General features: G+C 56.2%; 104 protein-coding genes (2 of these 104 running past the window's edge). 59 read left to right on the top strand and 45 right to left on the bottom strand.

Features of this window, described 5'->3' with window-relative positions; all coding sequences use genetic code 11:
- On the bottom strand, positions 1-52 hold the start of the coding sequence (gene ldtB / locus AM410_RS23485) for a L,D-transpeptidase (protein WP_025204618.1). The gene continues 869 nt to the left of window position 1, outside the view; only the first 52 of its 921 coding nucleotides appear in the window; the start codon lies at positions 50-52; the stop codon falls past the left edge of the window.
- A gap of 221 nt (positions 53-273) precedes the next feature.
- Between ldtB and AM410_RS23480 the strand changes: the two genes are divergently transcribed.
- Complete coding sequence (locus tag AM410_RS23480; RefSeq protein WP_014169271.1) at positions 274-1,869, top strand: ABC-F family ATPase; 1,596 nt, start codon at positions 274-276, stop codon at positions 1,867-1,869.
- A 76-nt stretch (positions 1,870-1,945) separates the two neighbouring features.
- Here AM410_RS23480 and AM410_RS23475 read toward each other — a convergent pair whose 3' ends face one another.
- Positions 1,946-4,309 (bottom strand): glycoside hydrolase family 31 protein, encoded by a 2,364-nt coding sequence (locus AM410_RS23475; protein WP_063156229.1) that lies wholly within the window; start codon positions 4,307-4,309, stop codon positions 1,946-1,948.
- Between the two features lie 17 nt (positions 4,310-4,326).
- Positions 4,327-5,628 carry an MFS transporter gene (locus tag AM410_RS23470; RefSeq protein ID WP_020884899.1) on the bottom strand — a complete coding sequence of 434 codons (1,302 nt, stop codon included), beginning with the start codon at positions 5,626-5,628 and terminating at the stop codon, positions 4,327-4,329.
- A 287-nt stretch (positions 5,629-5,915) separates the two neighbouring features.
- Here AM410_RS23470 and AM410_RS23465 point away from each other — a divergent pair, with 287 nt between their 5' ends.
- Positions 5,916-6,989 carry a LacI family DNA-binding transcriptional regulator gene (locus AM410_RS23465; protein WP_025204616.1) on the top strand — a complete coding sequence of 358 codons (1,074 nt, stop codon included), beginning with the start codon at positions 5,916-5,918 and terminating at the stop codon, positions 6,987-6,989.
- On the opposite strand, the gene AM410_RS23460 is transcribed toward AM410_RS23465, so the two are convergent.
- From AM410_RS23460 to AM410_RS23445, 4 genes are all read right to left on the bottom strand, one after another.
- Positions 6,986-8,242, bottom strand: a complete 1,257-nt coding sequence (locus tag AM410_RS23460) for a DUF1479 domain-containing protein (RefSeq protein WP_014169275.1) — start codon at positions 8,240-8,242, stop codon at positions 6,986-6,988. The genes AM410_RS23465 and AM410_RS23460 overlap by 4 nt on opposite strands.
- Before the next feature lie 149 nt (positions 8,243-8,391).
- Positions 8,392-9,207: a Cof-type HAD-IIB family hydrolase gene (locus tag AM410_RS23455; RefSeq protein WP_106503859.1), complete on the bottom strand. Its 816-nt coding sequence runs from the start codon at positions 9,205-9,207 to the stop codon at positions 8,392-8,394.
- A 161-nt stretch (positions 9,208-9,368) separates the two neighbouring features.
- The gene (locus tag AM410_RS23450) at positions 9,369-11,801 is read right to left on the bottom strand and encodes a formate C-acetyltransferase/glycerol dehydratase family glycyl radical enzyme (protein WP_073395804.1); all 2,433 of its coding nucleotides are present in this window, start codon (positions 11,799-11,801) and stop codon (positions 9,369-9,371) included.
- Between the two features lie 4 nt (positions 11,802-11,805).
- Positions 11,806-12,705, bottom strand: a complete 900-nt coding sequence (locus AM410_RS23445) for a glycyl-radical enzyme activating protein (protein WP_108648535.1) — start codon at positions 12,703-12,705, stop codon at positions 11,806-11,808.
- A 128-nt stretch (positions 12,706-12,833) separates the two neighbouring features.
- Here AM410_RS23445 and fsa point away from each other — a divergent pair, with 128 nt between their 5' ends.
- Complete coding sequence (gene fsa / locus AM410_RS23440) at positions 12,834-13,496, top strand: fructose-6-phosphate aldolase (RefSeq protein WP_073395807.1); 663 nt, start codon at positions 12,834-12,836, stop codon at positions 13,494-13,496.
- Positions 13,497-13,536: 40 nt separating this feature from the next.
- Here the strand turns inward: fsa and moeB are convergent, their stop codons facing one another.
- Positions 13,537-14,289, bottom strand: coding sequence for a molybdopterin-synthase adenylyltransferase MoeB (moeB, locus tag AM410_RS23435; protein ID WP_073395809.1), 753 nt, complete (start codon positions 14,287-14,289; stop codon positions 13,537-13,539).
- 1 nt (position 14,290) lies between these two features.
- Complete coding sequence (gene moeA, locus AM410_RS23430; RefSeq protein ID WP_041162513.1) at positions 14,291-15,523, bottom strand: molybdopterin molybdotransferase MoeA; 1,233 nt, start codon at positions 15,521-15,523, stop codon at positions 14,291-14,293.
- A gap of 188 nt (positions 15,524-15,711) precedes the next feature.
- Here moeA and iaaA point away from each other — a divergent pair, with 188 nt between their 5' ends.
- From iaaA to gsiD, 5 genes are read left to right on the top strand one after another with little or no spacing between them, the layout of a single operon-like run.
- Entirely contained in the window at positions 15,712-16,650 is a 939-nt protein-coding gene (gene iaaA / locus AM410_RS23425) for a beta-aspartyl-peptidase (protein WP_047355724.1), read from the top strand.
- An 11-nt stretch (positions 16,651-16,661) separates the two neighbouring features.
- Positions 16,662-18,533, top strand: a complete 1,872-nt coding sequence (gene gsiA, locus AM410_RS23420) for a glutathione ABC transporter ATP-binding protein GsiA (protein WP_050736552.1) — start codon at positions 16,662-16,664, stop codon at positions 18,531-18,533.
- Between the two features lie 23 nt (positions 18,534-18,556).
- Positions 18,557-20,095 carry a glutathione ABC transporter substrate-binding protein GsiB gene (gene gsiB / locus AM410_RS23415; RefSeq protein ID WP_020884890.1) on the top strand — a complete coding sequence of 513 codons (1,539 nt, stop codon included), beginning with the start codon at positions 18,557-18,559 and terminating at the stop codon, positions 20,093-20,095.
- Between the two features lie 45 nt (positions 20,096-20,140).
- Positions 20,141-21,061, top strand: a complete 921-nt coding sequence (gsiC, locus tag AM410_RS23410; protein WP_108648533.1) for a glutathione ABC transporter permease GsiC — start codon at positions 20,141-20,143, stop codon at positions 21,059-21,061.
- A 1-nt stretch (position 21,062) separates the two neighbouring features.
- Positions 21,063-21,974 carry a glutathione ABC transporter permease GsiD gene (gsiD, locus tag AM410_RS23405; RefSeq protein WP_020884888.1) on the top strand — a complete coding sequence of 304 codons (912 nt, stop codon included), beginning with the start codon at positions 21,063-21,065 and terminating at the stop codon, positions 21,972-21,974.
- 50 nt (positions 21,975-22,024) lie between these two features.
- Here gsiD and rimO read toward each other — a convergent pair whose 3' ends face one another.
- A complete protein-coding gene (rimO, locus tag AM410_RS23400; RefSeq protein ID WP_014169287.1) occupies positions 22,025-23,350 on the bottom strand; it encodes a 30S ribosomal protein S12 methylthiotransferase RimO in 1,326 nt (441 codons plus the stop codon).
- A 216-nt stretch (positions 23,351-23,566) separates the two neighbouring features.
- Between rimO and bssR the strand changes: the two genes are divergently transcribed.
- The gene (gene bssR / locus AM410_RS23395; RefSeq protein WP_020884887.1) at positions 23,567-23,950 is read left to right on the top strand and encodes a biofilm formation regulator BssR; all 384 of its coding nucleotides are present in this window, start codon (positions 23,567-23,569) and stop codon (positions 23,948-23,950) included.
- A 106-nt stretch (positions 23,951-24,056) separates the two neighbouring features.
- Positions 24,057-25,175, top strand: a complete 1,119-nt coding sequence (locus AM410_RS23390) for a PQQ-dependent sugar dehydrogenase (protein ID WP_014169289.1) — start codon at positions 24,057-24,059, stop codon at positions 25,173-25,175.
- On the opposite strand, the gene AM410_RS23385 is transcribed toward AM410_RS23390, so the two are convergent.
- Positions 25,176-25,802: a glutathione S-transferase family protein gene (locus AM410_RS23385; protein ID WP_032681369.1), complete on the bottom strand. Its 627-nt coding sequence runs from the start codon at positions 25,800-25,802 to the stop codon at positions 25,176-25,178.
- 256 nt (positions 25,803-26,058) lie between these two features.
- Between AM410_RS23385 and dacC the strand changes: the two genes are divergently transcribed.
- Positions 26,059-27,264, top strand: coding sequence for a serine-type D-Ala-D-Ala carboxypeptidase (gene dacC, locus AM410_RS23380; RefSeq protein WP_020884884.1), 1,206 nt, complete (start codon positions 26,059-26,061; stop codon positions 27,262-27,264).
- A gap of 52 nt (positions 27,265-27,316) precedes the next feature.
- On the opposite strand, the gene deoR is transcribed toward dacC, so the two are convergent.
- The 3 genes from deoR to AM410_RS23365 all read right to left on the bottom strand — a co-directional run bounded on the left by deoR (position 27,317) and on the right by AM410_RS23365 (position 29,487).
- Complete coding sequence (deoR, locus tag AM410_RS23375) at positions 27,317-28,075, bottom strand: DNA-binding transcriptional repressor DeoR (protein ID WP_014169292.1); 759 nt, start codon at positions 28,073-28,075, stop codon at positions 27,317-27,319.
- Between the two features lie 67 nt (positions 28,076-28,142).
- Positions 28,143-28,751 carry an undecaprenyl-diphosphate phosphatase gene (gene ybjG, locus AM410_RS23370; protein WP_025204604.1) on the bottom strand — a complete coding sequence of 203 codons (609 nt, stop codon included), beginning with the start codon at positions 28,749-28,751 and terminating at the stop codon, positions 28,143-28,145.
- Positions 28,752-28,758: 7 nt separating this feature from the next.
- Positions 28,759-29,487, bottom strand: a complete 729-nt coding sequence (locus AM410_RS23365; protein WP_014169294.1) for a phosphatase PAP2 family protein — start codon at positions 29,485-29,487, stop codon at positions 28,759-28,761.
- A gap of 168 nt (positions 29,488-29,655) precedes the next feature.
- On the opposite strand from AM410_RS23365, the gene AM410_RS23360 reads away from it, so the two are divergent.
- Entirely contained in the window at positions 29,656-30,888 is a 1,233-nt protein-coding gene (locus AM410_RS23360) for an MFS transporter (RefSeq protein ID WP_014169295.1), read from the top strand.
- Positions 30,889-30,928: 40 nt separating this feature from the next.
- Here AM410_RS23360 and AM410_RS23355 read toward each other — a convergent pair whose 3' ends face one another.
- Together AM410_RS23355 and AM410_RS23350 are read right to left on the bottom strand one after the other, a co-directional pair.
- Positions 30,929-31,741 carry a Cof-type HAD-IIB family hydrolase gene (locus AM410_RS23355; RefSeq protein ID WP_020884881.1) on the bottom strand — a complete coding sequence of 271 codons (813 nt, stop codon included), beginning with the start codon at positions 31,739-31,741 and terminating at the stop codon, positions 30,929-30,931.
- Positions 31,731-32,945, bottom strand: a complete 1,215-nt coding sequence (locus tag AM410_RS23350; protein ID WP_083599644.1) for an MFS transporter — start codon at positions 32,943-32,945, stop codon at positions 31,731-31,733. Before AM410_RS23350 ends, AM410_RS23355 begins: the two co-directional genes overlap by 11 nt.
- An 82-nt stretch (positions 32,946-33,027) precedes the next feature.
- Between AM410_RS23350 and AM410_RS23345 the strand changes: the two genes are divergently transcribed.
- The gene (locus AM410_RS23345) at positions 33,028-33,579 is read left to right on the top strand and encodes a TetR/AcrR family transcriptional regulator (protein WP_020884879.1); all 552 of its coding nucleotides are present in this window, start codon (positions 33,028-33,030) and stop codon (positions 33,577-33,579) included.
- Here AM410_RS23345 and AM410_RS23340 read toward each other — a convergent pair.
- The 5 genes from AM410_RS23340 to AM410_RS23320 all read right to left on the bottom strand — a co-directional run bounded on the left by AM410_RS23340 (position 33,576) and on the right by AM410_RS23320 (position 38,496).
- Positions 33,576-34,352, bottom strand: coding sequence for an SDR family NAD(P)-dependent oxidoreductase (locus AM410_RS23340; RefSeq protein ID WP_073395812.1), 777 nt, complete (start codon positions 34,350-34,352; stop codon positions 33,576-33,578). The genes AM410_RS23345 and AM410_RS23340 overlap by 4 nt on opposite strands.
- Before the next feature lie 117 nt (positions 34,353-34,469).
- On the bottom strand, positions 34,470-34,901 hold the full coding sequence (gene arsC / locus AM410_RS23335; RefSeq protein WP_073395813.1) for a glutaredoxin-dependent arsenate reductase: 432 nt from the start codon (positions 34,899-34,901) through the stop codon (positions 34,470-34,472).
- 12 nt (positions 34,902-34,913) lie between these two features.
- The gene (locus tag AM410_RS23330; RefSeq protein WP_073395815.1) at positions 34,914-36,203 is read right to left on the bottom strand and encodes an arsenic transporter; all 1,290 of its coding nucleotides are present in this window, start codon (positions 36,201-36,203) and stop codon (positions 34,914-34,916) included.
- Between the two features lie 36 nt (positions 36,204-36,239).
- On the bottom strand, positions 36,240-36,560 hold the full coding sequence (locus AM410_RS23325; protein ID WP_040017017.1) for a metalloregulator ArsR/SmtB family transcription factor: 321 nt from the start codon (positions 36,558-36,560) through the stop codon (positions 36,240-36,242).
- 250 nt (positions 36,561-36,810) lie between these two features.
- A complete protein-coding gene (locus tag AM410_RS23320; protein ID WP_014169303.1) occupies positions 36,811-38,496 on the bottom strand; it encodes an aspartate:alanine antiporter in 1,686 nt (561 codons plus the stop codon).
- A 273-nt stretch (positions 38,497-38,769) separates the two neighbouring features.
- Between AM410_RS23320 and AM410_RS23315 the strand changes: the two genes are divergently transcribed.
- Positions 38,770-39,144: an inner membrane protein YbjM gene (locus AM410_RS23315; RefSeq protein ID WP_032677760.1), complete on the top strand. Its 375-nt coding sequence runs from the start codon at positions 38,770-38,772 to the stop codon at positions 39,142-39,144.
- Between the two features lie 30 nt (positions 39,145-39,174).
- On the opposite strand, the gene AM410_RS23310 is transcribed toward AM410_RS23315, so the two are convergent.
- On the bottom strand, positions 39,175-39,444 hold the full coding sequence (locus AM410_RS23310) for a GrxA family glutaredoxin (protein ID WP_014169305.1): 270 nt from the start codon (positions 39,442-39,444) through the stop codon (positions 39,175-39,177).
- A 182-nt stretch (positions 39,445-39,626) separates the two neighbouring features.
- Between AM410_RS23310 and nfsA the strand changes: the two genes are divergently transcribed.
- The 11 genes from nfsA to AM410_RS23250 all read left to right on the top strand — a co-directional run bounded on the left by nfsA (position 39,627) and on the right by AM410_RS23250 (position 50,344).
- Positions 39,627-40,349, top strand: coding sequence for a nitroreductase NfsA (gene nfsA / locus AM410_RS23305; protein ID WP_025204598.1), 723 nt, complete (start codon positions 39,627-39,629; stop codon positions 40,347-40,349).
- 69 nt (positions 40,350-40,418) lie between these two features.
- Entirely contained in the window at positions 40,419-41,321 is a 903-nt protein-coding gene (gene rimK / locus AM410_RS23300) for a 30S ribosomal protein S6--L-glutamate ligase (RefSeq protein WP_020884872.1), read from the top strand.
- Positions 41,322-41,384: 63 nt separating this feature from the next.
- The gene (locus AM410_RS23295; protein ID WP_073395816.1) at positions 41,385-41,861 is read left to right on the top strand and encodes a YbjN domain-containing protein; all 477 of its coding nucleotides are present in this window, start codon (positions 41,385-41,387) and stop codon (positions 41,859-41,861) included.
- Between the two features lie 351 nt (positions 41,862-42,212).
- Entirely contained in the window at positions 42,213-43,325 is a 1,113-nt protein-coding gene (gene potF, locus AM410_RS23285) for a spermidine/putrescine ABC transporter substrate-binding protein PotF (protein WP_014169310.1), read from the top strand.
- Positions 43,326-43,468: 143 nt separating this feature from the next.
- The gene (gene potG, locus AM410_RS23280; protein ID WP_020884870.1) at positions 43,469-44,602 is read left to right on the top strand and encodes a putrescine ABC transporter ATP-binding subunit PotG; all 1,134 of its coding nucleotides are present in this window, start codon (positions 43,469-43,471) and stop codon (positions 44,600-44,602) included.
- A gap of 10 nt (positions 44,603-44,612) precedes the next feature.
- Positions 44,613-45,566 carry a putrescine ABC transporter permease PotH gene (gene potH / locus AM410_RS23275; RefSeq protein WP_014169313.1) on the top strand — a complete coding sequence of 318 codons (954 nt, stop codon included), beginning with the start codon at positions 44,613-44,615 and terminating at the stop codon, positions 45,564-45,566.
- The gene (gene potI, locus AM410_RS23270) at positions 45,563-46,408 is read left to right on the top strand and encodes a putrescine ABC transporter permease PotI (protein ID WP_020884869.1); all 846 of its coding nucleotides are present in this window, start codon (positions 45,563-45,565) and stop codon (positions 46,406-46,408) included. The genes potH and potI overlap by 4 nt, the downstream gene beginning before the upstream one ends.
- A 65-nt stretch (positions 46,409-46,473) precedes the next feature.
- Positions 46,474-46,947, top strand: a complete 474-nt coding sequence (locus tag AM410_RS23265) for a YbjO family protein (protein ID WP_014169315.1) — start codon at positions 46,474-46,476, stop codon at positions 46,945-46,947.
- A 40-nt stretch (positions 46,948-46,987) separates the two neighbouring features.
- The gene (rlmC, locus tag AM410_RS23260; protein ID WP_044858516.1) at positions 46,988-48,115 is read left to right on the top strand and encodes a 23S rRNA (uracil(747)-C(5))-methyltransferase RlmC; all 1,128 of its coding nucleotides are present in this window, start codon (positions 46,988-46,990) and stop codon (positions 48,113-48,115) included.
- A 71-nt stretch (positions 48,116-48,186) separates the two neighbouring features.
- On the top strand, positions 48,187-48,891 hold the full coding sequence (locus tag AM410_RS23255; RefSeq protein WP_073395820.1) for a response regulator transcription factor: 705 nt from the start codon (positions 48,187-48,189) through the stop codon (positions 48,889-48,891).
- The gene (locus AM410_RS23250) at positions 48,878-50,344 is read left to right on the top strand and encodes a sensor histidine kinase (protein WP_073395821.1); all 1,467 of its coding nucleotides are present in this window, start codon (positions 48,878-48,880) and stop codon (positions 50,342-50,344) included. The genes AM410_RS23255 and AM410_RS23250 overlap by 14 nt, the downstream gene beginning before the upstream one ends.
- A 63-nt stretch (positions 50,345-50,407) precedes the next feature.
- Here AM410_RS23250 and artJ read toward each other — a convergent pair whose 3' ends face one another.
- The 6 genes from artJ to AM410_RS23220 form a co-directional block, all read right to left on the bottom strand.
- Entirely contained in the window at positions 50,408-51,139 is a 732-nt protein-coding gene (gene artJ / locus AM410_RS23245) for an arginine ABC transporter substrate-binding protein ArtJ (protein ID WP_020884865.1), read from the bottom strand.
- A 177-nt stretch (positions 51,140-51,316) separates the two neighbouring features.
- Positions 51,317-51,985 carry an arginine ABC transporter permease ArtM gene (artM, locus tag AM410_RS23240; protein ID WP_014169321.1) on the bottom strand — a complete coding sequence of 223 codons (669 nt, stop codon included), beginning with the start codon at positions 51,983-51,985 and terminating at the stop codon, positions 51,317-51,319.
- Positions 51,985-52,701 (bottom strand): arginine ABC transporter permease ArtQ, encoded by a 717-nt coding sequence (gene artQ / locus AM410_RS23235; protein WP_014169322.1) that lies wholly within the window; start codon positions 52,699-52,701, stop codon positions 51,985-51,987. Before artQ ends, artM begins: the two co-directional genes overlap by 1 nt.
- Positions 52,702-52,707: 6 nt before the next feature.
- On the bottom strand, positions 52,708-53,439 hold the full coding sequence (artI, locus tag AM410_RS23230) for an arginine ABC transporter substrate-binding protein ArtI (protein ID WP_020884864.1): 732 nt from the start codon (positions 53,437-53,439) through the stop codon (positions 52,708-52,710).
- Between the two features lie 20 nt (positions 53,440-53,459).
- Entirely contained in the window at positions 53,460-54,188 is a 729-nt protein-coding gene (artP, locus tag AM410_RS23225) for an arginine ABC transporter ATP-binding protein ArtP (RefSeq protein ID WP_014169324.1), read from the bottom strand.
- A 226-nt stretch (positions 54,189-54,414) separates the two neighbouring features.
- Positions 54,415-54,933, bottom strand: a complete 519-nt coding sequence (locus tag AM410_RS23220) for a lipoprotein (protein ID WP_014169325.1) — start codon at positions 54,931-54,933, stop codon at positions 54,415-54,417.
- A gap of 97 nt (positions 54,934-55,030) precedes the next feature.
- On the opposite strand from AM410_RS23220, the gene AM410_RS23215 reads away from it, so the two are divergent.
- From AM410_RS23215 to AM410_RS23205, 3 genes are all read left to right on the top strand, one after another.
- Positions 55,031-55,354, top strand: a complete 324-nt coding sequence (locus AM410_RS23215) for a heavy metal-binding domain-containing protein (RefSeq protein ID WP_006174327.1) — start codon at positions 55,031-55,033, stop codon at positions 55,352-55,354.
- Positions 55,351-56,181 carry an N-acetylmuramoyl-L-alanine amidase gene (locus AM410_RS23210; protein ID WP_073395823.1) on the top strand — a complete coding sequence of 277 codons (831 nt, stop codon included), beginning with the start codon at positions 55,351-55,353 and terminating at the stop codon, positions 56,179-56,181. Before AM410_RS23215 ends, AM410_RS23210 begins: the two co-directional genes overlap by 4 nt.
- Before the next feature lie 268 nt (positions 56,182-56,449).
- Positions 56,450-57,073: a helix-turn-helix domain-containing protein gene (locus tag AM410_RS23205; RefSeq protein WP_032677768.1), complete on the top strand. Its 624-nt coding sequence runs from the start codon at positions 56,450-56,452 to the stop codon at positions 57,071-57,073.
- On the opposite strand, the gene AM410_RS23200 is transcribed toward AM410_RS23205, so the two are convergent.
- Together AM410_RS23200 and AM410_RS23195 are read right to left on the bottom strand one after the other, a co-directional pair.
- Positions 57,074-57,670, bottom strand: coding sequence for a hypothetical protein (locus AM410_RS23200; RefSeq protein WP_073395824.1), 597 nt, complete (start codon positions 57,668-57,670; stop codon positions 57,074-57,076).
- A complete protein-coding gene (locus AM410_RS23195) occupies positions 57,670-59,232 on the bottom strand; it encodes an ExeA family protein (RefSeq protein WP_108648531.1) in 1,563 nt (520 codons plus the stop codon). Before AM410_RS23195 ends, AM410_RS23200 begins: the two co-directional genes overlap by 1 nt.
- Positions 59,233-59,532: 300 nt before the next feature.
- On the opposite strand from AM410_RS23195, the gene gspC reads away from it, so the two are divergent.
- The 15 genes from gspC (at position 59,533) to AM410_RS23120 (ending at position 75,758) form a co-directional block, all read left to right on the top strand.
- Positions 59,533-60,264: a type II secretion system protein GspC gene (gspC, locus tag AM410_RS23190; protein ID WP_049022122.1), complete on the top strand. Its 732-nt coding sequence runs from the start codon at positions 59,533-59,535 to the stop codon at positions 60,262-60,264.
- A gap of 13 nt (positions 60,265-60,277) precedes the next feature.
- Positions 60,278-62,194 (top strand): type II secretion system secretin GspD, encoded by a 1,917-nt coding sequence (gene gspD, locus AM410_RS23185; protein WP_108648529.1) that lies wholly within the window; start codon positions 60,278-60,280, stop codon positions 62,192-62,194.
- A 14-nt stretch (positions 62,195-62,208) separates the two neighbouring features.
- Positions 62,209-63,687 (top strand): type II secretion system ATPase GspE, encoded by a 1,479-nt coding sequence (gene gspE, locus AM410_RS23180; RefSeq protein ID WP_020884857.1) that lies wholly within the window; start codon positions 62,209-62,211, stop codon positions 63,685-63,687.
- On the top strand, positions 63,687-64,895 hold the full coding sequence (gspF, locus tag AM410_RS23175; RefSeq protein WP_073395829.1) for a type II secretion system inner membrane protein GspF: 1,209 nt from the start codon (positions 63,687-63,689) through the stop codon (positions 64,893-64,895). The genes gspE and gspF overlap by 1 nt, the downstream gene beginning before the upstream one ends.
- A gap of 3 nt (positions 64,896-64,898) precedes the next feature.
- On the top strand, positions 64,899-65,348 hold the full coding sequence (gspG, locus tag AM410_RS23170; protein WP_014169334.1) for a type II secretion system major pseudopilin GspG: 450 nt from the start codon (positions 64,899-64,901) through the stop codon (positions 65,346-65,348).
- On the top strand, positions 65,348-65,833 hold the full coding sequence (gene gspH / locus AM410_RS23165; protein WP_073395831.1) for a type II secretion system minor pseudopilin GspH: 486 nt from the start codon (positions 65,348-65,350) through the stop codon (positions 65,831-65,833). The genes gspG and gspH overlap by 1 nt, the downstream gene beginning before the upstream one ends.
- A complete protein-coding gene (gene gspI / locus AM410_RS23160) occupies positions 65,826-66,206 on the top strand; it encodes a type II secretion system minor pseudopilin GspI (protein WP_014169336.1) in 381 nt (126 codons plus the stop codon). Before gspH ends, gspI begins: the two co-directional genes overlap by 8 nt.
- Complete coding sequence (gspJ, locus tag AM410_RS23155) at positions 66,203-66,826, top strand: type II secretion system minor pseudopilin GspJ (protein ID WP_073395832.1); 624 nt, start codon at positions 66,203-66,205, stop codon at positions 66,824-66,826. Before gspI ends, gspJ begins: the two co-directional genes overlap by 4 nt.
- Complete coding sequence (gene gspK / locus AM410_RS23150; RefSeq protein ID WP_073395833.1) at positions 66,823-67,833, top strand: type II secretion system minor pseudopilin GspK; 1,011 nt, start codon at positions 66,823-66,825, stop codon at positions 67,831-67,833. Before gspJ ends, gspK begins: the two co-directional genes overlap by 4 nt.
- A gap of 15 nt (positions 67,834-67,848) precedes the next feature.
- A complete protein-coding gene (gene gspL, locus AM410_RS23145) occupies positions 67,849-68,982 on the top strand; it encodes a type II secretion system protein GspL (RefSeq protein WP_108648622.1) in 1,134 nt (377 codons plus the stop codon).
- Entirely contained in the window at positions 68,979-69,464 is a 486-nt protein-coding gene (gene gspM / locus AM410_RS23140) for a type II secretion system protein GspM (protein WP_108648526.1), read from the top strand. Before gspL ends, gspM begins: the two co-directional genes overlap by 4 nt.
- Entirely contained in the window at positions 69,461-70,258 is a 798-nt protein-coding gene (locus tag AM410_RS23135; RefSeq protein WP_073395836.1) for a prepilin peptidase, read from the top strand. The genes gspM and AM410_RS23135 overlap by 4 nt, the downstream gene beginning before the upstream one ends.
- A 260-nt stretch (positions 70,259-70,518) precedes the next feature.
- Positions 70,519-73,212 carry a glycosyl hydrolase family 18 protein gene (locus AM410_RS23130; RefSeq protein ID WP_073395838.1) on the top strand — a complete coding sequence of 898 codons (2,694 nt, stop codon included), beginning with the start codon at positions 70,519-70,521 and terminating at the stop codon, positions 73,210-73,212.
- Positions 73,213-73,349: 137 nt separating this feature from the next.
- Positions 73,350-73,790: a type III secretion system invasion protein IagB gene (iagB, locus tag AM410_RS23125; RefSeq protein WP_020884847.1), complete on the top strand. Its 441-nt coding sequence runs from the start codon at positions 73,350-73,352 to the stop codon at positions 73,788-73,790.
- Positions 73,791-73,934: 144 nt separating this feature from the next.
- Complete coding sequence (locus tag AM410_RS23120; protein ID WP_073395839.1) at positions 73,935-75,758, top strand: chitinase; 1,824 nt, start codon at positions 73,935-73,937, stop codon at positions 75,756-75,758.
- 62 nt (positions 75,759-75,820) lie between these two features.
- Here AM410_RS23120 and AM410_RS23115 read toward each other — a convergent pair whose 3' ends face one another.
- From AM410_RS23115 to poxB, 4 genes are all read right to left on the bottom strand, one after another.
- Positions 75,821-76,834, bottom strand: coding sequence for an NAD-dependent epimerase/dehydratase family protein (locus AM410_RS23115; protein WP_068794453.1), 1,014 nt, complete (start codon positions 76,832-76,834; stop codon positions 75,821-75,823).
- Positions 76,835-76,923: 89 nt separating this feature from the next.
- The gene (locus AM410_RS23110; protein ID WP_040017040.1) at positions 76,924-78,363 is read right to left on the bottom strand and encodes an SDR family oxidoreductase; all 1,440 of its coding nucleotides are present in this window, start codon (positions 78,361-78,363) and stop codon (positions 76,924-76,926) included.
- 10 nt (positions 78,364-78,373) lie between these two features.
- A complete protein-coding gene (gene ltaE, locus AM410_RS23105; RefSeq protein WP_025204576.1) occupies positions 78,374-79,375 on the bottom strand; it encodes a low-specificity L-threonine aldolase in 1,002 nt (333 codons plus the stop codon).
- Between the two features lie 38 nt (positions 79,376-79,413).
- Positions 79,414-81,132 carry a ubiquinone-dependent pyruvate dehydrogenase gene (gene poxB / locus AM410_RS23100; RefSeq protein WP_014169348.1) on the bottom strand — a complete coding sequence of 573 codons (1,719 nt, stop codon included), beginning with the start codon at positions 81,130-81,132 and terminating at the stop codon, positions 79,414-79,416.
- 151 nt (positions 81,133-81,283) lie between these two features.
- On the opposite strand from poxB, the gene AM410_RS23095 reads away from it, so the two are divergent.
- Complete coding sequence (locus AM410_RS23095) at positions 81,284-81,718, top strand: DoxX family protein (RefSeq protein ID WP_073395842.1); 435 nt, start codon at positions 81,284-81,286, stop codon at positions 81,716-81,718.
- A 57-nt stretch (positions 81,719-81,775) separates the two neighbouring features.
- On the opposite strand, the gene hcr is transcribed toward AM410_RS23095, so the two are convergent.
- The 4 genes from hcr to aqpZ form a co-directional block, all read right to left on the bottom strand.
- Complete coding sequence (gene hcr / locus AM410_RS23090) at positions 81,776-82,744, bottom strand: NADH oxidoreductase (protein ID WP_073395844.1); 969 nt, start codon at positions 82,742-82,744, stop codon at positions 81,776-81,778.
- 10 nt (positions 82,745-82,754) lie between these two features.
- Positions 82,755-84,407, bottom strand: coding sequence for a hydroxylamine reductase (gene hcp, locus AM410_RS23085; RefSeq protein ID WP_032677785.1), 1,653 nt, complete (start codon positions 84,405-84,407; stop codon positions 82,755-82,757).
- Positions 84,408-84,551: 144 nt separating this feature from the next.
- Complete coding sequence (locus tag AM410_RS23080; RefSeq protein WP_020884841.1) at positions 84,552-85,451, bottom strand: lysine exporter LysO family protein; 900 nt, start codon at positions 85,449-85,451, stop codon at positions 84,552-84,554.
- Positions 85,452-85,617: 166 nt separating this feature from the next.
- A complete protein-coding gene (gene aqpZ / locus AM410_RS23075; protein ID WP_025204573.1) occupies positions 85,618-86,313 on the bottom strand; it encodes an aquaporin Z in 696 nt (231 codons plus the stop codon).
- A 289-nt stretch (positions 86,314-86,602) separates the two neighbouring features.
- Here aqpZ and AM410_RS23070 point away from each other — a divergent pair, with 289 nt between their 5' ends.
- Positions 86,603-88,261, top strand: a complete 1,659-nt coding sequence (locus AM410_RS23070; protein ID WP_014169354.1) for an ATP-dependent endonuclease — start codon at positions 86,603-86,605, stop codon at positions 88,259-88,261.
- Here AM410_RS23070 and AM410_RS23065 read toward each other — a convergent pair.
- A complete protein-coding gene (locus AM410_RS23065; RefSeq protein WP_073395845.1) occupies positions 88,258-89,214 on the bottom strand; it encodes a VirK/YbjX family protein in 957 nt (318 codons plus the stop codon). The two genes, AM410_RS23070 and AM410_RS23065, sit on opposite strands and share 4 nt — an antisense overlap.
- Before the next feature lie 159 nt (positions 89,215-89,373).
- On the opposite strand from AM410_RS23065, the gene macA reads away from it, so the two are divergent.
- On the top strand, positions 89,374-90,489 hold the full coding sequence (gene macA, locus AM410_RS23060) for a macrolide transporter subunit MacA (RefSeq protein WP_020884838.1): 1,116 nt from the start codon (positions 89,374-89,376) through the stop codon (positions 90,487-90,489).
- Positions 90,486-92,426 carry a macrolide ABC transporter ATP-binding protein/permease MacB gene (macB, locus tag AM410_RS23055; RefSeq protein ID WP_059305594.1) on the top strand — a complete coding sequence of 647 codons (1,941 nt, stop codon included), beginning with the start codon at positions 90,486-90,488 and terminating at the stop codon, positions 92,424-92,426. The genes macA and macB overlap by 4 nt, the downstream gene beginning before the upstream one ends.
- 70 nt (positions 92,427-92,496) lie before the next feature.
- Here the strand turns inward: macB and cspD are convergent, their stop codons facing one another.
- Complete coding sequence (gene cspD, locus AM410_RS23050) at positions 92,497-92,718, bottom strand: cold shock-like protein CspD (protein ID WP_008499993.1); 222 nt, start codon at positions 92,716-92,718, stop codon at positions 92,497-92,499.
- 267 nt (positions 92,719-92,985) lie between these two features.
- Here cspD and clpS point away from each other — a divergent pair, with 267 nt between their 5' ends.
- The 3 genes from clpS (at position 92,986) to AM410_RS23035 (ending at position 96,436) form a co-directional block, all read left to right on the top strand.
- The gene (gene clpS, locus AM410_RS23045) at positions 92,986-93,306 is read left to right on the top strand and encodes an ATP-dependent Clp protease adapter ClpS (RefSeq protein WP_006174393.1); all 321 of its coding nucleotides are present in this window, start codon (positions 92,986-92,988) and stop codon (positions 93,304-93,306) included.
- Between the two features lie 28 nt (positions 93,307-93,334).
- Complete coding sequence (clpA, locus tag AM410_RS23040) at positions 93,335-95,614, top strand: ATP-dependent Clp protease ATP-binding subunit ClpA (RefSeq protein WP_020884836.1); 2,280 nt, start codon at positions 93,335-93,337, stop codon at positions 95,612-95,614.
- 375 nt (positions 95,615-95,989) lie between these two features.
- On the top strand, positions 95,990-96,436 hold the full coding sequence (locus AM410_RS23035; RefSeq protein ID WP_032681340.1) for a hypothetical protein: 447 nt from the start codon (positions 95,990-95,992) through the stop codon (positions 96,434-96,436).
- 70 nt (positions 96,437-96,506) lie between these two features.
- Here the strand turns inward: AM410_RS23035 and infA are convergent, their stop codons facing one another.
- The 5 genes from infA to trxB all read right to left on the bottom strand — a co-directional run bounded on the left by infA (position 96,507) and on the right by trxB (position 102,331).
- Positions 96,507-96,725 (bottom strand): translation initiation factor IF-1, encoded by a 219-nt coding sequence (gene infA / locus AM410_RS23030; RefSeq protein WP_002211347.1) that lies wholly within the window; start codon positions 96,723-96,725, stop codon positions 96,507-96,509.
- 284 nt (positions 96,726-97,009) lie between these two features.
- On the bottom strand, positions 97,010-97,714 hold the full coding sequence (gene aat, locus AM410_RS23025) for a leucyl/phenylalanyl-tRNA--protein transferase (protein WP_014169362.1): 705 nt from the start codon (positions 97,712-97,714) through the stop codon (positions 97,010-97,012).
- A 46-nt stretch (positions 97,715-97,760) separates the two neighbouring features.
- Positions 97,761-99,482: a heme ABC transporter ATP-binding protein/permease CydC gene (gene cydC, locus AM410_RS23020; protein WP_073395847.1), complete on the bottom strand. Its 1,722-nt coding sequence runs from the start codon at positions 99,480-99,482 to the stop codon at positions 97,761-97,763.
- The gene (gene cydD / locus AM410_RS23015; protein ID WP_032681338.1) at positions 99,482-101,248 is read right to left on the bottom strand and encodes a heme ABC transporter permease/ATP-binding protein CydD; all 1,767 of its coding nucleotides are present in this window, start codon (positions 101,246-101,248) and stop codon (positions 99,482-99,484) included. Before cydD ends, cydC begins: the two co-directional genes overlap by 1 nt.
- Positions 101,249-101,362: 114 nt before the next feature.
- On the bottom strand, positions 101,363-102,331 hold the full coding sequence (trxB, locus tag AM410_RS23010) for a thioredoxin-disulfide reductase (RefSeq protein ID WP_025204565.1): 969 nt from the start codon (positions 102,329-102,331) through the stop codon (positions 101,363-101,365).
- 544 nt (positions 102,332-102,875) lie between these two features.
- Here trxB and lrp point away from each other — a divergent pair.
- The 9 genes from lrp to AM410_RS22960 all read left to right on the top strand — a co-directional run.
- Entirely contained in the window at positions 102,876-103,370 is a 495-nt protein-coding gene (gene lrp / locus AM410_RS23000) for a leucine-responsive transcriptional regulator Lrp (RefSeq protein ID WP_000228469.1), read from the top strand.
- 135 nt (positions 103,371-103,505) lie between these two features.
- Positions 103,506-107,369 (top strand): DNA translocase FtsK, encoded by a 3,864-nt coding sequence (ftsK, locus tag AM410_RS22995; protein ID WP_108648524.1) that lies wholly within the window; start codon positions 103,506-103,508, stop codon positions 107,367-107,369.
- A 127-nt stretch (positions 107,370-107,496) separates the two neighbouring features.
- Positions 107,497-108,111 (top strand): outer membrane lipoprotein chaperone LolA, encoded by a 615-nt coding sequence (gene lolA, locus AM410_RS22990; protein ID WP_014169368.1) that lies wholly within the window; start codon positions 107,497-107,499, stop codon positions 108,109-108,111.
- 9 nt (positions 108,112-108,120) lie between these two features.
- Complete coding sequence (gene rarA / locus AM410_RS22985; protein WP_014169370.1) at positions 108,121-109,464, top strand: replication-associated recombination protein RarA; 1,344 nt, start codon at positions 108,121-108,123, stop codon at positions 109,462-109,464.
- A 92-nt stretch (positions 109,465-109,556) separates the two neighbouring features.
- On the top strand, positions 109,557-110,849 hold the full coding sequence (gene serS / locus AM410_RS22980; protein WP_008499983.1) for a serine--tRNA ligase: 1,293 nt from the start codon (positions 109,557-109,559) through the stop codon (positions 110,847-110,849).
- 211 nt (positions 110,850-111,060) lie between these two features.
- A complete protein-coding gene (gene dmsA / locus AM410_RS22975) occupies positions 111,061-113,502 on the top strand; it encodes a dimethylsulfoxide reductase subunit A (RefSeq protein ID WP_040017048.1) in 2,442 nt (813 codons plus the stop codon).
- A 10-nt stretch (positions 113,503-113,512) separates the two neighbouring features.
- Positions 113,513-114,130 (top strand): DMSO/selenate family reductase complex B subunit, encoded by a 618-nt coding sequence (locus tag AM410_RS22970; RefSeq protein WP_014169373.1) that lies wholly within the window; start codon positions 113,513-113,515, stop codon positions 114,128-114,130.
- A 1-nt stretch (position 114,131) separates the two neighbouring features.
- On the top strand, positions 114,132-114,995 hold the full coding sequence (locus AM410_RS22965; RefSeq protein ID WP_108648522.1) for a dimethyl sulfoxide reductase anchor subunit family protein: 864 nt from the start codon (positions 114,132-114,134) through the stop codon (positions 114,993-114,995).
- A 274-nt stretch (positions 114,996-115,269) separates the two neighbouring features.
- A protein-coding gene (locus tag AM410_RS22960; protein ID WP_014169376.1) for an MFS transporter crosses the window boundary here: on the top strand, positions 115,270-115,343 show its start. Its footprint extends 1,075 nt past the window's final position; the window shows 74 of its 1,149 coding nt (coding positions 1-74); its start codon is at positions 115,270-115,272; its stop codon lies beyond the right edge, outside the window.

Here is a 115,343-nt window from a genome sequence, read left to right as displayed (position 1 = left end):
AACCTACTACGGCTAACGCCGCCGCAAAAAGCGTTGTTAATTTCATGTTCATGTTGTGCGAGGTATCTAAGCCATTCCGGCGATGAGTTGATAAGTCTGAATCTTGATGGGAGCGCATTATATGTGCATTCCCGCTAACAGGGAATTCAGATGTGTACGAAATCACATTTTTTTCGATTTTGTTAAAGTTTAGCGGATTGCCGCAACGCGGGATCTCAATTCGGAATTGTGGCATAATGCCGTGTTTATCACACTTTTCGCAGGAATCTCCCCGTGTTAGTTACCAGCAACGTCACTATGCAGTTTGGCAGTAAGCCGCTGTTCGAAAACATTTCCGTCAAATTTGGCGGCGGCAACCGTTACGGCCTGATTGGCGCCAACGGTAGCGGTAAATCTACTTTTATGAAAATCCTCGGCGGTGATTTAGAGCCGACGCTGGGCAACGTTTCGCTCGATCCAAACGAGCGCATCGGTAAGCTGCGTCAGGATCAGTTCGCCTTTGAAGAGTTCACCGTCCTTGACACCGTTATCATGGGACACGCGGAGCTGTGGGAAGTGAAGCAGGAGCGCGATCGCATCTACGCTCTGGCGGAGATGAGCGAAGAAGATGGCTACAAAGTGGCCGATCTCGAAGTGCTGTACGGCGAAATGGATGGCTACTCTGCGGAAGCGCGTGCGGGCGAGCTGCTGCTGGGTGTGGGTATTCCGGTAGAACAACATTACGGCCCGATGAGCGAGGTTGCGCCAGGCTGGAAACTGCGTGTTCTGCTGGCGCAGGCGCTGTTCTCCAATCCGGATATCCTGCTGCTCGACGAACCAACGAACAACCTGGACATCGACACCATCCGCTGGCTGGAGCAGACGCTGAACGATCGCGACAGCACCATGATCATCATCTCGCACGACCGTCACTTCCTGAACATGGTGTGTACACACATGGCGGACCTGGACTACGGCGAGCTGCGCGTTTATCCGGGCAACTACGACGAGTACATGACGGCAGCCACGCAGGCGCGTGAACGTCTGCTGGCGGATAACGCCAAGAAGAAAGCCCAGATTGCTGATCTGCAGTCTTTCGTCAGCCGCTTCAGCGCGAACGCCTCTAAATCTCGCCAGGCGACCTCTCGTGCGCGTCAGATTGACAAGATCAAGCTTGATGAAGTGAAAGCGTCCAGCCGTCAGAACCCATTCATCCGCTTCGAGCAGGACAAGAAACTGTTCCGTAATGCGCTGGAAGTGGAAGCCCTGGCTAAAGGTTTTGAAAACGGTCCGCTGTTTAAAAACTTTAACCTGCTGCTGGAAGTGGGCGAGAAGATTGCCATTCTGGGTGCCAACGGCGTGGGTAAATCCACCCTGCTGAAAACCCTGGTCGGCGAACTGCAGCCGGATAACGGTACCGTGAAGTGGTCTGAAAACGCGCAGATTGGTTACTACGCACAGGACCATGAATACGAGTTCGAAAACGACCTGACCGTCTTCGACTGGATGAGCCAGTGGAAGCAGGAAGGCGATGACGAGCAGGCGGTGCGCAGCATTCTGGGTCGTCTGCTGTTCAGCCAGGACGACATCAAGAAGCCTGCTAAAGTGCTTTCCGGTGGTGAAAAAGGGCGCATGCTGTTCGGTAAGCTGATGATGGAAAAACCCAATATCCTGGTGATGGATGAACCGACTAACCACCTGGATATGGAATCTATCGAATCGCTGAACATGGCGCTGGAGATGTATCAGGGGACCCTGATCTTCGTCTCTCACGACCGTGAATTCGTCAGCTCGCTGGCGACCCGCGTGATCGAAATTACGCCTGAGCGCGTGGTGGACTTCACCGGTAACTACGAAGATTACCTGCGCAGTAAAGGTATCGAGAGTTAAAAAAAGCCCGGTGGCGCTACGCCTACCGGGCCTGTGTTTGATGCCCGCTCCCACAGGGAGAGGGCATCAGGCTGTACTAGACCACCCATTCACTCCCTTCAATACCATTCACCAGCAGCGTGCGTTTTTCCCCGGCCGGTAACGATATCTTCAGCGCTTTCCACGCCGGACGATAATCTCCCCGCGCACTGACCTTCAGGTTGATGGTGGCACCGTCGCATGCCATGTCCCATTCCACCCACAGCGCATTGCCGTTCTGATAGCCCCAGCTTTCACCATCGTCTTCAAACAGCAGGCCCGCGGTTGAACCGACGCCTTTCACCGGGAACAGTTTCAGCTCACGGGTAGTGTCTTTTTCCGCGCTGACATGCGTAATGCGTTCGCTGAGCGGCAGACCCGCACCGGCACGTACCAGCAGCGGCAATTTCTCCAGCGGCGCATCACGTACGATCCACTGCCCGCCAGCGAACCACTCGTGGGTGTAAAAATCGTACCAGCCCGTTTCGTTATCCGGCAGCCAGACGCGTCGCTCGCGCTGCCCGGCCTCCACCACGCTGGCCACCAGCAGGTCGCGACCCAGCAGGAAATCATCGTTCTCCTCAAACGTCTGCGCATCGTGTTCGTGGTCGAGGAAGGTCGGGCGTAGCATCGGTTCGTCGTCAGCATGCGCCTGCCAGAGCAGGGTATAAAGGTACGGCAGCAGACGATAGCGTAATTCAATGGCACCACGAATAGCCGGCGTCACGCCCGGATACATCCACGGCTCGTTAACGGTGTGGTCATCATTCCATGAGTGAATAGTAAAGCGCGGATGCATCACGCCGTTTTGCACCCAGCGTACGAACAGTTCAGCGTCGGGTTTGTCGCCGGAAAAACCACCGACATCATGACCCACATTAAACAGCCCGGACAGGCTCATTCCCAGACCCATGCGGGTGTTATAGCGCAGGGTGTCCCAGCTGGTACGGTTATCGCCGCTCCAGGTCTGGACGTAACGTTGCATGCCCGCGCAGCCGGAGCGGGAAATGAGATACGGACGTTTTTCCGGGGCAAAACGCTGCTGCGCTTCCAGCGAGGCACGCATCATCAGCAGCGGCATCACCGGGCGAATGTGCTTGATCGCGATTTCCTTGCCAAAGCCGTGGCAGCGGGCTTCGCCATCCCACACTTCATATTCGTTGTTGTCGTTCCAGGTGGAGTCAATCCCCATCTCAAGCAGCTGCGTGGTTACCCCTTCCTGCCACCATTTCACCGTCTGTGGGTTGGTAAAATCCAGGTGAGAACCTTCGTCATCCCAGAAACTGGAGCGTTCTGGCGCGTCGGTTTCTGAATCGCGGATGAACAACCCGTTTTCCGCAACTTCGTTATAGCGCGGGTGATCCTGCAGGAGGCATGGCTTGATGTTGGCCGCCAGCTTTAACCCCGCGTCGTGGAAAGCCTGGGTCATCACCTTCGGCTGCGGCACCTTGTCGTGGTTCCAGTTAAAGACGTAGCGCTTGCCGTTGATCGAGGTATAGCCCGAAGAGAGCTGGAATGAGTCGCAGGGAATAGCATGTTCTTCGCACAGACGAATAAAGTTCATCAGCTGGTTCTGCGCATCCGGCGCGTCGGTGTAATGCATGGTCGAACCGCTGTAGCCCAGGCTCCATTTCGGCCCGAAGAGCGTTTTCCCGGTCAGACGCACGAAAGCTTTAGTCACGTCCAGCGCCCGTTTTCCCGTGAACAGGTAGTAATCGATGTCGCCCGCTTCCGCCTGCCAGCGACGATAGGCGGTGTGATAGTTGTCAATCTCGTTGCCCAGATCCAGCCAGCAGCTGCTCAGGTTGTCGTAGAAGAGACCGTAGCTCACGTCATCGCGACGGGTGAGGGTGAACGGAATATGTTTGTACAGAGGATCGGTGCTGGCCGCGTTGTAGCCCATTGCATCGAGGTTGCGCATCTCGTAGCGTTTACCGTTACGCTGCAGATCGCCGGCTTTCTCACCCAGACCGTAGAAGCGTTCATCCTTGCGGCGGCTCAGGTAGTGCGCCGCACCGTCGCCATGGGCATTCAGCAGATAGGCACTGGTTGGACGGTCGTTGACCAGCGGCTGCCACTCACCCGCCTCATTGCGGTAGTGCCACTCCAGCCACAGCGGCTGATGCACGGTCACACGCAGCTGTTCGGTAGCAACCGTCAGCACGTCGTCCTGTTGCGTTAGCGTCCAGGCGGGGCAGGTGAAACCACTCAGATCGTCGCGGCGGCGACCTTCCCACGGCACATCTTGTTGCGGGGCGATGCTCCAGGTGCGATCCAGCGTCAGCTCACCTTTGCGTTTAATCAGCACGCGGAACAGATTTTCTTCCAGCACATACAGGCACAGACGGTGCTGGTTATCGACCAGCAGTTCCAGATGATTTGCCGACTGCTTATCAACGGTCCAGTTTTTCAGGGTTTTCATATGCAATACATCCACTATCAGGCGCGCTTGGCGCGACGTTCAGCAATAAATGCCACCAGGAAAACAGCGCCAATCAGGTCAAAGAACCCCATGGCAATAAAGAGCGGGTTAAAGCCGATTTTGTCGGCGGTCACCCCAATTAACAGGGAGAACAGGAAGCTGGCGATCCAGGCCGCCGAGCCGCGCATGCCGTTAACGGTCGCCATCTGACCTTTATCAAATGACTCCACGACCAGGGCGCTGAGCATGCAGGAGATGATCTGATGCCCGAAACCGCCGATGGAGATCAGCACGATGGTGATATACGGGTCGCGGGTAATGGCCACGACGGCCAGGGAGATCATCAGGAATGCGCCGGTGACGGAGCTGGCCACCACCGAGTTCACACGGCTGCAGCCGAACAGTCGGGCATACAGACGGGTGAGGTAGCCGCTTGCCACGCTGCCGAGGTCCGCGGCAAGGAACGGCAGCCAGGCAAACATCGCAATCTGCTTCAAATCCATGCCGTGCTCTTTGGCGAGATACAGCGGAACCCAGAAGCTCAGCACGGCCCAGGCCGGTTCGGCCATAAACGCCGGAAGGGCGATACCGTAGAAGCGCTTATTTTTGGAGACATTTTTCAGCGCGGTGAGGAAGGGCAGTTTTACCGCAGGCGGTTCGTTATCCTGCTTGATAAACGCCAGCTCGTCCTTGCTCAGGTTCGGATGCTGTTCCGGGTTGTGGTAAAAAGCCCACCAGAGGATCACCCACAGCAGCGCCAGCACGCCGGTAAACATAAACGCGCCCTGCCAGCCAAACGAGGCGTGGGCAAAGTAGATGATGGGCGGTGCCAGCATCGCGCCAATGGAGAACCCTACGCCCGCCCAACCGGCCGCGACAGGACGTTCCGATTTTGGGAACCACTCGCCAATGGTTTTCGCATTCGCCGGCGTGGCGGCCGCTTCAGAAGCACCCATAAAGAAGCGCAGAATAGCCAGGTGCAGCCAGCTGCCCGCCCCGGCGTGGAAAATACACATCAGCGCCCAGATCCCGGCGCAGACCATAAAGCCAATCTTCAGACCAATCACGTCGATCAACCAGCCGCACAGAGGCTGGAAAATGGTGTAGGCAATCTGAAATGCCCCGACGATCCAGGAGTATTGCTCGGTGGTGATCCCAAGGCTCTCTTTCAACTCAGGGGCGAGAATACCCAGCGAGTTTCGGGTGATGTAGTTAACGGTGACGCCCAGTAAGAACAGCACCAGCACATACCAGCGCAGGTTCTTAATGACGCGACGGGTTTTGCTTGTCGCAACGGTGTTATTGATGTCCTGACTCATTTTACTCTCCACAAGACGGACGGTAAGGGGACGGAGGTTCAGGTGTCACACAGATTTTTATGGCTTTGATTTCTATCCGTTTTAATTCAGAAGTTGCTATACAACTAGTATGGAAGTGGTGTGACAAATTCACCTTAAGGGAGAAAATGAGCGGGCAATAGTGGATTTTGTGCAAAATTTCTCATCAATGACATAAATCATCTGGCATGATGCTTTTCATGCCCGTTACTGCCTGATGAGTACGCTATGAAAATTTTTTCATTTCGCAAATGGAGCCAGATCACAAAATGGACAAAAGGCTAAAAATCACCGAAATTGCCGCCCGCACGCAGCTCTCCATCAGCACCGTGTCGCGGGTGCTGGCAGGAAAAGCGAACACCAGTGAAAAAGCGCGCGCCAGGGTGCTGGCCTGCGCGCGGGAGCTGGGGGTGATGGACGGTCTGGCGGCGGGGCGTCTGCTGCTCAACAGCCTGGTGGTTTTTGCGCCACAGCGCGCCTTTGACGAGCGGTCCGACATCTTTTACTACCGGGTGATCCAGAGCGTGAGTAAAGGCCTTGCTTCCCACGATGTCCGTCTGCGTTATTGCGCGCTGGAAGAGAATGACAGCGACGCACAGCTTTTTCTGGCACGGATGAACGAGCCGGAGACACAGGCCGCTATTCTTCTCGGTATCGACGATCCGCATATCCACGATCTGGCGGTGGATGTGGGTAAACCCTGCATGCTGATTAACTGCCGCGACCGGCATATGCGCCTGCCTGCAGTGGCACCGGACCACCGCTCGATAGGTGAGCGGGCCGCGGACTATCTGTTTGAAATGGGACACCGTGAGGTGATGAATGTCCTCTGCCTGCGGCGTTACACCATGGAACTGCGTCTGGCCGGGATCCGCGATGCGTGGCAATCTCACAACCTGAAATTCAACGATAAACGCGATCTGCTGGTGGCTCCGAGCTTCAGCGCGCGCGAAACGGAAGAGCTGGTCACCTCCTGGCTCCGTCAAATGCAGGGTAAGGATCTGCCCACCGCATTTTTGGTCGGCGGCGATTTTATGGCGGCGGGCACCATCAGTGCGCTGCAAAAACAGGGCTTGCGCGTGCCGCAGGATATCTCGGTGATGAGCATTGACGGGTTTAATCTGGCGGCCATTCAGGATGTTCCGCTCACGGCGGTGCACGTACCGCGCGATGAACTGGGAACCGAAGCGGTGCATATGCTTCAGCAACGGCTGATGCGCCCGGATGCGCCGGTGGGAACGTTATTGCTTAACGGCACGCTGGCCGTGCGGGGATCTGTCCGGCGGATACGTCAGGGGAAACGACGCACCGCCGTGGAGCGGGAAGGGTTATACGACAGTTAAGCCATGCCCAGTGCACGCTTGCCGTGAATATTCAGATCGTTCACGGTAAAGCGGTCCTGCCAGTTTTTTTCATAATCTTCGCGCGGGAAATCGCCCGGCGATGCACCTGTTTCCAGCGCTGCTTTCACTTTTTTCGCATAGGCGAGGTTTTTCTCGCACATCGGGGCGGCAGGGATATACATCACGTTGCCCCAGCCTTGCTGATTTTCCACCGGTGCAACGGAGTGGATGACGTCACAGTGCCACCACACGGAATCGCCTGCTTCCAGTGCAGGAATGCTGCTCAGCGCTTCGATTAGCAGCGGATGCCATTTCTCGGAGACCGGCAGGACACGTCCCGGCGCGACGCCGCAGAGTTCATCTTCCGGGACATCATCCAGCAGCGGACGCAGCAGAATGTAGGCCATCGCTTCCGGAATAGGCACCACATGCAGCAGCCCCTGACCCGGGATCATATCTGACAGCGCCGTCCAGCCCTGGAAGGTGCGGAATACAGAACATTTTGTGGTGTTATCCACGGTGTACTCTTCCACTTCGGTACGGTGTGCGGCGTTCCACGGATCGTATTTATCCACGTTGCCGTCAAAAACGCGGGCAAAGACCTGCTGATAGGCCGGCAGCAGCCAGCGCTCCAGCGCGCCGGAATCGGTATGCGCGCCCAGCCCTTTAGAGGTGGTACCCGGTGGGCGACGACGAATACGGTCCGGATAAATGACGCTGACGTCCGGATCGAACCACTGTTTGCCATTACTCTCGAATGTCCATAAACGGTTCAGGAACGACTGTACCTGCGCCATCTCTTCACTCTGGCGAGCCTGCATTTGCGCCTGCGACCAGTAGATAGGGTAAATTTCCGGACGTGAGGCGGTTAAGGTACCAAAGAAGTTATCGCCCGGACCTTTATAGACCTCATCAAACCGGTTGAGATCGAGGTAGTCGAGCATCGATTGATCCCACGCCAGCGCCTGCTCGCGGGGGAAGTGACCTTTAATCACCGCGCAGCCACGGCGTTTGACCGCGTCACGCTGTGCCTGGGTGATCGTCCCGTTTTTCACATCTGCAAACGGGATAACCGGCCAGACGGTTTCACCTTTGTTCTTCAGGGCATTAATTTCCGCCACGCGGGTCGCGATTTTATCGCTGAGCGTGTCGAATACCGCCTGAACGTCTCCGATCTGCGCACGTAATTCACGCTTCAACTGACGAATCGCTGCTTTATGGTCCGCAGGCAAACTTTCACTGGTAAACGTCATAACTGCCTCGTATCTTTCATTCGAAAGTAAAAATATCTACAAGTGATACTTTAAGTTAAAAATTAGTTAATGCAAGTTTAAATGTTTGACGTGTGCCACAGGATGGAAAAAGAGTGAGGTGCCGGAGCAGTGCTCCGGCAAGAGAGAGATTACGCGTCGAACGGGGAGTGGTCGTCAAGCACGGCCTGAATCACATTCAGTGCGCCCTGGTGGTTGTTGTCATCCGTGCTGTAGCGGCAGATCGTTTTAATGCTCTGCGCCGCGTTGCCCATGGCAAAATTGTATTTCACCAGCTTCAGCATTTCCGCATCGTTGCCGCTGTCCCCGATGGCCACGCACGCCTGTGGGGAGATTTTCCAGCGCTTCAGCAGACGGCTAATGCCGTTGGCTTTGTGCAGGCCCGGGATAATCAAATCGACAAACCCAAAACCGCTGGTGACGGGTTTCATAATCCCGTCGAGGGAGACGTGCAGTTTGTCGACAAGATTCGGGATATCGCTGTCCGGCAAATTCAGGGAGAATTTGAACAGCACGTCGTCAATTTCGCGGTAATCACGGATGCGTTTTAAGCGGTGGTAGTGCTTTGACATGAGCGCCACAAACGCGTCCGGCGCCCGATCGCTGACGTAGGCGCTCTCCAGCCCACAGGCCACAAAGTTGAGCGCGTTGTCTTTCAGCAACTCGCCAATAACAATTTGCGACTCATGGCGGGTCAGTTCACCGTGAAAAATCTGCTCACCGTGATCGAACACCAGCGCGCCATTTTCCGCCACGAAGGAGATCTGATCTTTCAGTTCCGGGAAGAAGGAGATGAGCTGGTAATACTGGTTGCCGCTGGCGACAACAAATTCAATATCACGGGCTTTAAGCTGCTCAAACTGTGCCTGAAAGCGGTCGCGGTCGTACTGCTTGGCATCATCAAGGAAAGTTCCGTCCATATCGGTGACGATAACTTTTACGGTCATACTGTGCTCCTGAGTCACTGCGTTTGAAACATTCTAATAACAAGGTGACGGAGAGCACAAATTTAATTTCATTCGAAAGTCAAAGCAAAGCGGCAACCGAAATTGCCGCTTAAAGACAGGTTCCCTCTCCTTGATGGGAGAGGGCATAAGTCTGAAGAGAGTTAAAGCGTGTGCTCGGTACGCGCAATAATATCGTCCTGCGCATCCGGCGACAGGGCGGTAAAGAACGCGGAGTACCCTGCGACGCGCACCACCAGGTCACGATACTGGTCCGGGTGTTTTTTCGCTTCCAGCAGCGTTTCACGCGAAACGATGTTGTACTGAATATGCCAGCCCTTGTGCACTTCAAAGAAGGTACGCAGAAGCACCATCAGTTTCTGACGGTCACTGTCATTTTCCAGCGTCGATGGGTTGAGCTTCTGGTTTAACAGTACCCCGCCGAGGATCGCTTCGGTTGGCAGTTTGCCGACAGAGCCGATCACCGCCGTCGGGCCGAGGTGGTCAGTACCGGAGGCCGGGCTGGCTCCTTCTGCCAGCGGAGTATGCGCCTTACGTCCATCCGGGGTTGCCATCGTTGCCGCGCCAAACGGCACGTTCGCGGAGATAGATGACGTGCCGGCATAGTAGTTACCGCCAATCGGACCACGGCCATAGCGCGGGTTATGGTACAGCTTCAGCTCGGCGATATAGGTTTCGTAGGCACGGGTCAGCAGCATATCCACGCTGTCGTCATCGTTACCGTATTTTGGCGCGCCGTTGATCAGCCGCTGACGCAGCTGCTCGTGGGTCAGCCCGTCGAAATCATCGGCCAGAGCGGCGGCCAGCTGTTGCTGACCTATCGTACCCTGTTCGAAGACCAGTTTTTTCACCGCGGCCAGGCTGTTGCCCAGGTTAGCAATACCCACCTGCAGGCCTGACACCCAGTCATACTTCGCGCCGCCTTGTTTGATGCTTTTCGCGCGTTCTATACAGTCATCCACCAGCGCTGAGCAGAGAATATCGGGGACGTTCTCTTCCAGCATCGTGTCTACCACATACTCAATCTCGATAGATTTGCGGGTGTAGTAGCGGATCTGGGTATCCCACGCCGCCATCACCTCTTCGAAGTTATCGAAGTTACCGGCAGAGAGTGCTTTCTCCTGTGGCAGGAATACCTTACCGCTGGTGGCATCGCGGCCGCCTTCCAGCGCTGCCAGCATCACGCGGGCGAAGTTGATAAAGCTCATGCCGGTGCAGCGATAACCCCATTTGCCACCCACTGCGGTTTCGATGCAGCCAATCGCGGCATAGTCATAGGCATCCTCTTTTTCGACGCCGAGCTTGATGAATTCCGGAATAACAATCTCATCGTTGTTGAACGCGGGCATACCAAAGCCGCAGCGGATCACCTGCACGCAGGCGTCGAGGAAGTCATTGCTCATGCCCGCATGATAACGCACGCTCAGGTTTGGCTGCGTGGAGCGCAGGCGACCGCAGGATTCCAGAATCGCGTAGCTGAGCGGATTGACTGCGTCCATAGGCTCACCGTTGATCAGCGTCTGTCCACCGATGGTGACGTTCTGATACAGCGGGCTACCCGCTGAAGCTTTGGAGTGCGAACCGGAGCGGATTTTGTTCACTTCCAGCAGCTTCAGCCAGCAGCTGTGCAGCAGTTCGATGGCATGTTCGCGGTCGAGGCTCTGGTTCAGCTCCACGTCGCGGCGGTAGTACGGATAGAGGTACTGGTCCATGCGGGCAAACGAGACGGAGTGGCCGTTGGACTCAATCTGCAGAATCAGCTGAATGAAGTAGCACAGCTGCAGCGCCTGCCAGAAGGTTGTTGGCGGCTGATGGGCGATTACATCACAGTTTTCTGCCATCGCCAGCAGCTCGTCGCGACGGCTTTCACGGGATTCGGTTGCCGCCATTTCACGCGCCAGCGCGGCGAAACGTTCGATGTGCAGGCTGACCGCTTCCAGCACAATATCGATCGCTTTCAGGAACTGTTCCCCGTGAAGGTCGTCGAGCACCGTCAGGTTGATACGCGAACGACGCTCGGCCACTTTGTCGCGCAGACCATCGAGGCCTTTCTCCAGCAGCAGCGGGAAGTTAACCGCCAGGTGTGCGTCGCCGGAGGTCATGTTACCTTCCGCTTTGATAATGCCGGTTTCCAGCAGCCCTTTTTGCTCGTCGGTGAACATGCCGTAGCAGCGATCCTGCACCGTCTGGCCGCGCCACCATGGGCAGATCTCATGCAATACGCGCTTGTTTTCTTCGCTCACCGCAAAGCCTGCGCCCGGACGGTCCGCCAGATCGTCAATCTCTTTTTCAATCCACGAGACGGTGTATTCCGGGAAAATTGGCGCGGCGCGGACTTCACTGGCCTGGTTACCGATGATGAGCTCATCGTGTTTTATCCAGATGGTGCGCTGCGCGAGGTGATGCGCCAGCGCCAGCGCGCGACGCACCGGGATCGGCTTGTCCATATGCTGTTGGTACATCTCGGTGTAATGCAGGGCGCGCTCGGTACAGACCGGCGGCTTCACGATATGCACGAGGGCCGTTTTGTGTGCTTTTATGCGCTCGCTAAGGGTGCTGAGATTCAGGGTCGTCATAAGTTTATCCTCGTAAGGTCGCGGTTAACCCTTTCTGGCAGGCGTACTGCTGTGCGAAGTCCAGAAGCGCAGGATCATCCAGCGGTTTATCAGGGGCAGAGTAGGGTTGGCCGAGCAGGGTATATTTGTTCATGCCCAGCGTGTGGTACGGCAGAAAATGGATCTCGCGGACGTTGAGTTCGTCTGCGGCAAAGTTAGTGATGGCGGTAATCGACGCTTCATCGGCGTTGAAGCCCTGAATCAGCGGTACGCGGATGGTGACCTGTTTCCCGGCGGCGGCCAGGCGTTTCAGGTTATCAAGGATCCGTTTGGCGGAACCGTCGGTCCACTGTTTGAACGCCCTGCCATCAACGTGTTTCAGGTCCGCCAGGAACAGATCGACATACGGTAATGAGGGTGCAATATAATGCCATGGCACGTGGAGACAGGTTTCCACGGCGGTATGTATGCCTTGCTCATGGCTGGCTTTAAACAGGGCATGAGCCAGATCGGGATTCATAAACGGTTCACCGCCGGACAGGGTTATCCCGCCGCCGCTGCGGTCATAGAACGGTTTGTCGCGCAGTACGGTGGACATAATCTCTTCAACCTGTTTTTCTTCCCCACAGACGGTGAGCGCCTGCGTCGGGCAGCAGTCGGTGAGGGCGTCGAGAGTCTCTTCGTTAAGCTTTTCACGGTGGATAACCAGCCCATTCAGCGCACGATCGATAATGCCCGGCGCCGCTTTCTGGCACAGGTCGCAGCCTTCCAGGCACAGCCGTGCGTCAAAGAGCACATCCCGGTGGCGGGAGCGGCTTTCCGGATTCTGGCACCAGCGACAGCCCAGCGAGCAGCCTTTCAGGAACACCACGGTACGAATACCGGGGCCATCGTGGGTAGAGTAACGCTGAATATTGAAGATCATGTTTTCGCCTCTCATCTTGCATATGAAGATTAAATTACTTTCGAATGAAAGTTATCTTGATGCAGGTCAACTCCTGAGCAGGTTTTGTCGTGATAGGGTAAGTGCAGGCTAAATTTGAGGGTTACATCATGGAACTTTATCTCGATACTTCCGACGTCGCGGCAGTGAAACGGCTGGCGCGTATCTTCCCGCTGGCGGGCGTGACCACGAACCCCAGTATCGTGGCGGCAGGGAAAACGCCGCTCGAGGCGCTGCTACCGGCGCTGCAGGATGCGCTCGGCGGGAAAGGTCGCCTGTTCGCGCAGGTCATGGCGACCACCGCTGAAGGGATGGTGGAAGAGGCGCGTAAACTGCGCACCATTATCAACGACCTGGTGGTAAAAGTGCCGGTAACGGCGGAAGGTCTGGCGGCGATCAAAATGCTGAAAGCGGAAGGGATCCCGACGCTGGGTACGGCGGTGTACGGTGCAGCACAAGGGATGCTGTCCGCGCTGGCGGGCGCTGAGTATGTTGCCCCTTACGTTAACCGCGTGGACGCGCAGGGCGGGGACGGGATCCAGACGGTGGTTGAACTGCAGCAGCTTCTGACGCTGCATGCCCAGCAGTCAAAAGTGCTGGCCGCGAGCTTCAAAACGCCGCGTCAGGCACTGGACTGCCTGCTGGCAGGTTGTGAATCCATCACCCTGCCGCTGGATGTTGCTCAGCAGTTTATTACTTCGCCTGCGGTGGATGCGGCGATAGTGAAGTTTGAGCAGGACTGGCAAGGGGCGTTTGGCAGAACGACGCTCTGATACGGTTGCCGGGTTATGCTAACGCTTGCCCGGCTACCATTTAGCGTCCGCAGACCTCACAGCCGGGGTTGCGCATCAGTTTCATCTCGCGGAACTGGCAGGTCATCGCGTCATACATCACGATTTTCCCCGCGGCAGGCGTCCCGTAATGCGCCAGCACTTTGATCGCTTCCATAGCCTGCAACGAACCTATAACGCCGACTAACGGAGCCATGACGCCCGCCTCCACGCAGGTGAGGGCGTTCTCGCCAAACAGACGGCTCAGGCAGCGATAGCACGGTTCGCCCCCGGCGTAGGTAAAGACGCTGATTTGGCCTTCCATGCGAATGGCGGCACCGGAGACCAGCGGCGTTTTGTGGGCAAAACATCCTGCATTCAACTGATTGCGAATGGTGACGTTATCGGTGCAGTCCAGCACCAGATCGTGTCGTGCTATCTGTGCCGACAGCGCCTCATCATCCAGCAGGGCGTCAATCAGGGTGAACTTCACGTGAGGATTGATGCGCGCCAGCGCCGCGCGGGCCGATTCCACTTTTGGCTGGCCGAGGGTCGCGTCGCTGTGCAGCGTCTGGCGCTGAAGGTTTGTCACCGACACGGTATCAAAATCCAGCAGCGTCATATTGCCCACCCCCGCCGCGGCCAGGTACTGGGCCGCAGCGCAGCCCAGCCCCCCCAGCCCCACGACCAGCACCCGTGCTGCCTTAAGCGCTTCCTGGCCGTCGAAATCAAAACCGCGCAGAACAATCTGGCGGTTATAGCGCATCATCTCCTGGTCACTGAGTTCAGCCGTCATGTTAGCCTCCGAAGAGGTGGTTAAAGCTTTCCACCTCAACCCATTCACCCGGCTCCACGCTGCCGCGTTCACGCTCGAGAACGATAAAGCAGTTGCCCTGGCTGAACGAGCTGAAGATGTGTGAGCCCTGGTGTCCGGTGGTGCTCACTTCCAGCTCGCCTTCAGCGTTGCGCGTCAGAATACCGCGCTGGAAATCAAGACGGCCCGGTGATTTCTTCAGGCGCGTCGCCGCACGTACGCGCTGGCGAACCGGCAGCGGGTGGGCCTGGTTACCAGACAGTTTTGCCAGCAGCGGAATGACCAGCTGGTAGAAGGTCAGGGCGGCGGAAACCGGGTTACCCGGCAGGCCGCAGAACCAGCTGTGTTTCAGCTGACCAAACGCGAACGGTTTGCCCGGCTTGATGGCCAGTTTCCAGAAGCCGATCTCCCCCAGCTCTTCAAGAATGGTTTTGGTGTAATCCGCTTCACCTACGGAAACGCCGCCGGAGCTAATTACCACGTCCGCAGACTGGTCCGCTTCAATAAACGCGGCGCGCAGTTTCTCCGGATCATCCGCAATGATGCCAAGGTTAATGACCTCACACCCCAGCTGTTCAAGCATCAGGTGTACCGCGAGGCGGTTAGTGTCGTAAATCTGGCCGTCCTGCAGTGGCTGGCCCGGAAGCTGGAGTTCATCGCCGGTGGAAAAGACCGCCACGCGTACCTTGCGGATAACGTCAATTTCTGCGATGCCGAGCGAGGCCAGCACCGGCAGTTCGCCCACCGTCAGTTTCTGCCCGGCGGCAAATACCGTTGCGCCACGCGTGATGTCTTCACCGGTACGACGGATATTCTGTCCCGCTTTAACACTCGCGGTGAAGCGGATGCCCGCTTCCGTTTGTTCGGTCTCTTCCTGCATCACCACCGCTTCGCAGCCTGGCGGTACGGGGGCACCGGTCATGATGCGTACGCAGGTACCCGCAGGCCACTCACCGTTAAACGGCTGACCGGCAAATGCTTTCCCTGCCACAGGCAGCGCCGTATCCGTCCGGATATCCGCCAGGCGTACCGCGTAGCCGTCCATTGCGGAGTTATCGAACCCAGGCACGTTAAGCGGAGAGACGATATCGCGCGCGGCAATACGACCAAAACAGCGCACCAATGGCAGCGTCTCGTGGTCGTGCAGGGGGGAAATTCGGTCAAGCATCTGCGTGAGTGCCGCCTCAAGCGGCATCAGTCCGGCGGTAAAATCCATGGTGGGCTCCTGCGGAGTAACGACGAAAGCGTCCATTATGGCAGAAAAGTGCCACTAACTGTATGACCCGATGGGTGTACGCTTTACATCACAGTTGCGTCTTTCTATATTCAAAAATCATCTGAAGTTTCAGCGACGATAATGATATTTATAGAAAAAGCCGCAAATCAGGCTAACGGGTGATGGGAATGGTTAATGCGGTAATCGCAATTCATGGTGGCGCCGGGGCAATCACCCGTGCCCTGCTCAGTCCCGAGCAGGAAAAACGTTATATTGATGCGCTGTATGCCATTGTGGAAACGGGCCAGCGGATGCTGGAGGCGGGCGAGAGCGCGCTGGATGTGGTTACCGAGGCGGTACGTCTGCTGGAAGAGTGCCCGTTGTTTAACGCGGGCATTGGTTCGGTCTTTACCCGCGATGAAACGCACGAGCTGGATGCCTGCGTCATGGACGGTGTCACCCTTAAAGCGGGCGCCGTCGCGGGGGTGAGCCATCTGCGTAATCCGGTGCTGGCCGCGCGTCTGGTGATGGAGGCGAGCCCGCATGTTCTTCTGACCGGGGCCGGGGCGGAGACGTTTGCCGCGGAACATGGCATGACGCCAGTTTCTCCCGATCTGTTTTCAACGCCGGAGCGTTATCAACAGCTGCTTGAGGCGCGCTCGGCAAACGTGGCGCAGCTTGACCATACCGCGCCGCTCGATGAGCGCAGCAAAATGGGCACGGTAGGGGCGGTGGCTCTTGATAAAGCCGGGAATCTGGCTGCGGCCACGTCGACCGGCGGTATGACCAACAAACTGCCGGGCCGGGTAGGTGACACTCCATTACCGGGGGCAGGGTGCTATGCCAATAACGCCACGGCGGCAGTGTCATGCACCGGAACCGGTGAAGTGTTTATTCGCGCCCTCGCGGCGTATGACATCACCGCGCTGATGGATTACGGCGGGTTAAGCCTGGCCGAAGCCTGTGAGCGCGTGGTGATGGAGAAACTGCCCGCACTGGGGGGTATCGGTGGGTTAATTGCGGTGGATCGTGAGGGCAACGTGGCATTGCCGTTTAACAGCGAAGGTATGTACCGCGCGTGGGGTTATGCCGGTGATGAACCCAGTACGGGGATCTATCGTGAATAAGGGGGCAAAGCGTGCCGCACAGTGAAGAGCTGGACAACCGTGAAGTGCTGGCTGTCCATCAACTGAATATTGCGTTTCAGGAAGAGCGGCAGTTCATCCCCGCAGTACAGAATTTATCGTTCTCGCTCAACCGCGGCGAAACGCTGGCGATTGTGGGCGAGTCCGGTTCAGGGAAATCGGTCACCGCACTGGCGCTGATGCGTCTGCTGGAACAGACCGGCGGACAGGTCAGCTGCGAAAAAATGCTGCTGCGCCGGCGTAACCACCAGGTCATTGATTTAAATGAGCTGAGCGCCTCGCAGATGCAGAGCGTGCGCGGGGCCGATATTGCGATGATCTTCCAGGAGCCGATGACCTCGCTGAACCCGGTCTTTCCGGTCGGGGAACAGATTGCCGAGTCCATCCGCCTGCATCAGGGGTTGAGTGGTGATGAGGCGCTTCGTGAAGCGAAACGCATGCTTGACCTGGTACGCATACCGGAAGCGCAGGCCATTCTGGGACGCTACCCGCATCAGCTTTCCGGCGGTATGCGTCAGCGCGTCATGATTGCGATGGCGCTCTCCTGCCGTCCCGCGGTGCTGATTGCCGACGAACCCACGACGGCACTGGATGTGACTATTCAGGCGCAAATTCTGCAGCTTATCAAAGTGCTGCAGCAGGAGATGGAGATGGGGGTGATTTTCATCACCCACGATATGGGCGTGGTCGCCGATATTGCCGATCGCGTGCTGGTCATGCACAAGGGCAACGCCGTGGAAACCGGCACGGTTGAACAGATTTTCCATGCGCCGGTTCATCCATACACCAAAGCGCTACTGGCGGCGGTCCCGCGGTTGGGGGCGATGAACGGCAGCGATTTACCGCGCCGGTTCCCGTTAATTTCTCTCGAAGCGGCAGGCCAGCAGGAAGATGAAATCGAGCAGGATACCGTGGTACCCGGAAAGCCGATTCTGGAAGTGCGCGATCTGGTGACCCGTTTTCCCCTGCGCAGCGGAATGTTTAACCGCGTGAAGCGCGAGGTGCATGCGGTTGAAAACGTCAGTTTTGATTTATGGCCAGGCGAAACGCTGGCGCTGGTGGGAGAGTCGGGCTGCGGGAAATCCACCACCGGGCGGGCGCTGCTCAGGCTGGTGGAGTCCCAGGAGGGCAGCATAACCTTTAACGGGGAACGCATTGATACCCTTCCGGACACCAAACTGCAGGCGGTGAGACGAGATATCCAGTTTATTTTCCAGGATCCGTATGCCTCCCTCGACCCGCGCCACACGGTGGGGTATTCACTTATGGAGCCGCTGCGGGTGCATAACCTGCTCGACGGTGAAGCCGCGCAGCGTCGGGTGGCCTGGCTGCTCGAGCGCGTGGGGCTGAAGCCAGAACATGCCTGGCGTTATCCGCACGAGTTTTCGGGCGGTCAGCGGCAGCGTATTTGCATTGCCCGCGCGCTGGCGCTTAACCCGAAAGTGGTGATTGCAGATGAATCCGTCTCGGCGCTGGATGTCTCTATCCGGGCGCAAATCATTAATTTACTGCTCGACCTGCAGCGGGATATGGGGATTGCCTTCCTCTTTATCTCACACGACATGGCGGTGGTTGAGCGTATCAGCCACCGTGTCGCGGTGATGTTTATGGGGCAAATTGTGGAGATAGGACCGCGCAGGGCGGTATTTGAAAATCCACAGCACCCTTACACACGCAAACTTATTGCCGCGGTGCCGGTTGCCGACCCTGAGCATCGCCACGGCCAGCGTGTGCTGCTGCAGGACGAAATGCCAAGCAATATTCGTAAACGGGGCGAGGCGGTGGAGCGCGTGGCGCTGCGCGAGGTTGGCCCGGGGCATTTTGTGGCCCCTCCGCGTCAGGACAATGCATTCTCGCGGTTATAACTTAAAACAGGCAGGAGAACACAATGGTTAAATTTGTAGCGCGCAGATGGTTACTCGCCGCGAGCGTGACGGCAGCCCTGGCCGCCGCGCCGGCGTTCGCTGCCAAAGATGTGGTGGTCGCCGTCGGTTCCAATTTCACCACGCTGGATCCGTATGATGCCAACGACACGCTCTCCCAGGCGGTGGCGAAATCGTTCTATCAGGGGCTGTTTGGCCTGGATAGCGAGATGAAACTTAAAAATGTGCTGGCGGAAGGGTATACCGTTTCCAGCGACGGGCTGGTGTATACCATTAAGCTCAGAACCGGCGTGAAGTTCCAGGACGGTACAGATTTCAACGCGGAGGCGGTGAAGATAAACCTCGATCGCGCCAGCAACCCGGAAAATAGCCTCAAGCGCTACAACCTGTATAAAAACATCGCCAGCACCGAGGTGGTCGACCCGACGACGGTGAAGATCACCCTGAAAGAGCCGTTCTCGGCGTTTATCAATATTCTGGCGCATCCGGCCACGGCGATGATTTCGCCCGCCGCGCTGAAAAAATACGGCAAAGAGATCGGGTTCCATCCGGTGGGGACCGGCCCCTACGAGCTGCTCACCTGGAACCAGACCGACTTTGTGAAGGTTAAGAAGTTTGCGGGTTACTGGCAGCCGGGTCTGCCGAAGCTGGACACCATTACCTGGCGTCCGGTGGTGGACAACAACACCCGCGCGGCGATGCTGCAGACCGGCGAGGCGCAGTTCGCGTTCCCGATCCCCTATGAGCAAGCCGCCATTCTGCAGAAAAACAGCAAGCTGGAGCTGGTCGCCAGCCCGTCCATTATGCAGCGCTATATCAGCATGAACGTGACGCAAAAGCCGTTTGATAATCCAAAGGTGCGAGAGGCCATCAACTACGCCATTAACCGCCAGGCGCTGGTAAAAGTCGCCTTTGCTGGCTATGCCACGCCGGCTACCGGCGTGCTGCCTCCGGCGATCGCCTATTCGCAAAACTATCAACCGTGGCCTTACGATCCGGCCAAAGCGCGTGAGCTGTTAAAAGAGGCGGGCTTCCCGAACGGCTTTAGCACCACGCTCTGGTCGTCGCATAATCACAGTACCGCTCAGAAGGTGCTGCAATTTACCCAGCAGCAGCTGGCGCAGGTAGGTATCAAGGCACAGGTCACCGCGATGGATGCCGGTCAGCGTGCGGCTGAGGTGGAAGGGAAAGGGCAGAAAGAGAGCGGCGTACGGATGTTCTACACCGGCTGGTCGGCCTCTACCGGTGAAGCGGACTGGGCGCTGTCGCCGCTGTTCGCCTCACAGAACTGGCCGCCGACCCTGTTCAACACGGCCTTCTACAGCAACCCGAAGGTGGATAAAGACCTGGCGGATGCCCTGAAAACGACCAAACCGGAAGAGAAAGCACGCCTGTATAAAGAGGCGCAGGATATCATCTGGAAAGAGTCGCCGTGGGTACCGCTGGTGGTGGAAAAACTGGTTTCCGCGCATAACAAAGCGCTGACCGGGTTCTACATCATGCCGGATACGGGCTTTAGCTTTGATGAAGCAGATTTAAAATAATACTCATGCCCGCAGGCCACCGCCTGTGGGATGAGAGGGAAAGGCATGCTGAATTATGTTTGTAAACGCCTGTTGGGGCTTATCCCGACGCTGCTGATTGTGGCGGTGCTGGTGTTTTTGTTTGTTCATATGCTGCCGGGCGATCCGGCACGTCTGGTTGCAGGGTCAGATGCGGATGCAACGGTTATCGCGCTGGTGCGAAAACAACTGGGCCTCGACCAGCCTTTGTATATGCAGTTTCTCCACTATATTGGCAACGTTCTGCAGGGTGACTTTGGCATCTCTATGGTGTCACGTCGTCCGGTGTCGGAAGAGATTGCCAGCCGCTTTATGCCCACGTTCTGGTTAACCATTGCCAGCATGAGCTGGGCGGTGCTGTTTGGTCTTGGCGCAGGAATTGTCGCTGCCGTCTGGCGCAACCGCTGGCCGGATAAGCTCGGTATGGCTCTGGCTGTCACGGGCATTTCCTTCCCGGCATTTGCACTGGGGATGCTGCTGATGCAGATATTCTCCGTGGAGCTGGGCTGGCTGCCGACGGTCGGGGCCGACACCTGGAAACACTGCATTCTGCCCTCGATGACGCTGGGTGCTGCCGTTGCGGCCGTGATGGCCCGCTTTACCCGCGCCTCGTTCGTTGACGTGCTGAGCGAAGATTATATTCGCACCGCCCGGGCGAAAGGGGTCAGCGAGAAATGGGTCATCCTCAAACACGGCTTTCGTAACGCGATGATCCCGGTGGTGACGATGATGGGGCTCCAGTTTGGTTTCCTGCTGGGCGGCTCGATTGTGGTGGAGAAGGTCTTTAACTGGCCGGGGCTGGGACGTCTTTTGGTGGATTCAGTCGAAATGCGTGATTACCCGGTTATTCAGGCCGAAGTCCTGCTTTTCTCACTGGAATTTATTCTTATCAACTTAGTGGTGGATGTGCTCTACGCCGCCATTAACCCGGCCATCAGGTATAAGTAAAATGCGATTGTTGAACTGGCGTCGTCAGGCCATGTTAAACGCTATGCCGGGGCTAAAGCCGGACCATATCCGCACGCCGTGGTCTGAATTCTGGCGGCGTTTTCGCCGTCAGCCGGTCGCCATGACGGCGGGGCTGTTTGTCCTGCTGCTGATTGTGGTGGCGGTCATTGCGCCGTGGGTAGCACCGTTTGATGCGGAAAACTATTTTGATTACGACCGTCTCAATGATGGACCGTCGATGCTGCACTGGTTCGGCGTGGACTCGCTTGGGCGCGACATCTTCAGCCGCGTGCTGGTGGGGGCGCAGATCTCTCTCGCCGCCGGGGTTTTTGCGGTACTGATTGGCGCGGCAATCGGCACCGTGCTGGGTCTGGTCGCCGGATATTACGAAGGCTGGTGGGACCGCATCATCATGCGTATCTGCGACGTGTTGTTTGCCTTCCCGGGCATTTTGCTGGCGATTGCGGTGGTGGCGATAATGGGCAGCGGTATGGCTAACGTCATTATTGCGGTTGCGGTCTTCTCAATACCGGCGTTTGCGCGTCTGGTACGAGGCAACACGCTGGTGCTCAAACAGCAAACCTTTATTGAGTCTGCGCGCAGCATGGGGGCCAGCGATGCCACTATCCTGTTCAGCCATATTCTGCCGGGGACGGTGTCGTCTATCGTGGTCTATTTTACTATGCGTATCGGCGTGTCGATTATCTCGGCGGCCAGCCTGTCGTTTCTGGGGCTGGGTGCGCAACCGCCTACACCGGAGTGGGGCGCGATGCTGAATGAAGCAAGAGCGGACATGGTCATTGCACCGCACGTGGCCATCTTCCCGAGCCTGGCCATTTTCCTGACCGTGCTGGCGTTTAACCTGTTGGGTGATGGGTTACGCGACGCGCTGGATCCGAGGATTAAGGGGTAGGATGGAAACCCTCTCCCGGCGGGAGAGGGTGAAGGGAAGGGTAAACGCCGTTAAACCCGGCTTCCCCACAAATCATACTCGTCGGCGTTTTCAACTTTCACGCGGACAATATCGCCCGGCTTAACGCTGGTTTCGCCGTTCAGGTAGACCGCGCCGTCGATTTCAGGGGCGTCCGCCATGCTGCGGCCAATCGCGCCTTCTTCGTCCACTTCATCGATGATGACCAGAATTTCGCGGCCCACTTTTTCCTGCAGACGTTCAGCAGAGATCTGCTGTTGCAGCTGCATGAAGCGGTTCCAGCGCTCTTCTTTCACCTCTTCCGGAACCTGATCCGCCAGTTCGTTGGCGGTCGCGCCTTCTACCGGGCTGTATTTGAAGCAGCCTACGCGGTCCAGACGTGCTTCTTTCAGGAAGTCGAGCAGCATCTGGAAATCTTCTTCGGTTTCACCCGGGAAGCCCACGATGAAGGTGGAACGCAGGGTCAGGTCCGGGCAGATTTCACGCCACTGTTTGATGCGTGCCAGCTGGCGATCGACGGAGCCAGGACGCTTCATCAGCTTCAGAATACGCGGGCTGGCGTGCTGCAGCGGGATATCCAGATACGGAAGAATTTTCCCTTCTGCCATCAGCGGGATGACATCGTCAACGTGCGGATACGGGTAGACGTAATGCAGACGTGTCCAGATACCCAGTTTGGCAAGCTGTTCGCACAGGCCAACCATGCTGGTTTTCACCGGCTCGCCGTTGTGGAAACCAGAGCGATGCTTCACGTCGACGCCATAGGCCGAGGTATCCTGGGAAATGACCAGCAGCTCTTTAACGCCTGCGTCTGCCAGACGTTTGGCTTCTGCCAGCACTTCACCAATCGGACGGCTGACCAAATCGCCACGCATGGACGGGATAATGCAGAAGGTGCAGCGATGGTTGCAGCCTTCGGAAATTTTCAGGTATGCATAGTGACGCGGGGTCAGCTTCACGCCCTGTTCTGGCACCAGGCTCAGGAACGGATTGTGCTTAGGTTTAGGGACATAGTGATGAACATGCTCCAGTACCTGCTCGTAGCTGTGCGGGCCGGTGATCTCCAGCACTTTCGGGTGCACTTCGCGGATCTGGTCCACTTTCGCGCCCAGACAGCCGGTCACAATCACTTTGCCGTTTTCCGTCAGGGCTTCACCGATGGCTTCCAGTGACTCCTGAACCGCGCTGTCGATAAACCCGCAGGTGTTAACGATCACCATGTCGGCGTTGTCGTAGCTTGGCACCACGTCATAGCCCTCGGTGCGCAGTTCGGTCAGGATGCGTTCAGAATCCACCAGGTTTTTTGGGCAGCCCAGGGAGACGAAGCCGATTTTAGGCTGGTGCGTAACATTGCTCATAGGTTAAAAATTCATCAATTATGGAGTTATCAGGGCGGGATTTTACAGCGTTCCGCGGGGGATTTATACACTCTTTGCGAGGCGGATGACCGGCAAGAAGGTTGTAACATTGTAAATAATGTTAATCAGTTAAGAATTATTGATCTCAGGCATTAAACTGTACAAAAAATAACCTTATTCTGAATGTGCACAATGGCTGACAGAGGAGGAAAGAGCATGTCCGTTGACAGACTGAAACGCGATCTGCTTAACAAGCTGATCAATGCCCGAATCGACCTTGCCGCGTACCTACAGTTGAGGAAGGCAAAAGGGTATATGTCAGTCAGCGAAAGCGAACATCTGCGTGATAATCTTTTTGAACTTTGCAACTTCATGCGTGAAAAAGCACCCGTCCTGAAAGCGGAATACGCCGAAAGCGAACTCGTTGCGTTGCGCCGCGCCGCCGAGGTGCTCTCCATTGCAGGGGTATGTTTGATGAACGGACGCCACGACTGCCCGAATTTTATCGCTGTTAACGCGGAGAAGCTTGAAAACTGCCTGACCACGCTCTCTCTATGCATCATGTGTCTGAACAAGCACGAGACGCTTGAACAACACTGACACCGGGGGAGGCAACTCCCCCTTCTGATTAAGCTTTTGTAAAAGTGATAACGTGCCCGGAGCCAGTGGCTAACCTTTATGCCATAAACCGATAAAGGAGCGCGTTATGCATCGATCTTCGCTGATTTTCCTGCCTGCGTTATTTTTCCCGATTTCTCTCCTCGCCGCCCCTGACGCGGTAAAAGTCGACGTTGTGCAAAACCGGCTCGATCATCCCTGGTCGATGGCGTTCCTGCCGGACAATAAAGGGCTGCTGGTGACCCTTAAGGGAGGCCAGTTAAAGCACTGGCAGGCCGGAAAAGGGCTTTCCGACCCGATCGTCGGCGTACCCAAGGTCTGGGCAAACGGCCAGGGCGGGTTGCTGGACGTGGCACTCGCCCCGGATTTTGAAAAATCGCGCCGCGTCTGGCTGAGCTATGCCGAGGCGGGGAATGACGGCAAAGCGGGAACGGCGGTTGGCTATGGCCGCTTAAGCGATGATCTCTCCCGAATTGAAGGTTTCCAGGTGGTCTTCCGTCAGATGCCGAAACTGTCCACCGGTAACCATTTCGGTGGCCGACTGGTCTTCGATGGTAAAGGCCATCTGTTTATTGGTCTGGGCGAGAACAACCAGCGTCCGACGGCGCAGGATCTGGATAAACTGCAGGGCAAAGTTGTGCGCCTGACGGAGGACGGCAAAGTGCCTGCCGATAATCCGTTTGTGAACACTCCCGGCGCACGGCCTGAAATCTGGTCTTACGGCATTCGTAATCCGCAGGGGATGGCGATGAACCCCTGGAGCGACACGCTGTGGCTTAACGAGCACGGTCCGCGCGGCGGGGATGAAATCAATATCCCGGAGAAAGGCAAAAACTACGGCTGGCCGCTGGCGACGCACGGTATCAACTACAGCGGCCTGAAGATCCCGGAAGCCCAGGGCGAGCACGTCGAGGGAACGGAAAAGCCGCTCTTTGTCTGGAAAGTGTCCCCCGCCGTGAGCGGGATGGCGTTTTACAACAGTGACGTATTCCCGCAGTGGAAAAATACGCTGTTTGTCGGGGCGCTGAAGGAGAAAGACGTTATCGTGCTGAGCGTAGAGGGCAACACGGTTACCGAGAAGGGGCGAATTTTAGGTGACAGAGACCAGCGCATTCGCGATGTGCGGGTGGGGCCGGATGGGTATCTGTATGTCCTGACCGATGAGACGGACGGGCAACTGTTGAAAGTCAGCCCGTCCGGATCGTAATCAGGTCACCGGGATCATCACCACGTGACGGTATGCCGGGCGCTCGCTCAGTTGCTTCAGCCAGCGCTCAAGGTGCGGGCGCGGCGTCCAGGTAACGTCAATGTTGGTCAGGTTCCAGATGAAGGGCGCAACGGCAATATCGCCTACGCCGAAGCGTTCGCCTGAAAACCACGGATGCTTCGCCAGTTCGTCGTCCATCATCGCAAACAGGTTTTCACAGGTGTCCTGGGCTGCATGAATGGCAGGATAGTCGCGGTCAGCTTCGGGGGTTCTGACAAGCCCCATCAGGATCACACGGTGTGCGGGGGAGAGCGTCTGGTTTGCCCAGTCCATCCACTTTTCACCCTGAGCGCGTTGGGCCGGACTGTCCACCCACAGGCGGCTCTGACCATACTGTGCCGCGAGGTAACGCACGATGGTGTTGGACTCCCACAGCGTCACGTCGGTCTCTTCGTCGCGCAGCAAGGGCACCAGACCGTTTGGGTTCATGGCCAGATAGTCGGCATCTTTATTTACCCCAAACTGCAAACCTGCCATCACCTGCTTAAACGGTAAATCCAGCTCCTCCAGCGTCCAGAGGACTTTCTTAACGTTGGTTGAATTGTTCCTGCCCCACAGCGTAATCATAGAAACTCCCGAAATAGTCAAACAACCTGAGATGTGAATCAACGCCAGCGATTTGCCATGGTGAGATAAACCTAACAATTACGCAACAGAAGACAAAAAAATCGCCTGAATCAAAGCGTATCTGAATGTTATTGCATAAACTTTAATAACTTTACCTTGGTTAGGTTTCTTTAACCGTTTTAGTGCGCTATTACTCATCGCTTCTTGCGACACGGTGATGTGACGTAATTTTTGAATGGACACTCGGGTGGCATTTATGACGCGAAAAATGACTTCTCTGCGCAGCCTGGCGGCAGGCTCTGCGCTCCTTTTCCTGTTTGTACCAACTCTCTACGCAGCGGAACAGGCTGCGCCCGAAGCGCCGCCTGTGGATGCGCGCGCCTGGATCCTGATGGATTATTCCAGTGGTAAAGTGCTGGCGGAAGGCAATGCGGATGAGAAACTTGACCCGGCAAGCCTGACGAAAATCATGACCAGCTATGTGGTGGGTCAGGCGCTGAAAGCGGGCAAAATCAAGCTTGACGATATGGTCACCATCGGGAAGGACGCCTGGGCGACCGGCAACCCGGCGCTGCGTGGGTCATCGGTGATGTTCCTCAAACCCGGCGATCAGGTGTCAGTGTCTGATTTGAATAAAGGGGTCATTATCCAGTCCGGTAACGATGCCTGTATTGCGCTGGCCGATTACGTTGCGGGCAGCCAGGACTCCTTTATTGGCCTGATGAATGGCTACGCGCAAAAACTGGGCCTGACCAATACCACCTTTAAAACCGTGCACGGTCTTGATGCGCCGGGTCAGTTCAGTACCGCGCGCGACATGGCGCTGTTAGGCAAAGCGTTGATCCACGACGTGCCGGATGAATATGCCATCCACAAAGAGAAAGAGTTTACCTTCAATAAAATCCGCCAGCCGAACCGTAACCGTCTGCTGTGGAGCAGCAACGTCAACGTCGACGGTATGAAGACCGGCACCACGGCCGGCGCGGGTTATAACCTGGTCGCTTCCGCAACTCAGGGCGATATGCGCCTGATCTCGGTCGTGCTGGGCACCAAAACCGACCGCATTCGTTTTAATGAATCAGAAAAATTGCTGACCTGGGGTTTCCGCTTCTATGAAACCGTCACGCCCATTAAACCGGATGCCACGTTCATCAGCCAGCGCGTCTGGTTTGGTGACAAGAGTGAAGTGAACCTGGGGGCGGGTGAAGGCGGGTCGGTGACCATTCCCCGTGGTCAGCTGAAAAACCTGAAAGCCAGCTACACCCTGACCGACAGCCAGCTCACCGCGCCGCTGAAAAAAGGCCAGGTGGTCGGGACGATTGATTTCCAGCTTAATGGCAAATCGATTGAACAGCGTCCGCTGATTGTGATGGAAGCGGTAGAAGAGGGCGGTTTCTTTAGCCGGATGTGGGACTTCGTCATGATGAAATTCCACGGATGGTTTGGCAGCTGGTTCAGTTAAGCCTCCATTGTCGGGTGGCATCGCGCCACCCGGCATGACCTCTGCACCTGACTCAGTACATCAACTTCACCTGCTGCGCTTTCGCGTAGGCCACGGTCTCTTCATCCGGACGGCAATCGCTGACGATGGCGTCAAAGCGCGATAACTCACCCATTCTTGCCGGACGAACCTTGCCAAACTTGCTGTGATCGACCACCAGCACATGGTACTGCGCGGCGCTTAATGCCCAGTGCTTGACCGGCAACTCTTCCAGGTTAAAGCAGGTTGCTCCCTGACGGACAGTGACCCCCGCTGCGGAATAAAACGCGATATCCGGACATACGTTGCTGAGCGTATCCTGCAGATTCAGCGGCTTAAAGATGGCGTTGCTGGCGTGAAACTCACCGCCACAGAGGATCACCCGGCACTCGGGTTTCTCCTGCAGTGCCAGAAAGGTATTCAGCGAGTAACACACCGCCGTAAACGGAATGCTGCTGTCGATCGCTTCGATTATCCACGGCGTGGTGGTGCCGCAGTCAAAAAAAAGTGTCTGATGCGGCTGCACCAGCGAGGCCGCAAGCCGGGCGGCTTTGCGTTTCTCTTCCACCAGGCGCGTCTTTTGGTCGCTGATCAGATAATGGCTGGCGCTACGCGGCTCAAGCACAATGTACCCGCCCAGCAGCACGACAGGCGCGCTCTCGCTGTTCAGATCCCGGCGAATGGTCATCTCAGAGACCCCGAGGAGACTGGCGGCTTCCTTAAGATGAAGCTTATCACTGCGCTTCAGCGCCTGTATCAGCTGAGCAATGCGGTCATCGCGACGTGTTTCCATAGTTCCTCGGGATAAAAAAGTGAACCCCCGCAGGGCGGGGGTTCAAGTGTAACCTGTCAGACTGGGGTTAGTCACGTATCCAGCCTTTGCGGATCGGGATAGCAAAAAGGGTGCGATACAGATAAGACAGGCCGCGGTAGAGCACTTCACCGAAGAGATTCCACAGGATCGCTGCGCTGACGCAGCCGATGAGACCGACCAGCAACCCCCCCACCATATCCATCGGCCAGTGGACGCCGAGATAAACGCGAGACCAGGCGATAGCCCCTGCCACCACCATCAGCACCACACCCGACCACAGACGATGCCAGAACAGGAAGGCCAGCGCGAAGGTAAAGATAACCGTCCCGTGATCGCTTGGGAACGAGTCATCCGGAGCATGGTGCAGGAAGGTATACCCCGCGTGGTCGACGAAGGGGCGGTCGTGCGGGAACGTCAGGCCCAGAATGTAGCTGACCAGCACGCTGATCCCGAGGGCCATCGCCATCTTAATTACCAGCTGACGCTGCGCCTTCACCTGGCTTCTCGGCCCCCACAGCCAGAGGATCGCCGCCAGCACCGGCACGATACTGATCAGATCTTTTGCCAGGAAGGTGGCGAAATCAATCATCCACTCTGGCGAGGCCGGAGTGGCGTTGATGAGATAAAACAGCTGGTAATTCAAATTCTCTAACATAGCGTTGTCACTCTTTAGCAAACCAGGTGGAGACCAGACCGTAGACCACCAACTGGGAAAACCAGACCCACCACCCAGCCCACAGGTTGTGAGAGAAAAAATGCGCCCCGCGCATGACCTGGCCGTAACCCATCGCCAGACCTAAAACGACGCCCAGCACGACGAAGCACCAGGCAAGACGCGGACGCTCGCGCCAGAAGGCAAAGAACAGTCCCATCACCATAAAGCCGCTGGAGGCATGACCGCCGGGGAAACAGCGCCCCGGACCGCTGTCAGCGGGAGCGGCACTGAACAGCGGATAAGAAACGGCCTTACCGCCATACTCCACCAGATCCCACGGGCAGCTGTGATGGCTTATGCTTTTCAGTACGCCAACCACCAGCGCGCCAAGCCCCATCAGCAGCGCGGCCGTGACCAGTCTCGCATTGCGCCTGAACGCGCCATAAATGAGCGCAACAGCACCTGCGGCGATGGCGATGTACTTCGCCAGTCGATGGTTCAGCAGGTCCAGCAGGTGGTCTTGCTGCAGTGGAAAACGGTGTGCAGCCGCGTCATACCATAAACCGGTGATCCATCTGTCGAGCGTTTCATCGCGGGATAGCCAGGTAAACAGCACGGCAAGGGCTATCAGTATTAAAAGCTGATAACCATAAAAGCGGGGTGGTAGACGGTAAAGTCGTTTTGTCTTATTTGTCTGTAAGTTAGACAATTCTGAACGGCTGGAAGTGGGTGCCATAATCCGGAGTCGTTGACGAGAAATGGGGCTATCATAAATCTGTCAACTTAAGGAAACCTTAAACAAAGACGATATGTGCTTTATTTCTGTTTCTTCTGGATAAATCACTATCTCGGGCCAGGGCATTTCATTACACTCGTCGCGATTTTGTCACGATAAAGAGATTGCATGTTAAACCGTTCTTCTTCTGGTTCACGTCTGGGTCGTCAGGCGTTGCTTTTCCCCTTGTGTCTGGTGCTCTACGAATTCTCTACTTACATCGGCAACGATATGATCCAGCCCGGCATGCTGGCCGTTGTTGAACAGTACAACGCAGGGATCGAATGGGTACCGACCTCCATGACCGCCTATCTGGCTGGCGGCATGTTTTTGCAGTGGCTGTTAGGGCCGCTGTCGGATCGTATTGGCCGTCGTCCGGTGATGCTGACGGGCGTGGTGTGGTTTATCGTGACCTGCCTCGCCACGCTGCTGGCGCAAAATATTGAGCAATTTACCCTGCTGCGCTTCCTGCAGGGGGTGAGCCTCTGTTTTATCGGTGCCGTCGGGTATGCCGCCATCCAGGAGTCGTTTGAGGAAGCGGTGTGTATCAAGATTACCGCGCTGATGGCGAACGTGGCGCTGATCGCGCCCTTGCTGGGGCCGCTGGTGGGCGCTGCCTGGGTACACGTTGCACCGTGGGAAGGGATGTTCGTGCTGTTTGCCGTGCTGGCCGCCGTCGCTTTCTTTGGCCTGCACCGCGCGATGCCGGAAACCGCTACCCGTCTGGGTGAGAAACTGTCGCTAAAAGAGCTGGGCCGTGATTACAAAGAAGTGCTGAAGAACGGCCGCTTTGTGGCGGGCGCGCTAGCGACGGGGTTTGTTAGCCTGCCTCTGCTGGCGTGGATTGCCCAGTCGCCGGTCATTATCATCAGCGGCGAGCAGCTCAGCAGCTATGAGTATGGCCTGCTGCAGGTGCCAATTTTTGGCGCGCTGATTATCGGTAACCTGGTGCTGGCGCGTCTCACATCCCGCCGTACGGTGCGTGCCTTGATCATTATGGGCGGCTGGCCCATTGCTGCCGGGCTGGTTCTGGCGGCGGTCGCGACAGTGGTGTCGTCCCATGCGTATCTGTGGATGACCGCAGGATTAAGCGTTTACGCGTTCGGTATCGGTGTGGCGAATGCCGGGCTGGTGCGCCTGACCCTGTTCGCCAGCGAGATGAGCAAAGGCACGGTGTCAGCGGCGATGGGCATGTTGCAAATGCTGATTTTCACCGTTGGAATCGAGGTGAGCAAACACGCCTACGCATTTGGCGGCAACGGTCTGTTCAGCCTGTTTAATCTGGCTAACGGCGTGCTGTGGGTTGGGCTTATCGTGGTGTTCCTGAAGGATAAACGCGTCGGGAATGCTTTACAGCCGTAAGCTGTTTTCCCTCTCCCGGCGGGAGAGGGCCATGGTGGCGTCAATGAAACGGCGCTTCGCCGTTCAACACCTTATCAATTACATCCAGCACGCCTTCGTCGTTATTGTGCGGGGCTTCAAAGCGCGCCACCGCCTTAATATGCGGCCTGGCGTTTGCCATCGCAAAGCTGAACCCTGACTGGCGCAACATTTCTACGTCGTTCCCGCTATCGCCAAAAGCCACCACTTCGCTGTCATCAATGCCCCAGCGCTTTTGCAGTATTCGCAGACCGTTGGCTTTATGCACCCCGGGGATGATGAGGTCGATACTGCCGTGGCCGGTCGTGACGGGCACCATAATGTCGTTCAGCTTTTCGTGCAGCATCGCCTGAATACGCGGGATGTCGTCGTCAGAGACGTTAAGCCCGAATTTGAAGAAAATATCGTTCAGGTTGCCGAAATCACTCACCATTTCGAGACGGTGGTAGTACTTTGCCGCGATATCCTTAAAGCCGTCGTCATAGTGCTTCAGCGTATAGGCGCTGCTTTTTCCGCAGGCGATAATCTCAATGCCCGGCACATCGTTTAACACGGCGGCAACGGTGTCGAAGTGCGTCTTCGACAGTTCACCGTTAAAGACATCTTCCCCGGCGCTGACCACCCAGCCGCCATTTTCCGCGACAAACGCAATTTCATGGGCAATCTCCGGGAAAAAGGAAATCAGCTGGTAGTACTGGTTGCCGCTGGCAACCGCAAAGCGAATGCCTTGCGCTTTCATTCGTGCATATTGCGCCAGAAAACGCGGGCGGTTATAGGTTTTGGCATCGCTCAGAAACGTGCCATCCATGTCGACGGCGATCAGTTTAACGCTCATATCCCTTCTCCAGTGTCGTTTGTTCCGTTTCCGGCTTCGCGACCGCGCGCGCTACCAGCGCTGCGATGATCACTAACCCTAACACCACCAGCATGGCGCTGCGCAGCCCGTAGTGCTCACCGAGGAAGCCGAGCAGCGGTGGCCCCACCAGGAAGGCGAGGTAGCCCGTGGTGGCCACCACGCTGACGCGGGTCGGTGCATCCGGACCAGTGTCGCTGGCGGCTGAAATGGTGAGCGGGAAGCCAAGCGAAGCCCCCAGACCCCAGAGGATCACCGACACGCCGGCAATCCAGTCCACGTCCACAAAGATGATCATCGCAATCCCCAGCCCGCCCAGCAGGGCGCTGGCACGCACCACCGCCACGCGGCTGTAGCGGTCAATAAACCAGCCGCCGGTAAAGCGCCCGACGGTCATCCCGAGGGTGAAACCGGCGTAGATCAGGGAACCGGAGGTTGGACTAAAACCGTGGCCGTCGACCATCAGCAGCGGCAGCCAGTCGTTAGCGGACCCTTCCGCAAAGGCCATCGCCAGCACCACCACGCCGATCAGCATCAGCTGAATGTCGCGGTAAAACGGCAGCCCTTTTTCCGCGGTGGCGTGTTCGTCAGAGGTGTTCTTGCCGGTGCCGTCAGGGATCGCCCGGATACCGGTCAGAATGGGGATAATACATACCAGTGCGGCCAGCAGAATATGCAGGTTCGCGGCGACGCCCGAGGCCGTCAGCGCCATCCCTACACCCGCACCGGCCAGCGTGCCAAGGCTGTAAAAGCCATGCATCATCGGCAGTACGGTTTTATTCATCTCACGTTCAACCGATGCCCCTTCAACGTTAATGGCCACTTCAGCGGCACCGAAGCTGCCGCCAAACACCGTCAGCCCAAGGGCAAACAGCACCGGCGAGGCAAGCCACAGCGCCATGCTCAGCACCAGCATCCCGAACACGGCACAGCACATGGTGGTGCGGATGACCGCCCGTGTACCGAAGCGTTTGACAAGCCACGCGGAGCACAGAATACCGCTCATGGAGCCTATCGACAGGCCAAACAGCACGATGCCCATCTCGGCCGTTGAGACGGATAAAATATCGCGAATGGCCGGGGTACGCGTGGCCCATGAGGCCATCAGCAGACCGGGAATAAAGAAGAACATAAACAGCGCCCACATGCGCAGCTGCAGGGTTCTACGGGGGGAGGTCAGAGTCATTGAAGTCAGCACCGGAAGTACAACAATAGCGACAACACTAGCAAGTTTGTGTACATTTGTACACAAACCACGTGGGGAATTTATGAGCAGAGCACCGAACGATCCTCAACGCCGGGAGAAGATCCTGCAGGCGACCCTGGACACCATTGCAGAGCACGGTATTCATGCCGTGACGCACCGGAAAATCGCCACCTGCGCGGGCGTGCCGCTGGGGTCGATGACCTACTATTTTGACGGTATGGAGTCGCTGCTGGAAGAGGCCTTTACGTGGTTTACCCGGCAGATGTCGCAGCAGTATCGGGATTTCTTCGCCGGTGTGACCGGGCCAGAAATGGCGTGCGAATCCATCACCACGCTGATCCACAGTTCGCAGGTCACGACGCCGCAGAATATGGCGCTGATGTACCAGCTCTATGCTTTTATGCACCGCAGTGCGGCGCTCAAAACGGTAATGCAGGACTGGATGAAGATGAGCCAGACCACGCTTGAGCAGTGGTTCGACCCGGTGACCACCCGCGCGCTGGATGCCTTTATCGAAGGGATGACGCTGCACTTTGTGACCGACAGAGCCCCGCTCACCCGGGAGGAGATCCGGGCGATGGTCGGCAGGATAGCGGGCGAGAGCGGACGTTAGATTGTGGTCGCGCCGGCCGTCATGTTTACCGTTGTGCCCGTGATGGCACCGGCTGCATCTGACGCCAGAAACGCGATGGTGTCTGCCACCTGCTCCAGCGTCGGCAGGCGATTCAGCATCGTGCTCTGTGCCGCGCCCTCCAGAAACTGCTCCACGGTGATGCCCATCGCCTGCGCCTTGATGGCGAACAGGTCACCCACACCGGAACCGGCCTGAACCGCGTCGGCTATCGCATGCGAACGCACGCACAGGACACGAATATTCTTTGCCCCCAGCTCCGCCGCGAGCGCACGGGTTAACGCTTCCGTCCCCGCACAGCCGACGATATGCCCGAGATGTCCCGGCATCGCCATATTTGCAGCCGGCGCAACGACGGTGATAAGCGTTCCGGCACGCTCACCGCCCATACGGGGGGCGACAGCTTTGGCGATGTTGAAATAGGCGGCCAGAAAAGGGGCGAACCCCTGTCTGAACTCACTGAGCGTTAATGCGTCGAGGCGTTTACCCTGGTCATGCATAAAGCCCGTGGCATTCACGACGATATCAATGCCGGTAACGTCCGGGAGCGCCGCGTCGGTATCGAGGGCATCGAAAACAAACAGCCGGGCTGACCCGCCAACGGCGTGAATGCGGTTAGCGACGTGCTCCAGCCTGGCCTGATCGCGTGCCGCGAGGTAGACCGTAGCCCCTTCACGGGCGAGCGCATACGCAGCGGCGCTGCCAATAGCGCCGCTGCCACCAAAGATAACGGCGGTTTTATTTTTGAGACTCATACCTGCATCCCCTCACCAGACCGGTCCATCAAATTATGGGTCGGGTGACGGCGGATGCAACTCCGCCACGGGGCAGGGTATGTGGCTGACAAGACTTACGGCATCACTATCAGCAGATTAGCTGCCGGAGATTTTTTTTCCGCTGGCGTCCACCACCGCTTCGCCATCTTCTTTCGTAAACGCCCCTTTCTGTGCATCAGGCAGGATATCGAGTACGACTTCGGAAGGGCGGCACAGGCGAGTGCCCAGCGGCGTCACCACGATCGGACGGTTAATCAGGATCGGATGCTGCAGCATAGAATCGATAAGCTGGTCGTCGGTAAACCGGTCCCCGGCGAGGCCCAGCTGTTCATAAGGTTCGACATTTTTGCGCAGCAAATCCCGCACGGAAATCCCCATCTCAGTAATCAGTCTGGTCAGTTCATCACGTGACGGTGGGTTCTCAAGGTACAGAATAATTTCGGGTTCAGTGCCGCTGTTGCGGATCATCTCCAGCGTGTTGCGCGAGGTGCCGCAGGCTGGATTGTGGTAAATGGTGATATGGCTCATATCCGTTACTCATTACAGTGTGAAGGAGAGACGTAACGCCAGCGCGGCGAGCGTCACAAACAGAACCGGCAACGTCATGATGATGCCTGTCCGGAAATAATAGCCCCAGGTGATCGTCATGTTTTTCTGCGCCAGGACATGGAGCCAGAGCAGGGTGGCCAGGCTGCCGATAGGCGTGATCTTCGGACCCAGGTCGCAGCCAATGACGTTGGCATAAATCATCGCGTCCTTAATCACACCCGATGCCGTGCTGCCATCGACAGAGAGTGCCCCAATCAGGACGGTCGGCATATTGTTCATTATGGATGACAGGAACGCCGTGATGAACCCGGTACCGAGCGTGGTGGCCCACAGGCCATGTCCGGCGAGGAGATTGAGTACCCCTGACAGATACTCCGTCAGCCCGGCATTGCGCAGGCCATACACCACCAGGTACATCCCCAGCGAGAAGATAACGATCTGCCACGGTGCGCCACGAAGCACTTTTCCCGTATTAATGGCATGCCCGCGCTTTGCAACGGCAAACAAAATCAACGCGCCTGCTGTCGCGATAGCACTGACCGGAATGCCGAGCGGTTCAAGTACAAAGAACCCGACAAGGAGCAGTAACAGAACAATCCAGCCCGTTCTGAAGGTTGGAAGATCGTTGATCGCGCGGGAAGGCTCGCGGAGTTTTGACAGGTCGTATGCCGGTGGAATGTCCTTTCGAAAGAACAGGTGCAGCATCACCAGCGTGGCCGCAATCGCGGCGAGATCCACGGGGATCATCACCGAGGCGTATTCGCTGAACCCCAGCGAGAAGAAGTCTGCCGATACGATATTGACCAGGTTCGAAACGATCAGCGGCAGGCTGGCAGTGTCGGCGATAAATCCAGCCGCCATGACAAACGCCAGCGTGGCCTGCTTGCTGAACCCGAGGGCCAGCAGCATGGCGATAACGATGGGCGTGAGGATAAGCGCCGCGCCGTCGTTGGCAAAAAGCGCCGCAACGGCCGCACCCAGCAGAACGATATACGTAAACAGCAACCGGCCCTTGCCATTACCCCAGCGGGCCACGTGCAGCGCCGCCCACTCGAAAAATCCGGACTCATCAAGCAGCAGGCTGATGATGATGACGGCGATAAACGCGGCCGTCGCGTTCCAGACAATATTCCACACCACCGGAATATCGTTAATGTGGATCACGCCGCTGACCAGCGCCAGTACAGCACCCATCGTGGCGCTCCAGCCGATACTTAACCCTCTGGGCTGCCAGATGACCAGCACCAGTGTAAACAGAAAAATTGCCCCAGCCAGAAACATCGTGAACTCCGTTATATCTGTTTTTATGAATGTGTTTTAACACGCGCCCGGAAGACGGTTTTTCAGCTTTGCGCGGGTCTCTTCCCGCAAGCAATTCCAGCTGTTCTCAATCACGGTGGCAGCCCATGCCGGCATAGTGGGGGACAAACGGTAATAAACCCATTTCCCCTCCCGGCGATCGCTCACCAGCCCGGATTCACGCAGCAGCGCCATATGGCGCGATACCTTGGGCTGTGATTCAGCCGTGGCGGAACAGAGATCGCAGACGCACAGTTCCCCGGCTTCGCGCAGAAGCATGACGATGGACAGGCGGGTCTCGTCGGAGAGGGCTTTGAAAAGTTGGACCGGATGTAGCATCGGCTTTCCTGCGGTTGGTTATATATATGGTTAAGCATATATGTTTGGGTGGAAAGAGGGAAGGCGGAATGTTGAAGAGGGGAATTTCAGGCAACAAAAAACCCATCAACCTTGAACCAAAACGGCGGGGTTGATGGGCTCCACAAATTGGGGACATCAAAGAAAAGCAGTGGCAATAGTTATGACTGCCCCCTGATAAAAAAGTTCTGCGCGTAACGAAAATTTTTTCGTCGTGCGCAGAACTTAAGAGTTATCCGAGTCCAGGCCAGATGATGATGATCAGCGTACCCGCCAGCGTAAGCAGTACGTTAGCGATAGCGTAGGTGCCCGCATAGCCCAGCGCAGGAATATTGCTGCGTGCGGTATCACTGATAATTTCCATTGCCGGGGCGCAGGTACGGGCCCCCATCATTGCCCCGAAGAGCAGGGCGCGGTTCATGCGAAGCACATAAGCACCGAACAGGAAGCAAATCACTACCGGTACCAGGCTGACGATAAGTCCGGAAACCAACATCTGCCAGCCAACAGCACCCAGGCTGTGGCCAATGCCGCTACCGGCGCTTAAGCCGACACCCGCCATAAAGACCATCAGACCAAACTCTTTCACCATATTGAGCGCACCCTGCGGAATGTAGCCGAAGGTCGGGTGGTTCGCTCGCAGGAAGCCCAGCATGATGCCGGCGAACAGCAGCCCGGCAGCGTTACCGATGCCAAAGCTAAAGTTGCTGAACTGGAAGGTGATCATCCCGATCATCAGGCCAACGATAAAGAAGGCGCAGAAGGCCAGCAGGTCGGTGACCTGGCTGTGAATAGAGATAAAGCCGATGCGGTCCGCAACGGTTTTCACGCGTCGCGCATCGCCGCTGACCTGCAGAACGTCGCCTTTGTTCAGCACGACGTTGTCGTCAATTGGCATCTCAATCTGGCTGCGGATCACGCGGTTGAGGAAGCAACCATGATCGGTCAGCTTCAGCTGCGCCAGACGACGGCCGACGGCGTTATGGTTTTTCACCACAATCTCTTCGGTGACGATACGCATATCGAGCAGATCGCGGTCAAACACCTCTTTACCGTTGCGGAAGCTCGGGTCGAGGCGGGCGTGGGCATCCGGGTAACCAACCAGGGCAATGTCATCGCCCATCTGCAGCACGGCGTCGCCGTCCGGGTTTGCCAGAATGCCGTTACGGCGAATACGTTCGATATAGCAGCCTGTCTGGCGGTAAATCCCCAGCTCGCGGAGGTTTTTCCCGTCCGCCCATGCAACCAGCTCGGGCCCAACGCGGTAGGCGCGAATCACGGGCAGATAGACTTTACGCTTGCTGTCGGTGTCCAGACCGCGTTCTCGGGCAATTTGCTGAGCGCTGGTCTGCAAATCCTGGTGCTGCAGTTTTGGCAGGTAGCGGGCGCCCACAATCAGGCTCACCAGACCAATCAGATAGGTCAGGGCATAGCCCAGGCTCAGATGGTCGAGCGCGGTAGAGAGTTGCGCACCGGCCATGCCGGAGTGGCGCAGGGTATCGCCTGCACCCACCAGCACCGGCGTGGAGGTCATCGAGCCGGCGAGCATACCGGCCGTTAGCCCGATATCCCAGCCAAACAGTTTACCCAGCCCTAAGGCGATCAGCAGCGCGCTGCCGACCATGACCAGCGCCAGCATCAGATAATTTTTGCCGTCGCGGAAGAAAATTGAAAAAAAGTTGGGCCCGGCTTCCACACCAACACAAAAAATAAACAGCATAAAACCTAAGTTGAGCGCGTCCGTGTTAATGCTGAAATGCTGCTGGCCTAATAATAGTGAGACGACTAAAACGCCAATGGAATTACCAAGTTGAACCGAACCAAGGCGCAATTTACCCAGGCAAAGGCCCAGCGCCAGTACCACAAATAATAACAGGATGTAATTCCCATTTAACAAGTCTGCGACGTTTATATTCACGGAGGCTAACTTCTTGTTTACCAGTAAGTTGTTGAATGAAAGGACTTTTTGGGCTACTGTTTTCTGGGTCAGGGAAAGGCTTTAACGCTCCCTGTTTCCAGCTTTATTCCCTAAAACATTAGCTGGCGGTTAGTTTAATCGTATTAGCTACTGACAGCCACCTATTATCGCTTCACCCTGTGTGTACTTTGGCAAGGATTGCCGCATTGCTTTATCTGACTGGGCGTCTACCCGACGAAAGTGTATTTGATAGAGATAAGTCAGGAGGATAGTTTGAACATTAAACGAAACTGGGCGGGGGTGATCAGCTGCTTTTTGCTGTTCATTGTCGTTTGCATGTCCCTCGCTTTTAATGTGAAGGGGGCGTTCAGGGCGTCGGGTCATCCCGAGCTGGGGCTGCTCTTTTTCACCCTGCCAGGGGCTGCTGCCAGTTTTCTCTCCCGCCGGGGGGAAGTGGTGAAACCGTTACTGGGCGCAATACTTGCAGCGCCGCTGTGTCTGCTGCTGATGCGGTCACTGTATATTTCAACGCGAAGTTTCTGGCAGGAGCTGGCGTGGTTGCTGAGTGGCGTCTTCTGGTGCGCACTGGGAGCGCTATGCTTTTTGTTTGTTCACAGCATGTTGGCCCGGCGCAGACACCACAAATAAAAACGCCCTCAGGGTGAGGGCGTCTTAGCATTACTGAGCGGCAAACAGGCCCAGATGCTCTTTAGCGTATGCTTCAAAGTCTGTGCAACCGCCGATGTGTTTCTGATCGAGGAAAATCTGCGGTACGGTTTCAACCGGTTTACCCACGGTTTTTTCCAGATCGGCTTTGCTGATCCCTTCCGCGTGGATATCAACATAACGGAAGTTAAAATCATCACGCTCTTCGGTCAGTTTCTCAGCCAGCTCTTTCGCGCGCACACAGTAAGGGCACCCTGGACGACCAAAAATTACTGCAAACATTTCTCTCTCCTCGAAAACAAGCCTGACGGCGAATGAGTCTATAGTGCCCGATAACCTGCCGTCATTAAAGAAGGTTTCGCCTGTCGTTATAATACCTCTCAGCTATGTTTCGCCAATTACATCGCGCGCATCATTGCCTATACTGGCTGCGATATGATTCACGCAAGACAAAGAGAGACAAGATGACGCCAACCATAGACCTGCTACGTTCCCATCGTTCAATTCGCCACTTCACCGACGAGCCGATAACGCCGGCGCAGCGTGAAGCCATTATTGACAGTGCAAGGGCGACATCCAGCTCCAGCTTCCTGCAGTGCAGCTCCATTATTCGCATTACCGACCCGGCAATGCGTGAACAACTGGTGACCCTCACCGGTGGACAGAAGCATGTGGCACAGGCAGCCGAGTTCTGGGTGTTCTGCGCCGATTTTAACCGCCATCTGCAGATCTGCCCGCAAGCCGAGCTTGGCCTTGCCGAACAGCTGCTGCTGGGCGTCGTGGACACCGCGCTGATGGCGCAAAACGCCTTCACGGCGGCGGAATCGCTGGGGCTGGGCGGCGTGTACATCGGCGGGCTGCGTAACAATATCGAAAGCGTTACCGAACTGCTGAAGCTGCCAAAACATGTTCTGCCCCTGTTTGGCCTGTGCCTTGGCTGGCCTGCGGATAACCCGGACCTCAAGCCGCGCCTGCCTGCGGCGATGCTGGTGCATGAAAACCACTACCAGCCTGTCGATCAGGATGTGCTGGCGCAATACGATGAAGAGCTGGCGCACTACTACATGACGCGCGACAGCAATAACCGTCGCGATACCTGGAGTGACCACATTCGTCGCACCATCATTAAAGAGAATCGCCCGTTTATACTCGACTATCTGCACAAACAGGGCTGGGCGACACGATAGCCCATTCATCCTGCGCCTGCCTGCGTGTATGATACGCAGGCTTTTTCCATGTCTTTAGAGAGGTGCAGGGTGAAAATTGCCATTTTGTCCCGGGATGGAACGCTCTATTCATGTAAACGCCTGCGAGAAGCGGCGGCAAAACGGGGGCATCAGGTTGAGATCCTCGATCCGATGTCCTGCTATATGAACATTGATCCTGCTGCCTCATCGATTCATTACAAAGGCCGCAAGCTCCCGCATTTTGATGCGGTTATCCCCCGCATCGGTTCCCAGATAACCTATTACGGCACGGCCGCGTTGCGCCAGTTTGAGATGCTGGGCAGCTATCCGCTCAATGAATCCGTTGCGATATCTCGCGCCCGCGATAAGCTCCGTTCGCTGCAACTGCTTGCCCGGCAGGGAATCGATCTTCCGGTTACCGGCATAGCGCATTCACCGGACGACACCAGCGATTTAATCGATATGGTGGGTGGCGCGCCGCTAGTGATCAAGCTGGTGGAAGGCACTCAGGGCATTGGTGTGGTGCTGGCCGAAACGCGGCAGGCGGCGGAAAGCGTGATTGATGCCTTTCGTGGGCTGAATGCCCATATTCTGGTGCAGGAGTACATTGAAGAAGCCAAAGGGCGCGACATTCGCTGTTTTGTTGTCGGTAACGAGGTGGTTGCGGCCATTGAACGTCAGGCAAAAGAGGGCGACTTCCGCTCTAATCTGCACCGTGGCGGCGTGGCGAGAGTCGCGGATATCAGCGATCGCGAGCGTGAGATTGCCGTGAAAGCGGCGCAAACGCTGGGGCTGGATGTGGCGGGTGTTGATTTACTGCGGGCGACGCGCGGGCCGCTGGTGATGGAGGTGAATGCCTCACCGGGACTGGAAGGGGTGGAAAAAACCACCGGGGTCGATATTGCGGGTAAAATGATCTCATGGGTCGAGCGCCACGCAACGCCGGGCTACTGTCTGAAAACGGGCGGTTAAATGGATTACAGCGCACTTTTTGCGTACTCTATGCGAAGTTTTTAATAAAGAGGCTGCACAGCGATGGATTTACAGTTCGTTCCAACACTGGATACGTTACGTCAATGGCTCGATGATGCCGGTATCACTTTCTTTGAATGTGATTCCTGCCAGGCGCTGCATTTGCCTCATATGCAAAATTTCGATGGTATTTTCGATGCCAAAATCGATCTCATTAACGACGTAATCCTCTTCTCTGCGCTGGCCGAAGTGAAACCGTCTGCGCTGCTGGCATTGGCCTCTGACCTGTCGGCCATCAACGCCAGTTCTTTGACGGTGAAAGCATTTCTCGATATACAGGATGATAATCTGCCAAAACTGGTCGTTTGCCAGTCTTTATTCTCCGGTGCCGGCCTCTCTTTCAAGCAGTTCTCCTGGTTTATGCGTTTGAGTGAAGAGCAAATTTCGATGGTAATGATGGAAGCGAATGCGCACCATTTGCTGTATAGCGCGGAAGATGATGCAGAGAATAATGATGCATCTCCCAATTTTCTTCACTAAGCCTGTCTGACTTTTGCGCAGTCGCTGCCATAGCGGCTGCATAACGCCATTTTTTCTGCTGCTTTTAACCTTTCTTTAAAGAATTTTTCACCTCCCCAAACGCCATTTCGGCTTATCACGTAGACATAACCTGCATAAAAAATTGATAAAAGGCGTTTTTTCGTCTGGGCTATAGCCGGAGACACGGGCTACAGTTATTCTTGCGATGCTTAAAAAAGCGAGCGGATCCTGCCGGGTAAAGAGGTTTCTTTTTATTTCGTGCAGAGCGACAAACTATGCATGATTATTGCATATCTTCAGATTGCACAGTTTTAGTTCGTTTGTTAACGAGCTTTCAGAAGGAATAACGATATGATCGCCTTGAATAAAAAATGGTTATCGGGTCTGGTTGCGGGTGCTCTGATGGCCGTCTCTGCCGGCACGCTCGCTGCGGAACAAAAAACGCTGCACGTTTATAACTGGTCTGACTATATCGCGCCGGATACCGTCGCTAATTTCGAAAAAGAGACCGGCATTAAAGTGGTCTATGACGTTTTCGATTCCAACGAAGTGCTGGAAGGGAAACTGATGGCGGGCAGTACCGGTTTTGACCTGGTGGTACCCTCCGCAAGCTTCCTTGAGCGTCAGCTGACGGCAGGTGTTTTCCAGCCGCTCGATAAGAGCAAATTACCGAACTGGAAAAACCTCGATCCGGAAGTGCTTAAGCTGGTCGCCAAGCATGACCCGGACAACAAATACGCGATGCCGTATCTGTGGGCGACAACCGGTATTGGCTATAACGTCGATAAAGTCAAAGCGGTGCTGGGTAAAGATGTCAAACTCGACAGCTGGGACGTGGTGCTGAAGCCGGAAAACCTTGAGAAGCTGAAAAGCTGCGGCGTCTCTTTCCTGGATGCGCCAGAAGAGATTTTCGCCACCGTGCTGAACTACCTGGGCAAAGATCCTAACAGCAGCAAGGCCGATGATTACACCGGCCCGGCAACCGATCTGCTGCTGAAGCTGCGTCCGAACATTCGTTACTTCCACTCCTCGCAGTACATCAACGACCTGGCAAACGGCGACATCTGCGTGGCGATTGGCTGGGCAGGGGACGTATGGCAGGCAGCTAACCGCGCCAAAGAAGCCAAAAACGGCGTAAATGTTTCCTACTTCATTCCGAAAGAGGGCGCGCTGGCGTTCTTCGATGTCTTCGCCATGCCGGCTGACGCGAAAAACAAAGACGAAGCTTACCAGTTCCTTAACTACCTGATGCGTCCGGAAGTCATCGCGCATATCAGCGATCACGTCTACTACGCTAATGGCAACAAGGCCTCTGTGCCGCTGGTCAGCGAAGAGATCCGCAATAACCCGGCTATCTATCCGCCGGCGGATGTGTTTGCCAAGCTGTTCACCCTGAAAGTTCAGGATCCAAAAATTGACCGCGTGCGTACCCGTGCGTGGACCAAAGTGAAAAGCGGTAAATAACGGCGACCGGTACGGTTGCCCGGTGGCGAAAACGCTCACCGGGCCTGCTAAACCCGTCGGTCGGGCTGGCGTGAGCGCCGCCCGACGATGCGCACCCTGATGGTGCGTTTGCACCAGTTTTGATTTCTGCCGGAGAGCACCCCGTGAATGACGCGATCCCCCGCCCGCAGGCGAAAGTCCGTAAAGCGCTGACCCCGCTTCTTGAAATTCGTAACCTCACCAAATCTTTCGATGGTCAGCATGCCGTGGACGACGTCAGCCTGACTATCTACAAAGGTGAAATTTTTGCCCTTCTGGGCGCATCTGGCTGCGGTAAATCGACCCTGCTGCGTATGCTGGCCGGTTTTGAACAGCCTACCGCCGGGCAAATCATGCTGGATGGTGTCGATCTCTCCCGCGTGCCGCCGTATCAGCGCCCGATAAACATGATGTTCCAGTCTTACGCGCTCTTCCCCCATATGACGGTGGAGCAGAATATCGCCTTTGGTCTTAAGCAGGACAAACTGCCGAAAGCCGAAATCACCGCCCGCGTGGCAGAGATGCTCAGCCTGGTGCACATGCAGGAGTTCGCGAAGCGTAAACCGCATCAGCTCTCTGGTGGCCAGCGTCAGCGCGTGGCGCTGGCCAGAAGCCTGGCGAAACGGCCAAAGCTGCTGCTGCTCGATGAACCGATGGGCGCCCTGGATAAAAAATTGCGTGACCGTATGCAGCTGGAAGTGGTGGATATCCTTGAGCGCGTGGGGGTGACCTGCGTGATGGTTACCCACGACCAGGAAGAGGCGATGACCATGGCCGGGCGTATTGCGATCATGAACCGCGGTAAGTTCGTACAGATTGGCGAGCCGGAAGAGATTTATGAGCATCCGACCACCCGCTACAGCGCGGAGTTCATCGGGTCGGTCAACGTCTTCGAAGGGCTGCTGAAATCGCGCGAGGATGACGGTCTGGTGATCGAGTCGCCGGGGCTGCAGCATCCGCTTAAGGTCGATCCGGATAGCTCGGTGGTGGATAACGTGCCGGTGTATGTCGCGCTCCGCCCGGAGAAGATCATGCTGTGCGAAGATCCGCCTGCCGATGGCTTTAACTTCGCCGTCGGGGAAGTGGTGCACATTGCTTACCTGGGCGACCTCTCCATCTACCATGTGCGTCTGAAAAGCGGGCAGATGCTCAGCGCCCAGTTGCAGAACGAACATCGTTATCGCAAGGGACAGCCGACCTGGGGCGACGAAGTACGCCTGTGCTGGGATGCGGACAGTTGTGTAGTGCTGACGGTATAAGGAGCGGACAATGAGTACGTTAGAACCTCCAGCCCGCGTTGAAAAACCGGGTGGCTTCGCGCACTGGCTGGCGCGCATGCAGATGAATCACGGACGCAAGCTGGTGATTGCCATGCCTTACGTGTGGCTGATCCTGCTGTTCCTGCTGCCGTTCCTGATTGTTTTTAAGATAAGCCTGGCGGAAATGGCGCGGGCGATCCCGCCCTATACCAACCTGCTGGACTGGGCTGACGGACAGCTGACGCTGACCCTTAACCTCGGCAATTTCCTGCAGTTGACGGAAGATCCGCTCTATTTCGAAGCATATCTGCAGTCGTTGCAGGTGGCGGCGATCTCGACGATCTGCTGTCTGCTGCTGGGTTATCCGCTGGCATGGGCCGTGGCGCACAGTAAATCCTCGACGCGCAACATTTTGCTGTTGCTGGTGATCCTGCCGTCATGGACCTCGTTCCTGATCCGCGTCTACGCGTGGATGGGGATCCTGAAAAACAACGGCGTGCTGAATAACTTCCTGATGTGGCTTGGGGTTATCGATCAGCCCCTGACAATCCTTCATACCAATCTCGCGGTCTATATCGGGATTGTTTACGCCTATCTGCCGTTTATGGTGCTGCCAATTTATACGGCGCTGACGCGTATCGATTATTCGCTGGTGGAAGCATCGCTTGACCTTGGTGCCCGTCCGCTTAAAACCTTCTTCAGCGTTATCGTTCCGTTGACCCGGGGCGGCATTATTGCCGGGTCGATGCTGGTCTTTATCCCGGCGGTAGGGGAGTTTGTGATCCCGGAACTGCTCGGTGGCCCGGACAGCATCATGATTGGGCGTGTGCTGTGGCAGGAATTCTTTAATAACCGCGACTGGCCTGTGGCGTCTGCGGTGGCGATCGTGATGTTGCTCCTGCTGATCGTACCGATCATGTGGTTCCACAAACATCAGCAGAAACAGATGGGAGACCACGGATGAACAACTTACCGGTAGTGCGCTCCCCGTGGCGAATTGCCATCCTGGTGATTGGCTTTACTTTCCTGTATGCACCCATGTTGATGTTGGTGATCTACTCGTTCAACAGCTCCAAACTGGTAACGGTATGGGCCGGCTGGTCGACGCGCTGGTACGGCGAATTGTTCCATGATGACGCGATGATGAGCGCGGTGGGGCTGAGCCTGACCATCGCCGCGCTGGCGGCCACGATGGCCTCCGTGCTGGGGACCATCGCCGCGCTGGTGATGGTGCGCTTCGGGCGTTTTCGGGGGTCGAACGGCTTTGCCTTTATGATTACCGCGCCACTGGTTATGCCAGACGTTATCACCGGTCTGGCGCTGTTGCTGCTGTTCGTGGCCCTGGCGCATGCCATTGGCTGGCCGGCAGATCGCGGGATGCTCACCATCTGGCTGGCGCACGTCACCTTCTGTACCGCGTACGTGGCGGTGGTTATCTCTTCGCGTTTGCGCGAGCTGGACCGCTCCATTGAAGAGGCGGCGATGGATCTCGGTGCGACGCCGCTGAAGGTCTTCTTCATCATCACGTTGCCGATGATTATGCCGGCGGTGATCTCCGGCTGGCTGCTGGCGTTTACGCTGTCGCTCGACGATCTGGTTATCGCCAGCTTTGTCTCAGGACCGGGCGCGACGACGCTGCCTATGCTGGTCTTCTCCAGCGTACGCATGGGGGTCAATCCGGAGATTAACGCCCTGGCCTCGATCATCCTCGGGGTGGTCGGAATTGTCGGATTTATCGCCTGGTATTTGATGGCGCGCGCGGAAAAACAACGTGTGCGTGATATCCAGCGTGCAAGACGCGGCTGAAGGATTTAAAATTTCCAGTGATGTGCCGCGCATGACGCGGCACTGTTTTTCAGGGAAGTAAAACATTGGGATTATTAAAAAAATCACGTCTTACGCACGCTCGTCCAAACGTTCCTGCACTGGTGCAGGTGGCGGCGCTCGCTATTATTATGATCCGCTGTCTTGATGTGCTGATGATCCTTAACACCCTGGGTGTGCGCGGTATGGCTGAATTCATTCACCGCAGCGTACAGACGTGGAACCTGACGCTGGTCTTTTTGAGCAGCCTGGTACTGGTGTTTATCGAGATTTACTGCGCATTTTCGCTGGTCAGAGGACGCAACTGGGCACGCTGGGTCTATTTGCTGACGCAAATTACGGCGGCAAGCTATCTGTGGGCCGCCTCGCTGGGGTATGGCTATCCGGAACTGTTCAGCATTGCGGGTGGATCAAAACGCGAGATTTTGCACGCGCTGTTTTTGCAAAAACTCCCGGATATGCTGGTGCTGTTCTTCCTGTTCGTGCCTGCTTCCAGTCGGCGGTTCTTCCAGCTGCAATAATGTGTATAATCGCAGCCCTCGTGATTCTTAAGGTTTTGATATGCAGTGCGCACTCTATGACGCCGGTCGCTGCCGCTCCTGTCAGTGGATAGAACAGCCGGTTTCTCAGCAACTCACCGCCAAAATGGCCGATCTGCAACACCTGCTGGCAGACCATGCCGTGGGCGAATGGTGCGCACCTGTCAGCGGGCCGGAGCAGGGCTTTCGTAATAAAGCCAAAATGGTGGTGAGCGGCAGCGTTGAAAAACCGCTGCTGGGCATGTTGCATCGCGAGGGTACGCCTGAAGATTTAACCGACTGTCCGCTTTATCCCGCCTCGTTCGCCCCGGTCTTTGCTGCGCTCAAACCGTTTATTGCCCGTGCCGGATTAACGCCCTATAACGTTGCCCGCAAGCGCGGCGAGCTGAAATACCTTCTTCTTACCGAAAGCCAGGTAGACGGCAGCATGATGCTGCGCTTTGTTCTGCGCTCAGAAGCCAAGGTGGAGCAGCTTCGCGCGGCGTTGCCATGGCTTCAGCAACAGCTTCCGCAGTTAACCGTTATCACTGCGAATATTCAGCCGGTGCATATGGCTATCATGGAAGGGGAGCGGGAGATCTTCTTCACCGAACAGCATGCGCTGGCAGAAACGTTCAACGATGTACCGCTGTGGATCCGTCCGCAAAGCTTCTTCCAGACCAACCCGACCGTCGCGAGTGCGCTTTATGCCACTGCCCGTGACTGGGTGCGGGCGTTAAATATCCATCATATGTGGGATCTGTTCTGCGGGGTGGGCGGCTTCGGTCTGCACTGCGCCACGCCAGACATGCAGCTTACCGGGATTGAGATCTCCGCCGAAGCGATTGCCTGTGCCAGACAGTCTGCTGCAGAGCTTGGGTTGACCCGGCTGCACTTCCAGGCGCTGGACTCCACGCAGTTCGCGACGGGGCAGGACAATGTGCCTGAACTGGTGCTGGTGAACCCGCCGCGCCGGGGCATCGGGAAAGCGCTGTGCGACTATCTGAGCCAGATGGCACCGGACTACATCGTCTACTCCAGCTGCAACGCGCAGACGATGGCAAAAGATATCGCGACGCTGCCGGGCTACCGCATTGAACGCGTCCAGCTGTTCGATATGTTCCCGCATACCGCGCATTATGAAGTCCTGACGCTACTCGTTAAATCTTAAACAAAATGTGAACTCTGTCCGCCTGCGAAATCAGGTAAGCTTATCTCATCAGAATTGAAGAAGGCTTACCCATGAAGCAGATCCTGCTGGTGGAAGATGACCACGATATCGCGGCGCTTCTGCGCCTCAACTTAGAAGATGAAGGCTACGCCATCACCCACGAGCCCGACGGGGGCAATGCCTTACAGCGCCTCGAAAAGCAGCCGTGGGACGCGGTGATCCTCGATTTAATGCTCCCCAATGTCGACGGTCTGGAGATTTGCCGTCGCATCCGCCAGATGACCCGCTACCTGCCGGTGATCATCATCAGCGCCCGCAGCAGTGAAATCGACCGTATTACCGGGCTGGAAACCGGGGCGGACGATTATCTGGCCAAGCCGTTTTCGGTACAGGAGCTGATCGCGCGTATCAAGGCGCTGTTCCGGCGCCAGCAGGCGATGGGGCAGGCGCAAAGTGCCGGGAATATTCAGGCTCACGGCCTGACGCTCGACCCGCTGGCGCGCAGCGTGCTTTTGCACGGCCAGGTGGTGGATCTCACCCCGCGCGAGTTTGAACTGCTGTACTTCTTTGCCCGTCATCCCGGTGAAGTTTTCTCGCGTCTGGCGCTGCTGGAACAGGTCTGGGGCTATCAGCACGAAGGTTACGAACACACCGTCAACACCCACATTAACCGCCTGCGCATCAAGATTGAGAAGGACGCCGCCGAGCCGGAGATCATTCGCACCGTCTGGGGCAAAGGCTACAAATTTGCGGAGCCAAACGATGCGCCGCTTTAGCCTGAGCCAGCGCCTGACGCTGCTGTTTATTCTGCTGCTGACGCTTTGTGCGACCATCGCCTGCGCGGTGCAACTTTACAGCACCACGCAGTACGGTAATGCAATGGTGCAGCGGCTGTCCGGTGGTCTGGCGCAGCAGATTGTCCAGCGGGAACCGATTCTGGATGCGCAGGGCAGGGTTGACCGCCACGCGCTGAAACCGCTCTTTGACCGGCTGATGACCTTCAATCCAAGCGTCGAACTGTACGTTGTCTCGCCTGATGGCGAACTGCTGGCTGACGCCGCGCCACCGGGGCATATCCAGCGGCAAAAAATCGACCTCGGGCCGGTGCAGACTTTCCTCAGTGATGCCGCACGGCCGGTACTGGGCGATGACCCGCGAAGCCAGAACAAAAAGGTTTTCAGCGCAACGCCGTTGCGTCAGGACGGAGAACTGAAAGGCTATCTGTACATTATTCTGCAGGGCGAAGAGTCAAACGCGCTGGCGGAGATGGCCTGGCATCAGGCGCTCTGGAGCACCGTCCTGTGGTCATTGATGTGGGTCGCGCTGTTTGGTTTGCTGGCGGGGTTACTGGTCTGGTACTGGGTAACGCGTCCGGTCAAACGTCTCACGCAGGAAGTGGCCGGGCTGGAGCAGGACAGCATTAGCGCCATTAAGCAGCTGGCGGCGCAGCCTACAGAAACCACGGTAAAGGATGAAGTGGCCACGCTGCGCAATACGTTTATCGAGCTGGCCCGTAAAATCACCCTGCAGTGGGATCAGCTGGCCGACAGCGATCGCCAGCGCCGGGAGTTTATCGCCAATATTTCGCACGATTTACGCACGCCGCTCACCTCCTTGCTGGGCTATCTCGAAACGCTGTCGCTGAAATCCGCGACGCTGACGCCGCAGGAACACCAGCAGTATCTCGCCACGGCGCTGCGCCAGGGTCAGAAAGTGCGTCATCTTTCGCAGCAGCTGTTTGAACTGGCGCGCCTTGAGCACGGCGGCATCAAACCGCAGCGCGAGCGTTTTGCCATGGGTGAGCTGATTTCAGACGTGGCGCAGAAATTTGAACTCACGGCCCGTACGCGGGAGGTGAACCTGCGCATTGATGTACCGGGCCCGTTGCCGCTGGTGAATGCCGATGTCTCGATGATTGAGCGGGTGGTGACTAACCTGCTGGATAACGCGATGCGGCATACGCCGACCGGCGGAGAGGTTCGTCTGGCGGTCTGGCAGGAGAACGCGCAGCTACAGGTTGAGGTGGCTGATAATGGAACCGGCGTTGATGCTTCTCTTCGCAACGATCTGTTTGAGCGTCCTTCGGCGTTAAATCCGCAGGCATCACGGGAAAACCGTGGCGGGTTGGGGCTGTTGATTGTGAAACGCATGCTGGAACTGCACGGCGGGGGGATCAAGCTGATGGAGTCCACGAACGGGGCTCGTTTTCGCTTCTTTGTTCCACTGTGAAATTGCCGGGTTTGCCCGGCCTACAGACCACCCCCGTAGGCCAGGCTACCCGACAAAAAGCTGTTACTGCGGGAACCACTGATCGCTGATTTTCTTGTACGTGCCGTCAGCTTTAATTGCTTTCAGCGCGCCATTCAGTTTTTCCAGCAGGGCTTTGTTATCCGGACGCACCGCAATGCCCAGGCCCGTACCGAAGTACTGTGGATCGGTCACTTTTTCGGTCGCGGTGCCCAGCTGTGGGTTGGTTTTCAGCCACTCGTTCACCACCGCAGTGTCACCGAAGACCCCATCAATACGGCCATTTTTCAGGTCGATAATGGCATTCTGGTAGCTGTCATAGGCCACGGTTTTCACTTCAGGATGTTTGTCCTGCAGGTATTTCTGGTGCGTGGTGCCGTTTTCCATCCCAATGCGTTTGCCTTTCAGCTGGTCAAAGGATGTGTAAGCCCCTTTCTTCGCAATGACCACCGCCGAGTTGGCGTAATACGGGTCGGTGAAGGTAACCTGCTTGCTACGCTCTGGGGTGATGTCCATCCCGGAGATCACCGCGTCGTATTTTTTGAATTTCAGCGACGGGATCAGGCTGTCAAACGCATGGTTAGTGAACGTGCAGTCGGCCTGCATCTGTTTGCACAGGGCTTTGGCGAGGTCGATATCAAAACCGACAATCTGGTTGCTGGCATCCAGCGACTCAAACGGCGGATAGGTGGCCGAAACGCCGAAGTTGATTTTATCTGCAGCTGATGCGCCAGCGGCGAAAGTGGCCAGTAAAGCGGCCAGAACTAACTTTTTCATTGTAATGCTCCCGTCTGTCAGTCTGTCTTATGCGCCGTGTCTGCGGCATGGAAATACAATGCCATTTAATGAATTTATATTCAATAAAAATGATTAAATATTATTTAACCCATAAAAAAAGACGGGCAGTCGTTAGACTTGCCCGTCTTCGTCAATAAAATTTATGCAAATCTGTGATTAATTACGGCGCTCAAACGCCAGCGCTTTACGTTCGATAAGGCGCATCATCAACGTCAGCAAACCGTTCACCACCAGATAGACCACGCCCGCGGCACCAAACACCATGACGTCATAGGTGCGTCCGTAGAGCAGCTGCCCGTGGCCCATAACTTCCATCAGCGTGATGGTGTAGGCCAGAGACGTACTCTTGAAAACCAGCACCACTTCGTTGGAGTAGGAGGAGAGCGCACGTTTAAACGCGTACGGCAGCAAAATAGCCAGCGTGTCTTTCTTGCTCATGCCCAGTGCACCACAGGACTGCCATTGCCCTTCCGGGATGGCACGAATAGCCCCGTAGAACAGCTGCGTGGTATAGGCCGCACTGTTCAGCGAAAGGGCAATCAGGGCGCATAGCCATGGCTCAGAAAGCAGATGCCAGATAACCGGATACTCCTGCAGCGACGGGAACTGACCCGGGCCGTAGTAAATCAGGAAGATCTGCACCAGCAGCGGTGTACCGGTGAACAAGGTAATGTAGGCTCGCACAATCCATACCAGCACCGGCGTTTTTAGCGTCAGGACGATGGTAAAGATCAACGCCAGGATCAGCGCCACGATGATCGATGCGACGGTCAGCGTCAGGCTGGTGTGCAGCCCTTTCATCAGCTCCGGAAAATATTCAAGCATCAGCCTGGTCTCCGTTCAAAGCGCGTCGCACGCAGATCAATGCGCTTGAGGATGTACTGACTCACCAGCGTGATCACCAGGTAGATAGCCGCCGCCACGATGTACCAGGTAAACGGCTCCTGGGTACGGGTCGCGATACTTTTGGTTTGCAGCATTAAATCGTTCACGCTGATCAGGCTTACCAGCGCGGTATCTTTCAGCAGTACCAGCCACTGGTTACCCAGCCCGGGCAGCGCATGACGCCACATCTGTGGCATCACCAGACGAAAGAAGATCGCCGATTTCGACAAGCCTAACGCCTGGCCAGACTCCCACTGTCCCTGCGGAACCGCTTTCAGCGCACCGCGCAGGGTTTGCGAAGCATACGCGGAATAGAGCAGAGAGAGGGCAATCACGCCGCACAGGAACGGGCTGACGTCAAAGTTCTCAATCTGCATCTGCACCGGGATCTGCACCACACCCAGATTGAGGGTGAAGCCGTCCGACAGCGTTAACAGCAGCTGCGAGGAGCCAAAATAGATAAACAGGACCACCAGAATTTCAGGCAGCCCGCGCAGCACGGTGACCAGTGCTGAGCCGGCCCATGCGACAGGGAACCATTTTGCTGATTCCCATACTGCAAAGATCATCGCCAGCACAAGGCCGATAATCAGTGCGCAAACGGCAAGGCCGACGGTCATCCCGGCGGCGCTTGCTAAAGGAAAAATTTCATTCATCAGGAATTACTTCTGGAACCATTTTTTGTAGATGGTTTCGTAGGTGCCGTCTTTCTTCACTTTTTCCAGCGCAGCGTTGAATTTCTGCTGCAGCTCCGTGTTGCCCTGACGAACGGCAATACCCAGACCCGTGCCGAAGTAATCCTTGTCGGTCACTTTATCGCCCACTGGTGCCAGTTTATCGTTGGCTTTCAGCCACTCGGTCACCACGGCGGTGTCGCCGAACACGCCATCAATACGGCCGTTCTGCAGATCCAGCTTCGCATTCTGGTAGCTGTCATACGGAACGGTGGTGATTTCCGGGTGTTTATCCATGATGAATTTCTGGTGCGTGGTGCCGTTCTGCACGCCCACTTTCTTGCCTTTCAGCTGATCAACCGACGTGAATTTGCCTTTCTGACCAATAAACAGGGCAGAGTTGTCGTAGTAAGGGGTAGTGAACAGAACCTGTTTTTCGCGCTCAGGGGTGATATCCATTCCGGCCATAACGGCGTCGATACGGCGGAACTTCAGGCTTGGGATCAGGCTGTCGAACGCCTGGTTGCTGAAGGTACAGGTTGCGTCGATCTCTTTACACAGGGCGTTTGCCAGATCCACGTCAAAGCCGACAATTTTATTGTTCGCATCAATGGATTCAAACGGAGGATAAGACGCTTCAGTCGCGAAACGAATCGTCTGGGCTGCGGTAGCGGAAAGGGTGACGCTGGCGAGCAGCGCGGCAAGTAATACTTTTTTCATTATCATTTCCCCTGACACAATCAATGAGATAAATAGTTTTTGAACGCATCGGTTTGCGGGTTTGAGAAGCAGCTCGCATCACCTTGCTCAACGATATACCCGTTTTCCATGTAGACCACGCGGCTGGCCGTTTTGCGCGCCACTTCCACTTCATGGGTTACGATGACCTGAGTAATATGGGTTTCCGCCAGCTCGCGAATGATGCTCACGATCTGGGCAGTAATTTCGGGATCCAGCGCCGCGGTCGGTTCATCAAACAGCAGTACCGCAGGCTCCATCATCAGCGCACGGGCAATCGCCACACGTTGCTGCTGACCACCGGAGAGGTGCAGCGGATAGCGGTCGCTGTAAGGCTTAAGGCGCAGACGCTCCAGCAGCTTATCCGCACGCGCGATCGCCTGATCTTTACTTAAGCCCAGCACGCGGCACGGGGCTTCGATCAGGTTTTGCAGTACGGTCAGATGCGGCCAGAGATTGTATTGCTGGAAGACCATGCCAACGTTTTGACGCAGTTCACGAATCGCTTTATCAGACGGTGTTTTCGCGAAATCAAAATGGTTACCGGCGATAGCCAGCGTACCCGAACGGGGCATTTCAAGCAGATTAAGGACACGCAGAAGGGAGCTTTTACCTGCACCGCTTGGGCCAAGCAAAACCAGCGTTTCGCCTTCCGGGCAGTCCAGCGTGATGTCAAACAGCGCCTGGTGTGCGCCGTAGAAGCAGTTAATGCCGTTTAGTTTAATACTCATCGGGGCAGTCTTTACTCATCCAGGCAATCTATAGCAATTGAGGCCGCAGATAGTACCGTTGACAGAATAGTTATGCAATATTTCTGCGTTAAAAGTTAAATATAACCCGCAATACCCTCTAAACATAGCACAAAATAGCGAACGGCAATGTCGGCGAGTATAAATGTCGGCATTCCGCATGAAATGCCGCACATTTTACGGGGTTAACACTTTTTAAACGGGTGGCTTAGCGGTTTTCAATCGACTGGCGGAGCGTGCCTGCCGGGGCGTGAACGCTGCCACCGACGTACCTTACGTCGTCCACCGCCCAGCACTGACCTTCACGGATCATCAGCACTTCATCCTGCCAGGTTTGGGTTCCCTGGGTCAGTTTGACGCGCAGGGGAATGTTTCGCGCATCGGTGTTTGGGATCGTTGAAGCACTGGTGACCTCGGCGCTGTCAGGCAGCGTGGCGCGGCTGGAGAACGGATCGGATTTAAGCAGCGCGTTATGCTGCGGATCGCGGGTGGCGTCGCTCAGCAGTTTCGCCAGGCCGTCACTCAGATACGGTCGCAGGGCGGTAATATCATTGCTGCGGTGCTGTATGCGGTAATCATAGAACTGTTGCGCCACGGTATCCGGGCCGCCCTCAATGCATGGGCCGCTGCGGGTACCAATATCCTTAAAGGCTGGCGTGACCGTGGTGGTGCAGGCGCTGAGCACCAGCGCGCAGGGCACGAAAAGTGTTAAAGCTGAATAGCGCATGTTGATTTCCTTATTTATTAACTATCCTTTCAATCATAGCGTAACGAACCGATAATGCTGTACCTAAGGCATTGAACGCTAAAGAAGGAGAGAAAGTATGCAGTTTTCAACAACGCCTACCCTGGAAGGGCAACCTATTACCGAGTACTGCGGCGTGGTCACCGGCGAAGCCATACTGGGCGCGAACATTTTCCGGGACTTCTTTGCCGGCATTCGCGATATCGTAGGGGGACGTTCTGGCGCGTATGAGAAAGAGCTGCGCAAAGCCCGCGAAATTGCGTTTAAAGAGCTTGGCGAGCAGGCCAAGGCGCTGGGTGCAGATGCCGTGGTAGGTATCGATATTGACTACGAAACGGTCGGTAAAGATGCCAGCATGCTGATGGTGAGCGTAAGCGGTACGGCGGTGAAAACCCGTCGATGAAGCGCTCGCTTGCCACACTCCTGCTGGCGCTGTTGCTGGCAGGGTGCGCCACGGAAAAAGGCATTATTGATAAAGGTGCCTATGAGCTGGATACCCGCCATCAGGCCCAGGCGGCTTACCCGCGTATAAAGGTGCTGGTGATCCACTACACCGCCGATGACTTTGACAGCTCGCTGGCGACGTTAACCGACAAGAATGTCAGCTCTCACTACCTGATCCCCGCCAAACCGCCTTCCCCTGAGGGCAAACCGCGTATCTGGCAGCTGGTGCCGGAGAGCGAACTGGCATGGCATGCCGGCATCAGCTTCTGGCGCGGTACCAACCGTATTAATGACACCTCCGTGGGGATTGAGCTGGAAAACCGGGGCTGGCAAAAAACGGCGGGAGTAAAACACTTCACCCCGTTCGAGCCGGCGCAAATTGCTGCTCTGATCCCGCTCGCCAAAGACATTATCGCCCGCTACGACATTAAGCCGCAGAACGTCGTCGCGCACTCTGATATTGCCCCCCAGCGTAAAGACGATCCCGGCCCGCTGTTCCCCTGGCGCGAACTGGCGCAGCAGGGAATTGGTGCCTGGCCCGATCCGGACCGCGTCAACTTTTATCTCGATGGACAGCCACGCTATCAGGAAGTGGACAGCGCACTGCTGCTCGATCTGTTAGCGCGGTATGGCTATGAAGTGCCGGAGGCTGCCACAGCCCAGCAGCAGAAAAGAGTGATTACCGCGTTTCAAATGCACTTCCGTCCACAGCTGTGGAATGGTGTGGCTGACCGTGAAACGCTGGCTATTGCTGAAGCGCTTCTGGAAAAGTACGGACAGGGGTAATCCTGCGGGATACCCCCTCGTGAGTATTTTTCGCGTAATTTGAGTAAGATTAATCTTAAGTACAAACTCAATTCATTTTTAGTTAATTGACTTAAAATTATCCGGATTTAAGATGGACACATAGCTTGCTAAGTAAAGCAGCAAATTAACGTAAACAATTTCTACTTTTATTTTCTCCTTGAGTGTTTCATCAGGAAAATATTCCTGGGTTGAGGCCTTACGTCTTAATCCTGAGTTTTATATTTCACATCTTAAATTGGGTATAATAATGTTAAGCATCTACGGTAAAAAATTACGTCCGCAAAACGAAGTCAACGCAATTATTTCTGCAACGTCAGGATTTGAAGAGAAGACGTTAAAAAAGTGGCAGAAAATATCTACCAGTGATTCACAGTATATTCATATTATCGTCAGTGGCGACGTTGAGTTCCGCCGCGAATCTGATGAACTGTGCATGTTCACCGTGCAGGGGCCGTGTATATTTGGGCTTTGTTCTATGTTTTACAGCGCCACGCACATGTATGGCCTCATTCGGTCGAATACCGTCGTGCGCTCGATAAAAAAAGAGGCCTTCGCCCAGCTAATGACTGAAAACAATCTGTGGCCGGAACTGACGAAAGTGCTCTCCTGGTATATTTGTATGCTGAGCAAGCGTGACGATGTGCTGGTTGCCCGCAGTGCCTATTCGGTAGTGCGCGAATTTTTATATGAGATTAATGAACTGATTGTTCAACATCAGCGTGATATCAACATATATGACTATATTCAGGAATACACCAACCTGGCACGCAGTACCATTATTAAAATTCTCTCCGACCTGAAAAAAGGTCAGTATATTGTGGTGGAAAAGGGGCGACTCCTTAACCTGACATCCTTGCCTGAAAAATATTAATTACTCCAGCCGGTCTCCTTTATGACGTAAAGGGGACCGGGAAATATCCTGCGTTTCGTCAACCGGCGGCGCGGGAATTTTGCCTTGCGAATAATCCTGCTCTTGTTCTTTTAACGCCTGCTTAAACAATTCTGTTAATGAGGAACTGTCGCTGCCAGCCTGTGCAGAAGCGTCGGTGTGTGCCCCGGTACCGGGTAACGTATCCCGCGCGGTATCGTGCTGAGCCGCTCCTTCAGGCGCCTGCTGCCAGTCGGTATCATCGCCGTTAATCGGCAGATCCTGCAGGGCAGGCATATCCTCATGCACCGGCGCAGGTTTAGGGTGCGGATGCGGGAAGGGTTTGCTCACATACACATAATGCATATCTGAAAGCTGTGTTTCCGGTCTGGCGCTGCTCGCGTTGATGGGGGCGGGGGCAGGGTGGCGCAGATCCCAATACACATGCGCGTACAACCCGGCCATCAGCATGGCGCACAGACCCAGGAGTCCTAAAACGGTGTGGGCAAAAACGTGTCTCAGTCCGGGAAGGCGATATGAAAACCAGACCGCTTCCCCGGTGGTGTAGCTGCGCTGAGCCGCAAGGCTGATAGTAGACATCAGGAATGCTTCTCCTGCATTTTAGCATCGGGTATTGCATGCGAAGCCTGGATCAATACGCTCGGCGTGGTGTTGGTTTCCCGCATTAACTGCATTAATGTCTCTTCGCCGGGAATACCGTCCACATGCAGGTGCATTTTTTGCTGGAACGCGCGGGTGCGTTTCATCATCTCCGCAGTCCAGCGCTGAGCGTGGGTTTCAGGTTGAGAAAGGGCCTGACTCAGCTGCTGATCAAGCCAGGTCATCTCTTTGCCGTCACTGGTTGCGCTGATGGCGTCTTTACCTTCCGGCGTCAGGCGGTGCAGTTGCGTATAGTTTCCGGTTGCATGCCGGTTAAACCAGCTGCGGCTGACCTGCCAGGTCCGGTTATTCATCAGTAAGTCCATCGAGGTTTCTCCGACGCGGGCGACCACCGCATAGTTAAGATGATTGCCGGTTTTGAGCTCGCTCACCCACGGATAACCTTCGCCTGCCAGCGCATCCGGAGAGGCATTTCCCTGCTTACACATCAGGTTTACCTTCACCGCGTTTTGACACAGCGCATCGTCCGCCGAGGCGTCATACCCCCACATCAGATAAAGCTGATGCATCGCGTCCGGCTGATTGACTATTTCCTTGTCGATAACCGGCACGACGGGGGCCTGAACGGGGGCGGCCGGGTGTTTCCAGCTTATCGGGACCGGCAGAGAAAACGGGAGGCGAGCAGTCATTGAGGCGGTGAAATACCAGCCGCAAGCCGCGAACAGCACAGAGGCAAACAGTGAAACCGTTGCCAGACGCTTACCCTGTTTTTTCGCGGGCAGCACCTCTGCGGCCGCCAGGCGTAAATGTCGCGGACTGACCTGGCTTGCGCGTTCGGTCCAGGCCGCGAGCATCGACAGGTGCGCCAGCGCATTCAGTTCACTGATTTTCCCTTTTGTCATTGCGTGCATCTTACGCACGCGCGCCGGGGATAACGGCGAGCTTTCGCCTCCGTGCTCTTCGCACTGCGCCTGCACGTAGCTGAGATATTCACGGCAGGTCAGGGGGCGCAAGGTGTGGTGGGTATGCACATATTCACGCAGATCAGATTGCTGTAGCAGCGCCGCCTGATTTTCCGCGCCCGTCAGCACCACCGATAAATGAAACCCCAGCTCCTGCGCACGGGTGAGCAACATCCCCAGCACCGTCCGGCAGGTCTCTTTCATGGCTTCAGTATGGGAAATGACCAGCACGGTGGCCTGTGTTTTCCCGGCTTGCCACTGCTGCAGCACGGTATCGACCGCCTGAATACGGCTGGCGATTGCTTTCGTGTCCGGGCTGAGCTTGTACAGCAGGCTACTGGCGCTCAGTTTTGGAAACGCGTTGATGGCAAAAACGCGGTTGTCGCTGTTTTTCAGCGCATCGCTGAACTGGCCCAACAGCGAGGTATCGTCGCTAAAGAGCCCGCATATTCCCGCCTGTTGGGTTTTCTCTTTCAGCAGGTTAAAGACGTCCTGATGATAAGGCACCAGAAAATCCCCGGATAAGCGGGTGACCTTCCTGAAGGGCGGGGTTTTAAAAGTAAAGTGGCTCTGATACATAACGACTTACCGTCTCTGATTAGGAATAGCAACAGGTCGTGAAATTACGGTAAGGAGACGGGGCGATCAATTTTTCAACTGGGTAAAAATATCCGGCAGAAATGTCCTAACACCTCGATTTTAGACGGTCAATAATTTTCTTTATTAAAGTTGGTGGCGAAGTCGATGGTCGTATTCACCGCGTCTCATTACTCTCTTCACACGTTTTGTCGCAGCGTGATGCTGCTTATTTTCGCTTTGTTAAAGGCCAGATGAAAAATGAGGTTCTCATTTCTGTCACGGTGGATAACCCCTTGCATGATGTTGGTGCTGTTAATTTTTAGCGGCCAGCAAGGGTATTTCACGTTTAAAGATTATAAAAAGGTTACGAATAGGTTGGCTAACTCTGATGCGCAGCCGCTGAAAAACCGCCGCGAAGAGAAAACATTCACGCTTTTCACGGCGGCAGCACGTCAGGACACTGGGCCGGCTGCGCTAAAAGCCCCGCTGGCGGCGGAAATAGAAGGCATTGTGCGCAGTGATGACCCCTGGCTTTCCTTCGCCGTTATTAAAACGCCCGCGGGCCAGAAGAGCTACCGCGAAGGGGAGCCGCTGACCGGGTTTAACGATGCCTTTATTCAGGAAATTAACAAAGACAGTGTCGTCGTGAATTATGAAGGCATCACGCAGACGCTGGCCTTAAAGAAACCGGATTATTTCAAGGGTGGCGTTGATAGCGGCCCGGTAACCAAATCGACAAAAGATGCAGGCGCAGACACGCTGCATCTGAATGATTATCTGGTATTAAAACCGGTTGTCGAAAAAGGCCAACTGGAAGGCTATGCCATTAATCCCCGGAATGCCTCTTCCTTTTATAGCCATTCAGGACTGAAAAAAGGGGATGTGGCAGTCGAAGTGAATGCTGTCGATATGACCGATGAAGTCAAGGCAAAAAATATTATTGCTGAATGGTCAAAAATGAAAGAAGCGGAGGTTGTCGTCAGACGTCACGCTCACCTTGAAAATATTCGGGTCAATGTTCTTAACAATTAATAAGTGTACAGACATGAAGAAATTTCCATGGGCGTGCGTGGCGCTGACCGCATTGTTGTTATATTCGGGTTCGCTGCTCGCAGCCAACTTTAGCGCGAGTTTTAAAAATACCGATATCCGCGAGTTTATCGATACGGTAGGCCGCAACCTTAACAAAACCATTCTCGTCGACCCGTCGGTTCAGGGCTCTGTATCCGTCAGAACCTACAACGTGCTGACGGAGGATGAGTATTACCAGTTCTTCCTGAGCGTGCTGGATCTCTACGGTCTCTCGGTGATCCCGATGGATAACGGCATGGTTAAAGTGGTGCGCTCAAGCGTGGCCCGTACCGCCGGTGCGCCGCTGGCAGACAGCACAAACCCGGGCAAAGGCGATGAGATTATTACCCGTGTCGTGCGCATGGAAAACGTGCCGGTGCGTGAACTCGCGCCGCTGTTGCGTCAACTGAACGATGCCACCGGCATCGGCAACGTGGTGCACTTCGAGCCTTCCAACGTGCTGTTGTTAACCGGTAAAGCGTCCGTGGTGAACCGGCTGGTAGATCTGGTCCAGCGCGTGGATAAAGACGGTGTTCAGCGTCGCGAAATCGTCCCCCTGCGCTTTGCTTCCGCCAAAGCGCTCTCCGACATGTTGAATAATCTCAACAACGAAGAGCAGAAAGGGCAGAACGCGCCGCAGTTGGCCACCAAAGTGGTGGCGGATGACGAAACCAACAGCCTGGTGATCAGCGGTTCGGAAGATGCGCGCACGCGTACCCGCAGCCTGATCCATGAGTTAGATCGCGAGCAGAACAACGAGGGGAATACCCGCGTCTTCTATCTCAAGTACGCCAGCGCCACCAAAGTGGTTCCGGTGCTCACCGGTATTGGCGAACAGCTGAAAGACAAAGCCGGCACCGCGAAGGCGAAAACGGCCACCGCGGCAACCGATCTGAATATTACCGCCGACGAGTCAACCAACTCGCTGGTGATCACCGCGCAGCCTAACGTGATGAACTCCCTTGAGAAGGTGATCGACAAGCTCGACATCCGCCGTCCGCAGGTGCTGGTGGAAGCCATCATTGCTGAAGTGCAGGACGGCAACGGTCTGGATCTCGGCGTGCAGTGGACCGGCAAGCACGGTGGCGTCCAGTTCGGCTCCACCGGCCTGCCCATTAGTCAGATAAAAAATGGCACCATCAAGGGCGCCAGCTTTACTGGCCTGGCGACCGGCTTCTTTAACGGTGATTTCGGTGCGCTGATGACCGCGCTCTCAACCGACGGCAAAAACGACATCCTTTCCACGCCAAGCGTGGTCACGCTGGATAACAAAGAGGCGTCATTCAATGTCGGTCAGGACGTGCCGGTGCTTTCCGGTTCGCAGACCACCAGTGGCGATAATGTCTTTAACTCCGTAGAGCGCAAGACGGTGGGGACCAAACTGAAAATTGTGCCGCAAATCAACGACGGCGACATGATCCACCTGAAGATTGAGCAGGAAGTCTCAAGCGTCGACAACAGCGCAACGGAAGACGCCAGCCTTGGCCCAACCTTTAATACCCGAACCATCAATAACGAAGTGATGGTGCACAGTGGGCAAACGGTGGTACTCGGTGGCCTGATGGAGAATGTCACTAAGCAGTCGGTCTCCAAAGTGCCGCTGCTGGGGGATATTCCGCTGGTCGGGCAGCTTTTCCGCTACACCTCGCAGGACGCGTCCAAACGCAACCTGATGGTCTTTATTCATACCACCGTGCTGCGTGACGACGACAACTACAGCGCGGCGTCGAAAGAGAAATATGACCAGATCCGCGCCCGTCAGCAGCAGCGCGTTGAGGAGAAAAAGCTCGGGATCATTGAACCGGCGGATAACGCCGTGTTACCCGCGTTCCCTGATGCGAGTGCTGCATCGGTGAAAACCAGCGCGTCCCGCAATCCGTTTAAAGAATAAGGCGGAGGTATCACGTGGACGAACTGAGCAAAACCCTGTGTAGCAGCGGCTACGCAAAAGATAACGGCGTTTTATTTTTTCACGATGCGGTCTATATCCGTGATGACACCCCGGCACTCGCGCTGCTGGAAGTGCGTCGGGTGCTGGGACGCGCGTTTGTCCCGGTCACCCTGACGGCGGAAGCCTTCGATGAAATGCTGGCCAGGATCTGGCAGCAGAGCAGCGGGGTGTCCCAGCAACTGGTGGACGATATGGACGCCGATATCGATCTGATGGCGTTAACCGAGGAGATCCCGGACAACGAAGATCTGCTCGATAACGATGAAAACTCGCCGGTGATCCGCCTGATCAACGCCATTCTCGGCGAGGCGGTAAAAGAGGGCGCGTCGGATATTCATATTGAAACCTTCGAGCGTACGCTGAGCATTCGCTTTCGCGTCGACGGCGTGCTGCGTCCGGTGTTGCAGCCCGCGCGTAAGCTCGCGCCGCTGCTGGTTTCGCGTATCAAGGTGATGTCCCGGCTGGATATCGCGGAGAAACGTCTGCCGCAGGATGGCCGTATTTCACTGCGCATTGGCCGTAAGGCGGTCGACGTGCGCGTATCGACCATTCCGTCCCAGTATGGTGAACGCGTGGTCATGCGTCTGCTCGATAAAAGCAATCTCAAGCCTGATATCAACAAGCTTGGGCTGATTGATGAAGAACGGGAGAAGTTACAAGGGCTGATTGACCGCCCGCACGGCATTATCCTGGTCACCGGGCCAACGGGTTCCGGTAAAAGTACCACCCTGTACGCGATTCTTTCGGCGCTGAACGGCCATGAGCGCAACATCCTGACCGTAGAAGATCCCATTGAATACGAGCTGGAAGGGGTGGGGCAGACGCAGGTTAACCCGCGCGTGGACATGACCTTTGCCCGCGGGCTGCGCGCGATTCTGCGCCAGGACCCGGACGTGGTGATGATCGGCGAAATCCGTGACGCCGAGACGGCACAAATTGCGGTGCAGGCGTCGCTCACCGGTCACCTGGTCATGTCTACGCTGCACACCAACAGCGCCGCCGGGGCGATAACCCGCCTGCGGGATATGGGGCTGGAGTCATTTTTAATCGGTTCATCGTTACTGGGGGTCATTGCCCAGCGTCTGGTGCGTCGGCTGTGTCCGCACTGCCGTACCACCAGTCCGCTGGATGACAATGAAAAGGCGCTGTTCAGCTTTATGGACCAGCCGCCACACGCGATCTATCGCGCGGTGGGGTGCGAACACTGTCGCCAGAGCGGCTATCAGGGGCGCGCCGGTATTCATGAGTTTCTGGTGGTCGACAGCACCCTGCGCCGCGCCATTCATGAAGATAAAGACGAAATGGCCATCGAAACCGAGCTCTTTAAGCAGGCCTACAGCCTGCGTGAGAACGGGCTGCTGAAGGTGATCGACGGCGTCACTTCGCTGGAAGAGGTGATGCGCGTCACCGCCGAGCGCGGAGGAGATGCGTAATGGCCTTCTACGCCTGGACGGCGATGGATACCGCGGGCAAAACCCGGCGTGGCACGTTGCAGGCTGAGGGGCAAAAGCAGGTTCGCCAGATGTTGCGCGAGCAAAAGCTGATGCCCGTCAGTATCAACGAAACCCGTGAGGTTGCGGCTGCCGGTAATGCGAACGCCGGGGCAAAACTCTCCACGCCGGTGCTGTCGATGTTTACCCGTCAGCTGTCGACGCTCGTCAACGCTGCGCTGCCGCTGGAGAGCGCGCTGAAGGCAATCGCGAAACAGACGGAGGACAAAAAGCTCGCGGCGATGGTAGTGGACATCCGCGAGAAGGTGGTGGAAGGGCATACGCTGTTTGAGGCTTTCAGCCAGTTTCCGCGCAGCTTCGACAAGCTCTACTGCACGCTGGTAATGGCCGGTGAAAAGACCGGCCATCTGGGCGACGTGCTGGAAAAGCTGGCCGAGTACAACGAGCAGCGTCAGAAGATGAAAAGCAAACTGACGCAGGCGATGGTCTACCCGATCACCCTGACCGTGGTGGCCATCGCGGTGATCGGCATTCTGCTGGTGGCGGTTGTGCCCCAGGTGATTGAGCAGTTCACCCATATGAAACAGCAGCTGCCGATCACCACCCGCACGCTGATCGCGGTGAGTGATTTCCTGCAGGTTTACGGCCTCTATATCGTCGGCAGTCTGGCAGGCGGGATGATGGGTTTTAAGGCCTGGCTTCGAAACGCTAAAAATCGTTTTCGCTGGCACGGCTGGCTGGTGAACGGTTCGCCCGTCAAAAAGCTGGTCTGCGCCATCAACAGCGCCCGCTATATCCGTACCCTGAGCATTTTGCAGGCCAGTAGCGTGCCGCTGCTGGAGGGGATGTATATCGCGATGGACGGGATCGAAAACCGGTATGCCCGGCAGGTGCTGGAGCAGGCGGCGGATACCGTGCGCCAGGGTGCATCGCTTTATGCGGCTCTGGAGCAGGCGAAATTATTCCCGCCGACCATGCTGTATATGATTGCCTCCGGGGAAGAGAGTGGGGAATTAGGCCATTTAATGGACCGCGCGGCGGAAAACCAGGAATCGGCATTACAGCATCGTATTACGTTAACGCTGTCGGTATTTGAACCGGCACTGGTGGTATCTATGGCGACGATTGTTTTATTCATCGTCCTGTCAATATTACAACCGCTTCTGCAACTTAATAATATGGTAGGTTAAATCATGGCTATAAAACGTAAACACCTGGCTCGCCAGGCGGGCTTCACCTTGCTCGAATTAATGGTGGTTATTGTTATTCTCGGCGTACTCGCGAGTATGGTGGTACCCAATTTAATGGGCAATAAAGAAAAAGCGGATACTCAAAAAGCGACCAGCGATATCGTCGCGCTCGAAGGCTCGCTGGATATGTATAAGCTGGATAATCACCGCTATCCCACCACCGAGCAGGGCTTGCAGGCGCTGGTCACGAAGCCAGAGATTGCGCCCATTCCCAACGGCTACCGTGCGGACGGTTATATCCGCCGCCTGCCGCAGGACCCGTGGGGCGGGGATTATATTCTGGTCAGCCCGGGTGAACACGGTGCCGTAGACGTTTTCTCCGCCGGTCCGGATGGCGAAGCCAATACCGCCGATGATATTACAAACTGGTCTCTGGATAAGAAAGAGAAATAATGAAACGTCAACGCGGCTTTACGTTGCTGGAAATTATTCTGGCGCTGGTGATATTTGCCAGCTGCGCCATGATGGTGGTTTCAACAATACCCTCACGCAGCGGTGCGGATATATTTGGTCAGCAATTAAAAGCCCTCGTTGATTATGGTTCAGACCGGGCAGTGATGGACGGAAATATCGTGGGGTTGGTTATGACCGCGGATAAATACCGGCTGGTGACGCTCGAGGATAAAAACGGTGAACGTCACTGGGTGTCTTTATCCGCGGGGCGGATAACGACCCGGGGTGATTTCCCGCCGGAGATGCACGTCTCGCTCACGCCGCAGCGTCTCGCCGCCACGGTGGCGTCCGAACCGCAGGTGTTATTTCTGCCGGACGGTGAAATCAGCCGCTTTACGCTGGCGCTGCAAAGCCGCGACAACGCGCACCATTTCCGCGTGGTGTCGCAAGGCGCGGCCCCTGTAACGGTAGAAAACGATGGCTAACGGCAAGAGAAAGCAAAAGGGGATGACGCTGCTGGAGGTGATGGTCGCGCTGGTCATCTTCTCCACCGCCGCACTGGCGCTGATGAACTCGGTCTCCCTGAACGTGCGTTTCACCCACGGGCTGGCCGATACATTGCAGGCCAGCTGGGTCGCCGAAAATCAACTGGCGGAGGCGCAGCTCAACAGACGTGATTTTCCTGACGCTGAAGCGCAGGGGGCAGAGGTCATGGGCGGGCGCAGCTGGGCCTGGCGAAAGCAGCGCGTAAAAACTGCGGCTAACGGCTGGGCGAATGCCATCCGCGTCTATGCAGAAGGCGATGAAAGCCAGCCGGTTATTTCACTGCAGGTCATCGCGCCGGGAGAGGAACCGTGAAGAAAATCCGACGCCAGCGGGGATTTACCCTGCTGGAGATCATGATTGCGCTGACCATTTTTGCGGTGATCAGCACCCTGGCCTGGCAAATCCTCGACGGGGCGATGCGCACCAGTTCGGCGACGGAGGCCAGCGCGGCAAAGCTCAATCAGCTTCAGCGTGCCTGGAGCCTGATGGAGCGCGATTTCTATCAGCTTCAGGCGCGTGCGCCGCGCAACGAGCCGGATACATTTCGTCAGGGGGATGACGGCCTTGAGATGACCACGCTGAACGGCGTGAGCGGAACCGTACAGCTGGAGCGCGTGCGCTGGCGGCTGGAAGAGGGGCGACTGTACCGGGATGTCTGGCCGGTGATTGACAGCCCGGCGGATGCCAGACCCGATGCGGTGCCGATTGTCGGCGAGGTGAAATCCCTGCAGTGGCGTTTTTACCGTCAGGGCTGGCAAAAAAGCTGGAACGACCCGGCACATCTGCCGGATGGCGTCGAGCTGACGCTGACGATGGAAAACGGGGAAACCTGGCGCTGGGTGTTTACGACGCCGGGCGATATCCCCGAGGCCGCCGCGCCAGCGCCCGCAGACGCACCTGCCGCGCCACCTGCAGCGGAAGCGACATCATGAAGGCTTTACGTAAACAGAAAGGCGTCGCGCTGCTGGTGGTACTGATCCTGCTGGTCATGATGTCGGCGCTGGCTGCCAGAATCAGCCAGCAGTTCTGCCGCAATCTGCAGAAAACCCATTACCAGGTGAGTCAGCAGCAGCTGCGCTGGGCCATGCAGGCTCAGGAGAAGGTGGTCAAAGATCGTCTGCAGAGCGACGCCAGCGGTGAGAGTAAAGCCCTTAGCCTGCAGGGTGACTGGCACCAGCCGCTGGAGACCCGGGGTGACGATTACACGGTGGTCAGTCAGGTGGAAGACGCCCAGGACTGCTTCAACGTGAATAACCTGCTGGCGGCCGATGACATCGCGCAGGGGCAAAATGCGCCCGCGGTGCCGGAAAAACCGCGGAAAGAGCAGATTGTTGAGCAACTCCTGACCGGGAGTGGCCTCAGCCAGTCCACGGCGCACGAGGTTTACTCGCAGCTGGTGGACTATCTGGATGGCGATACCACCACGGCCAGCGAGGGGGAGGAGAGCGATGCCTGGGCGGGCGTGGTGCCCCCCCGGCAGCCCGCAAACCAGATGATGCGCACGATCGCTGAGATCACGCTGCTGCCGGCATTTCCGGCAACGGCATACCGGAAGGTGAGCACGCTGCTGTGTGCCTTACCGGATACCGCCAGCAAGGTGGATGTGAACACCCTGAAACCGGAACAGGCCGCCTTACTGGCCGCCATGTTCCCCGGAAAAATAACGCAAGACGATGCCGTTCGCCTGATTGAATCGCGACCTGAAACCGGCTGGGAAAATATGGAAACCTTCAGCAACGCGCTGGAGCAGGCCTTCCCGCAGGTGAAAGACGACCTTCCGCAGGTGGCCGGACAACTCTCCACCCAAAGCCGGTACTTCCGCGTTAACTATACCGGCAACACCGATGCGCTAACGCTTCGCGTGGTAAGCCAGCTTCAGGTCAATAACGAAGCGGGTGAGATCGTGACGTGGCAACGTCGTTACCGAATGATTGAATAAGAAAAGCAGATGGCTATGAAACAGGTACTTTTTGTTCGTCCCGACAGCCGTGAGGGCGGGAAAATAATGTGGTGTGCTTCCGGCAGCCAGCAGGTTGACGTTGTGGAGCGCCTTGACGCGCTGGCAGACCATCCTCTCGCGGCCCGGGTCTGTTTACTGTTGCCCGCGGGCAACATGATCTTCCGCCATTTTACGTTGCCGAAAAAAGTTGCCTCTCAGACGGCGGCGTTCTCGTGGCTGGCGGAAGAGACGCTCATTGGCGAGGTGGACAACCTTCACTGGACGGTGCTTCACAAAAAGGGGGCCGACGTTGACGCGGTGGCGATTGATACCGATCTTCTGCGCGGGTGGTTAGCCCGTTGCCAGGAGGCCGGTTTGAAGGTGATTCAGGCGCTGCCGGATGCCTGGCTGCTGCCGGTGACGGCAGGAGGAAGCACGCTGGTTGCCCTGGATGACCGCTACTGGCTGCGCCTGTCGCCCCATGTCGCCAGCGAAATGGAGGCCAGCCTGCTGCCGCTGCTGATGCAAAAAACCCCAGACGGTGACGTGTGCTGTTACGGCGAACCGCCAGCCGGTGTCGGGGTGGATCTTCTGCACCCGTGGCAGCATCCGCTGGTGCTGATCCAGCCCCAGTGGCAATCCTGTCGGGTCACCCTCCTGCACGGTGAATTCAGCCCGAAGGCAGGAAAAGGCAGCGCGTCTAAAGGAATAAAAATCGCGATGGCGGCGGCGGGCCTGCTGTCTCTCGGGCTGTTGCTGGGCCCGCGGATCGCGATGGCCTGGATGCTGGTACAGCAGGAAAATCGGGTTCAGCAGGAGATCGTTCAGGTTTATCAGCACCATTTTCCCAGCATGCGCCAGCAGACCAATATCAAATACCACTTTGGTCAAAACATGAAAAAGCAGCACAAAGGGGTATTCCTGCAGCTGGATGATCTTGAGCAAGCCAGGCAGGCCGTACCCGCACTTGAGATCTCCCTGCTTGAGTACGATGCGCAACAAAATGCGCTGACCCTGAGCGTCAGTGCGCAAAGCCAGGCCGCGCTGCAGTCGTTTGTGGAGAAAACGGGGGAGCATTTTGATTTCACCCTACAGCCTGTTTCGACCACTGCACCTTATACCGCCATGATCGCAGGGAAATATAAATGAAAGAGCGAATCACGAAGCTTACGTCGCGTTATCAACAATACAGCATCCGGGAGAAATATATTATAAAAACCGGTGCCGTTGCCCTCCTGGCCGCGGCTGTTTATTACGCGGGCATGATGCCACTGGATAATATGATTCAAAATAGCAAATCAACGCTGACCCGACAAAAAGAGACGCTGAACTGGATGCGCAGAGAAATAGATAAACACCACCTTCCGGTGATGATCATTAAAACGGATAACCCGCGCACGGTGGTGGAGAACAGCGCTCATGAAATTAACCTTTCCCTGACGGAGGTGCGTCAGGACGGGCAAACCTTATCGTTCGTGGTGAACCGCGTAAATGTGTATGAATTAAAAAACTGGCTGCGGGAAATCAACCAGACCTCCGGCGTCAGGCTGCAAAAAATGAACCTTACGCCGGTCGATCACCTCAGTGATGTGAAAGCAGAAGTGCAGCTCACCTGGCGCAAAACCGCATGAACACCGTTGCGCTGATGCGGGAAATCTACCCGGTGGGGTTCCCGGTGATAAGTGCGATCCTGGGCAGCATGGTGGGCAGTTTTCTGGGGGTTGTCGCCGAGCGCGTGCCGGGCATGGTGATGGAGGAGGAAGGCGCGGGCAACTTGCTGTTTCCGGCCTCTCACTGCCCGGTGTGCCAGCATGAACTTGCGGCCTGGGAGAATATCCCGCTGGTCAGTTGGCTAGTATTGCGCGGGCGCTGCAGGCAGTGCGGCACGGCCATCCCGCTGCGCTTATTGATGCTCGAGCTCGTCACCGCGCTCTTTTTTGGCCTGACCGCCTTGTGCATTCCGGGCGAACCGGCGTTGTTCTCACTGTGGTTGCTGGCCGCGTTTCTGCTGCCGCTGGCGATGATTGACTGGCAGCATCAGTTGCTCCCTGACTGTCTGACCCAGCCGTTGCTGTGGGCAGGACTGTTGTTACACCTCGTTGACCACACGCTACCGCTTAAGGATGCGCTGGTGGGGGCGGTGGCTGGCTACCTTTCGCTCTGGTCTCTCTACTGGGCATTTCGTCTGCTTACCGGACGAGAAGGATTAGGCTATGGCGATTTTAAACTTCTGGCGGCGTTAGGCGCCTGGTGCGGCTGGCAGGCACTGCCCACCCTGGAATTGATTGCCGCGTTAAGCGGTATTGTCGGATATTTCGCGACAACACATGCGAATAAAAATAACCGCATTATTTCTTTCGGTCCTTATTTAGCTTTTGCCGGCATGACGGTTTTTGTTTATCAGGTTGCCTGTTCCACATTCTGAATACACCGGTCAAGTTTTTTTAGTGATTTTTTCGATTGGGGAATGAAAGGAATACAGTATTTATTCAGCGTATCGTTAAAGACATAAGCTTCACAGAATTCGAGCTTGTATCTTTTAATGGAGGAATACAGCGCGCCACAGAAATAGCGGTTAACGATTATTGCTTAAGTTGAAATTCAAAGTCTGTAAAAAACTATTCCATGTTTTAAAGGAAGACATGGGTCATTAACGTTTACAAATAAATTTATCAGGAAATAAAAATGAAATTTATGAAGCCTAAATATCTGGCGCTTTTCGTTGCAGCGGCGTCCAGCTCTGCCTTCGCGGCGGCGCCGGGTACGCCAACCCTCAGCAGTGGCAATGATAAGTTTGCGATTGTTGAAGTTGACCAGGCAGCGCAAGACTATAACAGCCTTGTGAAAGTCCATGATGGCGCGGATGTGAAAGTTGAGTGGAACGTCTGGAGCGGCGATGCGCCAACCTCGGCGAAAGTGCTTCTGGATGGTCAGGCCGTGTGGAGTGGCGCCGCAAGCGCCTCCGGGTCAGCCACCTTCAAAGTGAAAAAGGGCGGACGCTATCAGGAGCAGGTTGAACTCTGTAACGCCAGCGGGTGTTCTAAAAGTGCCAGCAAACTGATCATCGTGGCGGACACGGACGGGAGCCATCTGCTGCCGCTGAACACCACCCTGAAGGAAAATAACAAAACTTTCTCTCAACATACGGACAAAGTGGTGGGTGCCTATTTCCCTGAGTGGGGCGTCTATGGGCGTGAGTTCCCGGTGGATAAAATCCCTGCGGCGAACCTGAACCACATTTTGTACGGTTTCATTCCGATCTGTGGCGGTGATGGCATCAACGACGGGTTAAAAACGGTTGAGAACGGCAACAGCTTCGCCGCACTGCAGCGCGCCTGCGCGGGCCGTCAGGATTACACCGTGGCCATTCACGATCCGTGGGCGGCATTGCAAAAACCGCAGGCCGGCGTGACCAACTGGGACGATCCCTACAAAGGTAACTTTGGTCAGTTGATGGCGCTGAAAAAAGCCCATCCGGATCTGAAAGTGCTGCCTTCCATTGGCGGCTGGACGATGTCCGATCCGTTCTTCCAGATGCATGATTCAGCGATCCGCGCACGCTTCGTCTCTTCCGTGAAAGAGTTCCTGAAAACCTGGAAATTCTTCGACGGGGTCGATATTGACTGGGAATTCCCGGGGGGGGGTGGTGTGTCAGAAAATCTTGGCAACCCTGCTCAGGACAAAGCCACCTATACCGCGGTGATGCACGATCTGCGCGCGATGCTGAACGAGCTGTCAGCAGAAACGGGCCGTACGTACGAACTGACCACCGCCATTGGTTCCGGTAAAGACAAAATTGAAGACGTGGATTACACCACGGCGCAGCAGTACCTCGACCACATCTTCCTGATGAGCTACGACTTCTACGGCGGCTGGAGCAATACTGATCTCGGCCACCAGGCGGCGTTGCACGGCGCGGAGTGGAAACCGGACACCAACTACACCACTGAAAACGGCGTGAACGCGCTGCTGGAGCAGGGCGTGCAGCCGGGCAAGATTGTTGTGGGGGCGGGCATGTACGGTCGCGGCTGGACCGGCGTTCATGGTTACACCGGCGATAATCCGTTCACCGGTACGGCAACGGGCGCGGTCAAAGGCACCTGGGAACCGGGCGTGGTTGACTACCGTCAGATTGCGAACGAGTACAAAGGCAAGCCAGGCTGGGAATACAAATACGATGCCGCGGCAGAAGCGCCGTATCTGTTCAATAAAGCCACCGGCGATCTGATTACCTATGAAGACGCGCGTTCTACCACGGCAAAAGGTAAGTATGTGCTGGCGAAAAACCTGGGCGGTCTGTTCTCCTGGTCCATCGACTCGGACAATGGCGACATCCTCAATGCGATGAACGAAAGCCTGATGGGCGGCGGTTCAACGCCGGTTGATCCCGTTGTCACCAACCATGCGCCGATCGCTGCGGCTGCCGATCAGACCGTGACCGGGCCTGTTACCGTCACCCTTGATGGCTCTGCGTCTGGCGATCCGGACGGCGACGCCATTACCTATAAGTGGACCCAGATTTCCGGTCCAGCCGTGACCCTTACCAACAGCACGAAAGCCAAAGCCTCCTTCGGCGCGGCGGCAGTGACTCAGAACCAGACGCTCTCCTTCCGCCTGACGGTGAAAGATGCGAAAGGCCTGACGAACGCCATTGACGTTCAGGTCGTGAACAAAGCACCTAAAGCGAACCAGGCACCGGTGGTCAACCCGATGGAAAGCATCACGCTGCAGGCGGGTGAAACCTATGCCCTGCATGCGCAGGCAGCCGATCCGGATGGTGACGCGCTGACCTATGCCTGGAGCGTGCCGGCGGACATGAACGCAACCGGTACTGACACCGCGAACGTGAATATCACCGCACCGGCTGTCGCTTCCGATTCCACCTACACCCTGAGCGTGGTGGTCAGCGACGGTAAAACCAGCGTTCAATCGAACGTGCAGGTTATTGTCACGCCAAAAGCAGCCGATGAGGTCACGCCGCCATCTGACGAGGTGACACCACCAGCCGATGAGGTCACGCCACCTTCTGATGAAGGCTCTGCCACCGGCAGCTGTGATGCACCTGTTGATGCCAATGCCAGCCAGTACCCGGCCTGGAGTGCGAGCAAAATCTACAACAGTGGTGACACCGTGAGCGCCGACAACCTGGTGTGGAAAGCGAAGTACTGGACACAGGGCAATAAACCTGGCTTTGACGCAGATGCGTGGGAGCTGGTCAGCCAGGTGAAAATGAACTGGCGTTCAGATGTGGTTTACAACGGTGGCGATACGACCACCTACCAGGGGTATGTCTACCGTGCGAAATGGTGGACCCGTGGTGATAAACCAGGTAACAGCGATGTATGGGTGAAAGAAGGCGCGTCAGCAGACTGCAAATAACCTTCTTAGCCTGAGGTTGCGGGTTTGATATCGCCTGCAATCGTTGACCACACCCCGTTTCGGGTGTGGTCAACCCCTTCCGGAATAAGACAGCGTGCGCAAGGAGAAGGATCGTCAGTAAATAAACAGGTAATGAGATGAAACGCTTTTTATTGTTATTGCTTATTTTAAGTCAGAGTGCGGCAGCAAATTGCTGGGATAAAGCGGCGCATTATTATCATGTTGATCCGTATTTATTATATGCCATTGCGCAGGTGGAATCCGGTATGAATCCGAATGCCGTGGGGTGGAATCAGGATGGCTCGCGGGATGTGGGATTAATGCAGATTAACAGCACGCATTTCAGCGAACTGCAGCGCCAGGGCATTGACGAGAACCGGCTTGTGACCGAGCCCTGCACCTCCATTATGGTGGGCGCGTCAATACTGTCGACGATGATCAACGTATATGGCTATAACTGGGAAGCCGTCGGGGCTTATAACGCGGGAGTGAAAAAAGAGAATTATTCAAAGCGCATGAATTATGCCCGCAAGGTCTGGGCGAAATATCAGGAGATAAAACCTCGTTCCTCTTATTAATTCTGCTTTTTGTTTTTTGAAGCGTACCCAGAGGTGCGCTTCAGAAAATGAAAAATTACCGCACTCTTTGGTTTATTTATTAAGGGAATAATACATAAACCGTGATTGCATTAACCCTTGTTGCTATATATAGGATGAGTTGAAATGACCAAAAGGACCTTACTGAGCGTGCTCGTTGCGGGTGCATGCATTGCGCCTTTCATGGCACAGGCTGCGACGCTGCAGGCAACCACCAGCGAGCCGTTCACCCTGAAAGCCAGCGATCTGGCGAAGAAAGAACAGGAACTGACTAACTTTCCACTGATGGCGTCGGTTAAAGACACCATTCGTACGCTGGATAATGCCCAGGTTGAGCTGATTGAGCCAGGCCGTGCAGCGAACCCGGATAACGTTAAACGCGTTGAAGGCATTGTGAAGGCCAGCGACTGGGAATACCTTTTCCCGATGCGAGCGCAGTCCTACACCTACAGTAACTTCCTGAAAGCGGTGGGCAAATTCCCGGCGCTGTGTAAGACCTACAACGACGGCCGTGACAGCGACGCCATCTGCCGTAAAGAGCTGGCCACCATGTTTGCCCACTTCGCACAGGAAACCGGCGGCCACGAAAGCTGGCGTCCGGAAGCCGAATGGCGTCAGGCGCTGGTTCACGTTCGCGAAATGGGCTGGACCGAAGGGCAGAAAGGCGGTTACAACGGCGAATGTAATCCTGATATCTGGCAGGGACAAACCTGGCCGTGCGGCAAAGACAAAGACGGCGATTTCGTGAGTTACTTTGGCCGTGGGGCAAAACAGCTGTCTTATAACTACAACTACGGTCCGTTCTCTGAAGCGATGTTCGGCACTGTCCGCACGCTGCTCGACAAGCCGGAGCTGGTGGCTGACACCTGGCTGAACCTGGCAAGCGCCATCTTCTTCTTCGCCTACCCGCAGCCGCCGAAGCCGAGCATGCTGCAGGTTATCGACGGCACCTGGCAGCCAAACGATCATGACAAAGCCAACGGCCTGGTTCCGGGCTTCGGCGTGACCACCCAGATCATTAACGGTGGCGTAGAGTGTGGCGGCCCGACTGAGATTGCCCAGTCTGAAAACCGTATCAAGTACTACAAAGAGTTTGCGAAGTACCTGAAAGTGCCTGTCCCGGCAAATGAAGTGCTCGGCTGTGCCAACATGAAGCAGTTCGATGAAGGCGGCTCCGGTGCGCTGAAGATTTACTGGGAGCAGGACTGGGGATGGAGTGCCGATACGCCAGACGGTAAAACGTATTCCTGCCAGCTGGTCGGTTATCAGACGCCGTTCAGCGCCTTTAAAGAAGGTGACTACACGAACTGCGTGAAGAAATTCTATAACGTCAACATTATCAACGATGACGGTTCCGCCGTGACGCCGGACGAGCATCCGGTCACTCCGGCACCGACGCCATCGGAAGATGAAACCCCGGCACCGGTTCCGGACGAAACGCCGGCAGAACCGACCGTGGTGAACCACGCACCGGTCGCGCAGATTGCGGGCCCAATCGGTGCGGTGGAAGCGGGCGCGCAGGTATCCCTGAGCGCAGAAGGATCCACTGACCAGGACGGCAATACGCTGACCTACACCTGGCGTTCACAGGATGGCCAGACGGTCACCGGTGAAGACAAGGCGGTGGTGACCTTTACCGCGCCCGAGTCTGCGTCGGCTCAACAGTATGAAGTCAGCCTGACCGTGAGCGATGGTGAGCTGAGCAGCACCACTTCCTATCTGCTGAACGTTAAAGCGAAAGCCACGACGCCGTCTGAAAACGACGGTACCTCAGGTGCTTACGCCGCGTGGAGCGCGAACAGCAAGTACAAGGCAGGCGATATCGTGAATAACCACGGTAAACTGTTCCAGTGCAAACCGTTCCCGTACAGCGGCTGGTGTAACAATGCCCCGGCGTACTACGAGCCAGGCGCGGGTCTGGCGTGGTCAGACGCCTGGACGGCGCTGTAAAACAAAACGGCAACCTTCGGGTTGCCGTTTTCGTCTCTGTTCTCTGAGATGTGCGTGCTTAACTAGCGATGCAATTTACCGTGGTCACGCAGCCAGGCGGCAGTACGCACAATCCCTTCATCCAGGGTGACAATCGGCTTATACCCCAGTTCGTTCTCTGCGCGGGTGATATCCAGCGTAAAATCGAAGTTGAGCTTTGACACACCGTAGTGCGTCAACGCAGGCTCTTTCGCCGATTTACTCCCAAGACGCTCCATACTGCGGGCAATCATATCCAGCATCGGGTAGGGCACGGAACGGATACGGCAGTCGATTTGCAACTCGTCAATCAACCTTTGCACGATGCTGCGCAGCGTGCAGGGCTCACCGTTGGTGATATTGTACGCGCGACCGGAAATCAGGGTATCGCAGTCCGGCTGGCTTGCCAGCCACATGGCGTGGACCGCATTTTCGTAGTACGTCATATCCACCATCGCATCGCCACCGCGGGGCAGCAGCACGCTGCCGTAGTGGTGCATCATCTGCGCCAGACGCGGGATAAACACTTTGTCATGCGGGCCGAACAGGCTCTGAGGACGCAATACAGTAAAACGGGTGTGCGGGTTCGACTGCGCCAGCAGATCGATCACCTCTTCGCTGGCCGCTTTACTGCGGGCAAACTCACAGGCAAAGCGCGCCGGGCGAAAATCTTCCTGCACGTCGCGGTGATGGTGATAGTCGAAATAGAGAGACGGGGAGGAGATATGAATAAAGTTACGCACACCCCAGGCCACGGCCCATTCACCCAGACGACGGGTGGCGCGCACGTTGGCAAGGTCAAAAGCTTCCTGGGTGCCCCACGGGGAGGTAAAACTGGAGCAGTGCCACAGCGTATCGATACCGGCCAGCATCACCTTGGCCTGAGAGGAGACCAGCTCCGTCAGGTCGGCATGGACAAACTCTGCGCCCATTTTTTGCAGCAGTTTACCCATCGCTTCGTTGCGACCGGTGGCCCTGACGCTGATGCCTTTGTTGCGCAGAAACTCGACCGCATTTCGGCCTAAGCCGCTGGTCGCCCCGGTAACCAGTACCTTCATATCAATCCACTGTGTTGAAAAAGAATTTCGTGCGCATTCTTTCGTGAATTACGGCGGGTTGCAATGGGAAAGGTGAAAGAATAAGAGTTTTATTGAGTTATTTTCGTCTTTTGTTCTGCCAACTGCGCGATACGTTTCGCCATTCCGCGAAAGATAAACAGGTGAGCGGGGATCATTAACAACCAGTAGAAAAGCCCCGGCATACCGTGCGGGTGCCACCATGCACGAACGTCCAGTTCTCGATGGTCGCCTTTGTCTTTTAGCGTAAAGCACAACCGTCCCAGACCGGGCGCTTTCATGCCAAACAGCAGCGCCAGCTGTTTTTCGGGCTCGACGATAATTACCTTCCAGCTGTCAACCGTATCGCCTACCGCAAGATACGGGTGTGCAGGACGGCCTTTCGCCAGCCTGTGTCCTACCAGCAGATCCAGTGCGCCACGGGTTTGCCAGAGGATATTGCCGAAGAAATAGCGTTCTTTGCCGCCAATCTGATTCACCACCTCCCACAGGTCCGCCAGACTGGCCGGGGTGTTCACCGTGCAGCCAGCCTGTTTAGGAAAGTAACCGTACTCAGGCCGCCAGCGGGCAAACGCCTGGGCGTCGTAGCCCCAGTCGCTGGAGTTCATCAGCTGTTCCTCTTCCTTGAGCGTATTGCGTACCGCATCATCGAAACGGATCAGCGTCTGGGGGATCAGCGCACGCAACGCGCGATCGTCGGCCAGCAGATCGTGTTTGAGCCCCTGGATCAGCGCTTTTGCGGTCGTCGGCGGCACGGACGTAATGACGGTTAAAAACCACACCGAGATCCAGCGGGTAGGGAAGGGAATGGGGATCAGCCAGCGTCGGCGGCCGCTGACACGCATAAAATGTTCGAACTGTTGCTGGTAGCTCAGCACTTCCGGGCCGGCAGCCTCAAGCACACGGTGTTGCTCAGCCGGATGGTCCAGCAGGGCCACCAGATAATGGCGTAAATTTTCCAGCGCAATCGGCGTGGTGCGCGATCGCACCCAGCGCGGCGGGGTAAGCACCGGCAGGTTGTACACCATGTCGCGCATCACTTCGAACGCGGCGGAGCCGGCCCCGACGATGATCCCCGCCCGCAGTTCGGTGACGGGAATATTGGCGCCGCGCAGGGTTTCAGCCGTGAGCTGACGGGCGCGAAGATGATCGGACTGCTCGTTAGCAGGCGCCTGCAGCGAGCTTAAAAAAATCACCTGCTTCACCGGTGTGCGCAACAGCGCGTCGCGAACGTTCATCGCCACCTGACGCTCGTGGGCGATAAAATCGCCCCCTTCGCCCATGCTGTGAACAAGGTAGTAAAGCGTGTCGACCCCTTCCAGTAACGCCGGCAGCGTCGTGGGCCAGTTGAGATCGACGTTGTGACAGGTCACCCCGGGCAGGTGCAGCTTTTGCAGACGCTCCGTGTTGCGTGCCACGGCCAGCACCTGGTGTCCCTGCTGACTTAACGCAGTGGTGAGATGCTGACCGATATACCCACTGGCACCGAGTACCAGAATACGTTGCGGCACGCTCTGCTCCTTAGCGCTGTAAAAACGCCTGCCAGTGTTTCACCACGTCTGCCAGCTGCTGACGATTAACGTCTAAGTGCATAACCAGGCGTACCACCGGCGAGGCGTTGATCAACACGCCACGGGCTTTCATAAACTCACCCAGCGCGGCAGCGTGCTCTTCGCCCACGCGAATGAACAGCATGTTGGTATCGTGGCGCATAACGTCTGCACCAATCTCGCGTAGCTGTGCGGCCATCCACGCGGCGTTTTCATGATCGTCTTTCAGGCGGGCCACGTTGTTTTTCAGAGCGTACAGTCCGGCTGCCGCCAGAATACCGGCCTGGCGCATCCCGCCGCCGGTCATCTTACGCCAGCGGACCGCGCGTTTGATGTAGTCCGCATTGCCCACCAGCAGCGAGCCAACGGGCGTCCCCAGCCCTTTAGACAGGCAAATAGTGAACGAATCGCAATACTGCGTGATGTCTTTCAGCTCGCAGCCATACTCCACCACGGCGTTAAAGATGCGCGCGCCGTCCACGTGCAGCCCGAGTTTGCGCTCGCGGGTGAATTCCCACGCTGCTTTCAGGTACTCGCGCGGCAGCACTTTGCCGTTGTGGGTGTTTTCCAGACTGAGCAGCCTGGTGCGGGCGAAATGCACATCATCGACTTTGATTTTCGCCGCGACCTTGTCGAGCGGCAGGGTGCCGTCCGGGGCGGCATCAATCGGCTGAGGCTGAATGCTGCCCAGTACCGCCGCACCGCCTGCTTCGTACAGGTAATTGTGCGCGCCCTGACCGGCAATATACTCTTCACCGCGTTCGCAGTGGCTGAGCAACGCCACCAGGTTGGCCTGGGTGCCGGATGGCAGAAACAGGGCAGCCTCTTTACCGCTTAGCTCGGCGGCATAACGCTGCAGCGCATTCACCGTCGGATCGTCACCGTAGACGTCGTCCCCGACCGGGGCGGCCATCATCTCTTCGAGCATGGCGCGACCCGGTCGGGTAACGGTATCACTGCGTAAATCAATCATTTCACATCCCTTTAATTTAAGAGGTTATGTGAAATGTTTTACCTGAGCCAGTTGGTTTTTGCCAGTTCGATTACCTCATCACCGCGTCCGCTGATGATGGCGCGCAGCATATAGAGGCTGAATCCTTTGGCCTGCTCGAGTTTAATCTGCGGTGGGATCGCCAGCTCTTCTTTCGCCACCACCACATCCACCAGTACCGGACCGTCGATGGAGAAGGCGCGCTGCAGGGCTTCATCGACTTCTGAGGCTTTCTCTACGCGAATACCCGTGATGCCGCAGGCTTCAGCGATGCGCGCGAAGTTGGTGTCGTGTAGCTCGGTGCCGTCCGTCAGATAGCCACCTGCCTTCATCTCCATCGCCACAAAGCCCAGCACGCTGTTGTTAAAGACCACGATTTTCAGCGGGAGCTTCATCTGCACAACCGACAGGAAATCGCCCATCAGCATGCTGAACCCGCCGTCGCCGCACATCGCCACCACCTGACGCTCTGGTGCGGTGGCCTTGGCCCCCAGCGCCTGCGGCATGGCGTTGGCCATCGAACCGTGGTTGAACGACCCCAGCAGACGGCGTTTGCCGTTCATCTTCAGATAGCGTGCCGCCCAGACGGTCGGGGTGCCCACGTCGCAGGTAAAAATGGCGTCGTCGTCCGCGAAATGGCTAATTTGCTGCGCCAGATACTGGGGATGAATGGCTTTGTCGCTCGGTTTGGCAAGATCGTCCAGTCCTTTGCGTGCATCGCGGTAATCACTGAGGGCTTTGTCGAGGAACTTCCGGTCGGTTTTTTCTTCCACCAGCGGCAGCAGGGCGGCGAGGGTGGATTTGATGTCCCCTACCAGCGCCATATCGACTTTACTGTGGGCACCAATACTGCCCGGGTTAATATCAATCTGAATGATTTTGGCATCCGTCGGGTAAAACGCGCGGTACGGGAACTGGGTGCCGAGCAGGATCAGCGTGTCGGCATTCATCATGGTGTGGAAACCGCTGGAAAAACCGATCAGTCCGGTCATGCCCACGTCATACGGATTGTCATATTCGACGTGCTCTTTGCCGCGCAGGGCGTGAACAATCGGGGATTTTAACTTGCCGGCAAATTCCACCAGCTCTTTGTGCGCGCCTGCACAGCCACTGCCGCACATCAGGGCGATATTGCTGGAGTAACGCAGCAGCTGCGCGAGCTTTTTGAGCTCTTCTTCAGCCGGCGTGATGACAGGCTGTGGGGCGTGATACCAGTGCGAACTGGCACCTTCAGGCGCGGCCTTCAGCGCCACGTCACCGGGAATAACGACCACCGAAACACCGCGGTTAAGTACGGCTTTGCGCATTGCAATGGCCAGAACCTGAGGGATCTGTTCTGGTGAGGAAACTAATTCGCAATAGTGGCTGCATTCACGGAACAGCTCCTGAGGATGCGTCTCCTGAAAATAGCCGCTGCCGATTTCGGAAGAAGGGATGTGAGCGGCAATCGCCAGGACCGGTACGTGATTGCGGTGGCAGTCAAACAGGCCGTTGATCAAGTGAAGGTTGCCCGGTCCGCACGATCCGGCGCAGACGGCCAGTTCACCCGTCACCTGCGCTTCCGCACCAGCCGCGAAGGCGGCAACCTCTTCATGACGGGTTGGCATCCATTCAATGGTCTTCATTTTATTGAGGCTATCGCTCAGCCCGTTCAGGGAGTCGCCGGTTACGCCCCAGATGCGCTTTACGCCTGCCTGCTCGAGGGTTTTTGCTATGTATGCAGCCACGGTTTGTTTCATGGGTGTCCATCTCCTTTAAGTGATATCGCTTACAAGCTTAGAAGAAAGTCACTGTATTGCCGCGCTTTCCCCCTTATTAAAAGGTGCTTTTCACCCGCAATGATTCGGCATAATCTGGTCATCACACAGATGAAAACAGGAATCATTTCAAATGGTTAAATCATTGTTAATTGCTGTTAATGAAAAGCTATCATGTGACGACGCCGGCAAACTCTTGTTACGACTTGCCGTCGGTGGGCTGATGCTTTTTCACGGTTTACACAAGTTATTGGGTGGCGTGGGGTTCATCAGCAGCATGCTGGTGGAAAAAGGCTTACCGGGGTTTATCGCCTACGGCGTGCTCATTGGCGAAGTGGTGGCGCCTGTCCTGATTATCGTGGGGCTTTTTACGCGCCCGGCGGCGCTGGTGCTGGCGTTTACCATGATTGTGGCGTGGCTGATGGTCGGGACGGGGGAAACCTTTGCGCTGGACGCGGTAGGTGCCTGGGCGATTGAGAGCCTGGTGTACTTCTTTATCGGTGCGCTGGCGGTAGCATGCTTAGGCGCTGGGCGTTTTGCGTTGGGGAAAGCGCCGGTCTGGCGGTAGGCGTACTAACCGGGGGTAAACGCGAGCGCTTACCCCCGTCATTCGCGCGTTGGCTGATTACGCCAGCACAAGATCGCCCTGTGGATGACACGAGCACGCCAGCACGTATCCGTCGGCGATTTCTGCCTCGGTCAGGGTCATTGTGCTCGTCACGGTGTACTCACCGGAGACCACTTTGGTCTTGCAGCAGCCACATACACCAGCACGGCATGCTGCCACCACCGGCACGTTGTTGCTTTCCAGCGCGTCCAGTAGCGTGGTGCCGACCCGGCCAAAGAAGGTCTGAGCAGGCTGCAGCCTGGTGAACGTAATTCCGCTGGTTGCCGCTTCCGCCACCGGGGTGAAGAACTGCTCTTTGAAGAAGCGGGTCACGCCCAGCGCTTTCACGTCCTGCTCAACGATATCCATATACGGCGCCGGCCCACAGGTCATCACGGTACGATCCGCGAGATCCGGGACGCTTTGCAGCAGTTCACGGCTCAGACGTCCGGCGACAAAACCGTGGGTTGCGTTATGTTCCGCCACCAGCGTCACCGGATAGTTACGCCACTCTTCGGCAAAGATCACATCTTCCGGCGAGCGCACGCTGAAGATCACCTGAACATCAGCCTGCGGACGGTTTTTCGCCAGCCAGCGTCGCATTGACATGATCGGCGTGACGCCGCACCCGGCGGCCAGCAGCAGGAATTTATCTTCCGCTTTATCGTCGCAGGTGAAATCCCCGTGTGCGTCGGACAGCCAGAGGTAATCCCCGCGCTTCACGTCCCGGGTCAGCCACTGCGAGCCTGCACCATCATCGATACGGCGGATAGTGAGCGTGATGTACTCGCTCACGCCCGGCGTTGAGGAGATCGTGTAGGCGCGCAGCGTGTCCGCTGAGTTGCGGACACTGACCAGCGCATACTGACCTGCACGGTACGGATAGTAGTCATGGCACAGCAGGGACAGCGTCCACACATCCTGCGTCTCCTGATGGATGTGATGAACCTGCATCCGCCACGGACATTGTGAGGTTGGCATGGTCATGAATAACTCCTTACGCGCTCAGCAGCTGCTGCATATCTTCTTCTACGGTGGTCACGGAACGCAGACCAAACTTCTCGTTCAGCACGGCCAGCAGATCCGGTGTCAGGAAGCCGGGTGCGGTGGGGCCGGTCACAATGTTGGTCACGCCGAGAGAGAGCAGGGTCAGCAGGATGACAATCGCTTTCTGTTCAAACCAGGAGAGCACCAGCGACAGCGGCAGATCGTTGACGCCGCAGCCCAGTTTTTCCGCCAGCGTGACGGCCAGAATGATGGCAGAGTAGGCATCGTTACACTGACCCGCATCGACCAGACGTGGCAAACCTTCAATGTTGCCGAAGTCCAGCTTGTTGAAACGGTATTTACCGCACGCCAGCGTCAGGATCAGGCAATCTTCCGGTACGCTGGTGGCGAAATCGGTGAAGTAGTTACGCTCACCGCGCGCACCGTCACAGCCGCCAATCAGGAAGATATGGCGCAGTTTTTCACGGCTCACGAGGTCAATCAGTGAATCCGCGGCACCGAGCAGGGTTTCGCGACCAAAGCCGACGGTGATCAGATGTTCGATTTCGCTGTACGGGAAGCCACCCATCTGCTGCGCCTGGGCGATGACCGGGCCGAAATCATCCCCTTCCAGGTGGCTCACACCCGGCCAGCCAACGATGCTGCGGGTCCAGATGCGGTCGTCATACGCGCCAACGGTGGGGTCGATGATGCAGTTAGAGGTCATCACGATGGGGCCCGGGAAACGGGCGAACTCAACCTGCTGGTTCTGCCAGCCGCTGCCGTAGTTCCCGACCAGGTGTTTAAATTTACGCAGTTCCGGGTAGCCGTGTGCGGGCAGCATTTCGCCGTGGGTATAGACGTTAACGCCCGTGCCTTCGGTCTGCTTCAGCAGGTTATAGAGGTCTTTCAGGTCATGGCCGGAGATCAGGATGCACTTGCCTTCGGTCGCTTTAACGTTAACCTGCGTCGGCGTTGGGTGGCCGTAGGTGCGGGTTTCACCGGCATCCAGAATACGCATCACGTTGAAGTTCATCTGGCCGATTTCCATTGAACATTCGAGCAGCGGATTCATCTCGGCAGGCCAGGTACCCAGCCACGCCATGATTTTGTGGTACTGAGCATAGATAGCGTTATCGTACTGGCCCAGGACGTGCGCGTGTTCCATATAGGCCGCGGCCCCTTTCAGGCCGTACAGGCAGAGCAGACGCAGGCCGAGAATGTTCTCGCCAATCGCCGCTTTGTCTTTATTGGGGGTGAATTCTGCTGCCTGACGCTGCAGCTCGCCCAGGTCGTCGCTTACCAGCTGCAGGTCTGCCATTGGGTTTTCTACCCGTGCGTTGGCATCGGCGCTCAGGCACTGCGCTTTCAGCGCTTCACGCAACGCAATTGCTTCGCGGGCATAGCCGACGATGCGCGGGGAATCAAAGTTAACGTTAGTCAGCGTGGAGAAAAAGGCGCGGGGGGCGAAACTGTCTACATAGTGGTCAATAATGCCATATTCGCGGGCCTTGAATGCCCATGCGGAAAGGCCTTGCAGGGCGGCAATCAGCAGATCCTGCAGGTCTGATGTTTCTGCGGTTTTGCCGCACATACCTTGCGCATAAGAGCAGCCATTGCCTGCCGGGGTACGGATGGTTTGTTCACATTGCACACAAAACATAATCACACCTGTTAAAGTTATATTTGATATACATGTTTGAGATTATGCCTGTGACTGAACGGTGAAAAGGGCTTTCTTCTACAAAATAGAGGGAGATTGATTTAGCGCAATTTTGGCGGCAGAAAGCCTACCGCCAGAGGAGTATCAGGCGGAGAAAAACGCCATCAGAACGGGAACCAGCAGGCTCAAAATAAAGCCATGCACAATGGCGGCAGGCACCATCTCCAGCCCACCTGAACGCTGCAGGACCGGCAGGGTAAAGTCCATCGACGTGGCGCCACACAGCCCCAGTGCGGTCGAGCGACTGCGGCGCACCAGGCCCGGGATCAGCATAATGGCAATTAATTCCCGCGCCAGGTCGTTAAAGAAGGCGGCGCTCCCGATGACCGGACCGAACGATTCGGTCAGCAGAATACCGGAAAGGGAATACCAGCCAAATCCGGAGGCCATTGCCAGACCGGTTTTTAACGGCAGGCCGAGAATAAAGGCATTAATCACGCCCGCCACCAGTGAGCTAATGACGACGATAACCGCGACGATCATTCCACGGCGATTAAGGACAATCTGTTTCAACGTCATGCCATTATTTCGCAGCTGAATACCGATAAGGAACAGCAGGAAAATGAGGGTATATTCACTGGCTTCCGTCGCGTGCTGTAAAAAATTCCATCCGCTCAGCCCAAGAACAAAACCCAGCACCACGACGCCGCATAATTTTAAAGATTCCAGCGCCATTGCAATTCGTGACGGCAGTTTTTCCTGATGGTGGTGATTTTTCCACGGAATAGTGCGTTCAAGCCAGAAAAGTGCGGCAATATTGCACAGCAAAATAACGGCGCAGGTGACGACAGAATAATGCAGGATCGCCAGCAGATTGGTGGCCAGATTATCCAGAAACGCCAGGCTTATCCCCATAAAGAAAAGAATGACGTAGACAATCCAGCTCAGAAAACGGTTGATAAGCCGTAACGCGGATTCGCGATGCAGCGGGATAAGGTAGCCCACAATCAGAGGCAGCAGAATGATGAGGAGTCCTGAAAACATGAACAACGGGTCCTTGTGAGTATCTGTTAAGCGCCAGAGACACTACCCAATAAACGTTGTCAGGTAAAGGAGCAACAAAAAAGCCGGGTGGCAGCAACGCCTGACCCGGCCTGAGTGTTGTCATGCAGGTCGGGTAAGCGTAAGTGCTACCCGACTGCACACGCAATTAATCGCGTTTTTCCAGCAGGGTGCGATACAGCACGCCGCCCAGAATACCGCCGATGATTGGCATTACCCAGAACAGCCACAGCTGCTCAAGCGCCCAGCCGCCCTGGAAAATAGCGACGGCAGTACTGCGCGCCGGGTTTACGGAGGTGTTGGTGACCGGAATAGAGATCAGGTGGATAAGCGTCAGCGCCAGACCAATGGCAATAGGCGCGAAGCCCGCCGGGGCGTGTTTGTCGGTTGCGCCGTGGATCACCAGCAGGAAGCCTGCGGTCAGCACAATTTCAATCACGATGGCAGAGAGCATGGAGTAACCGCCAGGGGAGTGTTCGCCGAAACCGTTTGAGGCGAAGCCGCTTGCGGCGGCGTCAAAGCCGGCTTTACCGCTGGCAATAACGTACAGAACCGCTGCAGCAATAATTCCGCCAACAACCTGGGCCACAATATAACCAATGACTTCTTTAGCAGGGAAACGACCGCCCGCCCATAAACCTAATGTCACCGCCGGGTTAAAATGACCGCCGGAAATATGACCCACGGCAAACGCCATGGTTAATACGGTTAAACCGAATGCCAGCGCAACGCCGACAAAACCAATACCTAATTCCGGAAATGCTGCTGCCAGAACGGCGCTACCGCAGCCACCAAACACCAGCCAGAATGTACCAAAGCATTCTGCTGCTAATTTTCTAAACATAACCACCTCAATAATAAACTTCACACGCGTTCCTGCGTGCGGGATATCGTCAAAAAAGGGATGACGACTCAAAGAGCCATTATTTTAAAAACAAAAACATCCCTTCGCCACTAAAATTAATTCGGTTAATTTGATTTATGGCAACGTGATGTCATTCCTTGTTCAAATCGACGGTAAATAGAGCATAGACCAATTCTCTACAGCACGAAGGTTGTGCTGTCGTGTCAAAGTTCCTGCCGCTATACTGCTGATAACTTAAAGGAAAAAGTGATCATCTCGCGGGGGATTTATGCTTCTCGAACGTGTGGAAATTGTTGGGTTCCGCGGTATTAACCGCCTGTCGCTGCAGCTTGAGCAGAACAACGTCCTGATCGGTGAGAACGCGTGGGGTAAGTCCAGCCTGCTGGATGCGCTGACGCTGCTGCTTTCGCCCGAAGACGATCTGTATCACTTTGCCCATGATGATTTCTGGTTTCCTCCCGGCGATGTGAATGGCCGCGAAAAACACCTGCACATTATTCTGACGTTCCGCGAATCCGAGCCGGGGCGTCACCGCGTGCGACGCTTCCGGCCGTTATCACCCTGCTGGGTTCCGTGCGACGACGGTTTCCACCGGATTTTCTACCGGCTGGAAGGTGAGATGGCAGAAAACGAGGGCGTATTAACCCTGCGTGATTTCCTCGATGAGAAAGCCAACCCTATTCCGCTGGATGACATCGACGACCTGGCTCGCCACCTGATTCGCCTGATGCCGGTGTTGCGCCTGCGTGATGCGCGTTTTATGCGGCGGATCCGCAACGGCACCGTACCGAATATGCCGGAAGTGGAAGTGACCGCCCGCGAGCTGGATTTCCTGGCGCGAGAGCTGGTGGCGCGTCCGCAAAATCTGACCGATGGTCAAATCCGCCAGGGGTTGTCGGCAATGGTACAACTGCTGGAACACTATTTTTCCGAGCAGGGGACGTCGGAGTCGCGCCATCGTCTGATGCGCCGCCGCTCTCACGATGAACAACGCAGCTGGCGCTACCTCGATATCATTAACCGGATGATCGACAGGCCCGGTGGCCGTACCCATCGGGTGATTTTGCTGGGGCTGTTTTCGACGCTACTGCAGGCCAAGGGCACCGTTCGTCTCGACCGTGACGCCCGCCCGCTGCTGCTGGTGGAAGACCCGGAAACGCGCCTGCACCCGATCATGCTCTCGGTGGCGTGGCACCTGTTGAATCTGCTGCCGCTGCAGCGCGTGACCACCACCAATTCCGGCGAGTTATTGTCGCTGACCCCGGTCGAGCACGTCTGCCGTCTGGTACGTGAGTCTTCCCGCGTCACCGCCTATCGCCTCGGGCCGGGCGGGATGAACGCGGAAGAGGGACGTCGTATCTCGTTCCACATCCGCTTTAATCGTGCGTCGTCGCTGTTCGCCCGCTGCTGGCTGCTGGTTGAGGGAGAAACGGAAACCTGGGTTATCAACGAACTGGCGCGTCAGTGCGGACACCATTTTGATGCCGAAGGTATCAAGGTCATCGAATTTGCCCAGTCGGGGATCAAGCCGCTGATCAAATTCGCCCGGCGGATGGGCATTGAATGGCATGTGCTGGTGGATGGTGACGAGGCGGGGAAAAAATATGCCGCGACCGTGCGTGGCCTGCTGAATAATGAGCGCGAAGAAGAGCGCGACCACTTAACCATGCTGCCGGCCATGGACATGGAGCACTTTATGTACCGTCAGGGGTTCGACGACGTGTTCCACCGGATTGCGATGGTGCCGGTGGATGTGCCAATGAACATGCGGCGCGTGATTGCCAAAGCCATCCACCGCTCTTCAAAACCTGATTTAGCGATTGAGGTGGCGACGGAAGCGGGGAGACGTGGCGTGGAGTCCGTGCCGACGCTGCTGCGCAAGATGTTCTCCCGCGTGCTGTGGCTGGCACGCGGGAAAGCGGATTAAGCGCGGGTCGCCTGCGTGACCTGTTGCGTCAGGCTGTCCAGTAACGCATAGCGGCGGCGGTACTCAGCGCGCTTTTTGCTCGCAATCTCTTCCATCGGCTTACGGGGCATGGCGAGCGGCAGCATGAAGTGGCCGTTATCCTGTTTTTGCCCGCCGAGGGAGAGCCAGAAGCTGTCATAATCGGCCAGCAGTTTTCCCTCTTTTTTCTTGCGGTAACGCCAGCTGCGGTAGATATGCGTGGCGTTACTCACCGCGACAATATGCTCAACCGGGAAAGCTGCGCCAAGCGTCATTGCCGTTTCAACCAGCAGGCGTTTCGGGAACAGGCCGTGACACGCTTTGGTCGCTCCCTGGATCAGTTCATGTGGAACATGTGCTTTTGCCCCCTGCAGGCCGCCGATGAACAGCGTTGTTTTTCCTTCAAACGGGCACAGCGTGAAGGTCATTTCCGCCAGCACGGTATTCTGATGGTTACAAAAGACGAGGGTGGCTTCACCCTCTTTATCCATGAAGGCGTCGGCGCACAGGCGTACAGTAAACTGCTGTTCGTCTTTTCCGGTCAGGGTCAGCAGGGTTGCCCCCTGCGGCGAAAGGTAACCCTTGACCAGCGTTGCCGGAAGCTGGCGCGTCATGGTCTGGTAGTGCCAGGTCAGCGATTCCAGCGCCTGTCGGCGATCCATGTCCACCGTTAACCACGGGCGGTGCAGGCGGCACGGCAGCCCTGGTTGCACCTGCAACATTTGCATCAGGCGCGGCTGCTTTGCCAGCTCTGACAGCAGACGCGTGGTGCTGAACGGTGTCATCAGCGAACGGAGCATGAACTTACGTCGATAAGCGGGGTTTTGCCATGCCAGCCCCGGTGTGATCTTCCCGAAGGCCAGATTATTGAAGAGCTGCCAGCCGGATTTAGGCTGGGGCTGATGAGAAAAAAGTGTATCGACGATGGAAGACATGTTAGATCCTGCTTCTGAAGGAAGGGCTCTATTTCAGCAGGCGAAATTTCAACATCTCATCAACAAATTGAGGCGATTTCGGTGCGCGGGGGTTTCGTTGAGGAGTCGTTTAGATAGAATCAACGTTTATAATTGCCAGAACATTTATTTGGAATATTTATGAACCTCAAGGGAAAACGCAGAACGTGGTTTCTGCTGCTGGCGGTAATTGTTATCGGGGGAGGGTTCTGGCTATGGCAGATCCTGAATGCCCCTGTACCACAGTATCAAACACTGATTGTCCGTCCGGGCGAGCTGCAGCAAAACGTGCTGGCGACGGGAAAACTGGATGCCCTGCGCAAGGTTGACGTGGGTGCACAGGTAAGCGGTCAGTTGAAAACGCTGTCGGTTGAGATTGGCGACAAGGTGAAAAAAGGCCAGCTGCTGGGCGTTATCGATCCTGAGCAGGCGCAAAACCAGATCCGTGAGGTGGAAGCCACGCTCATGGAACTGCGTGCCCAGCGTGCACAGGCGCAGGCTGAGCGCAACCTGGCCCAGGTAACGTTAACGCGTCAGCAGGCGCTGGCCAAAACGCAGGCCATCTCGAAACAAGATTTAGACACGGCAGCCACCGAGCTGGCGGTTAAGCAGGCGCAGATCGGGACTATCGATGCGCAGATCAAGCGCAACCAGGCCTCGCTGGATACGGCCAAAACCAACCTCGACTATACGCAGATTGTGGCGCCCATGGCCGGGGAAGTGACTCAAATTACCACGCTGCAGGGGCAAACGGTGATTGCGGCGCAGCAGGCGCCCAACATTCTGACCCTGGCGGACATGAGCACCATGCTGGTGAAAGCCCAGGTCTCAGAGGCGGATGTTATTCATCTGAAGCCGGGGCAGAAAGCCTGGTTTACCGTCCTCGGCGATCCTCAGACGCGCTATGAAGGCGCGCTAAAAGACATTCTGCCGACGCCGGAAAAAGTGAACGATGCCATCTTCTACTATGCGCGCTTCGAGGTGCCTAACCCGCAGGGTGTGTTGCGTCTGGACATGACCGCACAGGTGCACATTCAGCTTACCGGCGTGAAAAATGTGCTCACCATTCCTCTCTCTGCGCTGGGTGAATCCACCGGCGAGAGCCGCTATAAAGTGAAAGTGCTGCGCAACGGCGAAACGCGTGAGCGAGAAGTGGTCATTGGTGCGCGTAATGACACCGACGTGGTGGTGGTCAAAGGGCTGGAAGAGGGTGAGGAGGTTGTCACCAGCGAAAGCCTGCCCGGAGCCGCTAAATGACGGCGTTGCTTGAGCTGAATGACATTCGTCGCAGCTATCCGTCGGGTGATGGCCCGGTTGAGGTGCTGAAGGGGATCACCCTGCGCGTCGAAGCGGGCGAGATGGTGGCGATTGTCGGTGCGTCCGGCTCCGGTAAATCGACGCTGATGAATATTCTCGGCTGTCTGGACAGACCCACCAGCGGCACCTATCGGGTGGCCGGTATGGATGTTTCCACGCTGGACGGTGACGCGCTGGCAAAACTGCGGCGGGAACATTTCGGTTTTATCTTCCAGCGTTACCATCTGCTCTCTCACCTGACGGCGGCGCAGAACGTCGAAGTGCCGGCGGTCTATGCCGGCGTCGAGCGGAAAAAACGCCTTGAGCGCGCCCAGATGCTGCTGACGCGTCTGGGGCTGGCGGAGCGGGTGGAGTACCAGCCCTCGCAGCTCTCCGGCGGCCAGCAGCAGCGTGTCAGTATCGCACGCGCGCTAATGAACGGCGGTCAGGTGATCCTCGCAGATGAACCGACCGGGGCGCTCGACAGCCATTCGGGTGAAGAGGTGATGGCGATCCTTCACCAGCTTCGCGATCAGGGGCATACGGTCATCATCGTTACCCACGATCCGCAGGTGGCTGCACAGGCCGAGCGCATCATTGAGATCCGCGACGGAGAGCTGGTCAGCAACCCGCCGGCGCGACACGCCCGGGCGGCGGCACCGAAAGAAGTCCTGCCGGCGTCAACCGGCTGGGGACAATTTTCCAGCGGGTTTCGTGAGGCGCTGACCATGGCCTGGCTGGCGATGGCTGCCAACAAAATGCGCACCCTGTTGACCATGCTGGGCATCATCATTGGTATCGCCTCGGTGGTGTCGATTGTGGTCGTGGGCGACGCGGCCAAACAGCTGGTGCTGGCGGATATTCGGGCCATCGGGACCAACACCATTGATGTCTATCCCGGCAAAGATTTTGGCGATGACGAGCCGCAGTATCAGCAGGCGCTGAAGTATGACGATCTGGCGGCTATCCAGAAGCAGCCGTGGGTGAATTCGGCCACGCCGGCGGTCTCGCAAAACCTCCGTCTGCGGGTAGGCAATGTTGACGTTGCTGCCAGCGCCAACGGCGTCAGCGGCGATTACTTTAACGTCTATGGCATGACCTTCAGCGAAGGTGCCACCTTCAATGCCGAGCAGTTAGCGGGCCGGGCGCAGGTGGTGGTGCTTGATGCCAACTCGCGCCGGCAGCTCTTCCCCAATAAAACCAACGTGGTGGGCGAGGTTATCCTGGTCGGAAACATGCCTGCGACGGTGATTGGCGTGGCGGAAGAGAAACAGTCGATGTTTGGCAGCAGCAAGATCCTGCGCGTCTGGCTGCCCTATACCACCATCTCCGGGCGGATTATGGGGCAGTCCTGGCTGAACTCCATCACCGTTCGCGTGAAGGAGGGCTACGACAGCGCGCAGGCCGAGCAACAGCTGGAACGGCTGCTGACGTTGCGTCACGGGAAGAAAGATTTCTTCACCTGGAACATGGACGGTCTCTTGAAAACGGCGGAAAAGACCACACGTACTCTTCAGCTGTTCCTGACGCTGGTGGCGGTGATCTCGCTGGTGGTTGGCGGTATCGGGGTGATGAATATCATGCTGGTATCGGTCACGGAACGTACCCGGGAGATTGGCATCCGCATGGCAGTCGGTGCCAGAGCCAGCGATGTGCTGCAGCAATTTTTGATTGAAGCGGTGCTGGTGTGTCTGGTGGGCGGCGCGATGGGCATTGCGCTGTCGATGATGATCGCGTTTGCTCTGCAGCTTTTTTTACCCGGCTGGGAGATTGGTTTCTCGCCGGTGGCCATTTTTACCGCATTTTTGTGTTCGACTTTTACCGGCATTTTGTTTGGCTGGCTGCCTGCCCGCAATGCGGCGCGTCTGGATCCTGTGGATGCGTTGGCTCGCGAATAGGCTGAAAATAAAAATGCCAGCCGATCGGGCTGGCATTTTGACGGCGGGATGTACACAATAAAACAGAGAGCTATGCGACCGTTTCTGCTTCAATGGGTACGATCAGGCTTGCATGATTGCCTTTTGGTCCCTGGTGTACATCGAACCGGACGGACTGCCCGGCTTTGAGCGTTCTGTAACCATCCATCTGAATGGTGGAATAGTGAGCGAAGATATCCTCGCCGCCGCCTTCGGGGCAGATGAAGCCAAACCCTTTGGCGTTGTTGAACCACTTAACAGTACCCATTTCCATGCTTCGACATCCTTCGTAAATCTTATAAGTTAAGATGGAATGAACCGGTGGTGGAGTGGGGGCTGTTCAAAACCTCGCCATCTCACGCTTGTACAATTTAGAGAAACGAAAGAAGTCGTCAAGCGTTTGGCGCTTGAGATGGGACAATAATCAACCAAAGTTTGAAGCAGTTAACGCTATTGCAACAGTTTGTGACAGACATCGCGGATGACAGTAATAGATGATTGTTATCTAACATCTGAGGTAGATTCAAAGTGGTTATGCAAAATGGGTAAGACCAACGACTGGCTGGATTTTGACCAGCTGGCGGAAGATAAAGTGCGTGACGCGCTAAAACCGCCATCTATGTATAAAGTTATGTTAATGAACGATGATTACACGCCGATGGAATTTGTTATTGACGTGCTACAAAAGTTCTTTTCTTATGATGTAGAACGTGCAACGCAACTGATGCTTACCGTTCATTATCGTGGCAAAGCTATCTGCGGCATCTTTACCGCCGAAGTGGCGGAGACCAAAGTCGCGATGGTGAACGATTATGCGAGGGAGAACGAGCATCCGTTGCTGTGTACGCTGGAAAAGGCCTGATAAGGCATAAAATTTGGGGGAGGTGCCTATGCTCAATCAAGAACTGGAACTCAGTTTAAATATGGCTTTCGCCAGAGCGCGTGAGCACCGACATGAGTTTATGACCGTCGAGCATTTACTGCTCGCACTGCTTAGCAACCCATCTGCCCGCGAAGCGCTGGAAGCCTGCTCCGTGGATCTGGTGGCGCTACGTCAGGAACTCGAAGCCTTCATCGAACAAACCACACCGGTGCTGCCAGCCAGTGAAGAAGAGCGCGACACGCAGCCGACGCTCAGCTTCCAGCGCGTGTTGCAGCGTGCGGTATTCCACGTCCAGTCTTCCGGACGTAGCGAAGTGACGGGCGCAAATGTGCTGGTCGCCATCTTCAGCGAGCAGGAGTCACAGGCTGCCTACCTGCTGCGCAAACACGAAGTCAGCCGACTCGACGTGGTTAACTTTATCTCTCACGGAACGCGTAAAGACGAGCCGAACCAGGCATCGGATTCCAGCAATCAGGTCAATAACAATGAAGAGCAAGCAGGCGGGGAGGATCGTATGGAAAACTTCACCACCAATCTCAACCAGCTTGCTCGCGTTGGCGGTATCGACCCGCTGATTGGTCGCGATAAAGAGCTGGAGCGCGCGATCCAGGTATTGTGCCGTCGCCGCAAGAACAACCCGCTGCTGGTGGGTGAATCTGGCGTCGGTAAAACCGCGATTGCCGAGGGTCTCGCCTGGCGTATTGTGCAGGGCGACGTACCGGAAGTGATTGCCGATTGCACCATCTACTCGCTGGATATTGGCTCGCTGCTGGCGGGCACTAAATACCGCGGCGATTTTGAAAAACGCTTTAAGGCGCTTTTGAAACAGCTCGAGCAGGACACCAACAGCATTCTGTTTATCGATGAGATCCACACCATCATCGGTGCCGGTGCGGCCTCGGGTGGCCAGGTGGATGCCGCTAACCTGATCAAACCGCTGCTCTCCAGCGGTAAGATCCGCGTGATTGGCTCTACAACGTATCAGGAGTTCAGCAACATCTTTGAGAAAGATCGTGCCCTGGCGCGTCGTTTCCAGAAAATCGATGTGACTGAACCTTCTGTTGAAGAAACCGTGCAGATCATCAACGGTCTGAAACCGAAGTACGAAGCGCACCACGATGTGCGTTATACCGCCAAAGCGGTGCGTGCGGCGGTGGAGCTGGCGGTGAAATACATCAACGATCGTCATCTGCCGGATAAGGCCATTGACGTGATTGATGAGGCAGGGGCGCGTGCGCGTCTGATGCCAGCCAGCAAGCGTAAGAAAACCGTTAACGTGGCGGATATCGAGACCGTGGTGGCCCGTATCGCGCGTATCCCTGAGAAGAGCGTTTCTCAGAGCGACCGTGACACGCTGCGCACCCTTGGCAATCGCCTGAAAATGCTGGTCTTTGGGCAGGATAAAGCCATTGAGGCGTTAACCGAAGCCATCAAGATGGCCCGTGCCGGACTGGGGCATGAACATAAGCCTGTCGGTTCCTTCCTGTTCGCCGGTCCGACCGGTGTGGGGAAAACCGAGGTAACGGTTCAGCTTTCCAAAGCGCTGGGCATTGAGCTGCTGCGTTTTGATATGTCCGAGTACATGGAGCGTCACACCGTCAGCCGTTTGATTGGTGCGCCTCCGGGCTATGTAGGCTTTGACCAGGGCGGTCTGTTAACTGACGCGGTGATCAAGCATCCGCACGCGGTACTGCTGCTCGATGAAATCGAGAAAGCGCACCCGGACGTGTTCAACATCCTGCTGCAGGTGATGGACAACGGGACGCTGACCGATAACAACGGGCGCAAGGCGGACTTCCGCAATGTCGTGCTGGTAATGACCACCAACGCCGGTGTACGTGAAACGGAGCGCAAATCTATCGGCCTTATCCATCAGGATAACAGCACCGATGCGATGGAAGAGATCAAGAAGATCTTTACGCCGGAGTTCCGTAACCGTCTGGACAACATTATCTGGTTCGATCACCTCTCTACCGAGGTTATCCATCAGGTAGTGGATAAGTTCATCGTCGAGCTGCAGGTTCAACTGGATCAGAAAGGCGTATCGCTGGAAGTGAGCCAGGAGGCCCGCAACTGGCTGGCTGAGAAAGGCTACGACCGTGCGATGGGGGCCCGTCCAATGGCGCGTGTGATTCAGGACAACCTGAAGAAACCGCTGGCGAACGAGCTGCTGTTTGGCTTGCTGGTAGATGGCGGCCAGGTGACAGTCGCGCTGGACCAGGAGAAGAATGAGCTGACGTACGATTTCCAGAGTGCGCAGAAGCACAAGCCGGAAGCGGCTCACTAATTTCCTGCATTAGTCTTAAAAACCGGGCAACTCACTGCCCGGTTTTTTTATCCCTGCCCGCACCGAAACTTTGCGAGGCGCTTTCCATATTTTCATCTCACTCATTGCTGTATAAATTCACAGTCCTAGAATGGCGGCGCACCTGCAAAATCAGGTGTCAGGATTGGCGTCCTGAAAGTGTGTGAGCAGCACCATTGCTGCAGGCTTCGTTCGCCCTAAGGAAAAGGGTATAATTCTGCATCTGGCGGGCGAATCGGAAGCTTCTTTTGAAGCGCCAGTAGCACACACACTGGTACGCCAATTCCTTTTCGTCCGCCGCCAGCGAATCTGGCGTTTCCTGCGGTGGTAACTCAACGTGTGTGAAGGTATTACCCAATGAATACAGAAAACTCTTTCTCCCAGCTCTACAGCGAACTCTCCCTCAACCCCGATCTCCCGACCCTGGCCGGGCGCTGCATGCTGCTCACCGAAATTCTGCTGGACTGCAACGCCCACCCGCAAACGCAGCCCGTGTGCCGCTGTTTAGGCGCGTATCTGGAAGAAGTCAAAAGCGGACTCACAGAATCAATGCGTGATTTTCAGATAGTGGAATTTGAGGAGGACGCTGAACCACCGCGACAAAAAGCGTGGCTTCTGGAAGATACCGAAACAAAGTGCGACTACTGCCGGGCAGTAAACCACGTGCTGCTGGTGTCCCATTTTGATCGGGATATGCTGCCGCACCTGACGGGATTGCTGCATGAGATGGTGCATTCCATGGCCGGGGATTTAATCACGCCGGCGCAGCCCCGCATGACAATACATCTTCCTGCCCGGCATTAAGCCGTTAAATAAAAAAGGCCGGGGTTAACCCGACCTTTATATATTCATCTGCCATTACAGGCGAAAACAATTAGCGACTACGGAAGACAATGCGGCCTTTGCTCAGGTCGTACGGGGTCAGTTCAACAGTCACTTTGTCGCCCGTTAAAATGCGGATATAGTTTTTGCGCATTTTACCGGAGATGTGCGCAGTTACCACGTGACCGTTTTCCAGCTCTACGCGAAACATGGTGTTAGGCAACGTATCAAGTACGGTACCCTGCATTTCAATATTGTCTTCTTTGGCCATCTAATCCTCTGGGGTATCACTACCAAGTTTTGAACCGGCAAGATAATGCCGAAATTCATCAATTAAGTAAAGAATTGCGCGTTTAAAACGCAGCAAAATAGTTTCGGCGCATTGCCCAAGCGTCACGGTACAACCGAACGGAAAGCGCATTCGTAAAGGGGATACAACAGGATAAACGTCAGGACGTTATCTGAAGCGGAGGACCCAAACGGCGGCGAGGCAACAGGCAGAACCTACTCTGCGGCATAATTATAACACCCTCACAAAAAATATGCGGAAAACATTTAGGCATTGGGCATAAAGAGCGTTCTTGGTACCCAGAAGTCTCGCGGCAGCTTCTCCTGACGGCAAACGTCCAGATGTTCTATGTAGTGGCGGCGGGGGATTTCAACCGCGCCGAGCGAGGCAGTATGCTCATTGAGGACCTGGCAATCCATCAGTTTTCCGCCGCGCTGGGCAAACTCCTGGCAGAAGATCAGCAGCGCGGTTTTCGAGGCATTCACGGCACGGGAGAACATCGATTCGCCGCAAAACAGCGTCCCCTGCGCAACGCCATACATCCCGCCGACGAGTTCACCGTCTTGCCAGACTTCAATGGAGTGCGCGAAACCCAGCTCATGCAGCTGGTGATAGGCGGTAATGATATCGCGGGTGATCCAGGTTCCTTCATGACGGTCTTCGGCACAGCCTTCAATGACCTGACCGAAGGCATGATTCAGGGTGACGCGGTAGGGTGATTTCGCATGGAAACGCTTCATGCTGCGGCTCAGGTGAAACTGCGCCGGCCACAGCACGGCACGGGGATCGGGCGACCACCATAAAATCGGGTCGCCGGGTGAAAACCACGGGAAAATGCCGCGCTGGTAAGCCATCAAAAGCCGCGCAGGACTGAGGTCGCCGCCAAGGGCCAGCAGCCCATTAGGTTCACGCAGCGCTCCCTCCGGCGAAGGGAACGCGATGTTATGACGAGAAAGCTGGACCAGGCGCATGACAGCAGAACTCCAATACGCGAGTTAGGATCGGTACAAATATAGTCTACAGACGCTGTTTAAACTGGTAGTAGCGACCCTGTTTCGCCAACAGTTCTGTGTGACTACCTTGCTCAATAATATGTCCGTTGTCCATCACAATTATCTGATCAAAACTCGCCAGCCCGCGCAGGCGGTGGGTGACCATCAGCACGGTTTTTCCGGTCATAACATGGGCCAGTAAATCAAGGATTTGGCTCTCGGTTGTTGCGTCCAGCCCTTCGGTGGGTTCATCAAGCAGCATCAGCGGCGCATCGTGCAACAACGCGCGTGCAATCGCCAGACGGCGCAACTCGCCGCCGGAGAGCTGACGACCGCCTTCCCCGAGCCAGCCGTTCAGCCCGTCGTTCTCAAGCAGTTTTTGCAGCCCAACCTGCTCCAGCATGGCGCACAGATCATCGTCGGAGGCCTGAGGTGCCGCGAGCAGCAGGTTATCACGCAGCGTCGCGCTGAAGAGGTGCACGCGCTGCGGAACCACGCTCACGGTCTTGCGCAGCGTCTGTTCGCTGAAGTCGGTCAGCGGCGTATCGTTAAACCGAATCTGACCGTGCTGCGGATCCCAGGCGCGGGTCAGCAACTGAAGAAGGGTGGATTTACCGCAACCGGTACGACCGAGGAGCGCAATCCGCTGGCCTGCTTTAACAGACAGCGTGATCCCTTCCAGCGCGTTTTGCGCCTGTTTTTCATAGGCAAAGGTGACGTTATCCAGGGTCAGCGCAACCTGCGCCGGCACGGCGGTCTGAGCGCCGCTGAATGTAACCTCCGGCTCCTGCTCGGCAATCTGGGTGATGCGCAGGGCAGAAGCGATGACCTGTCCGAGATGCTGGAAGGCGCCCGTCACCGGGGCCAGCGCTTCAAACGCGGCCAGGGCGCAGAAAACGAAGAGGGCAATCAGAGGGCCGGGCTGGGTATTCCCGCCTACGCCACCTGAAGCCATCCACAGCATGGCGATGACCGCCACGCCGCCGATTAACATCATCAGCGCCTGGGAGAATGCCGTCAGCTCCGACTGGCGGCGCTGAGCTTCATGCCAGTTCAGCTCAGTGCTTTCCATTTGACTGCGATAACGCGTGCTGGCACCAAAAATGGTCAGTTCCGCCTGTCCCTGCAGCCACGATGTCAGCTGCTGTCGATAGTCGCCGCGCAGTCGCGTCAGGTTCTCGCCGGTGGATTTACCTGCACGATAAAACAGCGGTGGCAGGATAATCAGCGTCAGCAGCATGATGCCACCCAGCGTGAGCGCAACGGAAACGTCCAGAACCGACAACCCCAGCGTGACCACCACAATCACCACAAACGCCCCCACGATGGGCGAGATGACGCGCAGGTAAAGGTGATCCAGCGTGTCGACATCGGCTACGACACGGTTGAGTAACTCACCCTGACGAAAACGCGCCAGCCCGGCAGGGGAGAGGGGTAACAGTTTGCTGAAGGTGTAAATGCGCAGGTGCTGTAGCACGCGGAAAGTGGCGTCGTGGCTGACCAGACGCTCAAAATAACGTCCGGCAGTACGCGTGATTGCGGTGCCGCGAACGCCTGCAGCCGGAAGCATATAGTTAAAGCTGTATAAACCCGCGAACCCCGCGACGGCCGAAGCGGACAAGAACCAGCCGGAGAGCGTAAGCAGACCGATGCTGGCAAGCAGGGTAACAATCGCCAGCACAATGCCCAGCAGCAGCATCCATTTATGGCGTTTATAGAGCGCTAGATAAGGAAGCAGAGCACGCATCAGATATCCTCCTGACGGTTTGCCAGCAGGGTTGCAAACGGGCCCTGCGCGGCAACGAGAGAGGCGTAATCGCCTTGCTCAACAATATGACCATTTTCCATGACCCAAATCTGATCCCAGTCAGCAATACCTTCCAGCTGATGGGTGACCATCAGGGTGGTCTGCTGCCGCGAGGCCGCATTCAGGGCATCCATGACGCGTTGCTCACTGTGCGCGTCAAGGCTCGCTGCTGGCTCGTCGAGCAGCAAGAGCTGGCATGGGTTAAGCAGCGCGCGGGCAACCGCCACACGCTGGGCCTGACCGACTGACAGGCCGGCAGACTGGTCACCGACAACGGTATCGACACCCTGCGGAAGCTGCGGCAGAAACTCGCTGACCCAGGCGCGGTCGAGCACGGATTGCAGTTCATCGTCACGTGCATCCGGGCGAGCCAGCAGCACATTGTCTCGCAACGTGGCGGCAGGAAGCTGAGGGTTTTGTCCCACCCAGCTAAGCTGTTTACGCCAGGCAAGCGGATCGAGATCGCGCAGTTCAGTTTGGTTGATCCGCAGCGATCCGGTGTAGGCCATAAAACCCGATAGCGCATTGAGCAGAGAGCTTTTCCCTGAACCGCTGATGCCTACGAGCACCACACGTTTTCCGGCCGGAAGGGTAAAGTTAAGCGGGCCTGCCAGCACGTTGCCTTCAGGCGACAGAATGGAGAAATCACGCGCTTCAAGGGTAACCGGCTCTTTGGCGTTCAGCGTCACGTCACCGCGTTCCGGATGCGCCAGTGGCGTTTCCATAAACGTCTTCAGGCTGTCAGCCGCGCCCACGGCCTGCGCTTTTGCATGATAGAAGGTACCCAGATCGCGAAGCGGCTGGAAAAATTCGGGGGCCAGTATCAGCGCAAGGAAACCGGCTGAAAGGGTCACCGCCGTGCCGTAGTGGCCAAAATCCAGCGCGCCGAGATACGAGAAGCCAAAGTAGACCGCCACAAGTGCAATCGACAGCGAGGTAAAGAATTCGAGTACGCCGGAGGAGAGGAACGCCAGACGTAACACTTCCATGGTGCGCTGACGGAAATCCTGCGATGCGAGGCGGATATTTTCAGTTTCCGCTTCACCGCGGCCAAAAATGCGCAACGTTTCCATGCCGCGCAGACGGTCAAGGAAATGGCCGCTTAAGCGACCCAGAGCCAGAAAGTTACGTCGGTTAGCGTCCGCGGCACCCATGCCCACCAGCGCCATAAACAGCGGGATCAGCGGGGCTGTGCCCAGCAGGATCAGCGCTGCCATCCAGTTGACCGGGAAAATGGCGATGACAATCAGCAACGGAACGAAGACGGCTAGCGCCATCTGTGGCAGATAGCGCGCATAGTAGTCATGCATATCGTCAATCTGCTCAAGGATCAGCGTCGCCCAGCTTCCCGCGGGTTTACCCTGGATCCACGCCGGACCGGCCTCCTGAAGGCGGTCAAGCACCTGACGGCGGATCTCATAGCGGATATGCTGTCCGGCGTGAAAACCCACGCGCTCACGCAGCCAGACCACCCAGGCACGAAGAACAAAAATCAGGATCAGGACGATAAAGGGCAACAGGAGCGCTTCGCGCGGAATGTTCTCCATGATCATGTGATTAAGAATGCGGGCCAGCAGCCATGCCTGGGCAACAATCAACAGACCACTGACAAACCCCAGAAAACGGGAGATTGTTAGCCAGCGGCGGGAAAGAACGCTTTGCTGTTTCAGCCAGCGTGTTAACTCTTGTTGACGGGTTTTTTCCATTGCGTACTTAGCAGGTGACGTTATTAGAAGTTGGGCAGCGCAATGTTACAACGGAGAGACAATAAAGGCGACTTATCGCCGCCTTTATTTACGTTTGTTACTGACTTGTAAAGATTATTTACCTTGTTCCGCCAGCCCGTCGAGGTAGCGTTCCGCGTCCAGCGCGGCCATACAGCCGGTGCCAGCAGAGGTGATCGCCTGACGGTAGATATGGTCCATCACATCGCCAGCAGCGAATACGCCAGGAATGCTGGTCTGGGTCGCGTTGCCGTGAATACCGGACTGCACTTTGATGTAGCCGTTTTCCAGCTCCAGTTGCCCCTCGAAAATCGCGGTGTTCGGGCTGTGACCGATCGCCACAAACAGACCCGCCACTTCCAGCGTTTCGACGTTATCGGTGTTCTGGGTATCACGAATACGCAGACCGGCAACGCCCATCTGATCGCCCGTGACTTCTTCCAGGGTACGGTTGGTGTGCAGCACGATATTGCCACTCGCCACTTTATCCATCAGACGTTTGATCAGGATCTTCTCTGCGCGGAAGGTGTCACGACGGTGGATCAGGTGCACTTCAGAGGCGATGTTCGCCAGATAAAGGGCTTCTTCCACGGCAGTGTTGCCGCCACCGATAACCGCCACTTTCTGGTTGCGATAGAAGAAACCATCGCAGGTTGCGCAGGCGGAAACGCCACGGCCTTTGAATGCTTCTTCAGACGGCAGACCGAGATAACGGGCAGAAGCGCCGGTCGCGATGATCAGCGCATCACAGGTGTACTCGCCACTGTCGCCCGTCAGACGGAACGGACGGTTCTGCAGGTCAACCTTGTTGATATGATCGAACAGAATTTCGGTTTCGAATTTCGTCGCATGCTCGTGCATACGCTCCATCAGCAGCGGCCCGGTCAGGTCGTTCGGGTCGCCTGGCCAGTTTTCCACTTCCGTGGTGGTGGTCAGCTGACCGCCTTTTTCCATGCCGGTAATCAGAACCGGTTGCAGGTTAGCGCGTGCAGCATAGACCGCCGCGGTATATCCCGCAGGTCCAGAACCAAGAATTAGCAGCTTACTGTGTTTGGCCGTGCCCATGAGATCCCCATTGTTGTTGGCAGACATTTGGCTGGATTGTAGGGAATTTGTTGCCGTAAAAAAAGAGCGCAGCAATTTTGATATCGATATGTGCAATAGCCAGCGACGATGAATTAAGCGCTATAACATCACGCTTTGCGCCGAAATTCGCTCGTTTGTACGGCAATAAAATGAGGATTAATACCCTGCCGTAATGAATATCCGGCATGTTGTACTAAAAATCGATGTTTTGCTTTGACAATCCCCTGCGCTTTTGCGAAAACATTCAAGGAAGAAAAAAAACCGCGTTAACCGCATGCCGCATAGGCATGCACGTAAATGCCATTTTTACCGGGTCAGTGAAATCTACGCATGGCGTGGACAGACGCCATACGTGATATCGGTGACTGCCTTCGGGCAACGGTCTTCTTACCAACAGAACCCGAATCCGCATCGCGTCTAATACATAACCAGGCGATGTGATGACTAACGGGTACAGGCTCTGAACAGTGATGTGCACAGGGTCCAGGCAGGAGTAGGGAAGGAATACAGAGAGACAATAATAATGGTAGATAGCAAGAAGCGCCCTGGCAAAGATCTCGACCGTATCGATCGTAACATTCTTAATGAATTGCAAAAGGATGGGCGTATTTCCAACGTCGAGCTTTCAAAACGTGTGGGACTTTCCCCGACGCCGTGCCTTGAGCGTGTGCGCCGACTGGAAAGACAGGGTTTCATTCAGGGCTATACGGCTCTGTTGAACCCGCATTATCTGGATGCCTCACTTCTGGTATTTGTTGAGATTACTCTGAATCGTGGTGCGCCGGATGTGTTTGAGCAATTTAACGCCGCTGTACAAAAACTTGAAGAAATTCAAGAGTGTCATCTGGTATCCGGTGATTTCGACTACCTGTTGAAAACCCGTGTGCCTGATATGTCCGCCTACCGTAAGCTGCTGGGTGAAACCCTGCTGCGTCTGCCGGGCGTGAATGACACCCGTACCTATGTGGTGATGGAAGAAGTCAAACAGAGCAATCGTCTGGTTATTAAGACGCGCTAACACGGAACAGGTGCAAAATCAGTGTAGTTTGATTACACTCCTGTTAATCCATACAGCAACAGTGCCGGGGATACCCGGCGCTGTTGTCCGTTTTAGCAAACAGGCAGGATATGCCTGATACCTGGAGAGCCTTTCTTGAGCCAGGAATACACTGAAGACAAAGAAGTCACATTATCGAAGCTAAGCAGCGGACGTCGTCTCCTCGAGGCTTTGCTGATTGTTATTGCCCTTTTTGCCGTCTGGCTGATGGCAGCCCTACTCAGTTTCAACCCCTCAGATCCCAGCTGGTCACAAACCGCCTGGCATGAGCCTATCCATAACTTAGGCGGTGTTCCCGGCGCCTGGCTTGCAGATACGCTCTTCTTCATTTTCGGGGTGATGGCCTACACCCTTCCCGTCATTATCATTGGCGGATGCTGGTTTGCCTGGCGCCATCGTCAAAACGATGACTATATCGACTATTTCGCGGTGTCGCTGCGCCTGATTGGCGCACTGGCGCTGATCCTCACCTCGTGTGGGCTGGCGGCTATCAACGCCGATGATATCTGGTATTTTGCCTCTGGCGGGGTGATCGGCAGCCTGTTGAGCTCTGCGCTACAGCCCATGCTTCACAGCAGCGGTGGCACGCTTGCGTTGCTCTGTATCTGGGCGGCAGGACTGACGCTGTTCACCGGCTGGTCGTGGGTGAGCATCGCCGAGAAGATCGGCAGCTTTATCCTTACCCTCCTGACCTTCGCCAGCAACCGTACCCGTCGCGACGATACGTGGGTTGACGAAGATGAATATGAAGATGAGTACGAAGAGGAAGACGATGCTCCCGTTCAGCGTCGCGAATCTCGTCGTGCCCGCATTATGCGCGGCGCGCTGGCGCGTCGTCAGCGTGTTGCCGAGAAATTTGCCAACCCGCTAGGCCGTAAAACCGATGCGGCGCTCTTCTCCGGCAAACGCATGGATGAAGACGATCAGGTTGAATACCGTGCAGCCGGTGCGGCTGTCGATCCAAACGATGTGCTCTTCTCCGGCAACCGTGCCACGCCGGGAGCGTTTGATGAATACGACCCGCTGTTAAATGGCCACTCCGTGACCGAGCCGGTCGCTGCAGCGGCCGCCGCCACTACGGCTTCACAGGCGTATGCCGCTCCAGCCGATGCGGTGATGCCTTCAGCACCGGTTCCACCACCCGAATCCGCCATTCAGCAACCTCAGGTGGAGTGGCAAACCGCCCCTGGCGTTCATACGCCTGAGCCGGTTATTGCGCCAGAGCCAGAGAGCTATATTCCTGTCCAGCAGGAAGCCTGGCAGCAGCCTTATCAGCCGGAGCCGGCATATGAGCCTCAGGGATATCCGCAGTACGCGCAGCCTGCCGCACAGCCTCATCAGGAGTACGTGCCGGAGCCGGTTGAACCTGAACAGCCATACGTAGCGCCTCAGCCAGAGCCTGACGTGGTGGAAGAGGCGAAACCGTCTCGTCCGCCATTGTACTATTTTGAAGAGGTCGAAGAGCGTCGTGCCCGCGAGCGTGAACAGCTGGCGGCCTGGTATCAGCCTGTGCCTGAACCGGTGCAGGAGCCTGTAACCAAAGCACCTTCTGTTTCGGTTCCTCCGGTTGATCCAACGCCTGCCGTTGCACCTGTTGCTGAAAGCGTGAAGCAGGCTACAGCGGCAGCCGCTGCGGCTGCCCCGGTCTTTAGCCTCGCCACAGGCGGTGCGCCACGTCCACAGGTGAAAGAGGGCATTGGCCCGCAGTTACCTCGCCCAAACCGTGTTCGCGTGCCAACGCGGCGTGAGCTGGCCTCCTACGGTATTAAGTTGCCTTCTCAGCGTATGGCTGAGGAGAAAGCGCGCGAGAATGAGTATGAAGATGACGTTGATGAAATGCATCAGGATGAACTGGCGCGCCAGTTCGCCGCGCAGCAGCATCAGCGCTATGGCGAAGAATACCAGCATGAAGTGCATCATCCACAAGACGAAGATGACGCGGCTGAGGCGGAATTAGCGCGCCAGTTCGCGGCCACGCAGCAGCAGCGTTATGCCGGTGAGCAGCCTGCCGGAGCGAATCCGTTCTCGCTGTCGGATTTTGAATTCTCGCCAATGAAAGATCTGGTTGATGATGGCCCGAGCGAGCCGCTGTTCACGCCGAGCGTGATGCCGGACGCTGAACCGACGCGTCCGCAGACTGCGCCAGCACCGCAAGCGTATGCACAGCCGCAACAACCGGCACCGCAGGCGTATGCACAGCCGCAACAACCGGCACCGCAGGCGCATGCACAGCCGCAACAACCGGCACCGCAGGCGTATGCACAACCGCAGCAACCGGCGCCGCAGGCGTATGCACTGCCGCAACAACCGGCACCGCAAGCGTATGCACAACCGCAGCAACCGGCGCCGCAGGCTTACGTGCAACCGCAGCAGCCACCACAGCCGCCGCAGTTCCAGCAGCCTCAGGCACAGCCGCAGGAGAGTCTCATTCACCCGCTGCTGATGCGTAACGGCGACAGCCGTCCGCTGCAGCGTCCAAGCACGCCTCTGCCGTCGCTGGATCTGTTAACTCCACCGCCGGCTGAAGTCGAGCCGGTCGATACCTTTGCTCTTGAGCAGATGGCTCGTCTGGTGGAAGCGCGTCTGGCGGACTTCCGTATCAAGGCTGATGTGGTCAACTACTCCCCAGGGCCGGTGATCACTCGCTTCGAACTTAATCTGGCACCAGGCGTAAAAGCCGCGCGTATTTCTAACCTTTCCCGTGACCTGGCGCGTTCTCTGTCGACCGTGGCGGTGCGTGTTGTAGAGGTTATTCCGGGTAAACCTTACGTCGGTCTTGAACTGCCGAATAAGAAACGTCAGACCGTTTACCTGCGCGAAGTCCTGGATAACGCGAAGTTCCGCGATAACCCGTCACCGCTGAGCGTGGTTCTGGGTAAAGATATTGCGGGCGAGCCGGTGGTGGCCGATCTGGCAAAAATGCCTCACCTGCTGGTAGCAGGTACCACCGGCTCCGGTAAATCCGTCGGTGTGAATGCCATGATCCTCAGCATGCTCTATAAAGCGCAGCCGGAAGATGTTCGTTTCATCATGATCGACCCGAAAATGCTGGAACTGTCGGTCTATGAAGGTATCCCGCATCTGCTGACAGAAGTGGTTACCGACATGAAAGACGCGGCCAATGCCCTGCGCTGGAGCGTTAATGAGATGGAGCGTCGCTACAAGCTGATGTCTGCGCTGGGCGTGCGTAACCTTGCCGGTTATAACGAGAAAATCGCCGAAGCGGCACGGATGGGCCGTCCGATTCCGGACCCTTACTGGAAACCGGGCGACAGCATGGATGTCCAACATCCGGTGCTGGAAAAACTGCCTTACATCGTCGTGCTGGTGGATGAATTCGCTGACCTGATGATGACCGTCGGTAAAAAAGTGGAAGAGCTGATTGCACGTTTGGCGCAGAAAGCGCGTGCGGCCGGCATCCACCTGGTTCTGGCGACGCAGCGTCCGTCTGTGGATGTCATTACGGGTCTGATCAAAGCGAACATTCCAACCCGTATCGCGTTTACCGTATCGAGCAAAATTGACTCGCGTACTATTCTCGACCAGGGGGGCGCGGAGTCGCTGCTGGGTATGGGGGACATGCTTTACTCTGGCCCGAACTCCACCTCTCCGGTGCGTGTTCACGGCGCATTTGTTCGCGACCAGGAAGTTCACGCCGTGGTGCAGGACTGGAAAGCGCGCGGTCGTCCGCAATATGTTGATGGCATTACCTCCGACAGCGAAAGCGAAGGCGGCGGTGGTGGCCTGGACGGCGGCGAGGAGCTGGATCCGTTATTCGACCAGGCGGTTAACTTCGTCACCGAAAAACGTAAAGCCTCTATCTCGGGTGTGCAGCGTCAGTTCCGCATCGGCTACAACCGCGCAGCGCGCATCATCGAGCAGATGGAAGCGCAGGGCATTGTGAGCGAGCAGGGGCACAACGGTAACCGTGAGGTGCTGGCACCGCCGCCGTTTGATTAACCTTCAGTGATTGCAAAGAAGGGTAAATCAGCCAAAATTAAGCATTTTCTTCTGTCGCCTGCCTTCGGGCAGGTACACAATAGAGGGCAGAACCCCATATCGGGATGACGTATTTTAAGGAATAACAATGAAAAAAATCGCAATCGCCTGTGCATTACTCACCAGTTTTGTCGCCAGCAGCGTCTGGGCTGATGCGGCAAGCGACCTTAAAAGCCGACTGGATAAAGTGAGCAGTTTCCACGCCAGCTTCACGCAAAAAGTGACTGACGGCAGTGGCAATGCGGTGCAGGAAGGTCAGGGGGATTTGTGGGTAAAACGCCCGAATCTGTTTAACTGGCATATGACTCAGCCGGATGAGAGCATCCTGGTTTCTGACGGTAAGACCCTGTGGTTCTACAACCCGTTTGTCGAGCAGGCTACCGCGACTTGGCTGAAAGACGCGACCAGCAATACGCCTTTCATGCTGATTGCGCGTAACCAGTCCAGCGACTGGCAGCAGTACAATATCAAACAGAATGGTGATGAGTTTGTTCTGACGCCGAAAGGCAGTAATGGCAACCTGAAACAGTTCACCATCAACGTGAGCACCAACGGAACCATTAATCAGTTTGGTGCGGTTGAGCAGGACGACCAGCGTAGCAGCTACCAGCTCAAGACCCAGCAAAACGGCGCGGTTGACGCGTCTAAATTCACCTTTACCCCGCCGCAGGGCGTAACGGTGGACGATCAGCGCAACAAGTAAGAGGCATGAGTGAGCAATCTGTCGCTCGATTTTTCTGAGAATGCGTTTCAACCTCTGGCCGCTCGTATGCGGCCAGAAAATTTAGCGCAGTACATCGGCCAGCAACACCTGCTGGCTGCGGGGAAACCCTTGCCGCGTGCCATTGAGGCCGGGCATCTGCACTCCATGATCCTCTGGGGCCCACCCGGTACAGGTAAAACTACGCTCGCGGAAGTTATCGCCCGCTATGCTAACGCGGATGTCGAGCGCATCTCGGCGGTCACTTCCGGCGTGAAGGAGATCCGCGAGGCGATTGAACGTGCGCGGCAGAACCGCAATGCCGGGCGACGTACCATTCTCTTTGTCGACGAAGTTCACCGTTTCAATAAAAGCCAGCAGGATGCTTTCCTGCCGCACATTGAAGACGGCACCATTTTCTTCATCGGTGCCACCACCGAAAACCCGTCGTTTGAACTCAATTCCGCACTGCTTTCCCGTGCACGTGTTTACCTGCTCAAATCCCTGACCGTGGAGGATATTGAACAGGTTCTCACGCAGGCGATGAACGATAACGCGCGCGGCTACGGCGGGCAGGATATCGTTCTGCCCGACGACACGCGCCGGGCGATCGCTGAGCTGGTTAACGGCGACGCCCGCCGGGCACTCAATACGCTGGAAATGATGGCCGATATGGCCGAAGTGGATGCGTCCGGCAAACGGGTACTGAAACCGGCGTTGCTCACCGAAATCGCCGGGGAGCGCAGCGCGCGTTTCGACAATAAAGGCGATCGGTTTTACGATCTAATTTCGGCACTGCATAAGTCCGTGCGCGGCAGCGCGCCCGATGCGGCGCTTTACTGGTATGCCCGCATTATCACCGCCGGTGGCGATCCGCTGTATGTGGCCCGTCGCTGCCTGGCGATTGCCTCTGAAGATGTCGGGAATGCCGACCCGCGCGCCATGCAGGTGGCTATTTCGGCCTGGGACTGTTTTACCCGCGTCGGGCCTGCTGAAGGCGAGCGTGCTATCGCTCAGGCGATTGTTTATCTGGCCTGCGCACCGAAAAGTAACGCTGTCTATACCGCCTTTAAAGCGGCCATGTCCGACGCTCGTGAACGCCCGGATTATGACGTGCCGGTACATCTGCGCAATGCGCCGACCAAACTGATGAAAGAGATGGGGTATGGGCAGGAGTACCGCTACGCCCACGACGAACCCAATGCCTACGCCGCCGGGGAGGAATATTTCCCGCAGGAGATGGCACAAACCCGCTATTATCACCCCACAAACAGAGGTCTTGAAGGCAAGATTGGCGAAAAGCTCGCCTGGCTCGCCGGACAGGATCAAAATAGCCCTATAAAACGCTACCGTTAGTGCGATCGTTGCGGTAATGTTGGCAATGTATCCCTGTGGCCGCAGGCTGTGGTCACATTTTCCTATTTTAATTCGATAAGCACAGGATAAGCATGCTCGATCCCAATCTGCTGCGTAATGAGCCAGACGCAGTCGCTGAAAAACTGGCACGCCGGGGCTTTAAGCTGGATGTAGATAAGCTGCGCGCTCTTGAAGAGCGTCGTAAAGTTCTGCAGGTACAAACTGAAAATCTGCAGGCAGAGCGTAATTCTCGATCGAAATCCATCGGCCAGGCGAAAGCGCGCGGGGAAGACATTGAGCCATTACGCCTGGAAGTGAACAAACTGGGTGAAGAGCTGGATCAGGCGAAAGCGGAGCTGGACGTGCTTCAGGCCGAGATCCGTGATATCGCGCTGGCGATCCCGAACATTCCTGACGATAGCGTACCTGTCGGTAAAGATGAAAACGACAACGTTGAAGTGAAACGCTGGGGCACGCCTCGCGAGTTCGACTTCGAGGTTCGCGATCATGTGACCCTGGGCGAAATGCATGCCGGCCTGGACTTTGCGGCCGCAGTTAAGCTGACCGGTTCTCGCTTCGTTGTGATGAAAGGCCAGATTGCTCATCTGCATCGCGCTCTGGCGCAGTTTATGCTGGATCTGCACACCGAGCAGCACGGCTACAGCGAAACCTACGTCCCGTATCTGGTTAACCACGATACGCTGTACGGTACTGGCCAGCTGCCAAAATTTGCCGGCGATCTGTTCCACACTCGTCCGCTGGACGAGGAAGCTGACAGCAGCAACTACGCGCTGATCCCAACTGCGGAAGTGCCGCTGACTAACCTCGTGCGTGATGAGATCATCGACGAAGACGACCTGCCAATCAAACTGACAGCACACTCTCCGTGCTTCCGTTCTGAAGCGGGTTCTTACGGTCGCGACACCCGTGGTCTGATCCGTATGCACCAGTTCGACAAAGTAGAGATGGTGCAGATTGTCCGCCCGGAAGAGTCGATGGACGCGCTGGAAGAGATGACCGGCCACGCTGAAAAAGTGCTGGAGCTGCTGGGTCTGCCGTACCGTCGTATGGCGCTGTGCACCGGTGATATGGGCTTTGGTGCCTGCAAAACCTTCGACCTGGAAGTCTGGGTTCCTGCGCAGAATACCTACCGTGAAATCTCTTCCTGCTCTAACGTCTGGGATTTCCAGGCGCGTCGTATGCAGGCACGTTGCCGCAGCAAGTCTGACAAGAAAACCCGTCTGGTGCATACCCTGAACGGTTCTGGTCTGGCTGTCGGTCGTACACTGGTTGCCGTGCTGGAAAACTATCAGCAGGCGGACGGTCGTATTGAGATCCCTGAAGTGCTGCGTCCATACATGAAAGGCCAGCAGTACATCGGTTAATGATTTGACGTGAAACAAAAAAGCGCCTCAGGGCGCTTTTTTTATACCTTAGAATTGATACGACGCAATAACCCCTCCCTCCAAAGTAGTAATACTCCTCCGAATGAAAGTCAGCATAAAAAACCAATAACGAAGTCATTCGTTATATATAAAACTATATAGCGGCTTATGCCGCCTCTCTTTTCTTTGTGAGCAACCAAAGTGAGTCTCTATGAAAATCAAAGCGCCTGAAGCGTTAATGGCTGCCGAGGTCACTCGCCGTGGGTTGATGAAAACCACGGCAATTGGTGGTCTGGCCGTTGCCAGCAGCGCCTTTACGCTCCCTTTTTCTCGTCTGGTGTCGGCGGCGGATGCACTGTCCCCGACCACCCCGGAAAAAGTGGTGTGGAGTGCCTGTACCGTAAACTGCGGTAGCCGTTGTCCACTGCGTATGCATGTGGTGGATGGTGAGATTAAATATGTCGAAACCGATAATACCGGGGACGATAACTACGAGGGGTTACATCAGGTCCGCGCCTGCCTGCGCGGCCGTTCAATGCGTCGTCGCGTTTATAACCCGGACCGCCTGAAGTACCCGATGAAGCGCGTTGGCAAGCGTGGAGAAGGGAAGTTCGAGCGCATTAGCTGGGATGAAGCCTACGACATTATCGCGACGAACATGCAGCGTCTGATCAAAGACTACGGCAACGAATCCATCTATCTGAACTATGGCACCGGGACGCTCGGCGGCACGCTGACCCGCTCCTGGCCACCGGGGAAAACGCTGGTGGCCCGTCTGATGAACTGCTGCGGCGGTTATCTGAACCATTATGGCGACTACTCTTCGGCGCAGATTGCCGCCGGTCTGAACTACACCTACGGTGGCTGGGCAGACGGTAACAGCCCGTCTGATATCGAAAACAGTAAGCTGGTGGTGCTGTTCGGCAACAACCCGGGTGAAACGCGCATGAGCGGTGGCGGGGTAACGTACTACCTCGAACAGGCGCGCGCCAAATCGAATGCCCGCATGATTATTATCGACCCGCGCTATACCGACACCGGAGCAGGGCGTGAAGATGAGTGGATCCCGATTCGTCCTGGCACCGATGCTGCGCTGGTCTCCGCGCTGGCGTGGGTGATGATCACTGAAAATCTGGTCGATCAGCCGTTCCTCGATAAATACTGCGTCGGTTATGACGAGAAAACATTGCCAGCCAGCGCGCCGGCTAATGGCCACTATAAGGCCTATATTCTCGGTCAGGGCAGCGACGGTATTGCCAAAACGCCGGAATGGGCGTCCACCATCACGGGAATTCCGGTAGACCGTATTGTTCAACTGGCACGCGAGATTGGCTCGGCTAAACCGGCCTATATTAGTCAGGGTTGGGGTCCACAGCGTCATGCGAACGGTGAAATTGCCACCCGTGCCATTTCGATGCTCGCCATTCTGACGGGTAACGTGGGCATTCATGGCGGTAACACGGGGGCGCGTGAAGGCTCCTATGAAGTGCCGTTTGAACGTATGCCGACGCTGGAAAACCCGGTTCAGACCAGTATCTCCATGTTTATGTGGACTGATGCCATTGAACGCGGCCCGGAAATGACTGCGCTGCGTGACGGCGTGCGGGGTAAGGACAAACTGGATGTCCCGATCAAGATGATCTGGAACTACGCCGGAAACTGTCTCATCAACCAGCACTCTGAAATTAACCGCACCCATGAAATCCTGCAGGATGACAAGAAGTGCGAGATGATTGTGGTAATCGACTGCCACATGACTTCTTCGGCAAAATATGCCGATATTATTCTCCCGGACTGCACGGCCTCTGAGCAGATGGATTTCGCGCTGGATGCCTCCTGCGGCAACATGTCCTATGTCATCTTTACCGATCAGGCCATTAAACCTCGCTTTGAGTGCAAAACCATCTATGAGATGACCTCTGAGCTGGCGAAACGTCTTGGCGTTGAGCAGCAATTTACCGAGGGGCGCACGCAGGAAGGGTGGATGCGCCATCTGCATGAACTCTCCCGTAAAGCGATCCCTGACCTTCCGGATTTCGATACCTTCCGTGAGCAGGGGATGTACAAACAGCGTGATCCGGAAGGCCACCACGTGGCGTACAAAGCTTTCCGTGACGATCCGCAGGCCAATCCGCTGACCACGCCATCGGGCAAAATTGAAATTTATTCCGAAGAGCTGGCAAAAATTGCCTCTACCTGGGAGTTGCCGGAAGGGGATGTTATCGATCCGCTGCCGATCTACACGCCGGGCTTTGAAAACTACAACGATCCGCTGACCGCGAAATTCCCGCTGCAGTTGACCGGCTTCCACTACAAAGCGCGTGTTCACTCCACCTATGGCAACGTCGACGTACTGAAAGCTGCCTGCCGTCAGGAGATGTGGATTAACCCGATGGATGCCAAAGCCCGTGGGATCAGCAATGGCGACCGCGTGCGCATCTTTAACGGTCGCGGTGAGGTACACATTGAAGCCAAGGTGACTCCGCGCATGATGCCTGGCGTTGTCGCGCTGGGGGAAGGGGCCTGGTATAGCCCGGATGCGAATCGCATCGACCAGGCAGGCAGTATTAACGTACTGACCACGCAGCGTCCGTCGCCACTGGCGAAGGGCAACCCGTCCCACACGAACCTTGTTCAGGTTGAAAAGGTGTAAGGAGTAACCGATGACAACCCAGTATGGATTTTTTATTGATTCCAGCCGCTGCACCGGGTGCAAAACCTGCGAGCTCGCCTGCAAGGATTACAAAGATTTAACCCCGGACGTCAGCTTCCGCCGTATTTATGAATACGCGGGCGGTGACTGGCAGGAAGACAACGGTGTCTGGCACCAGAACGTGTTTGCCTACTACCTGTCGATTGCCTGCAACCACTGCGAAGACCCGGCCTGCACCAAGGTCTGCCCGAGTGGGGCGATGCACAAGCGTGACGACGGGTTTGTGGTGGTGGATGAAGATGTCTGCATCGGTTGTCGCTACTGCCACATGGCCTGTCCGTACGGTGCCCCGCAGTACAACGCCGCCAAAGGGCATATGACCAAGTGCGACGGCTGCCACACCCGCGTGGCAGACGGCAAAAAGCCGATCTGCGTGGAGTCCTGTCCGCTGCGTGCGCTGGACTTCGGTCCCATCGACGAACTGCGTAAAAAACATGGTCAGCTGGCGGCCGTCGCGCCGCTGCCGTCCGCGCACTTCACGAAGCCGAGCATCGTGATTAAACCTAACGCCAACAGCCGCCCGACAGGGGACACCACCGGCTACCTGGCAAACCCGAAGGAGGTGTGAGATGGGAAGTGGATGGCATGAATGGCCGCTGATGATCTTCACGGTCTTTGGGCTGTGTGTGGCGGGCGGTTTTATTGTCCTCGCGCTGGCGCTGCTGAAAGGGAATCTCACTGCTGAGCAACAACAACGTTTAGTGTTGAGTATGTTTGGCCTGTGGGTGCTGATGGGAATTGGCTTTATTGCCTCTACGCTGCACCTCGGCTCGCCAATGCGCGCGTTCAACTCCCTGAACCGGGTGGGGGCGTCGTCACTCAGTAATGAAATCGCCAGCGGGGCGATCTTCTTTGCTGTGGGTGGGCTGGGTTGGCTGCTGGCAGCACTGAAGAAATTGCCGGCAGGGCTGCGCAGCGTGTGGCTGATTGTCACGATGGTGCTGGGTGTGGTGTTTGTGTGGATGATGGTGCGGGTCTATAACACCATCGACACCGTGCCGACCTGGTACAGCATCTGGACGCCGATGAGCTTCTTCCTGACGCTGTTTATTGGTGGGCCGCTTCTTGGCTTCATGCTGCTGCGCGTCGCGGGTGTTGACGGTTGGGCGATGCGTTTGCTGCCTGTCGTTTCACTGCTGGCGCTGGTGGTGAGCGCAGTCGTCACCCTGATGCAGGGCGCGGAGCTGGCAACCATTCACAGCTCTGTTCAGCAGGCGTCTGCCCTGGTGCCGGCATACGGCTCGCTGATGGCCTGGCGCGTGGTCCTGCTGGTGGCGGCACTGGTGTGCTGGATTGTGCCTCAGCTTAAGGGGTATCAACCCGCGCTGCCGCTCCTGTCACTGGCTTTTGTGCTGGTCCTCGCAGGTGAACTGATCGGCCGCGGTGTGTTCTACGGTTTGCATATGACCGTAGGTATGGCCGTCGCCAGTTAACGTTGCAGTGGGTGAGATAAAGCCGGGACGGAGCGCCCGGCTTTTTTTATTTTAATCATGAAATTTTTCGACTGACGTTTTGTTTTCACTTCGGGCATTAATAAATAAAAACAGATACATAATTCATATCTATAGCAGGCGTTGCATTAGCAGGATAAGTTTTTTAAATCGACAGGGAACATATCGTGCGTGGCGGTGAAATCAGTGGATTGACTTTGTTTTTGCCAGTGGCATGATGCGCACGAAATCTGAACTTCCTCACGGTTTTTAATCCATGACCATCTATACCCGGCCAGTGCTTTTATTGCTCTGTGGCCTGCTTCTGCTGACCCTGGCGATCGCAGTGTT

Origin of the sequence: Enterobacter cloacae complex sp. FDA-CDC-AR_0164 (genome assembly GCF_003071645.1) — a bacterium.
In the GTDB taxonomy this organism is placed as follows: domain Bacteria; phylum Pseudomonadota; class Gammaproteobacteria; order Enterobacterales; family Enterobacteriaceae; genus Enterobacter; species Enterobacter ludwigii.
This window is presented reverse-complemented; position numbering and strand designations above follow the sequence as displayed.

Bases quoted from the DNA above. Each gene is read 5' to 3' on its own strand.
- AM410_RS23080 (WP_020884841.1), bottom strand. From the start codon at position 85,451: ATGTTTTCAGGACTCCTCATCATTCTGCTGCCTCTGATTGTGGGCTAC.
- aqpZ (WP_025204573.1), bottom strand. From the start codon at position 86,313: ATGTTTAGAAAATTAGCAGCAGAATGCTTTGGTACATTCTGGCTGGTG.
- AM410_RS23130 (WP_073395838.1), top strand. From the start codon at position 70,519: ATGAAATTTATGAAGCCTAAATATCTGGCGCTTTTCGTTGCAGCGGCG.
- gsiD (WP_020884888.1), top strand. From the start codon at position 21,063: ATGCGATTGTTGAACTGGCGTCGTCAGGCCATGTTAAACGCTATGCCG.
- moeB (WP_073395809.1), bottom strand. From the start codon at position 14,289: ATGACGGCTGAACTCAGTGACCAGGAGATGATGCGCTATAACCGCCAG.
- AM410_RS23210 (WP_073395823.1), top strand. From the start codon at position 55,351: ATGAAGCGCTCGCTTGCCACACTCCTGCTGGCGCTGTTGCTGGCAGGG.
- AM410_RS23250 (WP_073395821.1), top strand. From the start codon at position 48,878: ATGCGCCGCTTTAGCCTGAGCCAGCGCCTGACGCTGCTGTTTATTCTG.
- rimO (WP_014169287.1), bottom strand. From the start codon at position 23,350: ATGAGCAATGTTACGCACCAGCCTAAAATCGGCTTCGTCTCCCTGGGC.
- AM410_RS23070 (WP_014169354.1), top strand. From the start codon at position 86,603: ATGCTTCTCGAACGTGTGGAAATTGTTGGGTTCCGCGGTATTAACCGC.
- deoR (WP_014169292.1), bottom strand. From the start codon at position 28,075: ATGGAAACACGTCGCGATGACCGCATTGCTCAGCTGATACAGGCGCTG.
- AM410_RS23325 (WP_040017017.1), bottom strand. From the start codon at position 36,560: ATGCTACATCCGGTCCAACTTTTCAAAGCCCTCTCCGACGAGACCCGC.
- AM410_RS23095 (WP_073395842.1), top strand. From the start codon at position 81,284: ATGGTTAAATCATTGTTAATTGCTGTTAATGAAAAGCTATCATGTGAC.
- gspH (WP_073395831.1), top strand. From the start codon at position 65,348: ATGAAACGTCAACGCGGCTTTACGTTGCTGGAAATTATTCTGGCGCTG.
- AM410_RS23205 (WP_032677768.1), top strand. From the start codon at position 56,450: ATGTTAAGCATCTACGGTAAAAAATTACGTCCGCAAAACGAAGTCAAC.
- gspC (WP_049022122.1), top strand. From the start codon at position 59,533: ATGTTGGTGCTGTTAATTTTTAGCGGCCAGCAAGGGTATTTCACGTTT.
- AM410_RS23215 (WP_006174327.1), top strand. From the start codon at position 55,031: ATGCAGTTTTCAACAACGCCTACCCTGGAAGGGCAACCTATTACCGAG.
- dacC (WP_020884884.1), top strand. From the start codon at position 26,059: ATGACGCGAAAAATGACTTCTCTGCGCAGCCTGGCGGCAGGCTCTGCG.
- AM410_RS23355 (WP_020884881.1), bottom strand. From the start codon at position 31,741: ATGAGCGTTAAACTGATCGCCGTCGACATGGATGGCACGTTTCTGAGC.
- AM410_RS23365 (WP_014169294.1), bottom strand. From the start codon at position 29,487: ATGGCACCCACTTCCAGCCGTTCAGAATTGTCTAACTTACAGACAAAT.
- AM410_RS23360 (WP_014169295.1), top strand. From the start codon at position 29,656: ATGTTAAACCGTTCTTCTTCTGGTTCACGTCTGGGTCGTCAGGCGTTG.
- AM410_RS23465 (WP_025204616.1), top strand. From the start codon at position 5,916: ATGGACAAAAGGCTAAAAATCACCGAAATTGCCGCCCGCACGCAGCTC.
- gspI (WP_014169336.1), top strand. From the start codon at position 65,826: ATGGCTAACGGCAAGAGAAAGCAAAAGGGGATGACGCTGCTGGAGGTG.
- potH (WP_014169313.1), top strand. From the start codon at position 44,613: ATGAGTACGTTAGAACCTCCAGCCCGCGTTGAAAAACCGGGTGGCTTC.
- gspG (WP_014169334.1), top strand. From the start codon at position 64,899: ATGGCTATAAAACGTAAACACCTGGCTCGCCAGGCGGGCTTCACCTTG.
- AM410_RS23120 (WP_073395839.1), top strand. From the start codon at position 73,935: ATGACCAAAAGGACCTTACTGAGCGTGCTCGTTGCGGGTGCATGCATT.
- AM410_RS23065 (WP_073395845.1), bottom strand. From the start codon at position 89,214: ATGTCTTCCATCGTCGATACACTTTTTTCTCATCAGCCCCAGCCTAAA.
- AM410_RS23035 (WP_032681340.1), top strand. From the start codon at position 95,990: ATGAATACAGAAAACTCTTTCTCCCAGCTCTACAGCGAACTCTCCCTC.
- lrp (WP_000228469.1), top strand. From the start codon at position 102,876: ATGGTAGATAGCAAGAAGCGCCCTGGCAAAGATCTCGACCGTATCGAT.
- gsiB (WP_020884890.1), top strand. From the start codon at position 18,557: ATGGTTAAATTTGTAGCGCGCAGATGGTTACTCGCCGCGAGCGTGACG.
- cydC (WP_073395847.1), bottom strand. From the start codon at position 99,482: ATGCGTGCTCTGCTTCCTTATCTAGCGCTCTATAAACGCCATAAATGG.
- potF (WP_014169310.1), top strand. From the start codon at position 42,213: ATGATCGCCTTGAATAAAAAATGGTTATCGGGTCTGGTTGCGGGTGCT.
- fsa (WP_073395807.1), top strand. From the start codon at position 12,834: ATGGAACTTTATCTCGATACTTCCGACGTCGCGGCAGTGAAACGGCTG.
- nfsA (WP_025204598.1), top strand. From the start codon at position 39,627: ATGACGCCAACCATAGACCTGCTACGTTCCCATCGTTCAATTCGCCAC.
- iaaA (WP_047355724.1), top strand. From the start codon at position 15,712: ATGGTTAATGCGGTAATCGCAATTCATGGTGGCGCCGGGGCAATCACC.
- AM410_RS23455 (WP_106503859.1), bottom strand. From the start codon at position 9,207: ATGACCGTAAAAGTTATCGTCACCGATATGGACGGAACTTTCCTTGAT.
- AM410_RS23450 (WP_073395804.1), bottom strand. From the start codon at position 11,801: ATGACGACCCTGAATCTCAGCACCCTTAGCGAGCGCATAAAAGCACAC.
- AM410_RS23295 (WP_073395816.1), top strand. From the start codon at position 41,385: ATGGATTTACAGTTCGTTCCAACACTGGATACGTTACGTCAATGGCTC.
- artQ (WP_014169322.1), bottom strand. From the start codon at position 52,701: ATGAATGAAATTTTTCCTTTAGCAAGCGCCGCCGGGATGACCGTCGGC.
- AM410_RS22970 (WP_014169373.1), top strand. From the start codon at position 113,513: ATGACAACCCAGTATGGATTTTTTATTGATTCCAGCCGCTGCACCGGG.
- gspL (WP_108648622.1), top strand. From the start codon at position 67,849: ATGAAACAGGTACTTTTTGTTCGTCCCGACAGCCGTGAGGGCGGGAAA.
- ybjG (WP_025204604.1), bottom strand. From the start codon at position 28,751: ATGTTAGAGAATTTGAATTACCAGCTGTTTTATCTCATCAACGCCACT.
- aat (WP_014169362.1), bottom strand. From the start codon at position 97,714: ATGCGCCTGGTCCAGCTTTCTCGTCATAACATCGCGTTCCCTTCGCCG.
- AM410_RS23135 (WP_073395836.1), top strand. From the start codon at position 69,461: ATGAACACCGTTGCGCTGATGCGGGAAATCTACCCGGTGGGGTTCCCG.
- AM410_RS23340 (WP_073395812.1), bottom strand. From the start codon at position 34,352: ATGAGTCTCAAAAATAAAACCGCCGTTATCTTTGGTGGCAGCGGCGCT.
- AM410_RS23460 (WP_014169275.1), bottom strand. From the start codon at position 8,242: ATGACGTTTACCAGTGAAAGTTTGCCTGCGGACCATAAAGCAGCGATT.
- artI (WP_020884864.1), bottom strand. From the start codon at position 53,439: ATGAAAAAAGTATTACTTGCCGCGCTGCTCGCCAGCGTCACCCTTTCC.
- cydD (WP_032681338.1), bottom strand. From the start codon at position 101,248: ATGGAAAAAACCCGTCAACAAGAGTTAACACGCTGGCTGAAACAGCAA.
- AM410_RS23345 (WP_020884879.1), top strand. From the start codon at position 33,028: ATGAGCAGAGCACCGAACGATCCTCAACGCCGGGAGAAGATCCTGCAG.
- AM410_RS23385 (WP_032681369.1), bottom strand. From the start codon at position 25,802: ATGATTACGCTGTGGGGCAGGAACAATTCAACCAACGTTAAGAAAGTC.
- macA (WP_020884838.1), top strand. From the start codon at position 89,374: ATGAACCTCAAGGGAAAACGCAGAACGTGGTTTCTGCTGCTGGCGGTA.
- AM410_RS23445 (WP_108648535.1), bottom strand. From the start codon at position 12,705: ATGATCTTCAATATTCAGCGTTACTCTACCCACGATGGCCCCGGTATT.
- arsC (WP_073395813.1), bottom strand. From the start codon at position 34,901: ATGAGCCATATCACCATTTACCACAATCCAGCCTGCGGCACCTCGCGC.
- macB (WP_059305594.1), top strand. From the start codon at position 90,486: ATGACGGCGTTGCTTGAGCTGAATGACATTCGTCGCAGCTATCCGTCG.
- AM410_RS23390 (WP_014169289.1), top strand. From the start codon at position 24,057: ATGCATCGATCTTCGCTGATTTTCCTGCCTGCGTTATTTTTCCCGATT.
- gspK (WP_073395833.1), top strand. From the start codon at position 66,823: ATGAAGGCTTTACGTAAACAGAAAGGCGTCGCGCTGCTGGTGGTACTG.
- trxB (WP_025204565.1), bottom strand. From the start codon at position 102,331: ATGGGCACGGCCAAACACAGTAAGCTGCTAATTCTTGGTTCTGGACCT.
- bssR (WP_020884887.1), top strand. From the start codon at position 23,567: ATGTCCGTTGACAGACTGAAACGCGATCTGCTTAACAAGCTGATCAAT.
- rlmC (WP_044858516.1), top strand. From the start codon at position 46,988: ATGCAGTGCGCACTCTATGACGCCGGTCGCTGCCGCTCCTGTCAGTGG.
- gspD (WP_108648529.1), top strand. From the start codon at position 60,278: ATGAAGAAATTTCCATGGGCGTGCGTGGCGCTGACCGCATTGTTGTTA.
- potI (WP_020884869.1), top strand. From the start codon at position 45,563: ATGAACAACTTACCGGTAGTGCGCTCCCCGTGGCGAATTGCCATCCTG.
- ltaE (WP_025204576.1), bottom strand. From the start codon at position 79,375: ATGATTGATTTACGCAGTGATACCGTTACCCGACCGGGTCGCGCCATG.
- poxB (WP_014169348.1), bottom strand. From the start codon at position 81,132: ATGAAACAAACCGTGGCTGCATACATAGCAAAAACCCTCGAGCAGGCA.
- clpS (WP_006174393.1), top strand. From the start codon at position 92,986: ATGGGTAAGACCAACGACTGGCTGGATTTTGACCAGCTGGCGGAAGAT.
- AM410_RS23195 (WP_108648531.1), bottom strand. From the start codon at position 59,232: ATGTATCAGAGCCACTTTACTTTTAAAACCCCGCCCTTCAGGAAGGTC.
- lolA (WP_014169368.1), top strand. From the start codon at position 107,497: ATGAAAAAAATCGCAATCGCCTGTGCATTACTCACCAGTTTTGTCGCC.
- hcp (WP_032677785.1), bottom strand. From the start codon at position 84,407: ATGTTTTGTGTGCAATGTGAACAAACCATCCGTACCCCGGCAGGCAAT.
- moeA (WP_041162513.1), bottom strand. From the start codon at position 15,523: ATGGATTTTACCGCCGGACTGATGCCGCTTGAGGCGGCACTCACGCAG.
- AM410_RS23330 (WP_073395815.1), bottom strand. From the start codon at position 36,203: ATGTTTCTGGCTGGGGCAATTTTTCTGTTTACACTGGTGCTGGTCATC.
- iagB (WP_020884847.1), top strand. From the start codon at position 73,350: ATGAAACGCTTTTTATTGTTATTGCTTATTTTAAGTCAGAGTGCGGCA.
- AM410_RS23475 (WP_063156229.1), bottom strand. From the start codon at position 4,309: ATGAAAACCCTGAAAAACTGGACCGTTGATAAGCAGTCGGCAAATCAT.
- AM410_RS23350 (WP_083599644.1), bottom strand. From the start codon at position 32,945: ATGACTCTGACCTCCCCCCGTAGAACCCTGCAGCTGCGCATGTGGGCG.
- AM410_RS23470 (WP_020884899.1), bottom strand. From the start codon at position 5,628: ATGAGTCAGGACATCAATAACACCGTTGCGACAAGCAAAACCCGTCGC.
- gsiC (WP_108648533.1), top strand. From the start codon at position 20,141: ATGCTGAATTATGTTTGTAAACGCCTGTTGGGGCTTATCCCGACGCTG.
- gspM (WP_108648526.1), top strand. From the start codon at position 68,979: ATGAAAGAGCGAATCACGAAGCTTACGTCGCGTTATCAACAATACAGC.
- clpA (WP_020884836.1), top strand. From the start codon at position 93,335: ATGCTCAATCAAGAACTGGAACTCAGTTTAAATATGGCTTTCGCCAGA.
- infA (WP_002211347.1), bottom strand. From the start codon at position 96,725: ATGGCCAAAGAAGACAATATTGAAATGCAGGGTACCGTACTTGATACG.
- serS (WP_008499983.1), top strand. From the start codon at position 109,557: ATGCTCGATCCCAATCTGCTGCGTAATGAGCCAGACGCAGTCGCTGAA.
- AM410_RS23255 (WP_073395820.1), top strand. From the start codon at position 48,187: ATGAAGCAGATCCTGCTGGTGGAAGATGACCACGATATCGCGGCGCTT.
- AM410_RS23310 (WP_014169305.1), bottom strand. From the start codon at position 39,444: ATGTTTGCAGTAATTTTTGGTCGTCCAGGGTGCCCTTACTGTGTGCGC.
- artP (WP_014169324.1), bottom strand. From the start codon at position 54,188: ATGAGTATTAAACTAAACGGCATTAACTGCTTCTACGGCGCACACCAG.
- hcr (WP_073395844.1), bottom strand. From the start codon at position 82,744: ATGACCATGCCAACCTCACAATGTCCGTGGCGGATGCAGGTTCATCAC.
- AM410_RS22965 (WP_108648522.1), top strand. From the start codon at position 114,132: ATGGGAAGTGGATGGCATGAATGGCCGCTGATGATCTTCACGGTCTTT.
- artM (WP_014169321.1), bottom strand. From the start codon at position 51,985: ATGCTTGAATATTTTCCGGAGCTGATGAAAGGGCTGCACACCAGCCTG.
- cspD (WP_008499993.1), bottom strand. From the start codon at position 92,718: ATGGAAATGGGTACTGTTAAGTGGTTCAACAACGCCAAAGGGTTTGGC.
- gspF (WP_073395829.1), top strand. From the start codon at position 63,687: ATGGCCTTCTACGCCTGGACGGCGATGGATACCGCGGGCAAAACCCGG.
- artJ (WP_020884865.1), bottom strand. From the start codon at position 51,139: ATGAAAAAGTTAGTTCTGGCCGCTTTACTGGCCACTTTCGCCGCTGGC.
- dmsA (WP_040017048.1), top strand. From the start codon at position 111,061: ATGAAAATCAAAGCGCCTGAAGCGTTAATGGCTGCCGAGGTCACTCGC.
- AM410_RS23200 (WP_073395824.1), bottom strand. From the start codon at position 57,670: ATGTCTACTATCAGCCTTGCGGCTCAGCGCAGCTACACCACCGGGGAA.
- AM410_RS23220 (WP_014169325.1), bottom strand. From the start codon at position 54,933: ATGCGCTATTCAGCTTTAACACTTTTCGTGCCCTGCGCGCTGGTGCTC.
- AM410_RS23115 (WP_068794453.1), bottom strand. From the start codon at position 76,834: ATGAAGGTACTGGTTACCGGGGCGACCAGCGGCTTAGGCCGAAATGCG.